Consider the following 115,343-nt stretch of genomic DNA (forward strand, 5'->3'; position numbering starts at 1 on the left):
AAGAAGCGTTCGACCACATCGTCCCGTACGGGTGGGGTCAGGCACGAGACGACCACGAACAGTGGCAGATTGACCATCAATCCCCAGAATCCTGCGTGAATCCCCAGAGGATTGGGCCAGATCAGCGTGAACGCCAGCGTGACGCTGAACCCGCTCGCGATCCCGGCCAGTACGCCCAACCGCGACGCGCGGGTCCAGAGAAACATGCCGATGAACGCCGGCAGCACCTGCGTCGCGAACCCCAGTCCGACCAGCAGGATCATGATGAGGTTGCTCGGTTCACTGATCGCCACCGGCGCCACGATCAGCGCCATGATCGGTATCAACAGGCGCCGGGCCAGACGGGCGGTGGTCGCTTCACTGAGACGAAACAGGGGTTGAGCAATATCCTTGGCATAGGCCATCGATACCGAATGCAGAAACGGCTCGCAGGAGGACATCGCGGCCGCCAACGTCCCCGCCCCCAATAGCCCTACCAACCAGCTCGGCAGATGCTGCAGGGCGTACTCGAGCGCCACGGTATCCGCTCGATCGAGGTTGGGCAGCGCGGTGATCCCGATGAACCCCACCACCACCATCGGCAGGACGACGATGTAATAGGTCGGTAGCCAGGTGGCGCTGCGCCGGATGGTCTCGGCCGAGCGCGCGCTCATCCACTGGCTCCAGACCGGCGGCATGAACGACAGCATCGATACGATGATCGAGGTGGTCCAGAACGCGAAGCTCATCTTGCCGTCACCGCCAGGCAGGGTCAGAAAAGCGGGCCGTTCATTGGCCAGCCGATCGAAGACACCCGCGAAGCCCAGCTCGCCGGTGGCGTGATGCGCCGCCCAAAGTCCGACCGTCCAGGCCACGACCAGCATCAATATGCCCTGGAAGGCATTGGTCAGGCCTATCGCTCGCTGACCGCTGACGTAGAGATAGATCGCGATGACACCCAGAATCACCACCACGCCCGCCCAAACGGGGATGCGCCCGCCACTCATCACCGACAGGATATAGGCCGAACCGATAGTCTGAAGCACCGCGTAGGCGAGCGAGCCGATCGACATGACCAGCGCCGCCAGCCCGCCAAGCAGCGGGCTCTGGTAGCGATCGGCAATTGCCGCGCCTTGAGTCACGTGGCCGAAGCGCTGACCGAAGGCCCATACCTTGGGACCGCAATACCATGCCACCAACGCCAGATAGGAGAGATAGATCACCACATAGAAGACCGCCACCCCCTTGCTGTAGGCCCAGCCCGGCGCGCCCATGAAGGTATAGGCGCTGATGCTGCCGGCAGCGATCAGCAGATAGAGCGTGACAGGCCCCATGCTGCGCCCGGCCACGCCCCACTCCTCCAGGCTATCCATCGCCCGCCCGCCTCGTGCTCGCAGGCCTATGAACAGCGCGATGCCGATATACCCCAACGTAATCCACAGCGGTAACAGACTAGTCGTCATGCGAGGAGACCTTGAGCCAATGGTTGGCAATCAGCATGACGAGCCAACAGCCCAGCACGATCACATAGGTCCAGACGGCGATTCTGGGCAGACCCAGCCACAGTCGCGGCTGATTGAACCAGCCGATTACCGGCCATAGTCCCATGGCAATCAACGCCACGAACGTCAGGGTCAAAATCCACCCGGTCATTGAACGTGGACGAACGACGTAGTGTTTCATCGAGGTTCCCAGCCCTTGAAAAATATGGCCTTTGAATAATCCAGCCTTGAAAGAATCAGGCCCCGCGAGCACGGTGCGGACATAGAATAACGCATCGTGCTTCGTAGTCCTTACCCCCGGCGTATCGCTGAAGCACTTTCTCTTCTAGTCTAATGGCGCGTCACCCGCCGGGTGTCATTTACCTGCGCGCCGTCTGCGGTTACTAACCATTCATCGATGCTTCGTCAGCGATGAGCAGCACGCCAGGAATGAGTGCGTGACATCGGCAGCCGAATAACATGAGGATAAACATGAAAGGGAACCACCCCAGTCTGCGCGAGTGGCTGCAACATACGGCGTCAGCGGGTTACATCGCCAAGGGATTGATCTATCTGACGGTCGGCTGGCTGGCCCTGCTGACCACGATAGGTCTCGGCGGCAGCGAAAGTGGTGCCTCGGACGTCATTCGCAAGATCGCGCTATGGCCTTTTGGGCGGGTACTGCTGGCAATACTGGGCCTCGGTCTGATCGCCTACGTTTTATGGCGCCTGGCCCAGGCCGTCTGGGATACCGAACGCAAGGGCAACGACTTGAAGGGCTGGATTCAGCGGCTGGGTTTCGCCATCAGCGGGAGCCTTTACGCCACGCTCGCGTGGCAGTGCGCAACGTTGGTCTTCCAGAGTTTTTCCCAATCGCAGAGTGGCGGATCCTCGCAAAGTACCCAGCAGCTTATGGGCGTCCCCGGCGGGCGCTGGCTACTATTGATCATCGGTCTCGTTTTCGTCGGCGTCGGCGTCCACCAACTGATCCGCGCCTGGAAACGCGCCTACCGCAAGAACTGGCACCTGCAGAGCCGGCCCAACCCCCCCCTGCCTTTACTCGAGGGCATCGCGCGCCTCGGCCTGGCGGCTCGTGGCATCACATTTATTATCATAGGCGGCCTGCTCGCACTCGCCGCCTGGCGCCTGTCACCCGGCGACGCTCAGGGCCTCAGCGCTGCGCTGGACCTGCTGGCTCACCAGCCCTTCGGTGACTGGCTGCTGGGCGCGGTAGCGATCGGCCTCATAGCGTATGGCGGCTACTGCTTCATCAACGCCGGTTACCGCAGGGTCAGGCATCCATAAAATGGTAAATGAATCGGGGTCGATTACCGCTGATATCGACCCAGAAGTTCGTCATTCGTGGCGACCCATAAAAAAGACCGCCTAGGCGGTCTCAAGACGATCGATACTGCAACTTAGTCGAGGCTAAGTGGGTTGACGTTCTTCACGGGTCAACCTGCTGCTTACTGAGGCGCTCCCGTGTTCAGCGGCTCACTATTGACTGAATCCTTACCGGCGGCGCCTTCCTGATCGCTGCTACTCATGGGCGCACTACTATCCATGGTAGGGTGCATGACAGCAGCGCCACCTTTCTTGGGCATGCCCTTGACCATGTCATCGCGATTGGTACTGTCCTTGCTGGCCATGCCCATCTGATCGCTACTGCTATTAGGTGCACTATCGTCCATGGCAGCACTAGCGGAAGACGTATGCGACGATGAGGACATACCGTTTATCATCGCATCGCGATTGGCGCTGTCCTTGCTGGCCATACCCATCTGGTCGGCACTGCTATTGGGCGCACTGTCGTCCATGGCAGTCTGCGCGGCGGCCAAGCCGCTCAGCGACATCAGCGTCAGACCAGCTGCGATACCCAAACGGCGACTCATTGACATTTTCATAATGAAGCTCCTGCTGTTATCCATGATCGAACGTGGCGTCACGTCCCGAGGTCTTCCCTAACAGAGCGGCCACGGCCGCCTATCAGTGTGTACGCCAACGTCTCGATATCGGATGCAACGCTCCTTCATTCAGTGGTTTCAGCTCAACATCAGCGCGCCACCGGCGGCGGCAATGGCAGCACCGATACCGCGAAGCCAACGGCTGTCCCGTTGCATCAGCCAACTGCCGGTCGAGCGCCCCACCCATGTGATACCCACGCTGGTGATAACGAAGCCAAGGGCGTAAAGCGCCGCCGATGCGCCCGGCGCGAGCTCGCTGCCGTGGGCGTGGCCGTGCAACAGGATGAACGCGAAGACCAGCGTTCCGCCCAGCGCGCTGGGCAACTTGACCAGACTGGCCAGCAGCACGCCTGCCAGCAGGACGCTGGAAGCGATACCAAACTCGACGCCGAGCAACGGCACGCCGGCCCAGGCCAGCCCCGCCCCCGCGACCATACCCAGGGCGATCAGCAGCGGCATCGCGCGACGCAGCGCAGGCGCCTGACGGCAGCTCCACAGTCCGATCGCCAGCATGGCAAGCAGGTGATCGAGTCCCGACAGCGGATGCATCAATCCGGCAAAGAGGCTGCCACCGTGGCTATGTGGTAGCGCCCCGGGGTGGGCCATGGCCGCCGATGCGACCAGCAGCGTCAGCGGTGTGGCCAGCCAGGCCAGGCGACGAGGATTGAAAATGGATAAGGTCATGACGGTTCTCCTTGGATCGTAAGAATATTGTATGAAACGGACGTCAATCAGTTGGCAGTCAGCAGCGCTTGATCCTGGATGGCCCGACACGCATCGCCGCGTCGCTCCGGCAGCATGCCGCGATCGAGAATGAAACGGACGATGGTTTCGGCGCCAACACCTTCGTGCAGATTGGCAAAGACGAACGGGCGTTCACCCCGCATTTTTTTGGCGTCGCGCTCCATGACCTCGAGCGATGCATGCACGTAGTCCGCGATGTCGATCTTGTTGATGATCAACAGATCCGACTTGGTGATTCCCGGGCCGCCTTTGCGGGGGATCTTGTCACCCGCAGAGACATCGATCACGTAAAGCGTCAGATCCGAAAGCTCGGGACTGAACGTGGCGGCCAGATTGTCACCGCCGGACTCCACCAGCACCAGCTCCAGCCCCGGATGGCGTTCATGGAGATCGTCGATCGCCGCCAGATTCATCGAGGCGTCCTCCCGAATCGCGGTATGCGGGCAACCCCCGGTCTCCACGCCGATAATCCGGTCCGCTGCCAGAGCATCGTGGCTCAGCAGAAAATCGGCATCTTCTCGGGTATAGATATCGTTGGTCACGACGGCGATAGCGTAGTGGTCACGCAACGCCAGGCAGAGCTGCTTGAGTAGCGCCGTCTTTCCGGACCCCACGGGACCACCGACACCGACACGTAAACAGTGCTTCATCGTACTAATATCCTCTTTGGTCCGATCCTCAGCTGCGAAACAGCCGCGAATACTGTGTCTCGTGCAATGCGCTTGCTAATGCCAAACCCGGGAGTACCGGCCCCAGCTCGGCATCCGTCAACCGATTGGCCACCTCGACGGCCTTGACCAGCTCAGGCCGCAGTCGCTCGATGAGTCGTTGAGCTGCCGTCTGCCCCAGCGGCAGCGCCTTGCAAGCGGTAGCGAGCTGATTCTCGAGCCACGCCCAGGCAAACCCGAGCTGGGCATCATCGACGGCGATGCCCCGTCGATGGGCCAACCAGGCAAACAGCGTGACGTAAGCGGGACGCTGCGGTAACCAGCCGGATGTCGGCAGCAGATCGAGGTTAGCCAGTAGACGGGCCAGCGCCTGCCCCAGACGCAGATCCTCCTCCGCTAGCTCGGCGGTCTCACGACTGGCCTGAAGCCAGTCGTTCCAGTACTGCAGCGACTCCCGGTCCCCGTTGACCCATGCCATCTGGAGTCTGGCCAGAAGCGGCAGTTCACAGGCTGTCAGACCGTCCTCGAGAACTCCCGACAGCCAAGCGTTCATGCTTTCCTCGTCGTTCACCCAGCCCAGCTCGAAGGCGCTTTCCAGCCCCTGGGACCAGGCGAAGGCACCGATCGGCAGAGCCGGACTGACCAACTGCATCAGCCCCACCAGCGCTAGCGGATCGCGCCTCGCCTCGGCCGTCATTCAGAGCTCACGTTTGAGACCGTCGCGATGCGACAGATGATGCTGAAAGTCGTAAACCTGAGCGTGGCCCTGTTGCCGTTCGTGGTCATGTGCAGGATCGTGAGGACGCTCATGACCATGATCTCGAGAATGCCCCAGACTTTCGCCATGACTATGACCGTGACCTTCGGCGTAGGCGCCGGGCTCGGGATCGAACGGCGCCTGATGATATTCGAGTGTTGCGCCGAGTCTCACCGCCAGCGCTTCGAGAACATGATCCGGCGGGAAGCGCACCCAGCCCCCCTCGTCACTACCTCCGATGGCCAACTGCACATGGCGGTTGCCCAAGTGATAACAGAGCCGGGCCTGCGCCAAACCGACCGGAATCTTTGCCGTCACCACCGGCTCGTCGGCCGCCCGAACTGCGACAATTTCCCCCGTCTCGGCACGCAGCAGCGAACCATCCCGCAGCACCGGACCTCGGTCCAGAAAGATGCCGATCTCGCGTCCGCTATCGCTGGTTGCTTTCAACCGCCCTCGCATTCGCAACTCGAACGGTAGTGTCACGCTGTCGACGGCAATGGCGTCGGAAGTCGCCTCTAGCCGTTCAATCAATTTCCACATTCGCTTCGCCTCGTAATGGCCGGCACCGGGCGCCCAAGATGACCCCAAGATAGATAACCGGAAAACAGCCCCGGCCGGCGGGTGAATAGTCAAATCAAAAAAGGTGATAACGCTGGGTCAGCGGTAATTCCGTCGCCGGTTCACAGGTCAGAAGCTCTCCGTCGGCACGAACTTCATAGGTTTGTGGGTCGACGGTGAGATTCGGGCAGGCATCGTTGAGTTTCATGTCTTTCTTGCGCACACCTCTCACCTGCTTCACGGCCGTGAGCTCGCTCTCCAGCCCCAGCCGCGACTTGATCCCCGCGTCCAGCGCCGCCTGGCTGACGAAACTCAAGCGTGTAGCACTGGCGGCCTTGCCGAAAGCGCCGAACATCGGCCGATAATGGACCGGTTGCGGTGTCGGGATCGACGCGTTGGGATCGCCCATCGGCGCAGCGGCTATCATACCGCCCTTGATGATCAGCGCTGGCTTCACCCCGAAAAATACGGGACTCCACAGCACCAGGTCCGCCAGCTTACCGACCTCGACAGATCCCACCTCATGACCGATGCCGTGGGTCAGCGCCGGGTTGATGGTGTATTTGGCAATATAACGTCGAGCGCGGAAATTGTCCGCGCCGAGCCGCTCGTCTTCCGGCAACAGGCCGCGCTGCACTTTCATCTTGTGGGCGGTCTGCCAGGTGCGACAGACCACCTCACCGACGCGCCCCATCGCCTGGGAATCGGAGGCGATCATCGAGATCACGCCCATGTCGTGAAGAATGTCTTCGGCAGCGATGGTCTCGCGACGAATCCGTGAATCGGCGAAGGCGACATCTTCGGGAATGTTGGGATCCAGATGATGGCAGACCATCAGCATGTCCAGATGTTCGTCGATGGTATTGACGGTGTAAGGCCGGGTTGGGTTAGTCGAAGACGGCAGCACGTAGTCCTTCGAACAGGCGGTAATGATATCCGGCGCATGGCCGCCACCCGCCCCTTCGGTGTGGTAGGTATGGATACCGCGCTCCTTGAACGCGGCCAGGGTATCCTCCACGAAGCCGGACTCGTTGAGCGTATCGGTATGGATCGCTACCTGAACATCATATCTTTCCGCCACGCTCAGGCAATTATCGATCGAAGCCGGCGTCGTGCCCCAGTCCTCATGCAGCTTGAGCCCGATCGCTCCGGCAACGATCTGCGCCTCCAGCGCTTCGGGCAGGCTGGCATTCCCCTTGCCGAGCAGACCGATATTCATCGGCAGGGTATCCACCGCTTGCAGCATCTTGCCCAGGTGCCACTCGCCCGGCGTGCAGGTCGTGGCGTTGGTGCCGGTGGCCGGACCGGTACCGCCGCCGAGCATCGTCGTCACTCCGCTCATCAGCGCCTCTTCCACCTGCTGCGGGCAGATGAAATGGATGTGCGCGTCGATACCGCCTGCGGTCAGAATCTTGCCCTCCCCGGCGATGATCTCGGTACCCGGGCCGATGACGATCTCGATGCCAGACTGCACGTCCGGATTGCCGGCCTTGCCGATAGCGGCGATCCGCCCCTTCTGCAGGCCGACATCCGCCTTGACCACGCCCCACCAGTCGAGAATCAACGCATTGGTGATCACCGTATCCATGACGCTATCGTCGGCACGCTGACTTTGGCCCATGCCATCGCGAATGACCTTGCCACCGCCGAACTTGACCTCGTCACCGTAGACCGTGGCATCACGTTCGACTTCGATCCACAGCTCGGTATCGCCAAGCCGTACGCGATCGCCGACTGTCGGGCCATACATGTCGGCATAGGCTTGCCGAGTAATTTTGACCATCAGTTTGCTCCCCCTTCGTCGCCATTATCATCGCGTGCCCTTCGCGCGTCCTGCGTGTCTTGCGCGGCTTTGGGCGCATTGGAAGGCGGCGCGTTAGAGAGCGGCGCGCTAGAGAGCGGACCCATGATGTCACCGCGAAAGCCGAAGACCCGCCGATCGCCGACGAAGGGCACCAGCGTTACCTCACGCGTCTGGCCCGGCTCGAAACGAATGGCCGAACCGGCCGGCACGTCGAGGCGATAGCCACGCGCGGCAACACGATCGAAATCCAGTGCCGGATTGGTCTCGGCGAAATGATAATGGGAGCCCACCTGCACCGGCCGGTCACCGGTATTGGCGACATCCAGCGTGATCGTCTCGAGACCGGCGTTGAGTTCGATCTCGCCGTCCTGAATCTGCATTTCACCGGGAATCATGAGCAAACCTCAAACAATAGGGCTATGCACGGTCACCAACTTGGTACCGTCGGGAAAGGTGGCCTCGACCTGCACTTCCTGAATCATGTCGGCGACACCATCCATGACATCTTCACTCGTCAGTATTTCGCGCCCGAAGCTCATCAAGTCGGCTACGCTGCGCCCATCTCGTGCCCCCTCCAGAATCTCGAAACTGATCAGCGCCATCGCCTCCGGATAATTGAGCTTGAGCCCACGGGCCCGGCGTCGCTCCGCCAGTTGTGCCGCACTGAACAGCAGTAGCTTGTCTTTGTCTCGGGGTGTCAGTTCCATGTCACTTTCCTGATTGTGGGCTCGCTCCGGCCTGGGGAGCGGTAAACGACAGCTCCAGCTTCAAAGAGCCGTAAAAAGGCGGCTTCGTCATATAGTTTCTTGCCAAAGCTGGCGCCGTGCCAGCCCGGTTCTACGTCCGCCAGATTCTCGGCTCGCAAGCCTGGCGTGCCACTATCAGCGGCCTGAGGCACGCCCACGCGGCGCGACACAGATCCCACGCTTCGTTGCGCGAGCCGCCGAGATAACGCAGCAGCATGACCCCGTTGCGCTGAGTCACCGCCCAGTTCTTCATCGCCGGTATCGTGGCTCGCAACGCCTCCACGGCTTGACGTGGATCCACCAGACCGGCCGCCCAAAGCGTCGCCTGGACCGTCGCCCCGCCCTGCCCCCAATGACCCACGAAACGCGGGTGCAATGGCTCCAGCGGTTGCCGCTCGAGCCATAGGGGCCGCCCGTCATGGGTCAGTTGAAAGCGTTGCTCGATGCGACCGCTCATGAACGGAAGGTGGCTGGCCGGACGCCCCAACGCCATGATTTCCCACCCTAGACAGCGCGCGTCTCCGTACAAAGCGATTTCGGTGCGCTGCTCGCCTCTCGAACCGTCGAAGGCGATCGTTTCCTGTGGCAGCCATTCCAGGATCCCGCCGTCCTCGACCTGGAGCCGGTTGGTCTGCGACCAGACCACGCCATGACTGTCGGCCCGATAGAGCTTGGTCGCCGCCGGCGTGGTCAGGACGGCATGCGCGGAGGCCTCGACTTTCACGTCGATCTTCAACGCATCGCCGCTGACCAACCCGCCCGGCGGATGCAGCAGATATACATGGCAGGGATCGACCCGCCCGGTCTGAGACGGCTCCGGATAGAACGGCCGCTGCACCCGCAAAGGTCCATGATGACGGGCGCGGATCAACCGCGTACGACTCATCGACGCAACGCCCATGGATTCAGTGCTCGGGGACGCAGTGTCTGCGGAGCGGGCGGCAAACATGAGTGACAGCGAGGCATCCCAGCGTCGAGTCGTATCGAACCGATGCCCCGAATCCTCCGGCGCTGCTTGCCAACGGTGTGGAGGGTCTGCAGTCATACTGTCAAATGTCGCTTGATCAAATCGTCACTCAATTGGCCAATGTCGCCACCGGCCACGGTTTGCCCGCGATCCATGATCACGAAGTTATCGGCGTATTTTCGAGCGAACGGCAGCTTCTGTTCCACCAATAACACTGTCAGACCATCTTCGCGATTGAGACGCCGGATGACCTCACCGATCTGCGCGACGATATTAGGCTGAATGCCTTCGCCTGGTTCATCGAGAATCAGTAAGCGCGGATCGAGCACCAGCGCCCGCCCAATGGCCAGCTGCTGTTGCTGACCGCCGGAAAGATCCCCACCGCGGCGATAGCGCATCTCCTTGAGCACCGGAAACAGCTCGTAGATACGCTCGGGAATCTTGCGCTGCTTGTCCCTTCTCGCCGGCACACCGATACGCAGGTTCTCCTCCACCGAGAGCGTGGCGAATATCTGGCGCCCCTGAGGCACGTAACCGATCCCCATGCCGGCCCGCGCTTCGGGTCGCCGTTTGAGCAGATCTTCGCTATCGAAACGAATCGCCCCGTTACGCGGCGCCACTTCACCCATCACGGTCTTGAGCAGCGTCGTCTTGCCGACGCCGTTACGCCCCATGACGCAGGTACAACGCCCGGCGGGTACTTCGAGCGACAGGTCGCGGAGAATGTGGCTCTCTCCATAATACTGATTGAGTTCATCGACACTCAGCATCAGGCCGCCTCCTCATCGCCGCCGAGATAGACCTCGATTACCCGCGGGTCACTTGCGACCTCGTCCATCGTTCCTTCCGCCAGCACGCTCCCCTGATGCAGTACCGTCACCTGACGGGCGATCGATCGCACAAAGCCCATGTCATGTTCGACGACCACGACTGACTGCTGCCCCGCAAGCCGCGTCAGCAGCTCGGCGGTACGATGCATTTCCGGTTCGGTCATACCGGCGACGGGTTCATCGACCAGTAGCAGCCGGGGCCGCTGCATCAGCAACATGCCGATCTCGAGCCACTGTTTCTGGCCATGAGAGAGTACCCCGGCCAAGCGATATCGCGCCACGGTCAGGCCGATGGTCTCAAGCACCTCGTCGATGCGTGACCGACCCTCATGGTCGAGGCTGGCCAGCAAGGTCTTCCAGACCCGCCGATCACCGGCCATTGCGAGCTCCAGATTTTCGGTCACATCGAGCGCTTCGAACACGGTAGGTTTCTGGAATTTGCGGCCGATGCCCAGGTTGGCGATCTGTGGCTCGTCCAGCGTCAGCAGGTTATGTCGACTACCGAACCAGACCTGGCCGCTGTCCGGCCGGGTTTTGCCGGTAATGATGTCCATCATCGTCGTCTTGCCGGCCCCGTTGGGACCAATGATGCAGCGCAGCTCCCCATCGTCGATGGTCAGGTTGAGCTGATTGATGGCGCGAAAACCATCGAAGCTGACACTGACATCTTCCAGGTAGAGAATGGGCCCGTGCCGAACATCGACCGGCGACTGAGCCGGCACCATGAAACCAAAGACCTGATCCGGCCGGGCAAACTCGCGCAGTCGTTCCAGTCTGTCATTGAGTGTCACATTCATGCACTGGCCTCCTGGCGTCCGCGCCACTTCGATATCAGCCCGGCGATACCCTGCGGCAGCAACATCGTGACGACCACGAACAACCCGCCAAGAATGAACAGCCAGGCATCGGGCATGGCGCCGGTCAGCACGGTTTTCAGATAGTTGACCGCCAGTGCACCAAGTAACGCGCCGTAAAGCGTGGCGCGACCACCCAGTGCGACCCACACCACCACCTCTATCGAAAACAGCGGCGCAAAGGTACTGGGGTTGATGATGCCGACCTGAGGCACATAGAGCGCCCCCGCAACGCCGGCGATCATCGCGGAGACCACGAACAAGGCCAGCTTGACATGATCGACCCGATAACCGATGAAACGTACCCGCGCTTCGGCGTCGCGTGTCGCCATACTCACCCGGCCTAGCCGCGATACCGTGATCGCCCGGCATAACCAGAATGCCAGCAACACCGCCATGCCGGAGGCGGTGAACAGGGCCACGGTCATGCCTTCGCTGCTGAGTGAGAAACCCAGCAGCTCGTAAAAGCGAGTCAGTCCCGTACTGCCCCCCATCCCCATCTCGTTACGATTGAACGCCAGCATCAGGGCGAAGGTCAGCGCCTGGGTGATGATCGAAAAATAGACGCCAGTGACCCGGGAGCGAAACGCGAGCCAGCCGAACACCAATGCCAGCAAGCCCGGCGCCAACAGGATCGCCAGCGCCGCCACCGGGAAGTAGGTCATGATCGACTGCCAACCATGTAGCGGTGAAGTCTGCGCATTGAGATAGAGCCCCATGGCGTAGCCGCCTAGGGCGAAGAACGCGCCGTGGCCGAGGCTCAGAATGCCCAGATAGCCCCAGATCAGATCCACCGCCAGCGCCAGCAGCATGTACGTGAAGTACTTGCCCAGCAGCGCCACCGTGGCGCCACTGACATGAAGGGCGTTCGAGTCCGGCAGCGCGTTGAGTATCAGCACCGCCAGCATGCCGACAATCAGCACCAGGCTGGTCAATAGCGTCGAGCGGGAGAGAAAGGCCTGACGGGAACGATCGCCACGCCCGAGGTTGTCGGTCAGCGTCATGAGATCCGCCCCTTGGGTGCGAAGATGCCCTGCGGGCGCTTCTGAATGAACAGGATTACGCCGACCAGCACGATGATCTTGGCCAGCACCGCACCCACCCAAGGCTGTAGTACCTGGTTGATCACCCCAAGTGACATTCCGGCGACCAGCGTCCCCCAGAGATTGCCCACGCCACCGAACACCACCACCAGGAAGGAGTCGACGATATAGCTCTGGCCCAGGTTCGGCCCGACGTTGGTGAGCTGGGACAGCGCCACGCCGGCCAATCCCGCCACGCCCGCCCCCAGCCCGAAGGTGAGCATGTCGACGCGACTGGCGCGCACGCCCATGGCGCGGGCCATCGCCCGGTTCTGGGTCACCGCCCGCACCTCAAGTCCCAGGCGGGTGTAGCGCATCAGCGCCCACAGTGAAGCGAAGACCACCAGACAGAAGATCAGTACGGCCAGCCGATTGAGCGTGAACGCCAGCGCCTCGTTGATCTGCCACGCCCCTTGAAGCCAGTCCGGCGAGGCCACCCGGCGGTTGAGCGGTGAAAACACGCTGCGGACCAGCTGCTGCAGGACGAGACTGAGGCCGAACGTCGCCAGCAGCGTCTCCAGCGGTCGGCCCTTGAGAAAGCGGATCACGGTGCGCTCGATCACCACGCCGAACGCGCCCGCGACCAGGAAGCCGCCGGGTATCGCCAGGGCCAGCGCCAAGCCTGGCTGCCCGGGCAGCGCCTGCTGGATCATCCAGGTGGTATAGGCACCGATCATGATCAACTCGCCGTGGGCCATGTTGATCACGCCCATCACACCGAAGGTGATCGCCAGACCGATCGCCGCCAGCACCAGAATGGAACCAGCACTCAGTCCGAAGAACAGCGTCTGCGCCCTGTCATACCATGCGCGCTTGCTCTCGATACCACCGAGTACCGACTGCGCCTCGGCGGCCAGTTCCGAATCACCGGCAGCAATCGGTGCCAAAATATTGCGTACGCGAGTATCGAGGTTGCCGCGCAGCGTTTCGAGCGAATCAGCATCGCCCTGCTGTACCTTGTAAATTGCTAACGCAACGCCCAGTGAATCTCGAACGTTCGGGCTCTCTTCATCGGCCAGCGTCTGGCGGACGCTGTCAGCGTTATCGGCCGTGACCTCGCCGATCAGGCGCTTGGCTGCGGATAGCCGTGACGCTTCATCCCCGGCGCTCAGCGAGAGCGAGGCAAGCATCCCCTCGATTCGAGTGCGCAGGTCGTTGTTGATCTTGAAGGCATCCACCGTCCGCCGCGTGCCGGTGCCGGCGTCCGCGAACGTGATGGCATCGATGATCGGCCATTCGCGACCGCTGTCATCGGTGATCAGATAGAAACGGTCACCCCGTCTTTCCTTGCCTAACCGACCATCGAGCAGCGCCTGTAACCAGCGCGTCTTCTGCTCGACATCGCTATCGGCGATCGCCTGGGCGGCATCGCCCTTGGCCTGAAAACTGCTGGTATCAAGCGCTTCCAGCAACGCTCTCGCCTGTGGCTCATCGTTGGCACCCCAGGCGGCTTGACTGATAAAGCTCAGGCTCCATGCCATCAACAGGCACAGCAGCACATTGATCGTGGGCCCGCGCATCAGGTCGCGGCCATGTGACCCTACGGTAGCACTCATGATGTGGTCCTCGAACGCAGTCTGTCGTCAGGTCAAACGACCGACACCGATGCCCTTTCGGACACCGGTATCGGTCAGGTCTGACTCAGTCGGCGCCAGGACCGTCTTCGCACTGCTTGCTTTCGACATTGAACTTGCCGCAACGCAGCGGAGCACGCCAGTCGCTGATCAAGTTCCTGGAGTCCGGCAAATAGTCGGACCAGGCATCGCCAGCAACGGTCGAAGGCGTGCGCCAGACTACGCTGAACTGGCCGTCGTCCTGGATCTCGCCGATCATGACCGGCTTGGTAATGTGGTGATTGGGCATCATGGTGGAAGCGCCGCCCGACAGGTTGGGCACGGTCACGCCGATAATCGAGTCCTTGACCGCATCGACATCGGTGGTTCCCGCCGCCTTGACCGCCTGCACCCACATGTTGAAGCCGATGTAATGCGCCTCCATAGGGTCATTGGTCACTGCCTCGTCATTACCGGTATAGGCGACCCAGTCATCGATGAAGTCGTAGTTGGCATCGCTGTCGACGCTCATGAAGTAATTCCATGCCGCCATGTGCCCCACCAGCGGCGCCGTGTCGATGCCGGTCAGCTCCTGCTCGCCCACCGAGAACGCCACGACAGGGATGTCACCCGCGGAGATGCCTTGGTTCGCGAGTTCGTTGTAGAACGGCACATTGGCATCGCCGTTGATGGTCGATACCACCGCAGTCTTCTTGCCCTGGCTGCCGAAATCCTTGACCTGCGAGACGATCGACTGCCAGTCGCTGAAGCCGAACGGCGTATAGTTGATCATGATGTCGTCATCGGCGACGCCGTTCGCCTTGAGATAGGCCTCGAGAATCTTGTTGGTAGTGCGCGGATAGACGTAGTCGGTGCCCAGCAGCGCCCAACGCTCGACACCCTGACTCACCAGATAGTCGACTGCCGGAATGGCCTGCTGGTTGGGGGCGGCACCGGTATAGAAAATATTCTCGGAAGACTCCTCGCCTTCGTACTGCACTGGATAGAAAAGCAGCCCGTTGAGCTCTTCCACCACCGGCAGCACCGCCTTGCGCGAAGCCGAGGTCCAGTTGCCGAAGATCACGTCGACATGATCGTCGCCGGTCAGCATGTCGCGTGCCTGTTCGGCATAGAGCGACCAGTCCGACGCCGGATCCATGACGACCGGCTCGAGTTTGCGACCAAGCAGACCGCCAGCGGCGTTCTGCTTGTCGATCAGCATCAGCATTTCGTCCTTGAGCGTCGACTCGCTAATGGCCATGGTACCCGACAGCGAGTGCAGGATTCCGACGCGAATCGCACCTTCTTCCTGATCCTGGGCAAGGGCTGTCGTACCGAAACCGGCTAGCCCCAGCGCGATACTGGAACCGGCAATCAACTTGCGAAGGGATTTTATTGTCATCGGGTTCTCCTTTTCGTGATCCCTGGTAATCGTGAATACCTGCACGAGAACGCGCCGGTAGCGATCCTTGAACCCTATGCATTTTTCGTGCCTTGATTTCCGAAACACGCCTTTTTTGTATACAAAAATTCAGAAAACCCGATAAGTTCGATTAACGAGTAAGAAATTGGTGCAGAAAGAGACCAGAGAACTCACGGCGCTTTCCGTTAATTAGTGCGTAAAGCACCAATGCATCGAGGCAATGCACCATTTTCGCTCTAATGATCGGCTGCGCTGCACCCTACGAGACATGATGGTGCATGAGCAGCGTTCATGGCAGCGAACATCCCGCGGCCGACCAGCAAGACCAATGTCGCGGAACCAGCAAGGAAGAGTAAGAGCAAGAAAGAGAGAGTGCGGCACCCGTTGGATGCCGCCTTGGGAATATCGGTAGAGATGAAGTGAGATCGCGGCGAGACAACCACAAGGTGAAGCGGCAAGACTGATGTCAGAACAAAGTCAGAACAGAGCTTGATCCCATGTCATCAGCCCCGCTGGCCCCACTGCGATCTGGCTCTCCAAGGCTTCGCTCTGCGGTAATTGACGCTCCAGGAAATGCTGTCCCACCATTAGTTTGGCGCGATAGAACGCCTCGCCCGATACCCCTTGTTCCGCCAGTCCGCGACGAGCGGCCCGAGCCGCCTTCCACCACATCCAGGTGTAAGCGGTATAGCCCAGCAGTTGAAGGTAATCGTGGGCCGCGGCGCCAGCGGCGGCCGGATCCACTTTCGAGGCCTCGATCAACACTTCACTGGCACGCTCCAGTCGCGCCAGCTCGATATCGGCAGCTACTCGAAACGGTACCAAAGCCGGATCAACCCTAGTATCCGCTGAGCCAGCGCCGTCGAGCTGGCCGTCCAGATCGGCCCGCATCTGTTCGGCAAAGCGGTGCAGGTAAGCCCCCTGGTTGCGCACCAACTTGCGCCCGACCAGATCCATTGCCTGAATGCCGTTGGTGCCCTCGTAGATCATCGCAATACGTGCATCGCGTACGTACTGTTCTGCCCCCCACTCGACGCAGTAGCCGCTGCCGCCATAAATCTGCTGAGCCTCCACCGTGGTGGCGAAGCCGCGATCGGTCAAAAATGCCTTGGCGACCGGTGTCAGCAATGCGACCAGGTCAGCCGCCACTTCGCGCACCTCGCCATCGGGGTGATATTTGGCACGGTCGAGTTCACGCGCGACAAAGGCAGCAAACAGCCGCCCTCCTTCATTCCAGGCTCGTACGTCTAATGCCATGCGGCGGACGTCGGGATGCATCAGAATCGGATCGGCAATCTGGCCAGGTTCGGCCGCACCTCCAGGGGCGCGGCTCTGCCGACGCTCACGCGCGAAGGCCATCGCGCCCTGATAGGCGACGTCGCCCAATCCCAGCCCTTGAATGCCGATCGAGAGACGCTCGTAGTTCATCATGGTGAACATGGTCGCCAGGCCCTGATGCGGCTCGCCGATCAAGATGCCCTGGGCATTTTCGAAGTGCATCACACAGGTCGCGCTGCCCTTGATGCCCATCTTGTGCTCGAGCCCACCGCAAACCACCCCGTTGGCGTTACCCACAGAACCATCCTCATGCACATGGCGTTTGGGCACCAGAAACAGCGAGATGCCCTTGGCACCCGCGGGTGCATCCGGCAGTTTGGCCAGCACCAGATGAACGATGTTGTCGGTCAGATCATGCTCGCCACCGGTGATCCATATCTTGCTGCCGGTGATCGCGTATCGCCCGTTGCCATCGGGCACTGCACGTGTCTTGATCAGACCCAGATCGGTGCCACATTGCGGTTCGGTCAGACACATGGTGCCCAGCCACTCGCCGGCGTAGAGCCGTGGCAAGTAAAGTGATCTGGTCACCTCGTCGGCATGGGCATCGAGCAGTAGCGCAGCGCCGTTGTTGAGTGTCAGATAGAGCGCAAAGCCGGCGTTGCCGGCATAGAGCATTTCGTCGAAAGACTGAGTCAGCAATTTCGGCAAGCCTTGCCCGCCATGGTCAGGATTGCCTCCCAGACCACACCAGCCGCCTTGGGCCAGTTCCTGGAATGCCGACTGGAAGCCGTCCGGCGTACTTACTTCGTGTCCATCGAAATGACACCCTTCGGCATCTCCACTCTGGTTGAGCGGAAACAGCTCCGCTTCGACGAGACGTCCGGCCTCTTCCAGAACGGCATCGGCGAGCTCGGCGTTCAGTTCGGCGGTCGCCGGCATGGTTTGCCACTCCTGCTCGGCGTTGAGCACCTCTTCGCGAATGAAGCGCATGTCCACGAGCGGTGCACGGTAGTCGGCCATTCGAACTCTCCCGATAACTTTCAAACATTCGTTTCAATATAGTGACGAATATAGGGAAAAGAGCATCCGCCTTCATCCTGACCTTGGTCTAGCAAGAGCTTCAAACGAATCATGCGGCAGCCGGTGAAATCGGAAGTAATGGCCGATATACCCGCCTGGAACCGGGAGTTTCCCCGATGACGGTTGGAAGGACCGGCTTGATCCAGGATAATTAGGAAACTTGCGTGTTTCTGCGGATACGTCAGACTAAGTGTTCTCCTCGACAGGCTAATCGCTCGCTGGCATCACGCCCGAACGACGCAAGGGAGCGCAAGGGGATCGTCGTCATTCGCCATGCGAGTGCGACTCTGAATAGAGACTCATCAAAAATGGAGACGGCTAGTGGCTCAAGACGCTAATAATCAGCCGGATGCGCCACAGGAAGGCGTGCCGGCACCAGAGGGTCCTGCCAATCTCATCGATACCGATTATGTGATTGGCCAGGACAATATCCAGACCAACAAATTTGGCTTCAATGTCGATCTACATGGCAAGGTCTTCTCGATCTCGTCATTGCTGATCCTGTTTTTCGTCATCATCACGCTGGCACTGCCGGAGCAGATGGGGCCGATATTCAACGGGGCGAAAAGCTTTCTGACCGACAATCTGAGCTGGCTATTCCTGTTTGCCGCCAACATCTTCGTGGTGGTTGCCGTGGTGCTGATTTTCACCCCGTTGGGGAAGGTGAGACTCGGCGGTCAGCATGCCAAACCGGATTTCAGCTATGCCGGCTGGTTTGCCATGCTGTTCGCAGCAGGCATGGGTATCGGGCTGATGTTCTACGGCGTCTCCGAACCCATCACGCACTTCGGCACGTCCGTTACGGGTGATGCCTGGGCACCGTTGGGCGGCGCAGTGGACGATCCGGCTGCCTCTCAATCGCTGGCCATGGCGGCCACGATCTTCCACTGGGGCCTGCACCCTTGGGGCATCTACGCCGTCGTCGCTCTGTCGCTGGCGCTGTTCTCTTTCAACAAGGGCCTGCCGCTGACCATGCGCTCGATCTTCTACCCGATTCTGGGTGAGCGCATCTGGGGTTGGCCGGGCCATGTCATCGATATCCTGGCGGTCTTCGCGACGCTGTTTGGGCTGGCGACATCATTGGGTCTCGGCGCGTCTCAGGCATCCGCCGGCCTCAACTATCTGTTCGGCATACCCAATAACAACGTCACCATGGTGCTGCTGATCGTCGGTATCACGCTGGTCGCACTCATGTCGGTGATGCTGGGCGTCGACAAGGGCGTTCAGCGTCTATCGCAGATCAACATGGGTCTCGCGTTTCTGCTACTGCTGTTCGTGATCATCGTCGGACCGACCATGCTGATCGCCACCGGGTTCCTGGAAAACATGGGTTCCTACCTCAAGAACCTGCCCGCGCTTTCCAATCCGTTCGGGCGCGAGGACGCTGACTTCGTGCATGGCTGGACAGCTTTCTACTGGGCGTGGTGGATCTCCTGGTCACCGTTCGTCGGCATGTTCATTGCCCGTGTCAGCCGTGGTCGTACGGTACGTGAGTTTCTGATTGCGGTACTGCTGGTGCCGACCATCGTGTCCGTTCTGTGGATGACTGCCTTCGGCGACACCGCCATCAACCAGCTGGTCAACGAAGGCTTCGAGGGTGTGAAGGAAGCCGCGCTGCCGTTGCAGCTGTTCACCATGCTCGGCCAGCTGCCGCTGACCTCCATCACGTCGTTCGTCGGCATCATCTTGGTGATGGTGTTTTTCATCACCTCCTCCGATTCCGGATCGCTGGTCATCGACTCGATCACTGCTGGCGGCAAGGTCGATGCACCGACACCGCAGCGTGTGTTCTGGGCATTGATCGAAGGTGCTATCGCTATCGCCCTGCTGCTGGGCGGCGGTCTGACGGCACTGCAGGCAGCGGTCATCACCACTGGCCTGCCCTTCACGATCGTGCTGCTGGCCGCCTGCTACGCGATTATCCAGGGGCTGCGCTCCGAGCCACGCGGTTGACGCCATAGGCCATCGTCATAAAAAGATGGCAAAAAGAAGCGGGCGGCTCATGGAGCCGCCCGCTTTGCGTTGGAATACCGATAGCACTTCTCGCCGATATATCGAGCTTATCGCCACAGCGCGCTGACCGGCGTCTGCCAATCGTAGTGATAGAGAATCTGTGCCTGCAGCAGCTCGGCGGTAGCGAGCGAATCGACCAGGGCATGGTGGCCGGTGTAGGCCGGAAGATGATAGCGCTGCCGACTCTCGTGAAGGCGAATCGATGCCATCGGCCGCCCCGCCCAACGCCGCAACCGGGCCCACCAGGACTGTCGATGTATTCTCGCTTCCAGCGACATGGTATCGATCATCGGCATCAGTAGCCCGTCGCCCAGACGCTCGCGGATGGCGGCGTCCAGGAAGGTGCGCTCCAGTTGGCGGTAATGAACGACGACCAACCGCCCGGCGAGCATTGGCAGCAGATCGTCGATGATCGCGTTGAAGTCCGGCGCGCCAGCGACTTCCGCGTGAGTGATGTGATGGAAGGCGACCGACTCATCGCTGAGCTGACGCCGAGGTGATAGCACCCAGTAACGGCCGTCTGCGGGCCGAATCCGCTCCAGAGTGAACGGCATGACACCGACGCTGACGATGTCGTGTCGACTGCCATCGAGACCGGTAGTCTCGAAGTCCATTGCCACCAGCGGCGCCTCGCCGATCGGCGTCGCAGGATCCAGCGTACCCCGCGCATAGAAACTGGCTAGCCGAGGTTCGCGTACCCGCTGCGCACGAGATGCCAGATAGTCTGGCCAGTTCGGCTGCGTCTTCTCTTTGGCCTTCCAGCGCCAGGTCATCGGCTGACCCGATGCGATGCACTGCCTTGCGGCGACCCCAGTCTGTCAGGCTCGGTTTTCGAAGAGCCCTGCCGGGTGGGCATGATGTAGCGAAACGAGAGGAATTTCTGGGCGTTGCTGATAGCCTCGAAGGCGTCCTTGAGATTATGACGCTCCCGGCTGCCGATGTTTTCCGGATCGACGCTATTGTCGGGCTCGATGCCCTGCTCGACCGCCTCTGCCTGATGGCGGATTCTCACCATCGACATGAACTCGAACGCATAGCGCAGACGTTCGGTAACCCCATCCGCAAGCAGTTTCGTCTCGGCGATATCGTCGAGGCGGGTGAAAGTATTCTGTGCCTTCGAGCCACATGCCAGCGCATGCACGCGAACCAGATCCGTCAGCGGCGCGGTGCCACGACGCTTGAGATTGATCGACTTACGGTGCTCACCGTCGTGCTCCATGACAAACTTGCGAAAAAACCCCAGCGGCGGCGTGCGGCTTTTCGCATTGCGCGCCAACGCTGCCAGAAAGATCGGGCGCTGTGGCGCCAGTTCGGCGACCAGATCCTGTAGCGATTCGACCATGGGCGCTTCGCCATGGACTGGCGCCAGATCGAAGAAGATGGAGCTGTGCAACAGGCGTTCGCCGTTGGGCTCCTCCATCCACTCGGTGAAATATCGCTTCCAGACGTGCAGCGGCTGCCGCCAGCGCGCGTTGGTCGCCATGACATCGCCCTTGCAGTAAGGGTAACCACAGGCGTCGAGGCCGTCGCAGACGAAACTGGCCAGCGCCTCGAAGTACTCTCCATGCAGGTCCGGATCGTAGTCGTCGTCGAGTACCAGCGCGTTGTCCTGGTCGGCGTTGATGGTCGGCTCTTCCCGCGCCATCGAACCCAGTACCATGAAACAGTACGGCACCGGCGCCGGCCCCAGCTCGCTCTCCGCCAACTCGAGAAGACGCTGCGTAAAGGCGCGACCGATCGTCGCCAACGCTCGACAGACCATTTCGGAGTTGGCGCCATCGGCGACCATGCGCGCGAACCCGGTGCGGACCTCGGGCGCCAGCTTGGCGAGCTGCTCCGGGCTGTTCTGGACGAAGACGTTATTGACCAGAAACAGGCTGCTGTGGGTTTCGTGTCGCACGATATCGGAGAGATGCAGTACGCCGACCGGCTGACGTCGATACAGCACCGGCAGATGGTGGACCTGATTGCGCAGCATGCTCAACATCGCCTCGTAGACCGACTCGTCGGACTGGGTGACGATGAGTCTTCGGGACATGACATCGCCCACTGGCGTCTGCGGTGACTTGCCCTCTGCCAGCACGCGGGTGCAGAAATCGCGATCGGTCAGAATGCCGTTGAGTTTCCAGTGACGACCGTCAGGCCCGGTGAAGGTGTAGGCGGACTGCGTTTCGGTGACATCGATGACCAGCACGCAGGTGGCATTGGCATCGCGCATCTGCTGCGCGGCCTGCTGCAGGGTGGTCGTAGCTTCCACCATCTGCGGCTGCCGGTTGATCAGCTTGCGCACCCTCGTGGTCATCAGCCCGCTATCGTCGCGCTGCTGCTCGACCGTCACCTTGAGTCTTTGCCCGCCGGTCTCCACGAACTCGGCAAAGTCATCGTCTTCCTCGCACACCGTCTCGAAGACATCGCCGGGAATGAAGTAGATCAGCGTGTCCTCGATCGCACTGACCGGATAACGCACCCGCCGATTACTACGCAGCAAGTCCGAATAGCCAAAGATGTCACCTTCACTCAGACGGTTGAAAAGCCTGCCGCTGCGCTGGTACATCTCCACCGCACCGCTGCGGATATACCAGAGAGAATCGATCGGCTGGTCCTTGACCAGCAGCTCGGTACCCGCCTGAAAGTAGCGAATTTCGACTTCGCCGGCGATGCGATCGAGCAGCTCGTCGGGGAGATTGTCGAACGGCGCGAACTGCGCCATATGACCTCGGATATCCAGCTGTTCAACGTTCATGCGCCTCTCCCCTGTCACGAGTTCTCATTGTCGAAGGGCACAGGCATGGCGTCAACGCCGGCTCTCTGGCGATCCCTTTCCCGCTATCCATCTGATCCCTCGGGAGAAACGTCAGAGCCTCCATCGAAATGAAGGGCGTGAAGCGAACGACAGCAGACACCTGTCAGCGATCCCCCGCGATAACGCTGTCAGCCGTTCACAGGCGACTTCGAAAATGTCCTGGGTCGAAACGTCGGTCACGCCGCCGATGTGCGGGGTCGCGATCACGTTTTGGGCAAAGACAGGGGCTTGCGGATCGCAGTCCCGGCCGCAGGGCAGCGACCTCGTCGTCAGGCGCTGTCGGCCTGAGATAGTGGCGTGGGGTGCTTGCCTTCGACCCAGCCGAGGCTGCCACTGTCGGTTGGCTGGAACCACTCGAGACGCGATGCCAGCTCGACCACGCTACCCACGACGATCAAGGTCGGCGGGCGGGGCTGATGCTCAGCCAGACTATCGGGCAGGCGGGACAGCGTACCGAGATGCACGCGTTGATTGGCGGTCGTTCCCTGCTCGATCAGCGCCAGCGGCGTAGCGCCATCCAGCCCGTACGCCATCAGTCGCTCGCGAATGAGATCCAGCGCCCCCAGGCCCATGTAGAACACCAGTGTCTGATCACCGCGCGCCAGCGCGGACCAATCGAGATCACAACTCCCGTTCTTGAGATGGCCAGTGACGAAGCGCACCGATTGAGCATGATCTCGATGGGTCAGCGGTATGCCGGCGTAGGCGGCACAGCCCGATGCAGCGGTAATGCCCGGCACCACGTCAAAATCGACGCCCGCAGCGACCAGTGCCTCGAGCTCCTCACCACCACGCCCGAAGATGAACGGGTCGCCGCCTTTGAGACGGACTACCTGATTGCCCGCCCTGGCCCAATCGACCAGCGCCTGGTTGATACCCTCCTGCGGCACGCTGTGCCGAGAGCGCGCCTTGCCGACGTAAAAGCGCCTTGCGGCGGGGTTGGCCAGTGCCAGAATTTCCTGACTGACGAGCCGATCGTGGATCACCACATCCGCGCGCTGCAGCCGCTTGAGCGCCTTCAGCGTCAGCAGTTCCGGGTCGCCCGGACCGGCACCAACCAGCGAGACATGGCCACGTTGCCAATGACCATCGGCAGAAGCGGAGGCGGGTTGCGCGGTATCGTTCACGGTCACCCGCGGCGGCAGACGGACGCTGCACAGCGTCGGATGCGCTGGCGCGTAAACTGCGACACCAGCCTCTACCGCAACGCTGGCAACTTCCCGATCACGTTCCCCATCCCCGCTGGCAACCAGCCATAGCTGCCCCGCCCCAACCACCGGTTCATCGTCACGCACCGCCCACTCTTGCGCCCGACACAGAGACGCCAGGGCCGGCATCAGCGAGACCGCATGCACGGTCACGACTGGCATCAGCCCGGAGATACGCTGCGCCAGCGCCAGCGCCTCGCTGCCGCCACCGATCAGATGAACGTCGAGGCGGGACGGATCGTATTGGAGGATGAGCGATTCGGTCACGAGTCGGGCCGCTGGTTGGGGGAAATCAGATGTCGTGTCTTGCGCCGCCACCACGTTCTCGGCTCAAACATGGTCGCTAGCGTAACGTCGATACCCGGAGTCTAAAGCCCGCCACTCGGACAGCGAAGTAACGCTTGTTTGTAGAGTTATAACCAAACGATCCTTCATAACACTCGGCTATGAAGGATCGGGCATTTTCAGATACTCACTCGGCGTTGAAGCGGGTGATTCCACCCATGTACGGCGCCAGCGCTGTCGGTACGTCCACGCTGCCATCGGCGTTCTGGTAGTTTTCCAGCACGGCCAGCAGACAACGCCCCACTGCCAGTCCGGATCCGTTCAAGGTATGTACCAATTGCGGCTTTTTCTGCTCGGGACGACGGAAACGAGCCTGCATCCGCCGCGCCTGGAAATCCTCGCAGTTGGAGACCGAAGAGATCTCGCGATAGGTCTGCTGGCTCGGCAGCCATACTTCAAGGTCGTAGGTCTTGGTCGCGCTGGCTCCCATATCGCCGGTGCACAGTGTCACCACGCGGTAAGGCAGGTCCAGTGCTTGCAGAATCGCCTCGGCGTGACCGCGCATCGCTTCCAACACCTCGTAGCTGGTGTCCGGGTCGACCACCTGGACCATCTCGACCTTGTCGAACTGATGCTGACGAATCATGCCACGCGTATCGCGCCCATAGGCGCCTGCCTCGCTGCGAAAGCACGGCGTATGCGCGGTCAACTTCAGCGGCAGCGCGGCGTGATCGAGGATCTCGTCGCGCACGAAGTTGGTCAACGGCACTTCGGCAGTGGGGATCAGGTAGTAGTCGCTGTCGGCGAGCTTGAACAGATCCTCGCCGAACTTGGGTAGCTGTCCGGTACCGGTCAGCGTCTCGGCGTTGACCATGTAAGGCACGTAGCACTCTTCGTAGCCGTGCTCCTGGGTCTGCTTGTCGAGCATGAACTGGGCCAACGCCCGATGCAGTCGGGCGATCGGCCCACGCATGACGGCAAAACGCGAACCGGTCAGCTTGGTCGCCATCTCGAAATCGAGATAACCGAAGCTGGCGCCCAGATCGACATGATCGCGGACGTCGAAGTCGAATTCGCGTGGCGCGCCCCAGCGATGCAGCTCGACGTTGTCACCCTCGTCCGCCCCTCGTGGCACATCTTCATGCGGCAGATTGGGTAGCCCCGCGACCAGATCGTCCCAGGCCAGCTGCACCTCGCCCAGCTCACGCTTGGCGTTGTCGAGATCGTCGCCGAGCTGGCCCACCTCGGCCAGCAGCGGCTGGATGTCCTCGCCGGCGGCTTTGGCCTTGCCAATCGACTTGGAGCGCACGTTACGCTCGTTCTGCAGCTGCTCGGTCCGCGTCTGCAGCTCACGACGGCGAGACTCGAGCGACTCGAGCTGCGCAGTGTCGAGAGTGAAGCCCCGCAGGGCCAGGCGTTCAGCGACGAACTGCGGATCGCTACGCAACAGCTTCGGATCGAGCATGACTGGGTTCCGTTGTTTGAAATAGACAGTTTGAAATGGAAAACCGTGACGACAGGAGGCGGACCGTCGACAGCAGGGAAATGTTCTGATGACCCTTCTTTGCAAGGAGAATATTGTAGGGAAAACCCCACCCCGGCACCATGGCGCCACCCGGGATTCGTGTCACATCCCCGTCCGGCACGCTAAACTATTGCCCCAGAGCACCGACAGCGCCATGAACCGGCTCCTCAACTTCCGAGGCGCCAAGACCCGGCTCTCCAGCGCCCTCGACGCCGTGAACCGACAAACTGCCGGATGGAAATCCACCCGGAGACGGCCGCCTGACCGGCCCGACGTGATGGCTTGATGCATGACGATGATTACACGCCTTGACCCGGCCAGCGCCGAACCAACACTTCCCGAGCGCTATCGCCGATTCCTCGCCGATATCGCCNNCGGCGATATCGGCGATGACGCCGCCAACCGCACCGTACTGGCCACCGACAATTCGATCTACCAGCGTCAGCCGGCGGCAGTTCTCTATCCACGCGACGCCCAGGATCTCGAGCTGATCGCCCGGCTGATCGGCCGCGAGACGTATCGCGATGTTGTGCTCGCCCCGCGTGGCGGCGGCACCGGCACCAACGGTCAGTCGCTGACCGACGGGCTGGTGGTGGATGTTTCACGCCACATGAACCGGATCCTCGAGATCGACGTCGACAATCAGCGCGTGCGAGTTCAAGCGGGGGTGGTCAAGGATCAGTTGAACGCCGCGCTCAAGCCCCACGGGCTGTTCTTCGCCCCGGAACTCTCGACCTCCAATCGCGCCACAATCGGCGGCATGATCTCCACCGATGCCAGCGGTCAGGGCAGCTGCGAGTACGGCAAGACGCGCAACCACGTCCTCGGACTCGATATCGTGCTGCCGGGCGGCGAACGTTTCGAGAGCTGGCCGCTGGACGACGCGACCCTGTCAGAGGCCTGTAGTGGCGACGATCGTCGTGGCGAAATCTATCGCGCGGTCAGCGAGATCGCGTCCACGGAGCGCGAACGCATCGTGGAGACCTTCCCTCCGCTCAACCGTTGTCTGACCGGCTACGATCTGGCGCATTTGACGGACGACGATGGCCGTTTCGATCTCAACAGCGTGCTGTGTGGCTCGGAAGGCTCGTTGGCGCTGCTCAACGAGGCGACGCTCAACGTGCTGCCGCTGCCCAAGCATTCGACGCTGGTCAACGTGCGCTACGCCGGTTTCATGGACGCTTTGCGCGATGCCAAGGCGCTGATATCCGAGGGCAATCCGACCTCGATCGAGACGATCGACGATCGCGTGTTGCAGCTGGCCATGGAGGATTTCGTCTGGGATAGCGTGGCTGAATTTTTCCCTGCCGTCGTTGATGACAATGGTGATCGAGGCGCTCCGATTCGCGGCATCAATCTGGTCGAGTTCAACGACGACGACCCGGCACGACTGGCCGGGCGCGTGCAGGCCTTCACCGATCATCTGGGCGCGGACGCCAGCGTCGAACGGCTCGGCTATACCTTGGCCGAGGGCCGCCCGCAGATCGGCCGGGTCTACGCGATGCGCAAGCGCGCGGTGGGCCTGCTCGGCAATGCCAGGGTCGATGCCAAGGGCGAAAAACGCCCGATCCCGTTCGTCGAGGACACCGCGGTGCCGCCGGAATGCCTGGCCGACTATATCGCCGAGTTCCGCCAGTTGCTCGACAAGCGCGGCCTTGAGTACGGCATGTTCGGCCACGTCGATGCCGGCGTGCTTCACGTGCGCCCCGCCATCGACATGAAGGACCCGGCTCAGGCGCGGCTGATTCGCGAGATATCCGATCAGGTTGCGGCACTCACCCAGCGCTACGGCGGGTTGCTGTGGGGCGAACACGGCAAGGGCGTGCGTTCGGAATACTCGCCGCGTTTCTTCGGCGAGCTCTACCCGGCCCTGCAGCGGGTGAAAGCCGCATTCGATCCCTACAACCAGTTCAACCCGGGCAAGATCGCGACGCCTCTTTCCATCCCGCCGCTTTTTAGCCCTCCCGAGGCCGAGGGTCTTTCCATCCCGCCCGAAGCCGCGGGCAGCGCAAATGAGACCGCCACGCAATCCGCAGCGTCGAGAGCCTGGTCAGCCGAGATCGGTATCGTCGACGGCCACGATCCCGGGCTGCTGGCGATCGATGGGGTGACGACGCGGGGCGAGCTGGATCGTCAGATCGACGAACGGGTGTGGCAGGAGAATGCCAGCGCGGTCTACTGCAACGGCAACGGCGCCTGCTACAACTACGATCCCGATGACGCCATGTGCCCGTCGTGGAAGGCGACTCGCGAGCGCGTCCATTCTCCCAAGGGACGTGCCAGTCTGATGCGGGAGTGGCTTCGCCGCCAGGGCAATGCTGGGGTCGACGTCCTCGAGGTCGCTCAGGCGCAGCGCCGGGGCGGCTTCGGCACCTGGCTCGCCGCCCAGCCGGGCAAACTCCAGCGCTCGATGGCCCGACGCCGGGGAGAGGACGATTTCTCGCATCAGGTCTACGACGCCATGGCCGGTTGCCTGGCCTGCAAGTCCTGCGCCGGCCAGTGTCCGATCAAGGTCGACGTGCCGGACTTTCGCTCGCGCTTTCTGGAGAGCTACCACAGTCGCTACGCGCGGCCGCTGCGCGACTACCTGATCGGTGGGCTGGAGTTCGTCGTTCCGCATCTGCAACCGGTGGCGCCGCTCTACAATGCGCTGCTCGACAATCGTCTGGTCGACCGCTTCATGGCGAAAGGCATCGGCATCGTCGATGGCCCGAAGCTCTCCCGCGCCAGCCTCAAGAAGATGCTCGATGCCAGGGGTATCGCCGAGGCCACGCCGCTGACGCTGGGCGGGCTGACCGAATCGCAGAAAGAGCGCAGCGTGGTGCTGGTCCAGGACGCCTTCACCAGCCACTTCGAGTCGCGGCTGGTGATGGACGTGGTCGAACTGCTGTCACGGCTCGATATCCGGGTGTTCGTCGCCCCGTTCCAGCCCAACGGCAAACCGCTACAGGTGCAGGGATTCCTCGGTCGCTTCGCGAGCACGGCCGAAAAGCAGGCCGCCGGACTCAGGGCGCTCGCCCGTTTCGGCGTGCCGCTGGTGGGCATCGATCCCGCGATGACGCTCACCTATCGACAGGAGTACATCAAGACATTGGGGCCGCAAGCGGTACCGGAAGTCCTGCTGCTGCAGGAGTGGCTGCTGTCGCTGGGGCCGTCGATCCTGCCGCCGGATTTCAGCGCCGACGCTCTCGAATCCGTCGATCCCGGGTATCGGCTGATGAGCCACTGCACCGAGAAAACCAACGCACCGGGCAGCCCCAAGGCGTGGCAGCAACTGTTCGCGCGTTTCGGGCTCACACTGGATCTCGTTGCCACCGGCTGCTGCGGCATGTCAGGCACTTACGGTCATGAAGCCCGCCATCGCGAGACGTCGGAAAAGATCTACGATCTCTCATGGCGCGCACCGGTGGAGGACGATGCCCATTCAGGTCGACTGCTGGCCACCGGCTACTCCTGTCGCAGTCAGGTCAAGCGACTCTCCGATCAGATACTGCCGCATCCGCTGCAGGCGCTGCTGAAGCACGTCAGGATCGCCAGCGCCATGTCTTGACGTTGAGACGAGGCGGTAAGCCATCGGCGGCCGTCAGCAACCGTCGATCTCGTGCCATACTTCGTCGACCCAGGCCTGTCGCTTTACGTTCTGGCCCGTGGCTTTACGTTCTGGCCCGTGGCTTTACGTTCTGGCCCGTGGCTTTACGTTCTGGCCTGTCGCTTCACTGAATAGGAGCACGCTTCATGTCGAGCAACTGGGTTCTGGTCAATTTCATCGCCATCTGGACAGTAGCTGCCGTCACCCCGGGACCTAACTTCTTTCTGACGCTGCAGACGGGGATCGTACACGGGCGCCGTGCAGCGATGATCGCCGTCACCGGGCTCGCCACGGGTACATTCGCCTGGGGGCTGTTCGGCTATTTCGGCATTGCCCTGCTGTTTGCGCTGGCGCCGTGGCTCTACCTCACGCTCAAACTGGTCGGTGGTGCCTATCTGCTGTTTCTCGGCGGACGACTGATTCTGCACAGCTTCCGCGGCGCGGGCGATGAGGCGATCCACACGCATCCCGGGCTATCCGGTGGTCAGGTCTATCGCCGAGGCGTGCTCACCGGCGCCTCGAACCCGAAGACGGCGCTGTTCGTGAGCAGTCTGTTCGCCTCGACGCTGCCGGCCCATGCACCGGCATGGATGGGCATCATCTGTATCGCCGCGATGCTGGCGGTCTCCGTGTGCTGGTACAGCTTGATCGCACTCGCCTCTACCACGCCGCGGCTGCGCGCCCTGTATCGGCGCACGCGGCACTGGATCGAACGCTGCGCTGGTGTCGTGTTCATCGGCTACGGCGGCCGACTGATCACGCTGCGCTGAAGTTGCGACACGTGAGCGCGGTACATCTGAAGCGGTACCCCGAAACCGCATGACTCAACGGCCGTCGATCACCCGAGCAACCGTACTCTTCTTCATCTATGCTCGGCGGCAATCCTTTCATCCGGAGCTCGTCTCGCCATGTCCGAAGCCCAACACGTCGTCTGCCCCCACTGCCACGCCGTCAATCGGGTCGCCAACGCGCGCCTGACGGACAGTCCCAACTGCGGGCAGTGCCATAACCCACTGTTCGCCGGCGAACCGTTGGCGCTGGATTCCGCCAACTTCGATCGCCACCTGACGCGCAGCGATCTTCCGCTGCTGGTCGATTTCTGGGCCGACTGGTGTGGGCCGTGCAAAGCGATGGCACCGGGATTCGCCAAGGCTGCCGGTGAGCTCGAGCCGCAGATCCGCCTGGCCAAGCTGGATACCGAAGCCGACACCGATGTTGCGTCACGCTATGGCATCCGCAGTATTCCCACGCTGATTCTGTTTCGCGGCGGTCGCGAGATCGCCCGGCAAGCCGGCGCCATGGGTCAGGCGGATATCGTCAGCTGGGTCCGGCGACAAACTGCCACACCCTGAAAGTCCCGTCTCCGGTGTCGTTCGGCATTGCATCCATCGCATGCCCCGGCTAGTCTGCGCGCCTTTTGCCCCGGCCCGGAGAGACTGCCATGGAAAATGCCGCCCTAGCGCTGACCGGCATCGGCCTGCTGGCGCTGATCTGTCAGTGGGTCGCCTGGCAACTGCGTGTCCCGGCTATTTTACCGCTGCTGATAGCCGGCATCGTCGTGGGTCCGATGACCGGCGTGCTCGAACCCGACGCGGTGCTCGGCGAGCTGCTGTTTCCGTTAGTGTCGCTGGCGGTGGCGGTGATCCTGTTCGAGGGGGCGCTGACGCTCGACTTTCGTGAGCTGCGCGGCCATGGCCGGACCGTCAGCCGGCTGGTGACCTGGGGCGCGCTGATCACCGCGCTGATCGCGATCGCCGCCGCTCATCTCATCTTGGGATTGTCGTGGGAAATGGCCAGCGTGCTGGGCGCCCTGCTGGTGGTTACCGGGCCGACCGTGGTACTGCCGATGCTGCAGACGCTTCGTGCCCGCGAACACGTCAGCCAGATTCTGCGCTGGGAAGGCATTCTGATCGATCCGATCGGCGCCATCGGTGCCGTGCTGGTCTATGAATTCGTCTCGCTGGGACTCTCCAACGGCGCCGCCGCCCACACCCTGATCAGTTTTGCCCAGACGGCGGTGATCGGCTTCGGGCTAGGTACCGCAGGCGGCTACCTGTGGGGCAGCGTGCTGCGTCATTACTGGCTGCCGCAGCGTCTCCACAGCTTCGGCACCCTGATGATCATGCTGACGCTGTTCACCCTCTCCAATCAGCTGTTCCATGAATCCGGTCTGCTGACAGTGACCGTCATGGGCGTATGGATGGCCAACATGCGTGGCGTGCCGACGCAACCGATCCTGGAATTCAAGGAGACGCTGTCGATCCTGCTGATCTCGGGACTGTTCATTCTGCTGGCGGCACGCCTGAGTCTCGAGCAGCTGGGACTGCTGTCGTGGGAAGCCTGGGTGTTTCTGGCCATTCTGGTGTGGGTGGCGCGTCCGCTGGCTGTGTGGCTGTGCACCTGGGGTAGCTCGCTCAACTGGCGGGAAAAGGCCTTGCTGGCGTGGCTTTCCCCGCGCGGTATCGTCGCGGCGGCGGTGGCATCGCTGTTCGCGATACGACTCGAAGCCCTGGAAGTGCCCGGGGCCGAGCTGCTGGTACCGATCACGTTTCTGGTGATCATCAGCACCGTCGTCGTCCAGAGCCTGTTTTCGCGGCCCCTGGCCCGGCTCTTGAAGGTCAATGCGCCGAGGGCGTCGGGCTTTCTGGTCATCGGCGCCAACCCGGTCGCCAGAGCCCTGGGCAGCGCCCTGCAGGAAGCCGGCTTCGCGGTGCGCCTGTGCGATCACAACTGGGATGCGATTCAGGAAGCGCGAATGGCCAATCTGCCCATCTACTACGGCAATCCGTTGTCGGAGCACGCCTCCCAGCATCTGGGCCTGGCCGGTCTCGGCCACCTGCTGCCGCTGTCGCCCTATCGCGAGCTCAACAACCTCGCCGCGCTGCACTTCGAGCATATCCTGGGTCATGGCAAGGTGTTTCGCCTGGCCGTCGAATCATCGCGCAGCGCGCGGCGCCACCATCAACAGGCACTGGCCCACCTGCCACTGCTGTTCGACGGCAATACCACCTTCACCCGGCTATCCAGCCTGATCTCTCAGGGCGCCGTCGTTCGTCACGCCAAGATCAGCGATAGCTTCGACATCGACGACTATCGGCGCATCCATCGCGATCGGCTGTTGACGCTGTTCACGCTCTCGACCAGCGGTCGCATCCGTATCGCCACCGCCGACAAGCCGCTGACGCCCAAAGCCGGCGACACCCTGATCAGCCTGATCTTTCCGGACTCGCCAGAATTCTGATGCCCAGATATCAGGCAATCAGGTTTCTATCGATAGGATGGCGAACGCCGCGCCCGAATTACATTCGGTTCGCGGCGTTTGATTGTTACCCGTCAGCGAGTGCTCAGGTTGCGCTAAAAGAACATCCGGCGTAGCGCGCTACCGGGCTCTTCCTCGCGCATGAATGCCTCCCCCACCAGGAAGGCATTGACATCGAATTCCCGCATGCGCTCGACATCGTCCCGGGTATTGATACCGGATTCGGTGACGACCGTCACGCCCTGCGGAATGCGCTTGAGGAGCTCGAAGGTGGTATCGAGCGAGGTTTCGAACGTCCGCAGATCACGATTGTTGATGCCGATCAGCGGAAGATCCAGCATCAACGCTCGCTCGAGCTCGAAGATGTCGTGTACCTCGACCAGCACGTCCAACCCGAGCGCTGTCGCCTGCTGGTGAAGATCCTTTAGCTGTGCGTCGCTCAACGCCGCCACGATCAACAGAATGCAGTCGGCGCCGATTCCCCTCGCTTCGGCGATCTGATAGCCATCGATGATGAAATCCTTGCGGATCACCGGCAGCTCGCAAGCGTTCCGAACGGCGATCAAATCGTCTTCGTGCCCCTGAAAGTAATCGGCATCGGTCAACACCGACAGGCAGCTGGCGCCCGCCGACGCGTAATCGACGGCGATCTCCGTCGGCCGAAAATCTTCACGAATGACTCCCTTGGAGGGGGACGCTTTCTTGATCTCGGCAATCACCGCCGGATCGCCACCCTCGATACATGCTTTGAGAGCAGCCACGAAGCCACGCGGTGCGCTCTGAGATTGAGCCCGATCGAGCCAGCCCTGCTCGCTGATATTCAAACGACGCTCGGCGATCTCCTCACGCTTGCGCGTCAGAATCTTGGCCAGAATGGTCGGAAGTTCACTATCGGCGGCATCGGTCATCGTGGGTTTCCTGTTGAGCTTGTTCGGCCGGCTACGGTTCATATGGCTTTAGTCGTTCGACTTCGTTCAGACAAAGCCTAGTCAGCAAAGACGCGAGTAAAATCGGAGAGCTCCTTGAGCTTCTCCAGCGGGAGCTTGGAAGCCTGTGCATCCTGAGCCATCAGCACGCCTTCCTTAAGTGAATCCGACACGCCGGAGGCATATAGCGCCGCACCGGCGTTGAGCGCAACGATATCCCCGGCCGTGCCCTTGCCGACCAGAGCCTCCTTGACCAGCTTGAGGCTGTCTTCGGCGGTCACGACCTTGAGAGCTTCGAGCGATTGCCGTTCGATACCCAGTTCCTCCGGCGTGATGGTGTACTCGCGGATTTCGCCATCGCGGAGCTCGGCAACCCGCGTCGGCGATGCCACGGAAATTTCGTCGAGCCCATCCTCGGCATGGACTACCAGGACGTGTTCGCTGCCCAGCTTGCGCAGTGATTCCGCCACCAGCGGGACGAGATGCGGTGCGTAGACGCCCAACAGCTGATTGGGCGCGCCGGCCGGGTTGGTCAGCGGCCCGAGAATGTTGAACACCGTGCGCACGCCCATCTCGCGACGCGGGCCAATGGCATGACGCATCGCCTGGTGATGCCGTGGCGCGAACATGAAGCCGACGCCGACCTGCTCGATGCAGCGCGCGATCGTCGCCGCATCCAGGTCGAGATAGATTCCGGCCACGTCGAACAGATCGGCGCTACCGGCAGAAGAGGAGACACCGCGATTGCCATGTTTGGCGACGTGACCACCGGCCGCCGCGACGACGAAACTCGATGCCGTGGAAACATTGAACAAATTGGCGCCATCACCGCCGGTGCCGACGATATCGACGATGTTGTCGCAACGGATGGAGACCGGCTGCATGAGTTCACGCATCACCTGTGCGGCGGCCGTGATCTCGTCGGCGGTCTCTCCTTTCATCGCCAGTCCGATCAAGAAGCCGCCGATCTGAGACTCGGTAGCCTCGCCGGTCATGATGGCCTGCATCACGGCATGAGTATCTTCGTAACTGAGGTTTTGACCGCGCATGACTGCGCTAATCGCGTCCCGCATTTGCATGAGTAGTTCCTCGCCTATCCCGGCCAGCTGTTTCAGATCAGGCACGCCGTTTCAAGAAATTGGCCAGCAGTTCGTGCCCCTGGCGAGACAGAATCGACTCAGGATGAAATTGCACCCCTTCGATGTCGAGCGTCTTGTGCTTCAAACCCATGATCAGCCCCGGGGTCGGATCATCGTCGTCGACCCACGCCGTGACTTCAAGACAAGCCGGTAGTGTCTCTTCGTCTACGACCAGCGAGTGGTAGCGCGTCACTTCCAACGGATCCTCGAGTCCCTCGAAGACACCCTGCCCTCGATGACGGATCCGAGACGTCTTGCCATGCATGACCTGCGGCGCACGAATCACGTCGCCACCATATACCTGACCGATGGCCTGATGGCCCAGGCAAACACCCAATATCGGCAGCTTTCCGGCAAAGTGCCGAATCGCCTCCATGGAAATACCCGCTTCATTGGGCGTGCACGGCCCCGGCGAAACCACCAGATGAGTGGGCGCATGGCGCTCGAGGTCAGCAAGATCCACTTCATCGTTGCGCACCGTAATCACCTCTGCGCCCAACTCACCCAGATACTGGACGATGTTGAAGGTAAAGCTGTCGTAGTTATCGATCATGAGGACAGACATAGATTCAAGCTCCTGATATCACTAGCAGATCGAGCATTGGCTGCAATTCGTTACCCAAGACATTATCCAAGTCGACCATGTCACCTATGCCAACCCCACGGAGCGCAACAGACAAACGAAAAATGCCGCCCCGAGGGACGGCATTCTTTTCGGACGTCAGTCTACAGACGTCGGCATGCCGCCCTTGGGTCAAAGGCGCCACCACCACTGGTTCAGTCTGTGCGTTGGGCTCATGTTCATGTCCGACATATTGCCGCTTGGCGACTTGACCTGTCAATTGGTCACACGGGGTTGTCGGCGCAGGCTTTTCCTGACGCTCCCTGCTCTGTACCTCACTGTCTACACCTCATACTCAATCTCACACCGGCTGGTCCTCGACGAGGTACCCCTCAAGATGCATCAGTAGTTCGTCGATATCGGGAAAAATAGGCTCGACCGCGGCCTGCCCAGCCCTCAGAGGACCCAGTCGTACGCACAGGAATTGCCAGAAAACCAAGCCGTAGTTACCGAGGTATTGACCGGTTCGAGACTGCTGGGGAACGCCTTCGCCACCCGCGAGTCGTCGTGCCAGGTAAGGAATGATCCGATCATGGAGCTGCTCGAATGCCGCCATGTCGCTTGCCGCCTCTGCCGTCAGCCCTGGCAAGGCGGGCATCAACGCCTCCCAGCGCTGCGGGGACGAAAACTTCGGTCTGATTGCTACATCAAAAATGAACTCTTGCATCTCTACTCCCCGCAACACTTTTGGCTGCTCGACACGAATCGCTGTCGCGTTCGCGGCATGCAACATTGTGAGAGACGTGCAACGGAGCAAAAAGACGAAGAACCGAGAATAATTAGGCTAATTCAGATTGGAAACTAGAGCCGGGAACCTGGGCGAGAGAACTTTGCCAGCCTTCGCCAAATGCGGGTGTCCCCGTGAGCCCATCTCTCTGAATCATCTTGAAACTCAATTGGAGAATACGAAAAAGCCGCTCGACGCGTTAGCGCCAAGCGGCTCATTCGAAAGCATTCTTGGTGGAGCCTAGCGGGATCGAACCGCTGACCTCAACACTGCCAGTGTTGCGCTCTCCCAGCTGAGCTAAGGCCCCTGATAACTACTGCTGTCCCGCAGGACGCGACGCACTATAGAAGGCCTCAAACTCGAGGTCAACCCCCTAGGTAATCCCTAATACCGGCATCTCCCCACTCTGGAGCACAAGCACCCCGCATCCGTTTGCCGAGCGCAAATCCCAAAGCCGATTATGGAGCATATGGTCCGAGAATCTGTCACACTCATTAACATCAGAGCAAAATCGGACATCTCAGAATACCGATGCAGCGGTCCCCACTGCCACGAAGGCTCCATCTAGGCGGATGTTGACGCAAAGGCTTTGGACGCTAGCGCTTAACCAGCCCATGCAGGAACGGCGTGTTCAACGAGCCAATGGTGGGCGCTAAACTCAGTCGCCTATATAAGCAGTTTCGAGGGCAACGGCAGAATTCAGGAGTCACCTTGATCAGGGTATTGGTAGCCGACGACCATCATCTGGTGCGTACGAGTATTGCTCGCGTATTGGCCAGCGAGCCTGACATCGAGATCGTTGCCGAAGCCGACAGCGGAGAGAGCGCGTTGCAAGGCTGTCGGGACCACGAGCCGGATATTGCGATGATCGATATTCGCATGCCGGGAATCGGTGGTCTGGAAACGATTTTGAAGCTGCTCAAGACGCAACCCGCCATTCGAATCGTCGTACTTACCGGTCAGGTCGAGGAAAGCACTGCACAGCGACTGATCGATTCCGGCGTCACCGGTTTCATCAGCAAGGGCACCGAACTGGACCTGATGATAGACGCCGTACGCCGCATTGCCAGCGGAGAGCGTTTCATCAGTCCCGATATCGCACAGCGAGTGGTGCTAGCACGTGGCGCAGGACATCAGAGCCCATTCGATCAGCTTTCGCACCGCGAATTGCAGATCGCGACCATGATCATCCACTGTCAGAAAGTGAATCGTATCTCGGAGCAGCTCTGTCTCAGCCCCAAGACGGTCAACACCTACCGCTACCGTATCTTCGACAAGCTTCAGGTGCAGTCGGACGTGGAACTGACGCATCTCGGCCTCCGCTACGGGATGCTGGAAGGCTTCGAGTCGACATCGTGATCGCCTTTGAAACATGAACCCAGGTTACCGTTCGATCGCGGCAAACCTCGGCGTGTACTGCCAGGATTTTGATATACTTCGAGAATGAACGAATCCCCGATCGACACCCCGCCACGCTTTGATGCCAAGCACTTCCTGAAGTCGGTTTCGGAATCGCCGGGCGTTTACCGCATGCTCGACGAGCATGCCAACATTCTCTACGTCGGCAAGGCCAAACGCCTGAAGCCGCGGCTGGCCAGCTATTTCCGTGGCGCCCTGAATGCCAAGACCCAGGCACTGGTCGCGCGAATCGAAGACATTCAGGTCACGATCACCCGCAGCGAAACCGAGGCTTTGCTTCTCGAGCAGACCTTGATCAAGGACCTACGGCCGCCTTACAACATATTGTTGCGCGACGATAAGTCGTATCCCTATGTCTTCGTCAGCGACCGGCACCCCTACCCCGCGCTAGAGTTCAAGCGCGTTCGGCAGAAGCGGCGTGATGGACGCTATCTCGGTCCCTACCCGAGTTCCACAGCGGTTCGCGAGAGCCTTTCGCTGATGCAGAAGATCTTTCACATTCGCAACTGCGAAGACAGCGTCTTTGCGCATCGCCACCGCCCGTGCCTGCAGTATCAGATCAAACGCTGCAGCGCTCCCTGCGTCGATTACATCAGCGAGGCCGATTACCGTCAGGACGTCGAGCACGCCATGATGTGCCTCGAAGGGCGTAGCGAGCAGGTTACGCAGCAACTGACCGCCAGCATGGAGCGCGCCAGCGACTCGCTCGACTTCGAGGAAGCTGCGCGCCTGCGGGATCAGATTCAGCAGTTACGCCGGCTTCAGGAGAAACAGTACGTTGACAACGCCGATGGCGATGCAGACATATTCGCTCTCGCCGAGCAACCGGGCGGACTGTGTATTAGCGTGCTTGCCATTCGCCAGGGGCGCATGCTCGGCGCAAGACACCATCAGCCCGACAACGGCCTGGATCTCGCCGCAAATGAATTACTCAGCGAATTCGTCAGCCAGTACTATCTGGGGCAGTCCAAGGAGATTCCGCTCGAGATCATCGCCTCGCATCCATTGACGGATAGCGAACTGCTGCAGGCCGCGTTGAGCGAGCATGCTGGCCGCCGAATTCGCGTCGCCTCACAGGTACGCGGCCACCGCGCGCAGTGGCGGAAACTGGCCATTACCAACGCCGAGCAGCATCTGGCGACCCAACTCGCCAATCGCAGTCAATTGGGCAAGCGTTTCGAATCACTGCGCGACGCGCTGGACATGCCGGCGCCCCCGGCTCGCCTCGAGTGTTTCGACATCAGTCATAGCCATGGCGAGGCGACGGTTGCCTCCTGCGTGGTGTTCGATCAGAACGGGCCCGCCAAATCCGACTATCGGCGCTTCAATATCGAAGGCGTGGCCGCTGGTGACGACTACGCGGCAATGCGTCAGGCGCTGACACGTCGCTTCAAGCGCCTGCAGAAAGGCGAGGGCAAACTGCCCGATATTCTGATCGTCGACGGCGGCAAGGGCCAATTGAACATGGCCAGAGAAGTGCTTGTCGAACTGGAAGTCACCGGGGTCGCGCTGATCGGCGTCGCCAAGGGCACCACTCGCAAGGCCGGCCTGGAAACCTTGTTCATCGAGACGGTGGACCGCACACTCGATCTCGATACCAGCTCGCCGGCACTGCATCTGATTCAGCATATTCGCGACGAGGCACACCGTTTCGCGATCACCGGGCATCGTCAGCGTCGCGACAAGCAACGCCGGACTTCAACGCTACAGGATATCCCTGGCGTTGGACCGAAACGTCGCCGGGAGCTGCTACGCTTTTTCGGAGGTCTGCAGGGCGTGCGCAAGGCCACCAGAGACGATCTATCACGCGTTCCCGGGATCAATGAACAGATGGCGGCTACCATTCATCAGGCGCTTCATGGATGAGCACACTCATCAGGCGTAAACTGCCCGACTTTCACCTCCCAGTAAGGATGCTAGTGGCACGATGAACATTCCCAACATGCTCACCCTGGCAAGAATCGTGTTCATCCCGCTCATGGTGGTGCTGTTCTATATCCCCTACAGCTGGAGCCTGCTCGTGACGGCGGCGCTGTTCGGCCTTGCCGCGATTACCGACTGGCTGGACGGCTATCTGGCCAGGCGCTGGGATCAGAGCACACCGTTCGGCGCCTTCCTCGACCCCGTCGCGGACAAGGTAATGGTGGCGGTCGCGCTGGCGCTGCTGATCGAGCGTTACGAGACTTGGTGGCTGACGCTGCCCGCACTGGTCATCATCGGTCGGGAAATCGTGATCTCAGCCCTGCGTGAGTGGATGGCGGAAATCGGCCAACGCAAGCAAGTCGCCGTATCCTGGATCGGCAAATCGAAAACGACGCTGCAGATGATTTCTCTGCTGCTGCTGCTGGGCTTTCCCCCGGCCTCCTCCATCGCCCATCTAGGCATCGTGCTGCTCTATGCAGCGGCCTGCCTGACGCTGTGGTCGATGGTTCAGTATCTCAAGGCGGCGTGGCCGGAACTGACTCGCTCGCTCTGACCGAAAAACGACATAAGCGTTTGACACTTACGCACTTATCCTTATAATGCGACGGCGTGTTCAGCGGGAATAGCTCAGTGGTAGAGCATCGCCTTGCCAAGGCGAGGGTCGGGAGTTCGAATCTCCTTTCCCGCTCCAAACACAAAGTGTAAAGAAACGGATAGCGAGACAAAAAGTTGGAACGCCACCCGACGGATGGCCGCCCCATCGATCTCCTTTCCCGCTCCAAACGCATATTTCGATCCGAGATATCCAAGTCATCTGTACTGAAAGATCAGTTCAAACGACAGATTCTCGTAACTCGAAATCAGGCTGGATGGCAGAGTGGTTATGCAGCGGACTGCAACTCCGTGTACGCCGGTTCGATTCCGACTCCAGCCTCCACTTCTCTAGTACATCGAATCCGCGTGATTCGGTTACTCCCGTGGTAACCGGTACTTCGTTTTTCAAGAAGCCACCGGACAAGATTGACCGGATGTCGTCGGCCCGGATGGCGAAATTGGTAGACGCAAGGGACTTAAAATCCCTCGGAGCTAACGCTCCGTGTCGGTTCGACCCCGACTCCGGGCACCAACTACAGGCTAGTAACACTTCCCTCGTTAAAAAAACCCAACGGCACCTTGAGACTTTTAGTTATTCCTCTATAGGCTTCCGATAAATCATAACCGTTGTTGTTGGTACTTCCCGATCACTGCGCTTGATACGTCTTTTCCGAAACGTAGCTATTGATATACGTCATTAGGGAAACGTCCTTTTATTGCCAAGCTACAAAGCGAAGTGCCGTTCTCGATAGACATCACTCGGAACGAAGTGCGAGAAAAAATTGACGATGAAGCCCAAGGAAAAAAGCGACTCGATGACACTTGGCGCTGCCACCCCGCGCACCGAATCAAAGTCGTCGCAGGGAAGCGACAAAGGCGTCAGGTAGATTTGTTGCCGCCGAAAGTGGACCCGACCGTTGGCGGCGAACTTGCGAGCCCCGCCTCTGATGGAAGCTTTATCGGCCAATGCTTCGATGACTTGAACATACGCCAATGCTTGAGCCGCGCCATGCGAAGCGGTCTGAAATAAGCGACACTTTCGCGCGCCGTTTCGACGTTGCGTTGCCCCATGGGCCAAGACGGTCCGCGTCGATTACAATGCTCTTCGACCACGATACCTTTCAACCACGGCTTTGACCAAAAGCTTTACCATGACTCTGACGCCATGACCCATCGCCAACCCAACGCCACGACAGCAACCTTCGACCGTACCTTCTCCGTTGCCCCCATGATGGAATGGACGACGAGGGACTACAGAGCGCTGGCCCGCTGCCTGACGCGGCGCGCACTGTTGTATACGGAGATGGTAACCACTGGCGCGATTCTACACGGCTCACCACGGGAGCGTTTCCTTGGCTATGGTGCCGTCGAGCACCCGCTGGCGCTGCAGCTGGGCGGGAGCGATCCTGCGGAGCTGGCAGAGTGCGCGGTCATTGCCGAAGAATGGGGCTACGACGAGGTCAATCTCAACGTGGGCTGTCCTAGCGATAGGGTGCAGAACAACATGATTGGCGCCTGTCTGATGGCCTACCCCGACAAGGTCGCCGATGCCGTGGCCGCGATGCGTCGCGCAGTATCGATCCCGGTCACGGTGAAGTGCCGCATCGGTATCGACGACCAGGACGAGGATGCCGATCTCGAGCGCTTCATCGAACGGGTGGCGGCGGCCGGTTGCGAGACCTTCATCGTGCACGCTCGCAAGGCTTGGCTGCAGGGACTTTCCCCCAAGCAAAATCGCGATGTACCGCCGCTCAACTACGAACGCGTCTATCGTCTCAAGGCCAACCACCCGGCGCTGCATATCGGCATCAACGGCGGCGTGAAGACGCTGGAAGCTTGCCAGATGCATCTGGCGGCAGGCGCGGATAGCGTGATGGTCGGCCGCGAAGCCTACCAGAACCCCTGGCTGCTGGCCGGGGTCGACAGCATGCTCTATGGCGATAACGCGCCGACTTTCAGTCGCCACGACGTCGCCCGCGCCTTTCGTCCCTACGTGATCGAGCGGCTCGACGAAGGCGCCAAGCTCAACCACGTGACCCGACATCTGCTGGGGCTGTTCCAGGGTTGCAAAGGGGGCCGTCGGTTCCGTCGCCATCTATCGGAACATGCTCATCGAGACGGCGCCGGCATCAGGATCTACGATGACGCCGTCGGCTTGGTGGACGAGCAAAAATTGATGGAAGCCTCACCTGAAGCGATCTAGAAGCCGGTAGTTTAGAAACCGGAAGGTTTTAAACAGGGAATCTAGAAGCCGGAAGTCTCGTAGCGGGACTGAAAGCTTTCCACCGCGTTCTCGACGTCATCGATCTCCTCATAGCGAGCGACGTGAAATAGCGCCTCGCCCTCGTTGACCAACGGCAGATTGCTCATACCGATAACGATGCCGTCGGCACTCGCGACCACTGGAGCCTCATCATTGCCGAACGGATCGGCGACCACCCCCAGTGTCTGCTGTTTGGCGACCCGCGCTCCCAGCCTGACACGCGGCCGCAGGATGCCATCGATTGGCGCTCTCGCCCAGCTGGAACCATTGGCAATTTCCGCCGCTGGCGGTGTACGCCGTCGACTGTCCGCCGGCAGCATGCCGATCAGGCGCATGACACGTCGAATCCCTCGAACCCCGGGCGCAATCGCCCACTCGTCGAAACGCAGCGCCTCGCCAGCCTCGTAGGTCAGCACCGGCACGCCACGATTCTGGGCGTACTCACGTAGGCTCCCCTCGCGCAGCTCGGCATTCAGAATCACCGGTACGCCGAACGCCTCGGCCATGGCCTGGGTCTCGAGATTCTGGCGCAGCTGAGAGCGAATCTGCGGCAGATTGGTGCGATGGATGGCGCCGGTGTGCAAGTCGATGATATGCGTGGCCCGATCAACCATCTCTTCGCGCAGTAACGCGGCGATACGCGAGCCCAGCGAGCCGCTTTCGCTCCCCGGGAAGCAGCGGTTGAGATCGCGACGATCCGGCAGATAACGTGACTGGTGCACGAAGCCGAAGACGTTGACGACCGGCACGGCGATCAACGTGCCCCGCAGGCGCGAAAGGTTCGGCAGTCTCAGTAGTCGGCGAACGATCTCGACGCCGTTCAGCTCGTCGCCGTGAATCGCGCCACAGACCAGCAGTACCGGGCCCGGCTGGCGGCCGTGAACCACCTCGACCGGAATATGCAGCGGCGCATGCGTGTAGAGCTTGGCGACCGGCACGTCGACCTGACGCCGGGTCCCGGGCTCTATTCTCTCGCCAACGAGCGTGAAAACTTCCTGCGCCATGACAACCCTTGGTAGTGAAAGGCAAATATAATGAAGATCTTATGATCATCGTAAAGCCATCATGCCATCAAGGCGAGTCATCCTGCTGCACGGCTTCCAGTTCGAAGATCAGGGTCACGTGATCACCGACCATCTCATTGTTGACGCCATAATCCATTCCCCAGTCGCTGCGATCGAGAGCACCTCGAACCGACAATCCTAAAGTGCGCCGTCCATGACCAAACGGATAAACCTCGTCCTTGTTCAGTGTCACATCAAGCGTTACCGGCTCAGTATGCCCCAGCATGGTGAGCTCCCCCTCGAGCGTGCCGGTGGTCGGTGATGAGGGCTCGAAGTGAGAGGCCACGAAATGCAGCCGGGGATAATCGTCGGCATCCAGAAAATCGTCTTCACGAAGGTGGCGGTCACGAGCGTCGAGATTGGTGAAAACGCTGTTGGTCTGGATCGTGATCTCCGCCGAACTCAACGTCTGCATCTCCCGGTCGTAGACGAAACTGCCCTCGCCTTCCAGAAACTGGCCCAGCAGATTCTCATAACCCATGTGCTCCACCATGAAAGCAATGGTGAAGTGCTCGGGATCGATCTCGAAATGTCGGGGCTCGGCTTGCGCCGTCGATATCGTCGAAGACAGCAAAAGGGCCAGGGACGCGGTCAGTAAAGGCAATCGCATTGGGCCCATGAGGACTCCTTGTCATGAAGAGGAATAGGGGGAAGAAGGAAGCGCTGGCGTTCGAAGGTGATCAAAATTCGGTATCGTCGACAGGCCGTCGGCGCCAGAGCCAGACGATGTCCCGACCGAAGGAGAGCGCCAGCAACAGCGCCGCCAGCAGTGCAAATCCGCTAGCCCAGGCGGGTTCGATGAAAGGCAGCAGGCAGACCATCAACGTCGCCACCTGCCAGACGCAGACCGTCTTGCGCAGGACGCTATCGGGCAGCGCACGATTGAGCCAGGGCGAATAGATTCCCGCAATCACGAACGCGTAACGAGCCAGCCCGATGACTAGAATCCAAGAGCCGACCTTGCCCAAGGCAATCACTGCCGTACACAGCACGACGATGAAAAATGCGTCCAGCTCCATATCGAAGCGTGCGCCAAATGCGCTCGACGAGCCGGTTCGACGTGCCACCCAGCCATCGATACCGTCGAGCGACAACGCCAGCAACGCCAACGCGGCAATACCCTCGGCATGTCGCTGGATAAAATCCGGATAAACCACGACACCTGCGATGATGGCGATCAGTACGGCACGGATCAACGTGATGCGATTGGCCCAGCCGAGACCGTGACGAGACGCAGGCCAAGCCCACAGCACCGCCGTGGCGATCGCCACATAGATCCCGCCCGCGGTGAAGCGCAACCCCAAAGGAGCGGAAAATGCCCACTGCACCCATTCGGTCAACAAGGCGACCAGAGCCAAGCCCGCCGCCAGCTCGACCCACCCCCGAATGGACCGGAACCGCCGTGAAGGCGCCACCGGTATACGCGCCGACGAATGTCGCATCGCTGGATCCCTCCCATCGCAAGATCGTAGTCTGACTCCCGTCCGGCGCAGTCGCCATCGATATCCGGTACGCGATCCGTACAAGTTTGGATGCACTTTGCCTCTTTTGCGAGAAACGCGCTTCAACCGACACGCATAGCCATCCACGAATGGCTCCACGGCCGGAACGAACAGAGAATCCGACACCCAGAAGGCACGCCCCTCGCGACCGCCATGTCAGTCAATCTCAATCCGCCGATTTTTATTTGTACACTATCTGTACAATGCTAAATCGTCACATTCTGCCATACTCCCTCATAGGATAACGTCGAACCAAAGCGATACGAACTAAAGTAAGACGAACTCGAACAACGGCGAGCCGGCCACTCATATCTGTCTTCATGGAGCGAAGCTTTCAATGACCACGCCTTACGCCCACGCTTTCTGGTCACTCGGCGACGGTACCGGTGAAATTCGCCAAGCCGAGCTCAGTGCCAGCGGCGACCTGATGGTGAGAACCTGCTACTCGGCCATCAGTCGTGGCAGCGAGACTCTGGTTTTCAACGGCCAGGTGCCGGTCAGTGAATACCAGCGAATGCGCGCACCGTTTCAAAGCGGCGAGTTCCCAGGCCCGGTCAAATATGGCTATTCCAATGTCGGCGTCGTCGAACAGGGCGCTCACGACTGGCACGGTCGGTATGTCTACTGCCTTCACCCTCATCAGACCCATTACCGCGTCACCGTCGACGACGTTGTCCCGCTGCCAGCCGACGTGCCACCGCAACGGGCAATCCTCGGCGCCAACATGGAGACGGCACTCAACGCCTTGTGGGATGCCGCTCCCGGCATTGGAGACCGTATCAGTGTCATCGGTGCCGGCGTGGTCGGCTCTCTGGTAGCGTGGCTTTGTGCTCGGTTACCCGGCGCCCACGTCCAGTTGATCGATATCGATGAGCGCAAACGTTTCCTCGGCGATGCTCTGGCCGTCGATTTTCGCACCCCGGAAACGGCCGCTGCCGAACAGGATCTGGTCATCCATGCCAGTGCTTCCGATGCTGGCCTGCAGACGGCTCTTTCTTTGGCCGGGTTCGAAGCGACCGTGCTCGAAATGAGCTGGTACGGCAGCCGCGAGGTCAACCTGCCGCTCGGCGAAGCCTTCCACGCTCGTCGCCTGACGCTGCGTTCGAGCCAGGTCGGCAGCGTGTCGCCCGGCCATCGTCCTCGCTGGGATCACAAGCGGCGGCTCTCTCTCGCCCTGTCGCTACTCAACCACGACTGTCTGGATGTACTGATCAGCGGAGAAAGCCACTTCCGGGATCTGCCAGAGACACTGAAGCGGCTTAGCCAGCGCGACGACCATACCCTGTGCCAACGCATCCGTTACGGCTGATCCACGTAACCTGCTCGGCTCGCCAGCCGTGCGGCGAAAGCAGTCAGCGAGGAACGGTTCATCAGGTCTCAGCCATCAAGGAGCGATAGCAATGTTCAGTCTGACCGTCCGCGATCACATGATGATCGCCCACAGTTTCAACAGTGACACTTTCGGCCCGGCACAGAAACTGCACGGTGCGACTTACGTGGTGGATGTCACCTTCAAGCGCCCCGAACTCGACGCGGACGATCTCGTCGTCGATATCGGTCTGGCCAGCGAGATTCTGAAACGGGTTCTCGGCGAATTCACCTTGAACAATCTCGACGAGATCGACGAGTTCAAGGGTCGTAACACCACGACCGAGTTCATGGCGAAGGTCGTTTTCGATCGATTGGCCCACGCCATTCGCCAGGGCGAGCTGGGCGACGGCGGTCGCCATCTCACCGCACTGACGGTAACGCTGCATGAATCGCACGTTGCCTGGGCCAGCTACGAAGGAGGCCTATGAGCGACTTCACCCTTATCGTCGCCGGCGACCCCGGCCAACTGACAGGCGGCTACGTCTACGACGCGCGAATTGTCGAGGCGCTGCGCGCCAGCGGATGGCAGATCGACGTGGTCGGACTCGACGGGCGCTTCCCGGAGCCTGACGCCGTCGCCTCTCATGCTCTGGATAGTGCCCTGACCACGCTACCGGACGGCAGTCGAGCCGTCATCGACGGGCTCGCCATGGGCGGGCTGCCGGCGATCGTCGAGCGTCACGCGTCGCGACTGTCGATCACCGCATTGGTGCATCACCCGCTCTCTGACGAGACCGGGCTGGGAGCACCCGAGCAGCAGCGTTTCCGGATCAGCGAAACCCGCGTGCTGGCAGCCGTCGAAAGTGTCATCGTCACCAGTGCCTACACCGCCCGACGACTCGCCGACTTCGCCGTGCCGGCCGAGAAGATCGCCGTCATCGAGCCCGGCGTCGAGACCGGCCAGTTGGCGAGCGGTGACGGCAGCGGCACACCGCGTCTGCTCTGCATCGCCACGGTCACGCCACGCAAGGGCCAGGACCTGCTGGTCGAAGCCCTGGCGGGCCTCACCTCGTTGCCATGGCAGTGCGACCTTATCGGTGCCCTCGATCGGGCCGACGCCTACGTCGACAAGGTACGCGACGCAATTGCGCGATATCAGTTGGGCGAACGCATTCACCTGTTGGGCTCGCAATCCAGCGGCGGCCTGAGTGCCTACTACCGACAGGCCGATCTCTTCGTGCTGCCGTCGCATTACGAAGGCTACGGCATGGTGATCACTGAAGCTCTCGCCCACGGCCTCCCGGTCGTTACCACCACGGGCGGTGCCCTGGCTCACACCCTGCCGGACGCCGCCGGACTCAAGGTGCCACCGGGAGACGTTGCGGCACTGCGCGACGCGATCCAGTGCATGCTGGAAGAGTCTGAAACCTACCGACGCTATCAGGCAGGTGCCCGAGAGATGCGCGACACCCTCGGCGACTGGACGGCTGCCGCCACTGCCTTTGGCAAAGCCTTGAAGCGCTCCACGACAGCGGAGGCGACGCGCTGATGTCGATGCCGTCACCACCTGCCACCGACGCTCCGTTAAGCGACGCCCTGTTCAGCGATCAGTGGCTGACGCTGCGTGAGCCCACCGATCACCTGGCGCGCGATGCTCAGCTCACCCACGCCGCGGATCGATGGCTGGCGCGCCGTGCCGCGCCGACCCGGCCTTCCGAGACTCAGCCATTAGTAACAGGACGCACGCTGGTCGATCTAGGATGCGGTAGCGGTTCGAACCTGCGCTATCTGGCGCCGCGGCTGCACGGCGCGCAGCACTGGCGCCTGATCGATCACGACGCCGAACTGCTGGCCCATGCTCGACTGCGCTGTGAACAGCTGACCAGTGCCGATGCGCGACCGATTCATCTGGAGTCCCACACCGCTAGCCTGGCGGATACCTGGAAGCACGGTCTGCAAGGCGCCGATCTGGTCACGGCTTCGGCACTATTTGACCTGCTGACGCCTGCCGATGTCGAAGCATTGGCGGACGCCTGTCAGAACCACGACTGCGCCGTGTTGTTCGCACTCAGCGTCGATGGCCATATTCGCTTCCACGATGCCAGCGGGGCCGCGTTATTCAGCGATGACGACCGCTTCATGCTGGCGGCGCTGGAGATGCATCAACACCGCGACAAGGGCAGCGGCCCGGCCATGGGGACAAAGGCATCGTACTACCTGCGCGAGAACTTCCATCGTCGCGACTACCTCGTCCGCGAAGCCACTTCGCCCTGGCGTCTCGGGCCCGAGTCACTGACGCTCGCCGAGTCCCTGCTGGCCGGCTGGCGCAGCGCGCTCCACGAGCAGCTGCCACAGCAGATCAGCCGCATCGACCGTTGGCATGGCGAACGTCTCGAAGGGCTGATGCGTGAAAAGCTGACATTGACCGTCGGCCATAAAGACATGTTCGCCACACCGATGGCGACCGCCTCGGGAACGCCAGCGTGAAACGCTGGCTTGCACCGGGGCTGCGTCTGGCGGCGACGCTGGCGCTACTCGGCATGCTGGCCTGGCAGCTGGACACCCGAGATCTGCTGGATCGACTCGGCGAGCTGTCGCCCGGCTGGGTATTGCTGGCCATCCTCATCGGCGTTCCCCAGGTCGTACTGTCGGCCTGGCGCTGGCGCATGACGGCGCATCAGGTAGGAATCGCCCTGCCCTGGCCTACCGCCATTCGCGAATACTATCTGGCGACGTTTCTGAATCAGGTGCTGCCCGGCGGTGTCGTGGGCGATGCCGCGCGGGCCTGGCGCCACGGCAGCGCCGGGCAGACGTCGAATGCGCCATCAAAATCGCAGTCCGGCCCGGCAATCCGCGCCGTGATCATCGAGCGCGCTTCCGGTCAGGTCGCCCTGCTGGGCGTCGCCATTCTGGCGATAGTCCTTTCACCCGCGCTGCGCGGGGGCATTCGTCAACTATGGCACGCACACGCTGGCGCCGGTTGGGTGGGCATCATCGGGCTATCGTTGACTGCCGTTTTAGTGCTTGTGGCCGCTTTCGGGCTGACGCGGAGCCCAGCAGGGGCAGCGTTGAAACGGTTCTGGCAGGATCTTCATCGTGCCCTGCTGACGGTCAAAGTATGGCCCGCACAACTCGCAAGCTCGCTGCTGGTCGTCGCGACCTATATCGCGGTATTCCTGTGCGCCGCCCGCGCGCTCGGCCTCGAACGTCCCATTGGCGAGCTGTTGCCGCTGATCCCCCCGCTACTGATGGCAATGGCGATTCCGCTGACCGTCGCCGGCTGGGGGTTACGTGAAGGCGCCGCCGCCGTGATCTGGCCGCTGGCTGGCCTGCCGACGCAGGAGGGGGTGTTGCTATCGGTGACCTACGGCCTGCTGATCCTCGCCGGGAGCCTGCCCGGCCTGGCCGTGCTGTTGATGGATCATCGGTCGGCCCGCCGGGGTGCTGGCCGGCGAGCTGCTGATCGGCGAATGGTCAGGGACATACAGACTTTCACCCCCGATAGCGTCGTTCCTGATCGCCTCGCCTCGGGAGGAGAGCCAAGATGAGATCACTCTCCAGCCGCCGCGTGATCGCGCAGGTCCAGGTCGAACAGCATGTCGTCGCCCAGCTGGAAATGGCGACAGGCCGGTCGCAGCGCGCCATCCAGCGTATCGATCTCCGGCAGCGTCAGCGCCGGACGGCCGGAGCCGATCAGCATCGGTGCGACGACGCTGTGCAGTCGGTCGAGACAGTCCGCTTCGAGAAACCGCGAGATCGTAAGCCCCCCGCCCTCGACCAGAATCCGCCGATGGCCATGCTCGGCCAGCAGCGCCACGATCTGCGCCGGGTCGATACCGGACGACCCCGGCGACAGCGATTTCACGCTGACGTGATCAGCGTCACCGTGGCCGGCCACGCCTTCGTTGACGATATGCCAGGTCGGCGCAACCGGCTGTCGGAACACGCCTCGCTCTACCGGCACTCGCCCGCGCGGGTCGAGCACCACGCGCAAGGGATTGTCGCCCTCGACGTGGCGAACCGTGAGCTGCGGATCATCGGCGTCCACCGTTCCTGCGCCCACGACGACGGCATCCACCAGCGCCCGCAGTTGGTGAAGGTGTACCAGGCTCTGCGCCCCGGTGACGTAGTGGGAAGCACCACTCGCCGTGGCGATTCGGCCGTCCAGGCTCTGACCGATCTGGGCAATGACGCAGGGATCACGAGACGTGTCCGTCATGCACCACGGCAACCAGATCGACAGCAGTCGAGCGGCCTGATCGTCGACCTGATGATTGCAGGTCCAGCCGCCGTGAGCGTCGATTTCGAGGCGCAGATCGCCCTCGACAATGACGCCGTCGAAGCGCGCTTCGGCAGTGCCATCCCGGGTCAGTGCTGCCACGCGACGAATCCAGCGCCAAGCCCTGACGCTCTGCTCGGAAGCGATCGGCAGGGAAGGTATGCGAAGAGTCATGGTCACTCCTTGGCCAGACGGCATGACAGGGTAGCAAAAATCGTCGTAGCAAAGATCACCGAGCGGGAGGCGGTGGCCGCCATTGGCGCATGTCCGCCAGCCACGCAGACCCCGGTATGAGGGATGTGAATCACCAATGAAACGAATCATGGATGACACGCATCATGGACGACACGAATCATGGATGACAATGTGAGGAGACGAGCATGCGACAGGTAGAACGCGCGATTTTCGATCTGCGACGCGGCCTTCCGGTTCTGGTACGAGCCGCCCAGGGCGACGTGATGGTTCACCCGCTCGAGGGCTGCGATGATGATGCCCTGGCAGCGCTGCACGTCTTCAGCGGTAATCGTCCCGCACTGGCGTTGACGCGCCATCGCCTATCTCGGCTGGGCATCGAGTTCGAGCCGAGGGTCGGACTGATACCGATCGACCCCGCCGACAGTGCCGAGGAGATCATAGCCAGAGCCAGTGCCGTTGGGCATCGATTGACGCCAGATCGCCGGGCGGCCGCCGCCAGTGAGGGCAGCGTGGCAGCGCTGGACCTGATGCGCATCGGGCTGCTGATCCCGGCGGCGGTCGTCGCCGACATCAGCGATGCCCAGCGCGACCATGTCGAGACACTGGTTGCCGAGGGCACGGTGCTGGCCGTCGCTGCCGAACAGGTCTCGGAGTACGCCGACGCTCGCTCTCACTTTCTCAAGCGCACCAGCGACGCGGAAATTCCGTTGTCCCACGCAGAGCGCGCGAAGTTCGTGATGTTTCGCGAAGCGGACGGCATGCGGGAACATATCGCCATCGTCATCGGCGAACCCGCGGAGTGGAGCGATGCCGTCCCCGTGCGGCTGCACTCTGCCTGTCTCACCGGCGATCTCTTCGGCAGCCTGCGCTGCGACTGCGGCGAACAGCTGCGCGAGAGCGTGCGTACCATCGATGAACGTGGCGGCGGCGTGCTGCTCTATCTTGCCCAGGAAGGACGCGGCATCGGCCTGGCCAACAAGCTGCGCGCCTATACCTTGCAGGATGGCGGACTGGATACGGTGGACGCCGATCACGTTCTCGGTTTCGGCAACGACGAACGCACCTACGGCGTCGCGCTGGAGATGCTCGAACAGCTCGAGATCACTCGTATCGAGCTGTTGACCAACAATCCGGAGAAGATCGCCGCCATGGACCAGGGCGGTGTCGAAGTCGTCAACCGTCGCGGCGTCTACGGCAAACTGACCAAGCAGAACCGGCGCTACCTGGATGCCAAGGCCAAGCGCGCCGGCCACTGGCTGGAAGAGGTGCTCAACGATGGCGACGAGGGGCCGGTGACGCCACTCAGACGACCCGCGGCGCACTGAGCACTGACTGAGCCAGCGCGACCTTAACCGGCAGAACCGTAGCCGCTAGCGCAGCGTCGCCAGATCGAAGCGGCCCGCCTCCTCGATGATCCGCGCCAGGCGATCGGCGAAATGGGAGACCAGCCGGCGGCCGGTCTCGGCGTCGGCCAGCGTTGCATTGCCGGTGACGCCGCTCGGGTGCAGATCCTGCGCCATCCAGGCGTAGCCGGCGTCCCCTTCCGGACCCAGCGTCGAACCGGCCTGTTCCTGCAGTCGGCCCGCGGACACCGCATCGGCCACATGCTCGGCGCGAACCTTGTGGGGCGCCAGATACAGCATCATCGAGGTTTCCAGTGCGCCGCCGTGCAAGCCGTGGCGCAACTCCTCGGCAGGCAGCGCCTGCGCTGGCGGCGCGAAGCGAAAGTAGTTGGCCTTGACCACCAGCATGGCGTGGGCCGCGCGCAGTTCGAGCGCCGCCAGATCGATCACCGCCTTGTTGCCACCGTGACTGTTGAACAGCACCAGCCGTCGAATGCCGGCACGATGAACGGCCTCGCCCAGCGACTCGATCACACGAATCGCCGTCTCCGGCATCAGGCTCAGCGTACCCGCGAAAGCGGTATGCTCGAGGCTCGAACCCAGCGCCAGCGGTGGCAGCACGATCACCTTCTGTCCTGCCTCGAGCCGCTCGGTTGCCACCTCGAGCAGCCCCAGCCCGATATCCAGATCGGTGGAGAGCGGAAGATGGCTGCCATGCTGTTCGATCGCCGCCAGCGGCAACACCGCCACCGTCGCGTCGTCGACCAGCCCAGCGAGCTCCGTCGTGGTCAAATCCTGCCAGTGATGAACGCTCATGCGTCACTCCCTGTCGAATCGGTCGAACTGGATGCCGGGATACCGTGCAGCAAGCGCTCGGCAATCGCACTTTCCCGCACCACCTGCCGCCCCACGGCCTCGCGCAGCTGGCGCTCGTCTTTCCCTCCTCGCGCCAGTGCCAGGGTCAGCCGCGAGCGCGCCCGGGTGATACCCGTGTAGATCAGCTCCCGGGTGACGATAGGGTTGGCCCGCCCCGGCAGCGCTAACAGCACATGCTCGAATTCCGAACCCTGCGACTTGTGCACGGTCATGGCGAATGCGGTTACCGCAGCATCGAGCCGAGACGGAAGCACCTGTCGCACACCATCGCCCTGAGGGAAGCAGACTCGCAATCGCCCCGCCTCGTCGGTCAGTGTCAGCCCCAGGTCGCCGTTGTAGAGCCCCAGTTGCGGATCGTTATGGGTCACCATCACCGGGCGGCCGGCGAACCAGCCATCAGTGCGCGAAATCCAGCCCTGCTGCCACAATGCCCGCGCGATCCGCTCGTTCAATCCCTCGACGCCCCACGGCCCCCGTCGCAGTGCGCAGAGGACCTGAAAGCGACTCTGCAACGCCAGAATCGACGGTAGAGACCCTCCGTCCCGCAACGCCTCGAACAGTTCCCGATAACCCGACACCACGGCACGTTCGAACGAAGATGCATCGATATCCAGCATCGAGACGTCGGCAAAACCTGCTGCCAGCGCCTGGGTAAATGCCCGCCCGTCGCCGGCATTGGCAGCGCGGGCGAGCTCACCAATGCCGCTGTCAGCGTGAAAACGGAAACTCTTGCGCAGCATGGCGACATGGTCGGCCAGCAGATTGGAATGATCAGCTGCCGGCAGCGGTTCCCCGGTCATGGTCTGCAGATAGTCACGGGTCGCCTCCGAGTAGCCAAGCATGCCGGCAGTCGGGGCGGCGCCCGGATCGATGACGTTCGCCCCGGCACACAGGTCGCCGAGCACCGAACCCGCCTCCACCGACGCCAGCTGATCCTTGTCGCCGAGCAGGATCAAGCGTGCGTCCGTCGGCAGCGCGTCCAGCAGTGCCGCCATCATCTCCAGATCGACCATCGATGCCTCGTCGACCACCAGCAGGTCCAAACTCAACGGCTCCTCGGCGTTGTGACGAAAATGACGGGTATCCGGTCGCGCGCCCAATAGCCGATGGAGCGTCAACGCCTGCTGAGGTATCGCTTCACGCACGGTCTCGTCGATGTCCAACCGGCCCACGGCGCCGGCAATGGATTCAGACAAGCGAGCCGCGGCCTTGCCGGTGGGGGCCGCCAGCCGGATACGCAGCGCCGCGCCACCGCCGGCCAGCGACTGCTGCTGCAGTAGCGCCAGCAGCCGTGTCACCGTGGTGGTTTTGCCGGTGCCCGGGCCGCCGGAGATGATCGTCAATCGCTGACGCAGTGCCAATGCACAGGCCACGCGCTGCCAGTCGGGTTCGTCACCCTCGCGCTGGTTGCCGGCGAACAACGCATGCAGACGATCCGCCAGGTCGGCGGCGACCGGTAACGGCTCGCCCAGCCGCAGGCGAAGATGTGCCGCGACCCCGCTTTCGGCCTGCCAGTAGCGGCGCAGGTAGAGCCGATCGCCTTCGAGTACCAGCGGCGTGGCAAGGCCGACAGCGGCATCGCCGACAGCCACGGTAGGCGATTCGCGTAGCGCCTCGATCCAGTGCGCTAGCGTCACGCCCTCGAGCAGCGATTCCGGTAGCGTCACCGGCACATCCGTCTCGACGCCGCCATCCAGGGGCGGCAACGACAGTGCGGACCTGGGTGCGGCGAGAGCCCGCGGTAGCGACAGGCACACATGGCCCCGCCCGACCTGATGGCTGACCAGAGCCGCCGCCAGCCACACCAGCGGATCGCTGTGCGTTCCGACATCGTCATCGCGTGCGGCCAGGAAGATCGCGAAATGGCGATCGAGCTGTCGCAGCCAGCCGAGTTCGACCCACAGCGCCAGGGTCGCGAACAGCGTCTCGCGATCGAGCGATGACGGTGGCAATGGTGATGGCGGCGCCGTATCGAGCGCCAGCGAGAACTGATCGTCGTGTCCGGTTCGACTCATGAATCGGCCTCCGCTGGCTGCCGTCGTGTTTGTTGGATCAGCGCCCGCGCCGGCTCGGCGTCACCGTCGAGCCACGCATCCAACGCCTCGATCAACGCCCGCGACGGGCGACGATAAAACACCCCGTTCGCCGACGAATCCACGACACCCTCCGGCGCATCCTCGGGCTCCGTAGAAAGCGACATCGTGGAAAGCTCTGGCGCGGCATCGGGCGCCTTGGAAATCGGCGCCTTGGAAAGCCCGCGCAGAAAAACATAGCAGGCGCCGCCGACGTGGCGGTCGTAATCGTAGTCTTCCAGCCGGGACTTGAGCAGTCGATGCAGCGCCAGCACGTAGAGCACGTACTGTAGATCGTAGCGATGGTCCACCATCGCCGCGGCCAAGCGCGCGCCCTGATAGTCCTCCGGATCATCGCCCAGATGGTTGGACTTCCAGTCGAGCACGTACCAGCGCCCGTGCGCCTGAAAGACCAGATCGATATAACCCTTGAGCATGCCGTTGAGTTTGCGCGGCGCCAGCCGAGGACGCGGGCCTGGCAGCGGCTCGAACCGAGTGACGAGCCGATCCAGCGGTTCGCTCCAGGCCGCTGTCGCCGGAAGCCAGAATTCCAGCTCGGTGCGCCATGCCTCGAGCCGATCGAGATGCACCGGCTGCCCGTCGAGGTGGATCAACGGCTGTCGCAGTCGCTCCAGCAGCCACTCAAGCAGCAGTGGCGCCCACGCCACGTCGAAACCACTCGTCGCCAGTCGGCGTTCGACATCGCGGCGCAGCGTATCCGCATAGGCGGGATCCGCCAGGCGGTCGAAATCGAGCATCTCGAGCAGCCCGTGAAGAAAGGTCCCGGGGCGCGGGCCACGGGGGAATTCGAACAGCGAACGAATCCTGGGCCGAGGCACGGGGTCGCGCTCGCGGCTGACCTCGACGTCCAGCGTCGCGGGGAGATCTTCGCTGGCCGCGGCGGCGTCCTCGCCGATACCCTCGCCCTCGCCTCGCTCGCTTCGACCCGTATCCTGACGGGCGTCGGCGATCAGCGCGGTATAGGAGGCGATCCACCAGTCGTCATCGATCCGGCCCTGAAAGCGCCGCGCCGGCTTGGTTTCCGGGGCGCCGCTGGCCAGGCGCAGCCGGTGATCCGGCAGTTCCGGCGGTGGCTCGATCGCCAACCAGCCAGCCCGCTGGCCTTGCCGCAACCGTTCCAGCAGCGCTACACCGTCGTCTTCCTTCTGGCTGCCCAGCAGTCGCCCCAGGGCCGTTTCGTGCAGGCATCCGCTTTTGCCCCGGCCACGCCCCACATGCGCAACCCCCATCCGGCAAGCGTAGGCCGCACGGGTCAAGGCGACATAGAGCAGACGAACATCCTCGTCCAGGCGGGCCAGGTCGGCCTCGCGCGTCTGCGCGTCATCAGGCGAGGCCACCATCACGCTGCCTTCGCCCTCGGCCGGTCGCAGCGCCAGCAGCTTGGTATTTCTATCGGGTTCCGCCGGGCGGTGCGAACAGATGAACGGCAGCAGCACGATGGGATATTCGAGGCCCTTGGACTTGTGCACCGTGATTACCCGCACCAGGTCCTCGTCGCTCTCCAGGCGCTGGCTGAGTGCCTGACTATCCAGCGTCTCGACGCCTTCCTGCAGTGCGCGGTGCCACCAGCGCAGCAGCGCCTGCTCGCCATCGAGCCGCTGCTGGGCGTTCTGCGCCAGTTCGCCGAGATGCAGCAGATCGGTCAGCGCGCGTTCGCCGTCGGCGCGTTGGGCGAGTCGCTCGGCGATCCGAAAATCCCGCATCACCGCGCGCAGCATGGGGAGCACGCCACGCCGCTGCCACTGGCGATGATAATCGCTGAATCGTTCGACCTCGCGCTCCCAGGCCAGCTCATCAGCCAGCAGCGGCTCCAGCGCCTGCGGCGACTCGTTCAGCAGTTTGGTCGCCAGCGCCGCCTTGAGCCGCGAGTCCTGACGCGGCTGTGCCACGGCTTCGAACAGCTGCAGCAGCTCGAACGCCTGGGGCGTATCAAACACGCTCGAACGCTCGCTCAGATAGACGCTGCGAATGCCGCCGTCGGCGAGCGCGGCGCGCACCTTGAGCGCCTCGCCGCCGTGACGGACCAGAATGGCGATATCGGCGGGTTTCACCGCGCGCTCGCCGGTCTCACCGACGAAGCGCCACTCGCCTTCCAGCAGCCGCTGCACCTCGGCACGGGTCGCGGCGGCCATCATGTTCTGATAGTCGTTTCTGGCGTAGCGCTCGGTATCCGGCCACCACACCCCGAGCGCCTCGACCGGCTGGCCTTCGCGGTCGACCAGGCGCGTCGCCTTGGGGTTCGACTCGACGGCGACGAAAGGAATCTCGTCGCTGCCGAACGGCTGCGGATGGCGCAGGAACAGCGCGTTGGTGGCGTCGACCATGGATTGGGTCGAGCGGAAGTTGCGCATCAGCGTGAAACGACTGGGCGTCGCCCGGCGCGCATCGAGATAGGTATGGATATCCGCGCCGCGGAAGGCGTAAATCGCCTGCTTGGGATCGCCGATCATCAACAGCGCGGTCGCGGCCGGATCGCTCTCCGGCGCGCGGTAGATGTGCGAGAAAATTCGATACTGGACCGGATCGGTGTCCTGGAACTCGTCGATCAGCGCTACTGGCAGCTCATGGCGGATGCGCGCCGCCAGCCGCAGCGCCGGACTGTCGGTCGCCGCAGCCGGTTGCGGGCGAGCCAGCGCGGCGTCGAGATCGTTGAGCAGATCCGAGAACTCCCACAGCCCCCGGCGACGCTTGTCGGCGGCAAAGCTCACCGCGACCTGGTCACGGGCGTGAACGAGAACCTGCCTGGCAATCGTGGCGAAAGGCTGACCGATGGCAGCGAGCCGATCGAGCAGCGCGAAGAAAGGGTGCGTTGGCGCGGTCTGCCCTTTGCTGGCGGCGGCCTTGACCAGCGCCCCGTCGAGCTTCTCCTGGCTCAGCCAGAATCGCCCGCTGCTATCGGTGATGCCGTCGCCCGCGCCGAAATCCCCCTGGGCCAGCCAGGTCTCGAACGCCGCCAGCCGATCTTCCAGCTCGTGGCTCTTGTAGCTGGTCTTGTTGAGCGTCTGGTTGCGAAACGCTTCCGCCATGAGCTCCGCGATGGCCTCGCGATCCCAGGCGCCCGTCAGCGACGTCTCAAGCGCCGCCCGCTCGTCCAGGCCGCTTTCCAACTCGGCGAACAGCGGGCCCAGCGCGCGCGGTGCTTCGACCTCTTCTCCCGCGACCCAGAGCGGCTGCGGCTGGCCATCCTTCAGCAACGGGCGCAGCGCCCCCGCAAGCGCCTCCGGCCCGCTCCACTGGGCGCGAATCTGGCGCTGCCAGCGTTCGTCGAGCGGATAGAATTCGCGCCGCCAGTAGTCCTCGACGGCCTGATTCAGCAGTGTCTGACCATCCTGCAGCAGTTCGGCGGAAAACCGCGCGCCGGCATCGAAGGCGTGACGAGTCAGCATGCGCTGACAGAAGCCATGAATGGTGAAGATCGCCGCCTCGTCCATCAGCCTCGCGGCCTGGTCCAGTCGTCTGGCGCCACTGCGACAGGCTGCCTCGCCCGCCGTGACCAGCGGTTCGAGCAGGTCCGCCAATACCGCATCCTGTCGCGTCCCGGGACTCGCCAGCAGCCAGTCGCGGGCCTGCTTGAGACGCGCCCGAATGCGCCCGCGCAGCTCGGCGGTGGCGGCCTCGGTGAAGGTGACGACCAGAATTTCCGGCGGTGTCAGCGGGCGTGGAAAATCGACCGCTTCACGCCCGGGCAACGGCCCCAGTACCAGCCTCACGTAGAGCGCGGCCAGCGTAAACGTCTTGCCGGTGCCGGCACTGGCTTCGATCAGATGATGGCCGGTCAGCGGCAGGCCAGTCAGTTCGAGCGGTACGGTCTCATCAGGCATTCGCGGGTCACTCATTGACTCGACCATGCCCTCGGTCGCTGGCTCATTCGAGTCGTTCATGCTTTTGCCTCCGCAGATCGCTTCGCCGTCGCGTGCGCGTGAACCTGCTGGGAGGACCGCAGCAGCGCCTCCAGAATCGGCTGATAGTGCGCCACGCTCTCGCGGACGCCGCCCGCCGCTTCGAAGGCGTCGAAATCCGGCCATAGCTGACCCAGACTGCCTTCGCGCTGAATCAGCGACGACATCCCGAAGCCGCCCTCCTCGTACTCCTCCGCCAGACGGTCGCGCCAACTCGCGTCGAGCGATTCGCCCGCCGCCAGCCCCGCAAGCGCCTCGCGATCGCCCAGGCCCCACAGCATGCTGGCCAACGCACCACTGGCGGGCAGCGGTGCGCACCAGGCGCGCCACCAGGCCCGCAGCCACGACTCCAGCGACTCGCGAGCTTCGAACGGGGTCAATGCCGGGAACTCGAGCCAGCGGTCCTCGAAGATAGCCGTCCAGCGGCAGGGAAACTCACTACCGGCATTGGCCAGCAACCAGCGGCCGTAGCCGGAGAACAGCCGATGCGGTTTGCCCAGTTTTTTCCACGGGCCGTTGCCGGCATTCTGGCCCTGACTATCGAAGTGGCCGAAATGGCTGACCTCCAGGGTTACCAGGCTCAGGCTGCCATCCTGCTCCCGGTAGAGCCCATCGACACGGGATTCCAGCGCCAGCGCCGGGCACTCGTCAGTGTCGTCGATCGAGAAGCGCAGCATCGACGGCGAGATCGGTTCGCTGTCGGCGATTCGCCGATGCCAGCTCTCCAGCTGGATCTGCAGTCGCTTGAGCGGGGGCTCGATCAGCGCCAGACCGAAGCCGGCGGCGGGCAGACGCCCAGCCAGCCGCAGCCGATCGGCGACCTGCAGCAGCGGCTCGCCACGGCGGCCGGCATCGAGCAGCTCGCGCTTGAGCGTGTGGTCTTCGAGAGCGTCCAGAATGAACGGTTCGCTATCCTCGTCAGGCACCTCCGGATCCTGAAAGCGCACGCCCAACCGGCCGAGGTAGACGCTCCAGGGCCGTCGCAGCAGCCGCTGTAGATCGGCCAGGCCCAACGCTTCTGCCGGCAGCGCGACGGAGTCGTACCCTGCGGACGAAGCAGCCTGTTCTTCGCACTTTGCAGCCGGTTCTTCGTCCTTGGTAGAGAGGTGCAGCGCCTCCCAACTGGTATCGAAGGTAAAACGTGAATCCTCGGCCTGGAAATAGCGCCGTGAGAACGGCTGCAGCGGGTGCGTCTCGATCAGTCGCTTCACCAGCGCCGCTTCGTCGCTCGGCGTCGCTGCGCCAGCCTCACCTGACGTGATGGCCGGCCGCCAGCCCTGCTCCAGCGTATCGAGCAGTTCGCCGATCAGCACCGAGGGCGGTCGCGGCGTGTTGTCGCGTTGATCGAACCCGACCCAGGAGAGCGTCAGCCGTTCACGGGCGGAGAGCAGCGCCTCGAGCAGCAGATAGCGGTCGTCGTCGCGGCGCGAGCGGTCTCCCGGCCGCGGCCGCTGCGCCATCAGGTCGAAATCCTGAGGCTGGCGTGTTCGCGGGTAGGCACCGTCGTTCATTCCCAGCAGATAGACCTGCCGGAAGGGAATGGCACGCATCGGCATCAGCGTGGCGAAGTTGACCTTGCCGGCCAGGAAGCGCTGGGCCAGCCCGCCATCGTCGAGTTCGGCGCGGAGCGCATCGCGCACCACGGCGAGGCCGATCGGCTGGGTGAAGGATGCCAGCTCACAGCTCTGCTGCCAGCGACTGAGCGATTGATCCACCCGCGCCAGCACGTCGTGCTCATCCAGCGCCGTGGGTGCAAACAGCGCATCCATCAGCTCGCGCAGTCGCGTCAGCCACGCTTCCGGCGTGCCGGCGTGACTCAACGCTTCGCACTGGGCGGCCATCACCTGCATCAGCTCGGCCAGGCGCCCGGCGAGATCCGCTTCCAACCCGCCAACCTCGTCGTAGGGCACGATACCGTCGAACTGCCACGCGCTGTCGACAGACGTACCGTTCGGTACTTGCGGCCCAGCGGATCGCCCCGGCGGCATCGGGCCGGTCGATGGCAAAGCTCCGGTGGATGGCAGCGCTCCGGTGGAATACCCCAGCAGCATGCGCTCGAGCCCGAAGGCCCAGCTGTTCTCATGCAGCCCGGGGAAACCGAGCGACTCGCGGTGGGCGCCGGACAGACCCCAGCGCACGCCGCTTTCCGCCAGCCACTGCCGCAGGCGCGGCAATTCCGACTCCTCGATGGCAAAGCGCGACCGGAATGCCGGCACGTCGAGCGCATCGAGCAGCTCGCTGACCCCCAGCCGCCGTTCGGGGAGCTCCAGCAACGACAGTATCAACACCATCATCGGATGCGCCTCACTGGCGACCTGATCGGCGATGGTGAACGGAATATGGCGGGGGTCGTTCGGCGGCACCTGGCCAAAGACGGCTTCGATATACGGCGCGTAAACGTCGATTTCCGGCACCATGACCAGGATGTCCCGCGGCCGAAGCGGCGTGCCCTGGCCACTGGCTTCCTCGAACGCCGCCAGCAGCCGATCGTGCAGCACTTCCACTTCACGCAGCGGCGAGTGCACGCTGTAGAGCGACAGCGAGGCATCGTCTTCGGCGATCTCTCGCTTGGCGCCGGTTTCGCGGGTCCGCTCGCCGGGGTGCTTGAGATCCAGGATATCCTGCTGCAACTGATTGAGCAGCGGCGCCTGCTCGGCCGGGAATTCGTCGTCCGGCGCGGGATCGCGGAACAGGTCGGTTTCGACATCGAAGCCGCCATCCTGGCTCTCGAACTCGTAGAGACCGACGATGAAATCCCGCCCCTGGGCGCCCCAAGCCGCCAGCAGCGGATTGGCTTGAAGATGCAGCGCCTCCTCGTCCAGTGCCTCGAGCCATGGCGCCTCCGGGTGACGGGATTGCTGACGCGCCACGGCGTCGGCCGAGAGCCGCCCGGCACGTTTGATCGCTTCCCGGTCGGAGATGATGTCGCCCCAGTAGTGCCGGCAAGGATTGGTGATCATCAGGAACACGTCGATGACACCGGAGAGCGCGTGCAGCGCCTCGAGCGTCTGTGCTGGTAGCGTTGAAATACCGAACACGAAAACTCTTGGCGGTAATGCCTTGGGGCAGCTCTCCAACGCCCTGGCGGCACGCAGGAAACGCCCGTGCAGATTGGCGCGGTGGAAGGCGCGTTCGTCGGGGTCGGCATCGGCGATCAGCGCTCGCCACAGCGCCGGCTGCCAGCGCTGATCCGCAGGCAGATCTTTCGGCGAGTCCTCCCCCGCCTCCCAGGCCGCCAGCCAGTCGGGGCGGTAGTTGAGGTACTGATCGAACAGGTCGGCCAGTCGCACCGCCAGTTGCCAACGCTTGCGCTCGGCCTGCTCGGCGGCCTGGCGCTGCACCAACCCATGCGTCGGCGACGCCCGTCCAGGGCTTGCATCCTCACGTTCAGTATCCAGATAGTGCGCGAGCGGCGCGAAAGTGACCGGATCCCGAACGATCTCGCCTTCCAGCAGCCGCAGGATGCGCCACGCCAGCGGTCTCTTGTCGAACGGCGAATGCAGCGGAATCGATTGACGCTCCTCCGCCGGCCCGGCTTGCTCGAGCACTGCACGATAGGCCCGCCAGACGAAGCTCGATGGCAGCGGGAAATCCACCGACGCCGCAATGCCGTCCGCTTCCGCCAGTGACAGCCGCAGCCACTGCGCCATACCGTTGGACTGCACCAGGAAAGTTTCCGGCGTCAGCGGAGGCAACCGGTGACGCTTTATCAGCGCCAGTGCCAGATCGTGCAGGTCTTCGAGGTGATTGGCATGCAGGACGCTGAACATCCGCTCTCCCGGGTTCTGGAGTCGATGAGGATAAAGATCGTGCCATCCTACCGTGGTGGACGGCGACGATCATCCGGAGGCTGTGGCAAGATATGACAACCTCATGACAGCCTTATCGTTGCCGCCTCGTCGCCGCCAAGGCAAAACTCCGAGTGAAAAGGATTCACGTTGACGACAACCGTCTTTCTAGCCGTACTCGCTGGCGCCCTCATGCATGCCAGCTGGAACGCGCTGGTCAAGGTAGGGCTGGACCGGTTGCTGAGCATCTCGCTGATTCAGGCCGCCTGCGCGGTCATCGCTCTCGCCGCGGTTGCCTTCGTGCCGCTGCCCCAGCGCGATGCATGGCTCTGGCTGGCTGGCTCGGCCGTTTTGCATATCGGCTATAACGTGTTTCTGGCTCGCGCCTATCGGGTCGGCGATCTCGGTCAGATCTACCCGATCGCCCGCGGTTGTGCGCCCTTGCTGGTCACCGTGATCAGCGTCTTTGCCCTCAGCGAGCACCCTTCCTGGCTCGGTTATCTGGGTATCGCGGTGTTGGTGCTGGGCATCTTGTGCATGGCATTCCGTGGAGGTAAAGGGCCGCGTCTGGAACGCGCATCGCTGATCAATGCGCTGACGACCTCGGCTTTCATCGCAGCTTATACCCTGGCCGACGGCAGCGGCGCCCGGACCAACGGAGATGCCATCGGCTATGTGATCTGGCTGTTCCTGCTCGACGGCTTCGGCATGCTGCTGGTACTGGTAGCCATGCGTGGCGTTCGCGTCCTGCCTGAGCTGACCCGCCATTGGCGAGTGGGTCTAATCGGCGGCGCGCTCTCCATCGGCGCTTATGGCATTACCATCTGGGCCATGACCCAGGCCCCGATCGCGCTGGTCGCCGCGCTCCGCGAAACCAGCGTCCTTTTCGCCATCGCCATTGGCGTCGTCTGGCTGAAGGAACCGCTGCGGCGTGAACGCCTTTTGGCTGCCGGACTGATTCTGGGTGGCGTCATTCTGACGCATTGGGGATGACTGTCATACCACGACAGGACTGCTAGGCTTAAGGGAGCTGAGCCACCGCTCGGCCAACGCCGTTTCCTCGTCTTGCGGCGCGCAATTGACGCTCACTCAGACGAAAGCCACCAAGGCGACAGCGATCGGCAAGGAGCCCATTTTGTCTCTCACTGCTCCACCCCACGCCACCAACGCCGACGGTCAGGCGCGCAAGGTTGGCGTCGAGCTCGAATTTGCCGGGGTCGGTCCGATTCAGGCCGCGCGCCTGGTCGAGATGACCTTCGGGGGTCACGTCGAGCAGCATAGCGCCCATCGGCTGACCGTAACGGGCACTCCATGGGGCAATTTTCATGTCGAGCTGGACAGCAAGTATGTCCACCCCGATGAGCAGATACTCGACCGCATTCGTTCCACCGACGGCCAACCACCGGGAATCGGCGAGCATCTTCGTGCCAGCGTGCACAGCCGCACTCGCGAATGGCTGGGGGACATGGTGGCAGGCCTGGTGCCGACCGAAATCGTCTGCCCACCGATCCCCTGGGATGAGCTGGCACAGTTGGACGAGCTGTTCGTCGCCCTGCGTAGCCATGGCGCCCAGGGAACCGATGCCAGCCTGTTTTATGGCTTCGGACTCCACCTGAATCCGGAAATTCCGTCGCCGAATGTCGAGAGCGTCCTGGCCCATCTTCGGGCGTATCTGATTCTGGCCGACTGGCTACGGGACGATATCGTGGTCGACGTGACGCGGGACATGCTGCCGCATACCCAGCCCTTCCACAGCGACTACACGCGGAAGGTACTGGCACCGGACTATCATCCCACGGTAAAGACGTTGATCGACGACTACCTGGTCGCCAACCCGACGCGTAACCGTGAGCTGGATCTGTTGCCACTGTTTTCCTGGCTAATGCCGGATCATCCTAACGAGCTGCTGCGAGAGACGCTGGTCAAGCCGCGTCCGACTTATCATTATCGGCTGCCTAACGCGGCGCTCTCCGATTCGGAATGGGGCGTGGTCGTGGAGTGGAACCGATGGGCGGAGGTCGAGCGGCTCGCCGCCGATCCAGATCGACTGGCCGAGCGCGGCGCCGCCTATCGCGAGCACCTTGCGCAGCCAACCCTCAGCCGCTGGCTCGACTCCCTTCGCCACTGGATGCGTCATTGATGGACTCTGCGAAACGTTCGGGAACAGACGTCAAATCGCGCCAGACACGCCCGGTAATCGGGATCACCACGTCGGATCACAAGAGTCTTCTTGCCTGGTGGTGCGACTGGCTCTCGGTCTGGCGCGCGGGAGGAAAGCCACTACGTATCTCGCCGTCCCGTCCGCTGACACAGGCAGTGGATGGCCTGGTCATCGGTGGTGGTGACGACATCGGCGCTCAGCGCTACGGTGGCGAAGTGCAGCTGGATGTTCGTATCGATCCGGCTCGCGACGAACTCGAACTCGATCTACTCGGACACTATCTGCCGTCGCGTTTGCCGATACTGGGGATCTGCCGCGGCGCACAGATGATCAACATCCACTGCGGCGGCAGCCTGATCGAAGATATTCAGACGACTTACAGCCATATCAAGAATCGGCGCATGGTCCTGCCTCGCAAGCGAATCGAGATCGAGCCGTTCAGTCAGTTGGCCGACATACTCAACCGCCGCTACTGTCATGTGAACAGCCTCCACCATCAGGCCGTGGACCGACCGGGAAATGGCCTGAAAGTGGTCGCCCACGACCGCGACGATCTCGTGCAAGCTATCGAAGGCGAACGACACCCATTTTTGATTGGTGTGCAGTGGCACCCGGAATTTCTGCTCTTCAGTCGCTCCCAGCAGCGCCTGATCCGAGCGCTGGTAGAGGCGGCTCGACAGCAGCGTCAAGCGGTCAGTACGGAGTGAAGACGCTGCTGCGCGGATGACATTGACGAACCCTCAGGACGGCATCACCGCCAACCTCCGTCCTGCCGGCGAGCGCAACAGAAACAGGCCGATGACGATGCCCATCACCGCCAGCGCCGCGACGTAGATCGCCGGCGACATGGGGTACCAGCGCATCAGCGTAGTGACGATGATTGGCGTGAAACCACCGAAGAGTGCGTAGGCGACGTTGTAGGAGAACGAGAGCCCGCTGAAACGCACCGCCGCGGGGAAGGCCTTGACCGCAATCGCCGGTATCGCGCCGGTGATACCCACCGCAAAACCGGCCAGTGCGTAGAGCGGCATCAACTGCTCGGGGCGGTGGCCGACCACGCTCATCATCAGCCAGTAACTCGCGCCCAGCAGCGCACTCCACCCCACCAGCGTCGCCCCGCTACCGAAACGATCGGCACACCAGCCGGCGACCACGCAGCCGACGATCAGACACAGAATCGCCACCACGTTGGCGAGCGAGGCGTCGAGCCCGGCGTACTGCGCCGCCAGCAGCGGCGGCGTCATCAGCATGACGACGACGATGGCTGCGGTCAGAATCCAGCTCACCGCCATGGCCAGCAGTACCCCGCCCAAGTGATCGCGAAGTACCGTCTTGACCGGCAGTCCGGCCGCCAGGGCTCGGCGCTTGCGCATTTCGGCGAAGACCGGGGTTTCACTCAGCCAGCGGCGCAGGTAGACCGCGATGAGTCCGAACGCGCCACCGAGCAGAAACGGTATGCGCCAGGCGCCGCTCGCCAGTTCTGGCGCAGAGAAGTGCGATTTCATCACCGCCGCCACCAGCGAGCCGATCAGAATTCCCGCTGCGAGTCCGGCCGATAGCGTGCCGCAGGCAAGGCCGACGTGACGACGTTGGACATGCTCGGTGACGAATACCCAGGCGCCGGGTACCTCGCCACCCACGGCGGCACCCTGCAGCATGCGCAGCAGGACCAGTATCAGCGGCGCCAGGTAGCCGATAGATTGGTAGGTCGGAAGACAGCCGATCGCCAACGTGGGCAGCGCCATCAGCAGGATCGACAGCGTGAACATGCGCTTGCGCCCCAGCAGGTCGCCGAAGTGCGCCATCACAATGCCGCCCAGCGGCCTGACCAGGTAGCCGGCGGCGAAGATGCCGAAAGTCTGGATCTGGCGCAGCCATTCCGGCATGTCCGGCGGGAAGAACAGCTGCCCGATGACCGTGGCGAAGTAGACGAAGATGATGAAGTCGTAGAATTCCAGCGCGCCGCCAAGTGCGGACAGCGACAGCGTCTTGACGTCGCCACGGGAGATCGGACGCGACGACTCGGACGAGGTGGGGTCGTGAGACATAGTGATCTTCCAAAAAGGACGGCACCCGAAGGTGCCGTCGCGATCATTCCGTAGCGGAACTGCCGAGATCGAAACTCGCTAGTCAGCGCGGTTCGGAACTCGAGACGCGGTTCAGTGCTGCATCAATGCCAGACGTTGTCCGTTCGGCGCGCGCAACAGGAAGATACCGATGACGACGCCGAGTGCCGACAACGCGGCGATATAGTACGCCGGGGCCGCGGGATGGCTCGCCATCAGCGTCGAGACCACCACCGGCGTGAACCCGCCGAAGATCGCATAGGCAACGTTGTAGGAGAACGAAAGCCCGGAAAAGCGCACCGCCGCCGGAAACGACTTGACCGCGATGGTCGGGACGACGCCGACGATGCCCACGCCGAAACCGGCCAGGCAGTAGAGCAGCATCAGCTGGTCGGGATGGGTCGGCACCGTGTGCATCATGATCCAGTAGGTAATCCCCAGCAGCAGGCTCCATAGAATGATCGTGATGCCGCTGCCGATGCGATCGCAGCACCACCCCGAGACCACGCAACCGATGATCACGCAGACGATCGCCCAGACGTTGGCCAGCGAGGCATCGATGCCGTAGACCGCTTGCAGCAGGCTGGGCGTCATCAGGACGACCACTACCACGGCGCCGGTGAGAATCCAGGTGACCGCCATCGACAGCACCACACTGTCCAGATGCCGACTCAGCACACGCTTGACCGGCAGCCCGTCGGAAAGCGCCTTCTTGGCGCGCATCTCGGCGAATACCGGGGTCTCTTCCAGGTAACGACGCAGATACACCGCCAGAAACCCGAAGACGCCACCGATCAGGAACGGGACGCGCCAGCCGTATGCGCTCATCTCTTCAGGGGTGTAATAGGACTTCAGAAATGCCGAGATGATCGAGCCGATCAGAATGCCGGCCACCAGCCCGGAGGCAAGCGTGCCACAGGCGAGGCCAACGTCCTTGCGTGACACGTGCTCGGTGACGAAGACCCAGGCGCCCGGAACTTCACCGCCCACCGCAGCGCCCTGCAGGATGCGCATCAACACCAGCAGCAGTGGCGCCAGGTAGCCGATGGTCTCGTAGGTCGGCAGACAGCCGATCAACAGCGTTGGTACCGACATCAGGAAGATCGACAGCGTGAACATGCGCTTGCGACCCAGCAGATCACCGAAGTGCGCCATGATGATGCCGCCCAATGGACGCGCCAGATAGCCCGCGGCAAAAATGCCGTAGGTCTGGATCATCCGCAGCCATTCCGGCATGTCAGGCGGAAAGAACAGATGCCCGATCACCGTGGCGAAATAGACGAATATGATGAAGTCGTAGAATTCCAGCGCACCGCCCAGGGCGGAGAGCGACAGGATCTTGATGTCACCGCGTGACAGCGGACGCGAGGGAGCCGCATCGTATTGGGGTGCGTTAGCCATGGCCGTGTTCTTTTTTCTGAGGCGTTGAAACGTACGTGTCCAGTAGCCAACGTGCTTCACGGAAGCTCGACAGAGGGCGTCATCCGCCGCACGAAGGGGAAACGACATTACCAGACTTTATAAGTTCCGTCAGTGTGGTGTCGTCAAGCGTCGAATGCCGGGAGAACAGGCTTCGGAACGGGAGTTTCGAGCGCAGAAATTAAAGAATCCGCACAAAAAAACCGGCCACGTGGGCCGGTTATCGAACTCACCAGATGCCTCAGCTCTCGAGCTTGGCATCCAGCGAAATCTTGGCGTTCAGCAGCTTGGAGATCGGGCACCCCTCTTTGGCCTTTTGCGCGGCACTGTCGAAGGTCGACTGATCAGCGCCGGGGATCTTGGCTACCGTCCTGAGCTGGACTTCAGTAATGGTAAAGCCGCTGTCGTCCTGCTCCATGATCACGGTCGCGTCTGTCTTGATGCTGTCCGGCTCGATGCCCTCTTCACCCAGCATCATGGAAAGCGCCATCGAGAAACAGCTGGCGTGCGCGGAAGCTATCAGCTCTTCCGGGTTGGTACCCGGCTGCCCTTCGAAACGGGTATTGAAACCGTAAGGGCTTTCCTTGAGCGCGCCACTCTCGGTCGATACGACACCCTTGCCTTTCTTGAGGTTACCTTTCCATTCAGCGGATCCGGATTTCTTGATCGTCATCATCAGCTCCTTCTGGTTCGATGTACCCTTTCGAGGCTATCTGCCATCACGGGGATGGATTGGAGATCAGTGTAGACCACATGCGTCAGACGTCATCCCGATCTCTCACCGTCGATCGCGCTACCGCTTGGCAAAGGGAGCAGGGCCTGGAAATTCTAGACCTTGAGAACGGCAAGCGCTGAATCGTAGTCCGGCTCGTTCTTGATCTCGCTGACCAGTTCGGCATGCACAATCTTGTCCTGCTCGTCGATCACGATGACCGCTCGCGCGCAGAGCCCGTTCATGACCCCGCTCTGCAAGGCGACGCCGTAGCGTTCACGGAATTCCGGGTGGCGAAAGCTCGACAGCGTAATCACTCGGTCGAGGCCCTCTGCGCCGCAAAACCGGCTTTGCGCGAAAGGGAGATCCGCCGACACGATGAGCACCGCCGTATTATCGAGGCCGCTGGCGTACTCGTTGAACTTGCGCGTCGACATGGCACAGGTTTTGGTATCGACGCTGGGAATGATGTTGAGAACCTTGCGTCGGCCGGCAAAATCCGACAGCGTCAGGTCCTTGAGTTCGGCATCGGTCAGGGTGAAGGCGGGTGCCGTATCGCCAACGGCAGGAAATGTACCGCCCACTTCGACGGGCACGCCGCCTCGCGTCACGCTCTGCATGATTTTCTCTCCGGCTGGAATGATTCAAAGGTCAAAGGCAAAGATCAAAGGCACTAGGAAAGTGACATGCCTCACGGCATGACAGTCCAGACCAGCATAGACTATCCCTCGGGCTTGCCGGGCGAACCCGTCAGCAGTTCCCGCGATGTCGCCAGGGCTCTCGAGTCCGAGGCTCGTAACAACGCCATATTGCGTTCGGGAATGGCCTCGGGGTCGGCATGACTCGCCAGTGCTCGTTCGAGCTCGGCTTCTCGCAAGATATGCAGCATCGGATAGGGCGAACGATTGGTCGCGTTGGCGGGATCCGTCACCTCGACGCCGTCGAAACTATAATCCGGGTGAAAGCTCGCCAGTTGGTAGACCCCGCGATAGCCCAGATCGTCGAACAGCCGCTCGGCCAGCTCGAGCCAATCCAGATAATCATCGAAATCGTCCATCCCGGCGGGCGCGATCAGCAGCGTGGTGGCAATCGCGGGGTCCGCATCCAGGCGACGGCATTCAGCCACCAGCTCATGAAGCAACCCTTCCAGCTCCACGGAGCTGGCGAGCGCATATCGGATGGTGTCCCGGCGCATTTCGCGCCCGGCAAACGGACAGATATCGTGGGCCACGACGAAGGATTCGAGCCAGGCTCGGGTAGCGGTGATCGCGGAAGCTTCGATGACGGGCTCCTGATGTTATCGACGAATCGGACGGGATTTACACAAACTGAAAACGGGTTTCACGCAAGGAAAACATAGCTGATACAGAGTGCGAACAATACCACCACATTTCACCAAATCGGTTTGCGAAACTTGGGAGTGGCGGCCAGCATAACAGTATCGTTTTCACGAACCGGGAGTTTTCGATGTCACGCATGCTGCCGCAGATCCTGCTACCCGAGAGTCAGAACGAACCTTCTCTAACCCTGCCGGCTGTCGGCCAGGGCACCTGGTACATGGGAGAGAATCTCGTTCCGCGTCAGCAGGAGAAAGATGCCCTGCGTTACGGCCTGGATCTGGGGCTGAGTCTGATTGATACCGCCGAGATGTATGGCGACGGCGGTGCCGAGCAAGTGGTCGGAGAGGCGATCCGCGGGCGCCGTGACGATGCCTTCGTTGTTTCCAAGGTCTATCCCTGGAATGCGGCGAGAGAAAGCGCCATTGCCGCGTGCGAACGTAGCCTCGAACGCCTGGATATCGACACCATCGATCTCTACCTGCTGCACTGGCCCGGCAGCATCCCTCTCGAGGAGACTTTCGAGGCGTTCGAGCGGCTACGCGATCAGGGCAAGATCCGGCGCTTCGGCGTTTCCAACTTCGATGCCGGCAGCCTCAGGGCGATGGATGCGCTGCCCGCAGCCTCCGAGTGCGCCACTAACCAGGTGCTCTATCATCTCGGCTCCCGCGGCATCGAGGTTGACGTCCTACCTTGGATGCAGGACCACCATCGTCCGGTGATGGCCTACTGTCCGCTGGCCCAGGGCGGCCGGCTCAGGTCCAAGCTACTCTCCTCGTCCGTGGTCAACGAGATCGCCGACAAACACGGCGCCAACGCCGCCCAAGTGCTGCTGGCCTGGGTCATTCGCCCCACGAGCAGCAATCCCGGGGCGCCACGCCCGGTCGTTGCCATTCCCAAGGCTTCTACCCTAGCGCACGTCAAGGCCAATGCCGAGGCACTGACTATCGACCTCGATGCCGAGGACCTGACCCGGCTCGACAATGCTTTCCCGGCGCCGAGAGAGCCGGTGTCGCTGGATATCATTTGAGAGGGCCTTGACCGAAAGCCTTCACCTGCAAAGTGATCGGCCACTCCGACACTCAGCTGAGCCATGAGCTTTGACCTGTGGCCCGTGGCCTGTGAAGTAACCGATGAACTATGGCAACGGCAATTGGCTGCTGGTCGCCACCGAGCCCCGCCGGGACGCCAGCCGATCTGCCAGGCGGGTCGGCTCCGGCAGTTTGGTCCTGCCCAGGCAGCGCACGACCCAGTCGACGGCGCTTTCGAGCGACAAGCGATGCCCCGGCGACACGAACAGTGGTTTCACCCCTTCTCTCGAGCGCAGTACCGCCCCGATGGTGACGCGGCCGCGTTCGTCGACGGCAACGTTGCTCGGGTCCTGTTCACGTCGGCGATCGGTCAGCGGCGTCCATTCGCCTTTGACCGACGGTACCTCGCCGAACTGCCCGCACAACCGGCTCTTACCCACGCCGATGGTCGGCAGATCGAGCCATAGCCCCAGATGGGAGGCGATTCCCAGTCGACGCGGATGCGCGATGCCCTGCCCGTCGACCATGATCAGATCCGGGCGCTGCGACAGCTGCTCGAACGCGCCCAGCGCCGCCGGAATTTCGCGAAACGAAAGCAGGCCCGGCACGTACGGCATCCGCGTCGGCTCGCGGTGCACCACCTGCTCGACCAGCGTGAGCGATGGCCATTCGAGCAGCACCAGCGCCGCCCGCGTCGTCTCGCCGCCATCCTCGAAGCCGATATCCATGCCTGCGATCAGGCCGACCTCTCCCAGCGTATCCTCGCGTATGATTCCTGGCGCCAGCTGCTTCTGCAGCGCGATCGCCGCCTCGGGCGTCAGATTCCATTCGTGTAGCGCCATCCTGGGCTCTCCCGGTTGTCTCCATGAGTCCGAAAGACTAGTCCCAGGTCGCGCGTCTCTCCAACGGCCGAGGCAATATTGAGGCGCGGTCGTGACGGTGCGCGGCCATAAGGAAGCGCGCATTGGGTCTTTTCCCCCACGCCCGCCACGTTACACTTGGCGACGCTTTTGCTTCTTCACTCTCTCTTCGTTGCCACAGGGCGCCGCGCCGTGAAATTGATCCACACCGCCGACTGGCATCTGGGCCAGTCTTTCCATGGCCAGGAACGCCATGTCGAACATCGCGCCTTTCTCGACTGGCTGCTGGCGACACTCGTCGACCGCCGCCCCGATGCGCTGCTGATAGCCGGCGATATCTTCGATGTGGTCAATCCTTCACTGCGCGCTCAGGAGCTGCTCTACGACTTCATCGTCGCCGCCCACGCCGCCCTGCCGGACCTGGAGATCGTGATGATCGCCGGCAATCACGACAGCGGTTCGCGGATCGAGCTGCCGGCACCGTTGATGAAGAGCCTCAAGACCCATGCCCTCGGCCGAGTGCATTGGCTCGACGATGGCCGTCTCGATAGCGACCATCTGCTGGTCCCGCTGCATGATGCCGATGACGCGCTCAAGGCATGGTGTCTGGCGCTGCCTTTTCTGCGCCCCGCCGAGGTGACCGGCGGCGAGATCGACGATTACCGCGACGGCATTGCCCGAGTTCACGGCGAGCTGATCGCCGCGGCCGAGCTACGCCGCCAGCCGGGTCAGGCACTCGTGGCGATGAGCCACGCGCATCTGCAGGGCGCCGCCGTCTCCGAGGCGAGCGAGCGACCCATCGTCATCGGCGGCGAGGAGTCGGTCCCGGCGACGCTGTTTCCCGATTCGATCGCTTACGTCGCGCTCGGCCATCTCCATCGGCCCCAGCAGGTCGGCGAGCCACGCATTCGCTACAGCGGCTCGCCGCTGCCGCTCGATTTCAGCGAGAGCCACTATCCGCACCAGGTGGTCGAACTCACCCTCGACGGCGAAACGCTGGGCGAGATCGAGACGCTGCTGATCCCGCGCCACGTGGCACTGATACGCGTGGGCCCGGGCAGTATCGAAGAGATCGAGCAGACGCTTGGCGAACTGGAGACGGATGCCGATCTTCCTCGTGAACGCTGGCCATGGCTGGAGATCCGGGTCGATCTCGACGCCCCTCGCCCCGATCTGCGCGCCCGCATTGAGGCAGCGACGGCAGACAAGCCGCTACGTCTGTTGCGCATTCACAGCCGCTACCCCAACGCCAGCGGGCGCGCCGACGTGGATGCCAACGTCGACCTCGACAGTTTGACCCCACAGGAAATCTTCACCCGGACCTGGCAGGCGCGCTACGGCAATGCGCCACCGGATGACGTCATGACCGACTTCGCCAGCCTTCTACAGCAGGTTCAGGACGCGGGAGCAGGAGTAGGGACAGGGGAAGAGTCATGAAAATTCTCGCCATTCGTCTGGAGAACCTCGCCTCGCTGGCCGGTCGTCACGAAATCGACTTCACCGCCTCGCCGCTGGCCGACCAGGGTCTGTTCGCGATCACCGGCCCGACCGGCGCCGGCAAGAGCACACTACTCGACGCGCTCTGCCTGGCGCTCTACGGCAGCACGCCGCGCCTGCGTCAGGCACCGAAACGAGACTCCCAGATCGCGGATGTCAATGACGACACCCTGACCACAGCAGACGCGCGCACCTTGCTGCGTCGAGGCTGCGCCAGTGGCTTCGCGGAAGTGGATTTCGTTGGCCGCGACGGGCACCGATACCGGGCACGCTGGTCGGTACGCCGCGCCCGCAACAAGATCGACGGCAGCCTGCAGAAAATCGAACAGTCATTGACCGACCTGGACGCCAACCGGCTGCTGACCGCTCAGACGCGGGAGTTCGAGAAGCTGCTGCCCGAACGTCTGGGACTGAAATTCGACCAGTTCACCCGTGCCGTATTATTGGCCCAGAGCGAGTTCGCCGCCTTCCTCAAGGCAGACGACAACGAGCGCAGCGAACTGCTCGAACGTCTGACCGACACTCAGCACTATTCCGAAATCTCCAAGGCAGCCTATCAGCGCGTTAGAGAGGCCAGAGCCGCTCTCGATGCCATCGAGGTCAGGCTAGCCGACGCGCTGCCGGCGGATGCGGACACGCGCGCAACTTATGAACGACAGGCTCAGATCGAGGAGCACGCGCTGGCCGATCTCCAGGCTGAGTTGTCGCGTCATCAGACACAGGGCATCGAACTCGAACGCGATGTCCAACTGACACAAGCCTGGCAACAGGCCAACGCCAGTTGGCAACAGGCTGATCGCGAGTGGCAGCAAAACCGGGGGGAGCGCGAGCAACTCGCCCAGCTCGACGAGCTGGCTCCCTGGCGGGACCGAGCAAAGCGCCGCCAGACGCTCGAACAGTCGCTCGCCGGCCACCGCCATGCGCTGATCAAGGAGCGCCGTCAGTCCGAGGATTGCGACCGGGAGCGCGAAGCGCTCGAGCCTCAGCTCGCTACCGCCCAGCAGGACCACGAACAAGCCCGGGACGACTACCGGGACGCCCAGCCCCATCTGGACGAGGCCCGCCGGCTGGCCGCCAATCTCGAACACCAACGCCAGCAGCTCGACCAGCAGCACAACGAGCACCGCCAGCTCGCCGAGGCAACGCAGGCCGACGAGCAGCGCCGGACGCAGCTGACGCAAGCACGCCAGCCACTCGAGACGCGCCTTCGCGAACAGCGGGTCACCCTCGAAGGGTTGCTGGAAGACGCCGACAAGGGCGGCGAACGTCTGACCGCCCATGAATTGCGCTCGACCCTGAATCGCCAGCGCGATCTGACGCAGAGCGAACTGCAAGCACTGCAGAGTCTGCAGCAGGACTGGCGCGAGGGGGAACGGCTACGGCGAGAGCAGACAGATACGCTCCAGCAGCTCGATAGCGAGCGCCGCCGGCTTCAGGACCTGGAAACTCAGGGCAAGCAGGCCGCGGAGCGGCTCAAGGCGGCGGAGTCCGAGGAAACGCTGATTCGCCAGCAGATCGAGGGCGCAAGGGCTGCACGAAGCGACAGCGTCGAACAGCTGCGCCAGCATCTGAGCGACCATGAACCTTGTCCGGTCTGCGGGGCAACGGATCACCCCTACCGGCAAGCGCCCCCGGCCCACCCCGGCGCCGCCATGATCGAGGCGATCGAGCGTCAGGAACGACAACAGCTCGACAGCCAGCGCGAGCAAGTCGAAAACGCACACCAGATCTATCACCAGTGCAGCGCCGATTATCGCGCCTGCCGCCAGGGCCTGTTCGAACGCGAGCGCCAGCTCGAGACACTGTCCCGGCAGCTCGAGCACGCCGAAGTCGCCATCGACACTCATGCCGCGGCCTCTGCCTTGCGCCAGAGTGAGGCGACCGGCGGCTGGTTCGAGGCGCGCCACGAACGACTGTCCCGTCAATGGCGGCAAGCCAGTGATCGTCTCGCCACGCTCGATGAAGCGGAGCGCACTCTGCAGCCGCTGGAAGCCGAGTGGCAGCAGCTGTCACTTGAACAGGGCAAGCTGGAGGAGCGCCAGTCCTTGAACCGCGAGCGTCTGCGAGCGCTCGAGGACGCACTGCCCTCAATGCAACAGCAGGTGGACGATACCGAGTCACAACTCGCAGCCCGGCTCGGCAGTCACGACTCCGTTCCGGCCTGGCAGGCAGCACTAGAGCAGCGGCGCCACCAGGCGGAAGCGACTCTCGAGGAACATCGGACGCGGTGGCAGATACTGGCCCAGACTCGTACCCAATTGACGCAGCGACTGACGGATCTCGAGCAGCGCCAGCGGGAGGCGCAAACGGAGTTCGACGAGCTCGACGGCGAATGGCAAGCCTGGCGCCGAGAACGTCCGGCACTGGACACTGACACGATCGACGCCCTGCTGGCGGTCAGCGAGGCGGACCACCGTCGACGGCGGGAGAGCATCGTGCAATGCGAGCGCGATCTCGCCGCCGCCACCGTCAAACGAGAGGAACGTCAGCAGGCGCTACGCGACCACCGTCGGGCACTACTCTCGGCAAGAGGCGAAGACGTCCCGGCGAAAGGCGAAGACGATCTACTCGATGAGGCTAGCACCCGCGAACTGGCGGCGCGGCTGACCCAGCAGCGCGAGACCGCCGAAGCCCTGACCCGCCAGCGTGACGAGCGTCAGGAGACCCGCGATGCCGCCCAACATCAGCTCCGTGAAGACGACCGTCGCCGTCAGGCACAGCGCGATGGCGCCCAGGAGCGCGAGTCGGCCCAGCACGAGGTCAATCGCTGGGAGCGCCTGAACGGCCTGATCGGCAGTGCCGATGGCAAGCGCTTCCGGCGCATCGCCCAGGCCTACAACCTCGACCATCTGCTGACCCATGCCAATCAGCATCTGCGCGCGCTGACGCCCCGCTATCGGTTGATACGCGGCGGCAGCGAACTCGGCATTCTGGTGATCGATGGCGACATGGCCGACGAGCGTCGCTCGGTCCACTCGCTCTCCGGCGGAGAAACCTTTCTGGTGTCGCTGGCGTTGGCGCTGGGGTTGGCATCGATGGCGTCTCACCATCTGGCGATCGAATCGCTGTTCATCGATGAAGGCTTCGGCAGTCTCGACCCCGAATCGCTGGCATTGGCGATGGACGCGCTCGACGGCCTGCAGGCCCAGGGGCGTCGCGTGGGGGTGATCTCCCACGTCCAGGAAATGCACGAGCGGATCCCGCTACAGATTCGTGTCGAGCCCAGTGGCAACGGTGCCAGCCAGCTCGTGATTCGTCGCGCTTGACCGCTTTCGCAGCAAGGGAGTCGACCGAGCCCAATACGCTCCGCTCAAACCTCGATCGCTGCCCGGGCCATGACCTGGGCGGCGGCACCTCTGGCGGCCGTGAACGTGCTGTCTTCGATGATCTTGATCGGAACGGATTGCGACTGCCTGAGCAGATCGTTTTGATGGGCCTCGAAGTAGGCCAGGGCCGGCTCGATCAGAGGCCCTTTCAGCCACATCAACGACCCGCCCAGAATCAGCATCGACGGGTTGAGCGTGTGATGCAGGTTGAGCATCAGCAGCCCGAGTGCTTCTCCTGCGCGCTGAATCAAGGCTTGCACGTCCGCCTCACCGGCCCGGGCTCGTACCGAGGCGCTGAGGCTGTCATCGATATCGAGACCCAGCGACTCGCGCAGCGCCCAACCGCTGACCAGGGTTTCGGCACAGCCGCGGTTGCCGCAATGGCAAAGCGCCCCGCCCGGCTGAATCACGGTATGCCCGATCTCACCGACCAGGCCTTGATAGCCGCGTGGCACTACGGGGAAATGTTCACCGCTGACCACGCCGCAGCCGATACCGATATCGGCGCTGATGTAGGCGAGCGACTCGGGCGGCATGCCCTCGAAAAAATAGAACTCGCCGAACGCCGCCGCGTTGGCCTCGTTGTCCAGTAGCCAGACCCCGTCCGGTAGATCCGGCTCTTCCCGCAGCAGCGCCAGAAAATCGACGTCGATCCAGCCCAGATTGGGCGCCAGGCTGAGGATCGGCGCGGTGGGAGAGACGGGGCCGGGCACCGCGACGCCCAACCCCAGACAGCGCCGACCCGCGATGGCGGGCGCTTCGCGCAGCTGGTTCAGCAGTTTCGCCAGACACGTCGCGGTAGTCACGGGATCGCTGGGAGGTTCTTCCAGATGGCAGCTTGCCAGAATCTCTCCCACCAGGTTGCAAGCGACCAGCCGCAAGCCTTTAACCCCGACCTCGGCACCCAGCATGTAGTGGCGGTCACCATCCAGATAGAGCGCCCGCCCCGGCCGCCCGCCACCGCGCGCATGCAGCTCTCCTTCGCGTAGCCATCCTCGTTCGACCAGCGTTTGCACCACACTGCCTACCGTGGCCTTGGTCAGGCCTGTCTCGAGCGCGATATCGGCCCGGGACAGCCCAGGGTGGCGACGTGCGGTGCTCAGAATCGTGCTGCGGTTGAGACTCTTCAGGTAGTTGAGATCGCCGGCAGCTTGCGGCGTGAAGGAGTTGGGCATGGGAAGGCGGCAACGTCAGGTGGCGGTGGATGCTGCGACTATATCAAAGCCCGCCGACGTCGACCGGACAGCACTACGATTATGCGACCTAAGTCTTAAAGCCAATCGTCTTACCCACAATAGTCTTAACACCAATGGTCAATAGCAGCCCGCGCCCCTTACGCGCATGATCCGCACATCATTTAGTTAACAGATTTTACTAACCATCAGGAGTTTTCATGCCGTCAGCCATCTACCCCAGTCTCGAGCGCAAGCGCGTAGTCATTACCGGCGGCGGTTCCGGCATCGGTGAAGGTCTGGTAAGGGCCTTCGCCGAGCAACGCGCCGAGATTCACTTCATCGATATTATCGATGATGCCAAGGCGCTGGCCGAGGAGCTCGGGAGCAATGTCCATTTCCATCAATGCGACCTGACCGATGCCGAGGCGCTGATCGCGACGCTCACCGCCATCGGCGATGTCGACATCCTGGTCAACAACGCGGCAAACGACGATCGCCACCGCCTCGAGGATATTACCCCCGAGTATTGGGAAAATCGGATGGCGGTCAATCTGCGCCATCTGGTGCTGGCTGCTCGCGAAGTGGCGCCTGCCATGCGCCGTCGAGGTGAGGGCGTCATCATCAATCTGGGCTCGATCAGCTGGCACCTCGGGCAGCCTGGCCTGGTGCTCTACGAGACTGCCAAGGCCGGCATCGAGGGGCTGACGCGAGCGTTGGCGAGCGAGCTTGGCAGCGACGGCATCCGCGTCAACTGTGTGATCCCCGGCAACGTCAAGACGCCACGCCAGTCGCGCTGGTACAGCCCCGAGGATGAAGAGCAGATCGTCGCCGAACAGAAGCTCAAGGTCCGTATCCATCCTCATCACGTGGCCTCCATGGTGCTCTTCCTCTCCTCGGACGCCGCGGCCGCCTGTACCGCTCACAACTATTGGGTCGATGCCGGCTGGCTCTGATCGCAAGCTGCCTCGGAACCCTCATCGAGAGACCATTGGAGTTCAACAATGCCAACATCAAGCACTTCACAAAATCCTGTCGTGGTTCTACTTATCTGCTGCGTGGCCGCCATTGGCGGCTTCCTGTTCGGTTTCGATAGCGGTGTCATCAACGGCACCGTCGACGGCCTTCAGCAGGCTTTCCAGTCGGAAAGTGTCGGCACCGGTTTCAACGTCGCCTCGATGCTGCTGGGCTGCGCCGTCGGCGCCTTCTTCGCCGGCCGACTGGCGGATAAATTCGGCCGTCGTACGCTGCTGCTGGTCGCTGCCGTGTTCTTTATCATCAGCGCCTGGGGTTCCGGCATCGCCGGGGGATCATTCGAGTTCGTGATCTATCGGATACTGGGCGGTCTGGCAGTGGGTGCGGCCAGCGTCATGTCGCCGGCCTACATCAGTGAAATCGCCCCCTCGCACCTGCGCGGCCGATTGGCGACCATTCAGCAAGTCGCGATCATCGGCGGACTGTTCTTCTCGTTTCTCAACAACTACGCCCTGGCCAATATCGCCGGCGGCTCCACCGCCGAGCTGTGGTTCGGTTTTGAAGCTTGGCGCTGCATGTTCTGGATGGAACTGATTCCGGCCGGCATCTTCCTGATCGCGCTGATGTTCATCCCGGAAAGCCCGCGCTTTCTGGTCAGTGCCGGACATGACGACAAGGCCAAACGCGTTCTTCGCCTCGTTTACGACGAAGCCGGAACCGAAAAACGTCTGGCAGACATTCACGCCTCGCTTTCCAACCGTCATAAACCGCGCCTGTCGGACCTGATCAACCCCGCTACCGGCAAGCTGCTGAAACTGGTCTGGATCGGCATCGGCCTGGCGGTGTTCCAGCAGCTGGTCGGGATCAACGTGGTGTTCTACTACGGTGCGGTACTGTGGCAGGCGGTCGGTTTCTCCGAAAGCGATGCCCTGATGATCAACGTCATCAGCGGCGCGGTCAGCATCGCGGCCTGCCTGGTCACGATCGGCCTGATCGATCGTATCGGTCGCAAGCCGCTGCTGTGGGCCGGCTCGGTGGGCATGACGATCACCCTGGCAATTCTGGTCTACGCATTCTCTACCGCAGAGATCGTTAACGGCAGCCTGGCACTCTCCTCGGGCAACGGGATCCTCGCCCTGCTGGCGGCCAATGCCTACGTCTTCTTCTTCAACGTCTCCTGGGGCCCGGTAATGTGGGTCATGCTCGGGGAGATGTACCCCAACCAAGTGCGCGGGTCGGGACTGGCCGTTGCCGGGCTGTTCCAGTGGGTCGCCAACTTCGCCATCACCATGACCTTTCCGATCATGCTGGCGTCGATCGGTCTCACCGGCGCCTATGGCTTCTACGCTGTCTGCGCGCTGCTCTCGGTCATCTTCGTCGCCCGCTTCGTGCGCGAAACCAACGGCAAGGAACTCGAGGAGATGGCGTACGAATGAGCGTTCAATAAGCCGTGACCTGAACGTCATCCTGTACGCAACAAACAAGGCCCGCGCNNGCGCGGGCCTTGTTTTTATCGCCATGCCGACGTCGGCGGACTATGCCAATGATCGGCGGCGCTCGCATCGAGGGCTTGGATCTTGAACCTTAGAGCGCCATTTTCGCGGCGATCTCGGCGACGTGCTTGCCCTGGAAGCGAGCAATCGTCAATTCGTTCTCACTCGGGGTACGACTACCATCGGCATTGGCCAGCGTCGTCGCGCCGTAAGGTGTACCACCGGTAATCTCGTTCATGTTGGAGAGTTCAGGGCAACTATAGGGCACGCCGACGATCACCATGCCGTGATGCATCAAGGTGGTATGAATCGAGGTCAGCGTAGTTTCCTGACCACCGTGCTGGGTTGCCGTCGAGGCAAACGCGCTGCCTATCTTGCCGATCAATTTGCCCTGCGCCCAAGGACCACCCGTCAAGTCCCAGAAATTGCGCATCTGAGAGGTCATGTTGCCGAAACGGGTCGGGGTGCCGACGATGATGGCATCGTATTCCGCCAATACGTCGGGGCCTTCGATCAGCGCCGCCTCCTGATCGATTTTGTAGCCGGATTTCACCGCCACCTCTTCCGGTACCAATTCTGGCACGCGGCGGATGTCGACCTGGGTGCCGCCGACGCTCTCTGCGCCTTCCGCAACCGCCTTGGCCATGGTCTCGATGTGGCCATAGCTCGAGTAATACAACACCAGTACTTTGCTCATGACAGCTCTCCTGGAGAGATGGGGTTTTACGACGAACCGCCTCTCAGGCTAGCCTGCGCGATGTTACGACGCCATGGGTTAAGCTCGGACTCGATCCTGGCTTTTTTCCGCGTAAAGCATCGAAAGGATCGAACGCTTTCCGATCATGAGAACACCACCCGACCCGGCTCACCCGTTGGTTCAGGCGTTTGTGGGCGGGGAGGATTAGCCGCTATTCTGTCGGCACACCCACCGAAAAGTGGTCCACGTTGATGGATCGGAGCCAGTGATGACGACTTCCCGCGACCTGCTGTCCAGCCTTATAGGCTTCGATACGGTATCCCGCCACTCGAACCTCGAGCTGATCGACTTCGTCGAACGCTATCTGGCGTCCCACGGCATAACGTCGCAACGCATCAGCAACGCCGATGGCAGCAAATCGAATCTGTTGGCTCGGATTGGGCCGGCGGTCAAAGGCGGCGTGGTGCTCTCCGGTCATACCGACGTGGTGCCGGTGGACGGCCAGCCCTGGAGCAGTGACCCGTTCACGCTGACGGACAAGCAGGACGGCCGGCTGTACGGTCGTGGCAGCTGCGACATGAAGGGGTTTCTGGCCTGTGCGCTGGCGCAGGTCCCCGCTTGGCAGGCTCTCGAGCTCAAGCGTCCGGTCTACCTTGCCTTTTCCTATGATGAAGAGATTGGCTGCCTCGGCGCGCCTTCGATGATCGAACGCCTGATGGAGGAAGAGCCGCTGCCCGGCGCGGTCATCATCGGCGAGCCCACCTCCATGCAACCGGTGGTGGCGCAGAAAGGGATCACCACCATGCGGACGACGGTGACCGGCAAGGAGTCGCATTCGAGCCAGATCAACCAGGGTGTATCGGCGATTCACGTCGCTGCCAGGCTGGTGACCCAGATCGAGGCGATCATGCAGGAACTGGTCGACGAGGGTGCATTGGAATCCGTCTTCAACGTCCAGCATTCGAGCCTGCACGTGGGTCTGATCGAAGGCGGCACCGCGATCAATATCATGGCGCGCCACTGCCAGTTCGACTGGGAGATTCGTCACCTGCCCAGCGACGGCTTCGACGTCGTCTTCGCACGTTTCGAGCGCTACGCCAAGGCGCTCGAAGCCGAACTCCAACAGCGCGCGCCGGAGATCCGCATCGTCACCGAGCAGATGGTCGACACCGTGCCGGCGCTGGCCGATCGTGACAATGCGCCAGCCGTCGAACTGTGTCGTGAATGTCTCGACGATCCGACCCTCGAGACCGGCGGCGTTGCGTACGCCACCGAAGGGGGTCAGTTCCAGCGCGTCGGCCTGCCGACCCTCGTCTGTGGCCCGGGCAGTATCGAACAGGCGCATCAGCCGGACGAGTACATCGAGATCAGCCAGCTCGAAGCCGGGGACCGGTTCATGCAAAGACTGGGCGAACGAATGGCGCAGTAAGCGTCTCCCTCGCGTCTTCTTTCTCGATCAACGGAAATCGCGATTCATGCACACCCCGGCTCTCGCTCTTCGCCGCACCGCACTGGTAGCCGTCTACGGCACCCTGAAGCGCGGGCTGCGCAATCACCACTGGCTCGATGGCGCCGAATTCGTCGGTAGCGATATCCTTACGACGGTGACCCTCTACGATATTGGCCCCTATCCTGGCGCCAAGGCCGAGCCCTCCCGAGGCGTGGAGGTCGAGGTCTTCCGCGTCGGCGTGAGTTGTCTGAAAGGCCTGGATCGGCTGGAAGACTATCGCGTGCGACGACCGAAATCCGGCGACTATGATCGCACCGTTCACGACACCGCGTTCGGCCCCGCATGGTTGTATCTTTACAACCGCGACGTCACGGGCTGTCCGGTGATTCGCCAGGGCGGCTGGCCGATAGTCGCCTGAACGACAGGATCGGGAACGAGCGCCGCCAGACCTTCGCCAAGCCGATCAAGCGTCGAAAAATACTTTCAGCACATGATCCATGTGCACTTCCATCGCTTTTCTTGCCGCGTCGGGATCGCGATTCTCGATGGCCGTCAGAATGCATTCGTGGTCGTGCTGTGATTGCCGCGGCATGTCGGTTTCCATGAACAGCTCCTGAAGGCGGCGAAACATCTTGCCGTACTGATGACCCAGCAGATGCTTGAGAGTCATCGCATAGGCGGCGTTTCCCGACGCCTCGGCGATGCGAATATGCAGTAGCCGGTCACCGGCCTGATTGCGACCGCCGTGGCGATTATCCTCGACGTTGCGCGCATAGGCGGCGCGCATCGCGACGAGATCGTCGTCGCTGGCATTGATCGCGGCCAGCGCCGCAGTCTCGGGCTCCAGATAGCGTCTCGCCTGCAGCAGCGAGAACGGCGGGATTTCCTGATCCAGATCCAGCTCGATCTCGCTGGCGAACTCCGGGTCCAGCGCCCACCCCTCCAGGCGCCGTGCCGCACTCATCACTGACGACTCGACCTCGCCCGAACGCTCCAGCACCAGCACACCATGGCCGACGCGAACCTCGACCTGCCCCACTACCTCCAGCGCGATCAGCGCCTCGCGCACCGATGCCCGGCTGACGCCAAGCTGCTGGGCCAGATCGCGCTCCGGCGGTAGCAGGCTGCCGGGCGGGAACTCACCCTGTTGAATCAATACCAATAGCTGATCGGCAATCTGTCGATAGAGCCGCTGCGCGCGAATAGTCTGGATCGGCATCCATCGATCTCCCGGTTTCATGAGCAGGACGAGTTAGACATTGGTCGCAAATTCGAACGTTTTCACCGGCCTGGCCGGGACTATTAGACGTTTGGCGATTTGCGGGCCGTTTCCACAAAGGATAATACTTGGATCAAAGGTCAGGCCTTTAGACATTAGAACCAAACCTGTGCTGAGAAGCAAAAAGCCCAGAAGCAGAAAAGTGCAGATCAAAACCGCTTTCAGGAGCCATCGGTCATGCGACTCGCCAACAAAACCGCTTTGATCACCGCCGCCGGTCAGGGCATCGGCCGTGCCACCGTCGAGCGATTCCTGGCCGAGGGGGCTCGAGTCATTGCCACCGATATCGATGCGGCCAAGCTCGAGGGGCTGGAAAACGCCCAGTGCCACGCCCTCGATGTCACCGATGCCGAGGCCGTGCGCACGCTGATCGAGTCGCTGCCGCCGCTGGACATCCTGTTCAACTGCGCGGGCACTGTGCCGAGCGGTTCGATCCTCGAGTGCGACGATGACCAATGGGCCTTCGCCCAACGGCTCAACGTCGACTCGATGTTCTACACCATACGCGCGGCGCTGCCGGCGATGCTGGACAACGGCGGCGGCAGCATCATCAACATGGCGTCGCTCGCTTCCAGCGCCAAGGGCGTGGTCAATCGCTTCGCCTACGGCACCACCAAGGCGGCCGTGGTCGGGCTGACCAAATCCGTCGCCGCCGACTATATGACTCGCGGCATCCGCTGCAATGCGATCTGCCCGGGCACGGTCGACTCCCCGTCCCTGCGCGAACGCGTCGCCGAGCAGGCGCGCCAGCAGGGCCGCACGACCGACGAGGTCTTCGCCGAATTCATTGCCCGCCAACCCATGGGTCGCCTGGGCAAGGTCGAGGAGATCGCCGCGTTGGCGACGCATCTGGCCAGCGACGAAGCGGGATTCATTACGGGGACGGTGCAACTCATCGACGGCGGCTGGTCCAATTGATCTCTTGAGTTCTCGTAGCTCCTAGCTCGTAGCTCGTAGCTCGTAGCTCGTAGCTCGTAGCTCGTAGCTCGTAGCTCGTAGCTCCCAACTAGAGTCTATTCGCTAATGCATACAGAAAAGGAAAACGCATGAAACTGCTACGCCACGGCCCCAAGGGCCAGGAAAAGCCCGGTATCGTCGATGCCAACGGGATCGTTCGCGATCTGTCCGGCCAGATCGACGACATCGCTGGCGACGTGCTCTCCGATGCGGGTCTGGCCCAGCTGGCCAAGATCGACATCGACAGTCTTCCTGAAGTGGCTGCAGGCGCGCGCCTCGGCCCCTGCGTCGGTCGTGTCGGTAAGTTCATCTGCATCGGGCTCAATTATTCCGATCATGCCGCGGAAACCGGCGCCGAAGTGCCCGCCGAGCCGGTGATCTTCAACAAGTGGACCAGCGCCATCTGCGGCCCCAACGACGACGTGGAGATCCCCCGCGGCTCCCAGAAGACCGACTGGGAAGTGGAACTCGGCGTGGTCATCGGCAAGGGCGGCCGCTACATCGAAGAAGCCGACGCCATGAGCCACGTCGCTGGCTTTTGCGTGGTCAACGATGTTTCCGAGCGCGAGTATCAGCTCGAACGTTCCGGCACCTGGGACAAGGGCAAGGGCTGCGACACTTTCGGCCCGCTCGGCCCCTGGCTTGTCACCCGCGACGAGATCGCCGATCCGCAGAATCTGGACATGTGGCTCGAGGTCGACGGCAAGCGCTATCAGAACGGCTCGACCCAGACCATGGTGTTCCAGGTCCCGCACCTGGTCGCCTATCTCAGCCGCTTCATGAGCCTGCAGCCAGGCGACGTGATCTCCACCGGCACCCCGCCGGGCGTCGGTATGGGCCAGAACCCGAAAGTCTTCCTCAAGCCGGGTCAGACCATGCGTCTGGGAATCGAAGGGCTCGGCGAGCAGCAGCAGCGCTGCGTCGAGAGCTGATAGACGGGACGCCACCCGCTGCCGACCGTGTCGGAAGGGGGTGGTAAAACATAATTGGCCTGACCATTGGGCCTATAGTCAATTTGCGATATCGCCATACTGGAGCGCTTTCATGCAAGTCGTCGTCTGTTCGAAACCGAACGAGATGGCCGTCATCGACCGGCCGGTGCCCGATTGCGCGCCCGGTGAGGCGCTGGTGGCGATCCGCCGCATCGGTATCTGCGGTACCGACATTCACGCCTTCGGCGGTAATCAGCCCTACTTCGTCTACCCGCGCGTGCTGGGTCATGAGCTCAGCGGCGAGGTGGCGGCCACTGCCGAGGATGTCGATCCCGGCCTTGTCGGCCAGTCGGTCTATGTCATTCCCTATCTGCACTGCGGCGAATGCCGGGCGTGCCGTCAGGGTCGTACCAACTGCTGTCAGAAGTTGGAGGTGATCGGCGTCCATCGCGACGGCGGGATGGCGGAGTGGCTCAACGTGCCGGCTTCGCATCTGATGCCGGTGCCGGGTCTATCGGCGGAAGCTTTGGCGCTGGTCGAATGTCAGGCCATCGGCGCGCATGCCGTGCGTCGCGGTCAGGTCGAGAAGGATGAGCTGGTCGTGGTGGTGGGTGCCGGGCCGATCGGTATCGGCGTGCTACAGGTGGCCAAGAGCCGCGGTGCGCGGGTGGCGATGATCGATACCAATCGTGATCGGCTGGCGCTTTGCCGCGACGAACTCGGCGCCGATGCCGTCTGGCATGCCGTCGAAGACGATGTGATCGCCGAGATCGAGGCGATCAACGACGGCGCCCTGGCCGATGTGGTATTCGATGCCACCGGCAACCCCCAGGCGATGAACCGCGGCTTCGATTTCGCCGGCCACGGCGGCCGCTACGTGCTGGTCAGCGTGGTCAAGGCCGACATCACTTTCAGCGATCCGGATTTCCACAAGAAGGAGCTGACGCTGCTGGGCAGCCGCAATGCCACGCGGGAAGATTTCGAGACCGTCACCCGGCTGATGGCCAGTGGCGACATTCTCACCGAGCCGCTGATCACCCACCGGGGTCGGCTCGAGGATCTGCCAGCGTTGATGCCGCAGTGGTGCGCGCCCGGCAGCGGCGTGGTCAAGGCGATGGTGACGCTCGAAAGCACAGGACACGCCGACGCGCTGGAGGGCCAGTCATGAGCGCCACCATCGGCACCGACAGCCCGGCTCGCATCACCCTGCGCATCCACCCGCGCGACAACGTGGCGGTGGCGCTGACCGACCTGCCCGCCGGTCGCCAGGTGGTCGTCGACGATCGCGATATCGCGCTGGCCGACAACGTTCGCCACAAGCACAAGTTCACGCTCAAGGCGCTGTCGCCGGGGGAGATCGTCACCATGTACGGCGTCACCGTCGGCAAGGCGACACGCGCCATTCCCGTCGGCGGCGTCATCAGCGTCGACAATGTCGCCCACGCCACGGAAAGCGACGACGTCCAGCCCGGCAGCAAGCCCTGGACACCGCCGGACGTGACCCGCTTCCAGGGCACCACGTTCGACGGCTTCCATCGACCCGACGGCAGCGTCGGCACCGCCAATCTCTGGCTGGTGATTCCGCTGGTGTTCTGCGAAAACCGCAATATCGAGGTGCTGCGTCAGTGCGTCGCCGATGCGCTGGGCGATGACCCTTATCGTGACTACAAGCGCATGGCGCGGCAGATGCTGGACGGTCTCGGAGATACTGAGCAGCGCGACGCGAGCGATCCGCTCGCCGCCGCCGCGCCAACACGCTTCCCCAACGTCGACGGCGTACGCTTTCTGACCCACACCCTGGGCTGCGGCGGCACCGACGACGATGCCGAGGCACTGTGCCAGCTACTGGCCGGCTATATCTGCCACCCCAACGTGGCCGGCGCGACGGTGCTGAGTCTCGGCTGCCAGAAAGCGCAGATTCAGATGCTCAAGGCGGCGGTGGCCGCGCGCGACCCGCAGCAGCGGCGAACGGTGGACTACTTCGACCAGCAATCCTCCCCCAGCGAAGAAGCCCTGATCCGCAATGCGCTGCAGTCGATCTTCGACGGTCTGGCGGCCGCCGACCGAATCCCGCGTCAACCGGCACCGCTGGCCAAGCTGACGCTCGGTGTCGAGTGCGGAGGATCCGACGGTTTCTCCGGCATCTCCGCCAATCCGCTGGTGGGCGGCGTGGTCGATCGCCTGGTCGCGCTGGGCGGTAGCGGCATTCTCGCCGAGTTCCCGGAGCTCTGCGGAGTCGAGCACGAGCTGGTCGCCCGCTGTACCGACGCAGATGTCGCCGGACGCTTCCGCGATCTGATGCAGGCCTATCAGCGCCACGCCGCCGCCGTGGGGGCCGATTTCTCCATGAATCCCTCGCCCGGCAACATTCGCGACGGCCTGATCACCGACGCGATGAAATCCGCCGGCGCGGCCAAGAAAGGCGGCGATGGCCCGGTGGTCGACGTGCTCGACTACACCGAGCCCCATCGTCGCCCCGGCCTGAGCCTGCTCTGCACCCCAGGCAACGATGTGGAATCGACCACCGCCCTGGCCGGCTCCGGCGCCAACCTGATCGTCTTCACCACCGGGCTCGGCACGCCCACCGGCAACCCGGTGACGCCGGTGCTCAAGATCGCCAGCAACAGCGAACTGGCCACCCGTATGCGCGACATCATCGATTTCGATGCCGGTCCCATCGTGCGCGGCGAGCGCAGCATCGACGAGCTGGCCGAGGAACTGCTGGCGCTGTGCATCGAGGTCGCCTCTGGACGTCATCGGTCACATACCCAGCGGCTCTCCCAGCACGACTTCATTCCCTGGAAGCGCGGGGTGTCGTTATGAATCTCTCGAAGCCCACGAACGACTTCCGTGATGCCGGGATCGTCCAGTTCGGCACCGGGCGATTTCTGCTCGCCCATGTCGATGTACTGGTGTCTGAATCGCGGGTAAATGGCGACAGCGACGAGCGCATTCTGGTGGTCCAGAGTTCGACGCGCGAAGAAGGCAAGCGCAAGGCGCGCCTGCTCGCCGAGCAGCGCCGCTATCCCGTGCGGATTCGCGGTCGGCGCGATGGCGAGACGGTCGATCGCGAGCAGACCGTCGACAGCATCGCCGGCTGCCTGATCGCCGCCGAACAATGGGAGGCACTCAAGCGCCACGTGGTCGAGCACGCCCGCATCATCGTTTCGAATACCGCCGACAACGGCTACGAGACTGGCGACGACTCGAGTCTCGCGCCAGTGCCGACGAGCTTCCCCGGCAAAGTGACGCAACTGCTGCGCGCACGCTTCGAAGCCGGCAACGACGGCCTGACGATCCTGCCCTGCGAGCTGATCGAGCAGAACGCCCTGAAGCTTAAATCGCTGGTGACGACAATGGCCCGCCGCGACGGTGAGGCGATGACCGATAACGCGGCGTTTCTCGACTGGCTGGACAACCGCTGCGTCTGGGCCGACACGCTGGTCGACCGCATCGTCTCGGCCCCGCTCGAGCCGCTCGGCGCGATCGCCGAACCCTATGCGTTATGGGCCATCCAGCGCCAGCCGGGCATGGCAATCCCCTGCGTCCACCCGGATGTCGAAATAGTCGATGATCTGGGCCCGCAAGCGATGTGCAAACTGCACATTCTCAATCTCGCTCACACCTATCTGGTCGATCGATGGCAGCGCGCCGGCCAGCCGGTCGAGTTCGTGCGTGAGGCAATGGAGAACGCCGCGCTGATCGACCCACTGCATGCCGTGCTCGAAGACGAAGTCCTGCCAACACTCTCTGCCGAGATATCGATGGCCCGACTGCAGGACTATCTGGGCGTGACGCTGGAGCGCTTCGCCAACCCTTTTCTCGATCATCGCCTCAGCGATATTGCCCAGAATCACACCGCCAAGCGACAGCGACGCCTGCAACCGGTGGTGGATAAAGCACGCCTTCAAGGGCGCGCCACGCCCAGGCTCGACGAGGCGTTGAGCTGATGGCGACAACACGAAGCATCCAAGACGACAACATCCGGAGCACGCCAATGATCACCCAACGATTCTTCCGCTTGACCGCCTCGCTTACCCTGGCGGGTCTGAGCACCCTGGCACTGACGGGCATGGCCCAGGCCGCCACCGAGATTCGCGTCGCCTATGGCAATCAGCCTGGAGAGCCGGTCGACGTCGCGGTCAAGGCGTGGGCGAAAAGCGTCGAGAAAGCCAGCGACGGCGAGCTAACGCTGAAAGCCTTCCCCGCCAGCCAGCTCGGTGGCGAGACCGAGGTGATGGAGCAGGCCCGGTTCGGCTCGCCGTTGATCACCATCACCGCCTACTCGAACTTCATGAGTTCGGTGCCGGATCTCGCCGTACTCGATGCGCCCTACCTGGCCGACGATTTCGACAGCAAGCTCAAGGTGTTCGACTCCGACTGGTTCGCCGAGCAGGAGAAAAAAGTCGAGGAATCCGGCTACCACATCGTGATTCCCAACAGCGTCTACGGCGTCCGTCACCTGCTCTCGCGGGAAGCGGTCTCGACGCCGGAAGATCTGGCCGGGGTCAAGATTCGGGTGCAGAACTCGCCGATGTACGTCGCCGCCATCAAGGCGATGGGCGCGGTGCCGACCCCGATGTCGCTGGGCGATGTCTATCCGGCGCTGGCCCAAGGGCTGGTGGACGGCGTCGAGAACCCGCTGCCGGTTCTTTATGGCGGCAAGTTCTACGAAGTTGTCAAGAACCTCAACCTGACCGCGCACATGCACACGGTCGCGCCGTTCGTCACCGGTGAAGCGTTCTGGCAGCAACTGAGTCCGGAAGACCAGAAGATTCTGACCGAGACGGGCCAGGAGATGGCCAAGAACCTGCGTGGCCTGGTCGAGAAAGAGACCGACAAGTCGCTACAGCAGTTGAAGGATGCCGGCGTTCAGGTTCACGAGGTCGACACCGCCCCGTTCCGCGAACGCGCCCAGAAGGAAATTCCGGCGGCATTCCCGCAGTGGAGCGAGGGGCTTTATCAGCAGGTCAGCGACATCATCAACGGCTAGTCTCGATGCCTGCGCGGACTCGGCGTCCCCAACGAATCGCGCCTTGCGACCCACATGGATGTGGGAAGTGCGATTGTTCGTCGGGAACGAACATAGCCGCTTCATCTCGCTCGGCTATCGATCCTCCTTTGTTTAACGCTGCGGCGTGAGCTGTTGCTCACGCCGTTAGGAGTTGAATATTCATGCAAACGCTTTTCAAGGCGATCGACCGCTTGATGCGGCTCGATGAGGTCATTGCCAGCCTGGCGCTGTTCGGGCTGTTCGTGGTGGCCATCGCCAATGTCTTCATGCGCTACCTGTTCTCATCGCCGCTGGCCTGGAGCGAGGAGATCCTGCAGCTGCTGATGGTGTGGGCGACGTTCCTCGGCGCCAGCGCGCTGGTTCGGCGCAACGAACACGTGCTGATCGGCCTGCTCAACGAGCGATTGCCGGCACCCGTCGCGCGCTGGAACACCCGCATTTTCAACGTCGGCATCGTCATGCTGTGCGCCGCCGCGATGCTGTTCTGGGGGCTGGAACTACTACCGTTCTCGCGTTTCCGCAGCACGCCGATGCTGCAGATTCCCTACTACTGGATTCACGTCGCCATTCCGATCAGTGCCGCCATGATGCTCTACCACGGCCTGGTACGCCTGATCACCAATGATCGGCTGGTTACCAGTGACCAAAACATGGCGTCCCCGGCAGCGATTCCCGAGACCGCCGCCACCAAGGAGTGATAGCAATGGCCGTTGGAATCGCGCTCGTCGCGCTCTTCGTTCTGTTCTGCCTGGGTACGCCGGTGGCCTTCGCCCTGTTCGCGTCGAGCCTGGCCTATTTTCTGATCGGCGCCGACCAGCCGATGGTGACGCTGATCCAGCGCCTTGCCGGCGGGCTCGAGTCGATTTCGCTACTGGCGATTCCGTTCTTCATCATGGCCGGGGTGTTCATGAACCACTCCGGTATCACCGAGCGCCTGCTGACGCTGGCCGAGCTGATGACCCGTCGAATGCATGGCGGTCTGGCTCAGGCCAACGTGCTGTTGAGCACCTTCATGGGCGGTCTTTCCGGCTCCAACATCGCCGACGCGGCCATGAACGCCAAGCTGCTGGTGCCGAGCATGACGGCCGCCGGCTATCCCAAGGCGTTTTCGAGTGCAATCACGGCCTCGTCGTCGCTGATCACCTCGACCATTCCGCCGGGGATCGCGCTGATCGTCTACGGCTACGTCAACAATGTCTCCATCGGCCGGCTGTTTCTCGCCGGTGTGGTGCCCGGCGTGCTGATGGCGGTCGCGATGATGGTGCTGGTCTCGATCCAGTGCCGCCGTCTCGGCTATCAGAAGCCGCGTCGCGAACGCGTATCGCGCCACGAATGGATCAGCGTCACCCGTGCCGGGATCATCGCCCTGCTGCTGCCGGTGGTGGTGATCGGCGGGATTCGCGTCGGTGTCTTCACGCCGACCGAAGCGGGCGCGATGGCCGTGCTTTACGCCCTGATCGTCGGGCTATTCGTGTATCGGCAGATGGGGCTGGGCAGTATCGCCGTGGCGACGCAGGAATCGCTGATGGCCTCGGTCAACGTGCTGTTCATCATCGCGGTGGCCTCGGGCTTCGCGCGCGTGCTGACCTGGGAGCAGATCCCCCAGCAGATCGCGCTGATGCTGTCGTCGGGAGTGGGTAGCGCCGTGGCGTTTCTGCTGATCGCCAACGCCCTGCTGCTGATCCTGGGCATGTTCCTCGAAGGAAACGCGATCCTGATCGTGCTGTCGCCGCTGCTGGCGCCCGTGGCGGCGCAGTTCGGCATCGATCCGGTACATTTCGGCATCGTGTTCATTCTCAACGCCTCGATCGGCACGATCACGCCCCCACTAGGGACGGTGATGTTCACCACCTGCAGCATCACCGGCGTTTCGATAGGCGCCTTCATTCGAGCGATCGTGCCCTACTGGCTGCTGCTGGTCGCTTTGCTGCTGGTGGTGACGTTCGTGCCCGCGGTATCGCTGACGCTGCCCAACTGGGTGTTTTGAACCCATTGACCACGCTTGCATTGCCGTCTTGGCGATCAGGGTACTTCCGGTTCGGACAGACGTTTCTTGAGTTGACGGTAGGTACCGTAGTGGCGGTCGAGATGTCGCCGCATCGCGGATTCGGCGGCATCCGGGTCCCCCGAGGCGATAGCCTCGACGATCTCGGTATGCGCCTTCAATGCCGCATGATCCTCGCCCAGGCGCTGCAAGGCCTGGGCGCGGCGGTCATCGAGCCATTCCGAAAGCGCCTCGTGTACCGCATTGAAGATCGGGTTGCGGGCGATGCCCGCCAGTACACCATGAAAGTCGTTGTCACTGCGCTTAAAGCGCGCCTCGTCGCCCAATGCCTGGCGATTCTCCTCAATCGCTCGATGTAGGCTGTCGATCTCCTCCTCAGAAGCATGTTCCGCCGCGTAGCGAGCCAAGGAAATCTCGAACATGGCACGGGCTTCCTGGAAATACTGCTGACCGTCAGACTTGGATAAAAGTTGACGAGTGACGCCCGACAAGCGTGTCATGACGGCGTCGGCTGTGGGTCGGATGACGCGCGCTCGGGTCCCGCTGTTAATGGCGATCAAGCCCAGGCGCTGCAGGTAGAACAGTGCCTCGCGAACCGCCGGTCGTCCCACGCCGAACTGCTCCATCAGCTGGCGCTCGGTGGGCAGCTGATCGTTCTCCTTGAGGCGCCCTTCGAGAATATCTCTCTCGAGTTGCTCGGCAACCTGTTCGGAGAGCGTCTTGCGTTCCACCTTGTATCTCGTCATGCGTTGCGACTCCTCGCCAAAATCACCTGACGGCTATGTTACTGCATGGCGGCAGACCCGCCCTACATTAGCGTCGGCGATGGCACCTCAAGCTCCTCTGCCAGTTGCCGGTAAGCTGCCAGGTTGGCGGCGTCCAACGGAATGCCCTCAGCATCACGGTGAGCCTGGCAACGCCATTCTCGGTCTCCCGGGGCAAGTATCTCCTCTCCTGCCAGCGCCGGCTGGGCGCGCAGGTCCTCGAGATAAGCGACGATGGACTTCTCGTAAATGGCCCGATCGGTGAAGGCTCCAGGATGCATGACTAGAAAGAAATGCCCGACGCCGCGCGGTGTCGACATGTCCGGGCTGTTCATCGGCAGCATGCGGAAGCCATGAACCATGCCTGTCAGGGTGGCGCTGAGCACCTCCACCATGCCGCCAAGACCGGCGCCCTTGAAGCCGAAGTCGAGGCCGCCGAGCGGCAACAGCGAGGCGGCAGCCTGCGGGTCGGTGGTAAGCTCGCCGCGCAGGTCGACCACCACGTTAGCGGGCAACTCGCGGCCGATGGCGTTGTATTGCTTGACCCGGTTCCAGGGGATCGCGCTGGTCGCCATGTCGAGCAGATAAGGCTGGCTATCCGGTACCGACGCAGCAAAGGCGATCGGGTTGGTGCCATGAAACGGCCTCTGCCCTCGATGCAAGCTGACCAATGCGTCGGCGTTGCAGAAGGACAGGCCGATGTACCCTCGGCGCGCTGCCTCAAGAGCGTAGCAACCGGCCGCTCCGAAGTGCGACGAGTTGGCTACCGCCACGGCGCCGATACCGGCCGTTTCGGCTAGCTCGATGGCATGCTCGATGGCGGTATAGCCCGCCTGGTGGCCGAAGCCGTCGTCGGCATCCAGGTAGCCCGTGGCCGGCATGCGCTGGGTAAACGCCATCGTTGGGCGCGCCTTGATTCGGCCGCCCTGCACGGCCTTGACGTAATGCGGTAACAGGCGCAGGCCATGGCTATCGGTGCCCATTCGCGAAGCAGTCACCAGGGCTCGGGTAACGGCGTCGGTGGCGGCAACATCGATGCCGCAGCATCGCAGCACTCCTCGCATGAAGGTTTCCAGTTCCGCCACGGCAACGCGAGCGACAGTGTCATTCGGCATGATTCGCCCCTCTTCAACGGTAGATGAGTTCGGGCAGCCACATGGACAGCGCTGGAATGAAGGTCACCAGCAGCAGCGCAATCAACAATGGCACCAGGAATGGCAGGGTCCCGCGCATGCAGCGCTCGAAGGGAATGTTAGAGACTCGCGACAGCACGTAGATCACCATGCCTACCGGGGGCGTCAGCAGGCCGATCATCAGATTGAGAACCATGATCACGCCGAAGTGGACTGGATCGACACCCGCATTCACCGCCACCGGCAGCAATACCGGCACCAGAATAGTAATTGCCGCGATGGTTTCCATGAAGCAGCCCACCACGATCAACACCAGGTTGATGAGTAGCAATACCATGATAGGGCTGTCGGCGAACGGGCCGAACAGCCCGATGACCTGTTCGGTGACCTGGTTGCTGGTCAAGATCCAGGCGAAGATCGACGCGCCGGCAACGATCAGCAGAATGATCGCGGTGGTCTCGATGGTTTCCAGGCTGACCTGTACCAGCCGGCGCCAGGTCAGAATGCGATAGACCGCCATGCCCAGGAACAGCGCGTAGGCCGAGGCGGCAATCGCCGCCTCGGTCGGTGTGAACATGCCGCTGATGATGCCACCGACGATGATCACAGGCGTCAGCAGCGACAGGAATGCGCGGGCGAAGGTCACACCTAGCGTCTTTAAGACGAACGCGGCATCGCGCTGGTAGCCGCGCCGACGCGCCAGGATGGCGATCATGATCATCAGCACGACGCCCATCAGCAGCCCCGGGATCAGCCCGGCGACGAACAGCTGTCCCACCGAGGCGCCGGCCATCACGCCATAGATGACCATCGGCAGGCTGGGCGGGATGATCGGCCCGATGGTCGACGAGGCGGCCGTGATGCCGACCGCGAATTCCTCATCGTAGCCGGCATCGCGCATGGCCTTGATCTCGATCGTGCCCAGCCCGCCAGCATCGGCCACCGCCGCGCCCGACATACCCGAAAAGACGATGCTCGCGCCGACGTTGACATGGCCCAATCCGCCACGCATCCAGCCCATCAGGGCGAGGGCGAAGTCGAAGATACGCTGGGTGATACCGCCGTTGTTCATCAGGTTGCCGGCCAGGATGAAGAACGGAATCGCCAGCAGTGGAAAACTGTCCACGCCGCTGATCATGCGGTGGGCGATGACGATATCCGGCACCTGCCCGCTGAAATAGACATACAGCAGGCACGAGCCTGCCAGGCAGATGGCGATGGGCAGCCCTATCACCAGAAGGGTGAACAGCGAGGTGAACAGGAAGGCAATGTAATGGCCCTGGAGCGCCAGAATGATACAGCAGAGCACCGCAAGCGCGGCGATCACGGGCGCGATCAGCGAGCGACTACGGCGAAGGCTTAGCATGTTGGGCATGGCAGGCTCTTCCTTATTGTTATCGATCGTCGGTCGAAATCAGCAGCTCACTGGTGCCTTCACGCCAATGGTGGACCGCCACCTGAACCGCGCGGAACAGCATCAGCGCAAATCCAACCATCACCACGTAATAGAGATAGCTCTTGGGGACATCCACCGAGACCATCATCGCCTGCGTGCGTCCGGCCAGACCGTAAGTGATCCAGGCGGCAACGGCGAAAAACAAGATGCGGACAATATCGACCAGGGTCGACAGCAGGCGTCCTATCGCCGTTGGCATGTACCGATAGAAGAAGCCGACCATGATGTGTGAATTGTTGCGCACAGCCATCGCCCCCCCCAGGAAGCAGACCATAATCAACAGGTAGCGGGCGATTTCCTCGGTCCAGGCGATCGAGTCGCCGAGTACGTAACGGCTGAAAAATTGCAGGAAGACATCCAGCGCCAGCAGCCAGAAGACACCTAGCGTGATGTAATCCTCGATACGGTAATTGCGCGGGTCGAACTCCTCTTCCATGCCACTGAGCAGTTGTTCCTCGCGGGGCAGACGTTCTTCGGTCATGGTCGGCTCCAGGCCCCACCGGCGGCTGGCCAGGTGGGGCAACGGGTTATGGTCAATTGCCGTAAAAGCCGATTATTGGCCGAGTGCTTGCAAGCGGTCGTAAGTTGCCTTGTCCCAGGTTGCGGAATCACCGTTGAGATAGGGGATGACCGCTTCGCGGAACGGCTCGGTATCCACCTTGTTGACAGTGACTCCCTGGTCTTCGAACCAGGCCACTAAATCCTTCTCCGACTGGCGAACGTCCTGGGTGATCTTCTCGCCCGCTTCCGTATAGACATCACGGAAGATCTGCTTGTCCTCGTCCGAGAGGCGGTTCCACAGCGGCCCGCCGGCGATAGTGATTAGCGAGTCGGTAATGTGGCCGGTGAGGTTGATGTAATCCTGCGTTTCATAGAACTTCTTGGCCTTGATGGTCAGCAACGGATTCTCCTGAGCATCGACCACGCCCTGTTGCAGGGCCAGATAGACTTCGGCAAAGGCGATCGGGGTCGGATTGGCACCAACGGCCTCGGGGAAAAGCATGTAAAGGGGGGCATTGGGCGTACGGATCTTCAGTCCCTGCATGTCCTCGGGGGTGTTGATCGGCTTGTTCGACGTGACATGGCGCTTGCCGTAGTAGTTCATGGCCAGCGGTACGTTGCCGGTTGCATCCTCGTACCCCTTGGCGATCTCCTTGAATAGATCGCTGTCGGCGTAAGCCTGCCAGTGATCGAAATCCCGGAACATGTAGGGAGCACCGGCGATGCCGATCGGTCCGTAGGAGCGGGCGGCAAACTGATTGCCGGTGTAGATCAAATCGACGGTACCCAACGATAGGGCTTCGTTGATATCCGCTTCCTTGCCCAGCGATGAAGCGGGATACACTTCGACGCTATAGCGTCCATCGGTGCGTTTCTCGATCTCATCGGCAGCCCACAGCGCCCATTTTTGGTAGGGCGTCGAGGCTTCATAGACGTGAGCGAACTTGAGCGTCTCCTGGGCCTGGACCATGCCGCAGACAGTGATCCCGGCCAGCAGCAGTGCTGTCGAGGCCCAGCGATTGAGCAGCTTGGAGCTGGTGTGCGTATTACCCATCTTGTTGTTCTCCTTATCGGACAGGGCAGGCGTAGCGCCTGTTGCAGCAAGCCTGGATGGCTGAATGTATACGTGTCATACCATCATAAGAAAATCTAGCCACTGCCACACCGCGCCGCAATGCCGTGGGTATTATCCTCTGGTCGTAGATGCCTCGAGTTTTTTGAATGAATACCCAACTACGACCATGGCCGTATGTCGACCTTTGTCGGTCGCAAAGCGGGTAACTGGGTGGGTAAGATGGAGTTGAGATAGCCAATGTTGACCATACGGCTTAACCGACTTCGACTGCCGAGAACCGATTTTCGTGAAGGACGCGCCAACACCCCGTTCCCCTCAACGCCCCAGCGTCGCTGAAGCACTGGCTAAGGAAATCTTCGCCGGGCAGTACCAGCCCGGCGATTTCGTTCCCAAGGAGATCGATCTCTGCGATCAGTTCTCGCTCAACCGTTCGGCAGTACGCAGCGATCTACGTCGGCTGGTCGATGCCGGCATCATCGAGCGTATCTCCGGCTACGGCTCTCGAGTCCGCGCCTATTCCGAGTGGAATATTCTCGATCCGCAGGTGACCGACTGGATGGTTCAGTTCGCCACGCCCAATCCCGGCATCCAACGCGAGATCCTGACTTTCAGGCTCGACGTCGAACCCTATGTGGCGATGACGGCAGCCAAGCGCGCCACGGCGCGGGATCTGGTGGCGATCGAAGAAGCCTTCGAAGGCATGGGCCATGACTTCTACAATCCGGAATCGTCCAATCGGGGGCGCCTGCACAGCGACCACGACGTCGCGTTTCACGTCGCCATCTTCAAGGCGACGCACAATATCGTCTGGACCCAGCTGTCGCATATTCTGCGTCCCTCGATTCATCTGCTGGTGCAGACATCCAACGTCAGCGCCAGCGATCCCGAGCAGAGTCTGGAGCGCCACCGGCACTTGATGGAGTGCATTCGTACCCGGCGGCCGCGGGAAGCGTTCTTCGCGTCGGTAGCGGTGCTGGAAGGCACCGCCGACGCGCTGGGGATGGAAATGCCGGAAACCTTGCTGGGCGAGGTGCCGGCGGCTCTCGCCCGCTGACCGCATCGCCGGATACCCGTTCGCTGCGGACTTCGCACGCCGTGCCCGCGACGCCCGTATTGATCTCACGAGAGGAAAAACACCATGGATTTCGGTATTCGCGGCCGTTGGGCCATCGTCTGTGCAGCCAGCCAGGGTCTGGGTAAAGGTTGCGCGATTGCACTGGCGAAAGAAGGCGTCAATCTGGTCATCAACTCCCGTCGTGAGGATACGCTCGATGCGGTTGCCGCAGAGCTACGCGAACTGGACGCGACGATCGAGGTACGCCCGATCGCCGGCGATATCGGCGACCCGCACGTCCAGAAAGCCCTGCTCGCCGCCTGCCCTCAGGTCGACATTCTGATCAACAATAACGGCGGGCCGCCGCCCGGAGACTTCCGCGACTGGACCCGAGAGGACTGGCTAGCGGCGGTAGAGGCCAACATGCTCACGCCCATCCTGCTGATTCAGGCTTGCGTCGATGGCATGGCAGCACGGGGCTTCGGTCGCGTCGTCAATATCACCTCCTCGGCCGTGAAGGCCCCGATCGACGTGCTCGGGCTGTCCAACGGCGCGCGTAGCGGGCTGACCGGGTTCGTTGCCGGCACCGCTCGCCAATCGAGTCTGGCCAGCCGCAACGTGACCCTCAACAATCTGCTGCCGGGCGCTTTCGACACTCAGCGCCTGAGAGGCGGCATCGACAAGGCCGCCAGCAAGAGCGGTCGCTCCCACGAGGAGGTGGCCCAATCTCGTATGGACGCCATTCCTGCCGGGCGCTTCGGCAACCCCGAAGAGTTCGGTCAAGTCTGCGCCTTTCTCTGCAGCCAGCAGGCCGCCTACATGATCGGACAGAACGTGCTGCTCGACGGCGGTGCCTATCCCGGTACTTTTTAAGGCGCCCGAAGCCGCGCCTCTATCCTGGTCGAGGCATCCGCAGCAGCGTCTCTACCTTGGTCGAGGCGCTCGGAAACGAAAGCGCCGAGCGGCAAAGCTCGGCGCTGGTAGTTGTCGGCTGCCCGCGTCGGCCGAGGTCAGTGATTGTCGCGCGGCAGATCCCAGGCAATCGCCCGATATTTGGTGGCCGGTGCCAACGTCATCCCGCGATCAAGCTGTTCGACCATCGAGCGCTGAATCTCCTGCCATGGCGTCTGATGATCGCGATAGGGATAACCGCCGCTGGCTTCGAGCTTGGCGCGTCGTGCCGCCAGTTCTTCCGCATCGACCAGCAGGTTGGCCTCGCCACGGTTGAGATCGATACGGATCCGGTCGCCGCTCTCCAATAGCGCAAGACCACCGCCCGCTGCCGCTTCCGGCGAGGCGTTGAGAATCGACGGCGAACCCGATGTTCCCGACTGACGTCCGTCGCCCAGACACGGCAACGATTCGATACCGCGCTTGATCAACGCTTCTGGCGGTTGCATGTTGACCACTTCGGCACCACCGGGGTGGCCAACCGGGCCAGCGCCACGCATCACCAGGATGGTGTTCTCGTCGATCTCGAGCGCTGGGTCATCGATGCGTGCGTGGTAGTCCTCGGAGCCGTCGAACACCACGACCTTGCCCTCGAACGCATCGAGGTCATCGGGGTTGGAGAGATAACGGCGACGAAAATCTGCGGAGATGACGCTGGTCTTCATCAGCGCCGAGTCGAACAGGTTGCCTTTGAGGTTGATGAACCCAGCGTCCGCTACCAGCGGATTGGCGTAGCGCAGGATGACGTCCTCGTCCTGCGTCTCCTGACCAAAGCAGTTGTCGTGCAGCGTGCGGCCGTTGACGGTCAGCGCATCGCCGTGAAGTCGCCCGGCCGTCAGCAACTCATGCACCACCGCTGGAACGCCGCCCGCCCGGAAGAACTCTTCGCCCAGATAGGCCCCCGCTGGCATCACGTTGGCCAGCAGCGGAATGTCGTGGCCGAGTCGCTGCCAGTCGTCGTTGCTCAGCTCGATTCCGGCATGGCGCGCGATCGCGTTGATATGCACCGGGGCGTTGCTCGAACCACCCAGCGCCGAACACACCACGATGGCGTTCTCAAACGCCTCTCGGGTCAGGATATGGCTGGGGCGCAGGTCTTCCCACACCATTTCGACGATGCGCGCCCCGGTGGCATAGGCGACCATCGGCCGCTCCTTATAGGGCGCGGGGATCATTGCCGAACCCGGCAGGCTCATGCCCAGCACTTCGGCCATCGAGTTCATGGTCGAGGCCGTACCCATGGTGTTGCAGTGCCCCACCGACGGCGCCGAGTCGGCGATCCGGGCCAGGAATTCGGGATAGTCGATCTCGCCGGTCGCCATTCGCTTGCGTAGCTCCCACACGATAGTGCCGGAACCGACACGGTCCTTGCCGCGCCAGCCGTTTAGCATTGGTCCGCCGGAAAGCACGATTGCCGGAATATCGGCCGTGGCGGCCGCCATCAGGCAAGCCGGCGTGGTCTTATCACAGCCGGTGGTCAGGAGAACGGCATCGAGCGGATACCCGTGAAGCACCTCGACCAGCCCCAGATAGGCGAGATTGCGATCCAGCGCCGCCGTGGGCCGGCGCACGTTCTCGTGAATCGGATGTAACGGAAATTCGAACGGAACGCCGCCAGCAGCGCGAATGCCCGCCTTGACTCGTTCAACCAGTTGAATGTGGTGGCGGTTGCAGGGCGTCAGATCTGAACCGGACTGAGCGATACCGATGATCGGCTTGCCGGACGAGAGTTCTTCCAGCGTGATGCCATAGTTCATGTACCGTTCGAGACATAGCGCGGTGGTACCGGCGTGATCGGGGTTATCGAACCACCAGCGCGATCGCAGTTGTTCGGGGGTTCGGCGGGGACGCTCACTCATGATCGGGGCTCTCGCAGAGTTGGCACAGGCTTGGTCGGCGAGCCAGCGCCGATCGGCAGATGCGGCCGTCGCTGGATCGTCGTCGGTGACAGGGAAACGCGTTGCTGACATTGACCTGAAAGTCAGTTGAACACGCGGGTGGCTAACGCGAGCAATCCATTCGCGCTGGGCGCATTACAGCGTTTTCGCAGCGGAATACCCGAAATCCGCTTCGCTGCCGAGCGCGTTGCGCAAGGGCCGACCCAGCGCCGGCAGGTCGATCTCGTAGCGATCGCCGGGCTCGACGACGATCTTGTCGGCAAAGCTCAGCGTGGCGGTGCCGAAGAAGTGCACATGGACGTCACCAGGCCGACGAAAGTTGCGGTACTTGAAGTGGTGATGTTCGAGGTTCGCCAGGCTGTGCGCCATGTTGCCCTCGCCAGTCAAGAACGGCTTTTCCCATAGCGTTTCGCCATCGCGCACGATGCGACTGGTGCCTTCCAGGTTCTCCGGCAGCTCGCCAATGAAAAGCTCCGGACCGAAACTGCAGGCGCGTAGCTTGGAATGTGCCAACCACAGGTAGTTGAAACGCTCGGTGATGTGATCAGAGAACTCGTTGCCGATGGCATAACCGACGCGCCATGGCTGCCCGCTCTTGCCGATCACGTAAAGGCCCGCCAGTTCCGGTTCTTCGCCGGCATCCTGAGCGAAAGACGGGGACGGGATATCGGTTTCCGGTGCCACCACGCAGTCACCATCCCCCTTGTAGAACCACTCCGGTTGCGGTCCGACCTCGCCCGTCTGCGGCTTGCCGGCCTCGACACCCATGCGGAACATGCGCATCGAATCGGTCAGCTCACTATCGTCGACCTTGTCAGACGAGGACATAGCAGCGGCGTGCATCGCCGAACGAGTATCGGCGCTACCGAGATGCGTGAGGCCGGTGCCGGTGACCAGGCAGTGCGCAGGGTCCGGGTGCGTCAGCGGCGGCAGCAAGCGGCGCTCGTCGATGAGCTGTGCATAGTCTAGGCGCGCCTCGGTCAGCGCTGATTCGACTATCGACGTCAGCGACTTGCCTTCGTCGATGGCGCGCCTGGCCAAGCCGTAGACGCCATCATCAGCATTGACGACCTGGACCTCCCGCTCGTTCAGGACCACTGCCACGGTCAGTCGATCATCGTTCAGACACTGTATCAGGCGCATTACCTACCTCCTCGAGTTAACTACGATTCGCACTACCGATTCGCACCACCGCGCTAACGTCCCTCAGCGGCAATCCAGTTCAGTGAACGCGTTCACTGAATGCGGCGCAACAACCACCCATGACGACGCCATGCCTATGTTGAACATATGACAGATAAGTACAACATAGACTTTCGGAGCAAATACGCTCAACGCGAACCAGCGTAATCTAGATACGACGGCCAACCCTCGACATCTGTTCCTCATCGGTTTTATTGCCGAATGATGTTGATAAATCAAGGCAAAATAGAACGCCTAAACAGGATCTTTATGGCTATCTCTAAATAGATCGTTCTGCCTTGTGGGCGGCAGTAATACCAATGTCTAGCCAATACGCTTATTGCATTCAATAGTCATAAACCATAGCTTCATTGAGCGAAAAGCCCGTCAATAACCACACAAAATATCGCTCCCCAGGAGATACGCCATGAAGACGTCGATCACCCGAACTCATCTCGCAGGATTGCTGGGCCTGTCGTTGCTGCTGCCACTGCCGGCAATGGCGGACTATCCCGAAAAACCGATCACGCTGATCGTCCCCTGGGCCGCGGGCGGCGGAACCGACGCCACCGCCAGAACCATCGCCGCGGCACTGGAAGAGGAACTCGGTCAGACGGTCAACGTGGTCAACCGCACCGGCGGGAGCGGTGTGGTGGGACATACGGCCATGACGATGGCCAAACCCGATGGCTATACCCTTGGCCTGATCACCGGCGAGATCAACATGATGCACTGGCAGGGGCTGACGCAGCTGACCTACAAGGACTACACCCCCATCGCCCAGATCAACTATGACTACGCTGGCATCCAGGTTGCCGCCGATGGCCCGTTCGACTCTGTCCAATCACTCGTCGATCAGGTCAAAAGCGAACCCGCTCGAACTTATACCGCTTCCGGCACCGGCCAGGGGGGCGTGTGGCACCTGGCTTTCGCCGGTTTCCTGCTGGATCAGGGCCTGGAAGCCGACCGCGTCTCCTGGATTCCCAGCCAGGGTGCTGCACCGGCGATGACCGAGATGGCCGCCGGCAGTATCGACATCGTCCCCAGCTCGGTTCCCGAAGGGCGTTCGATGGTCGACGCTGGCAAAGCCAAGAGCCTGGCAATCATGGCACCGGAGCGACTCGACAGCTTTCCCGACGTACCCACGCTGAAAGAAGCTATCGGCAGCGACTACACCATCGGTGAATGGCGAGGTATCGCCGGCCCGAAGGGTATGGACCCGGCCGTCGTCGATACGCTCGAGAAAGCGGTCGAAGCTGCCTACAACAGCGACACCTACCAGAGCTTCATGTCCAAGCAGGGGTTTGGCACGGAGTGGCGCGGTGCGGACGATTTCGGCAAGTTTATGGCCGAACAGGATGAACGCTTCGGCAAGATCGTCGAGCAGGTAGGCCTGGCCAAGTGATCCGACGACCCGACCGGGAGACGACTTCATGAGAGACTTCCTGCTCGGACTGGCGTTCGTGATCGGCGGCGGCGTGGTCATCGCCGTCGCCCGGACCTATCCAACGATGCCTGCCCTGCAGTTCGGGCCTTCACTGTTCCCCTCACTGATCGGCGGGGGAATGGTGATCGGCGGACTGGTGCTGGCGTTGACTCGGGTCGGTCGGCTCAGGAGCGCGTTTGCCGGTCCCCGTTCCCAGACGACGAGCTATGACTATCGCAGCCTGTTGATCTCGCTGCTGCCCTGCGCGCTGATCGTGTTCTATATCCTGACCAGCGAGTTCCTGGGCGCTCCTCTATGCATGGCATTGAGCATGCTGCTCCTGATGCAGGTGCGTGGCGCCAAGCTGTGGCTTTCTCTGATCGTATCGATCGTTATCGCAGCGGCGATCTATCTGCTGTTCTCCCGCTACCTGCTGATCCCGCTGCCGGAAGGCACCCTGCTCTCTCAAATCTTACCTTAGCCTGGTGATCGCTCATGGACGCTTTTCTACAAGGCCTGGCAATGGTGTTCAACGCCCAGACGATGCTGGTCATCGTCGCGGCGTCCGTATTCGGGCTGTTCGTCGGTGCCATTCCTGGCTTGACCGCCACCATGGCGGTGGCGCTGCTGGTGCCGATCACGTTCTATATGGATGCGACCCCGGCCATTGCCGCTATCGTCGCGACGTCGGCGATGGCGATCTTTGCCGGTGACATTCCCGGAACCTATCTCAATATTCCCGGCACGCCAGCTTCGGCGGCCTATGTCGGAGAATCCTACCGGCTCGCCCAGAAGGGCCGAGCTCGGGAAACACTGGGCACCAACCTGGTCTGCTCGGTCATCGGTGGCCTGTTCGGTACGCTGGTACTGGTTTTCGTCTCGCCTTCGCTGGCGGAGATGGCGCTCAACTTCAGCTCGTTCGAATACTTCTGGCTCGCGCTGCTCGGCCTGAGCAGCTCGATCTTCATTGCCATCGGCTCAAGGGTCAAAGCGTTCCTTTCGCTGACGGTGGGCCTGCTGCTGTCAACGGTCGGTCTCGACATGATGAGCGGCGCGCCGCGCTTCACCTTCGGCGTGCCCGATCTGATGGCCGGGGTCAACTTCATTCCGGTAATGATCGGCATGTTCGCGCTCAATGAGATCATGATGTTCTACGGCTCGCGGACGGAAGCACGCCACGTTCCGGTGATGACCAAGGATAGCGTCTTCTCCATGGCGCCGAAGCATATCAGGACCTACTGGCGCAACATTCTGCGCGGCAGCTCATTGGGCACTTTGATTGGCGCCTTGCCAGGTGCCGGTGCAGATATCGCAGCCTGGATCGCTTACGCGATGGGCAAGAGTCGCTCCAAGGAGAAAGAGAAGTACGGTACCGGCCATATCGAGGGTATCGTCGATGCCAGCTCCGCCAACAACTCCGGTATCAGCGGGGCCTGGGTCCCGGCACTGGTATTCGGCATCCCCGGGGATACCATCACCGCCATCGTGATCGGCGTGCTTTACATGAAGGGCATGAATCCCGGCCCGACGATCTTCATGAATGGCGGCGGTCAGGTCTACGCCCTGTTCACGGTGTTCTTCGTCGCCAACCTGATCATGCTGCCCATCGGCTATCTCGCCATTCGGGCCTCGAAGGTCTTCATTCTGACTCCACGCAAGATGCTGATGCCGTTGATCCTGAGTTTCTGCATCGTCGGCGCCTTCGCCATCAACAATTCGATCACCGATATCTGGATCATGCTGATCATCGGGATGGTAGCGTTCGTGCTGGCACGCAACGACTTCCCCATGGCACCTGCCATTCTCGGACTGGTACTCGGCAGTACGCTGGAAAACAGCTTCATGAGTTCGATGCTGAAATCCAATGGCGACATGCTGGCCTTCTTCGAGCGTCCCATCAGTGCCGCGCTGGGCGCACTGGTCATTCTGATCTGGGTACTGCCGTCGCTGATCCGGCTGTTCCGCCACTGGCGCCGTCCATCGCAATCTTCTCCCGAAAACGATCGCAAAAACTATCGCAAGCCGAGGTCTTCATGACACGTTATGACGCCGCCAACCTGCGCTCTACGCTAACCACTCTGTTCGCGGAAAACGGCGCGAGCCCCGAGGTTGCGGAAACCACCGCACGCATTCTGGTCGAGGGGGATCTGCTCGGACATCACACCCACGGAGTGAAATTGGCCAATGGCTACCTCAAGGATCTCAAGGCGGGCCATGCCTGCGGAGATCACGAGCGGCTCGAGATTCACCAGAACAGCCCGGTCGCGGCGCTGTTCGATGGCCACTATCTGCTGGGCCCCTATCTCGTTCAACGCGCGCTGGATCATTGCCGCGAAGCCGCCAGCGCCTTCGGCATCGGCATGGTCAGTCTCAAGCGCTCGCATCACATCGCCTGCCTGGCGGCCTACCTGCAGCCGCTGGTCGAGGCCAATCTGATTCCGCTGATCCTGACCTCGGATCCAGCGGTCGCTTCGGTGGCGCCCTACGGCGGCCTGGACCGTGTTTATACGCCCAATCCCCTGGCCATCGGCATCCCCGGGCGCGAGCAGCCGCTGCTGATTGATGTCAGCATGTCGACCATCACCAATGGCACTGTAGGCAAGACTCGCGCTGCCGGCGATAAACTGGACCATCCCGCGATCCTGACCGGCCATGGCGAGGTCAGCGATGACCCCGAGGATTATTTCGCCTCCCCCGAGGGCAGTATCCTACCGCTGGGCGAACTGGCGTTCGGTCACAAGGGCTTCGCGCTGGGGTTGATGGTCGAGGCCTTGACCTCGGCGCTGTCAGGCTTCGGCCGCAAGGACTCGCCCGAGGGCTGGGGTGCCTCGGTGATGGTCATGGTGATCGATCCGGCCCGCTTCGGCGGCACCGAAGCGTTTCTCGACGAAACCGATCATGTGGCCAAACGCTGCCTCGCCAGCCGTCCGCGCGATCCCGACAAGCCGGTACGCATGCCCGGTCAGTCCGGCATGGCCCGACGCCAGGACGCTCTCGCTAACGGTATTTCTTTGCCGACGGATGTGATCGATGCCATGCGGGACGCCGTGGCAGACTCATCTCTGGCAGGCACGACCCCGTTCGGCTGACCATTCAGCCACCCTTTTCATTTCCCGAGGAGTTCGCTTTTCCATGGCCCCAACTATCCACAATCACTGCCTTCCCGATGATGCCGAACGAGCGCTGCTGGTCGGCAGGGCCTGGCTCACCGGCGGCGGCAAGGGGCGTGCCGGCCCTGCCGTGGTAGCAGTACGCGGTGACGAGCTGGTCGATCTTTCCGACCACGTCTCGACCATGGCCGATCTGCTGGAACGTGATGACGCGGCCTTTCTGATTCGCGAGGCGCAGGGCAACAAGATTGGCACGCTGGACGAAGTGCTTGCCAACAGTATTAGCGATACACCGCAGGCGCCCTACTTGCTGGCACCGTGCGATGTCCAGGCGATCAAGGCCTGCGGCGTGACCTTTGCGGTCAGCCTGCTCGAACGGGTGATCGAGGAGCAGGCCGGTGGCGACCTCAAGCGCGCTGCCGAGTTGCGTCAGGAGATTCAGTCGCTGATTGGCGGCGATCTATCGCGGATCAAGCCGGGTTCGGATGAGGCGATGGCGCTCAAGGCTGAACTTCAGGCGCGGGGCGGCTGGTCGCAGTACATGGAAGTGGGTATCGGCCCCGACGCCGAGGTGTTCTCCAAGGCGCAACCGCTATCGGCCGTCGGTCATGGTGCTCGCGTCGGGTTACACCCTGCCTCGGAGTGGAACAACCCGGAGCCAGAGATCGTGCTGGCCGTGGATGCCGAGGGACGCGTGCGAGGTGCCACGCTGGGCAACGACGTCAATCTACGCGATGTCGAGGGTCGCAGCGCCCTGTTGCTGGGCAAGGCCAAGGACAACAACGCCTCCTGCTCGATCGGCCCGTTCATCCGACTGTTCGATGAGCACTTCGACATCGATGACGTGCGCAGCGCGCAGGTATCGTTGCGCATCGAGGGAACGGACGACGACTTCGTGCTGGAGGGAAAGAGCGACATGCGCGAAATCAGTCGCGATCCGCTGGACCTAGTGGCACAGACCTATGGCGCGCACCACCAGTATCCGGATGGTTTCATGCTGTTTCTCGGCACCATGTTCTCACCGATTCAGGACCGCGACGGGGAAGGTCAGGGCTTCACCCATCATCTTGGCGACCACGTGACCATTGCCACCTCCAAGCTGGGTGCGCTGAGCAACGTGGTCGATCGCAGCGATCGCCTGCCGCCCTGGACCTTCGGCATTCGCGCCTTGCTCGCCCATCTCAACCAGCGTTGAGGTAACATCCGGGGCCCTCTGCATCACGATCACCGCTGCCGATTCCTCGAGGATAGCGGCGACGGTGATCGCCTTTCATACGCCGTCGCGCATCAGCAACGTATCGATGAACTCGCCGACCACGTCGGAAATTTCCTCTCCCTTGCGGGTTAACACGCCGTAGTAGCCCAGCGGCTCGCCGATCACCAGCGGCAGCGCCGTGAACTTGCCGGCCGAGACGGCCGTCTTGAGGACTGATGTCGGCAACAAGGCGATGGCATCCGACGAGCTGACCAGTTGTAACGTCGTCTGCGTCGAAGTGGTTTCCACCACGTTGCGTGGCGTCGATATTCCAGCTTCGGCCAAAGCCACTTCGAACAGCCCTCGCATCGGGCTGCTCATGGGGTGCAACACCCAGGGCCAGCGCACGACCTCGCCCAGGCCGGGTGGGCGCTCGCAAAGCGGATGCCCCGCCCTCACCACGATCGAGACCGGTTCCGCCTGCAGCGGAAGAAAGTCGAACAGATGGTGCTGAGCGTGCTCCGTTACACGGCCGATCATGACATCCAGGCGCTTGTACTCCAGATCCGCCAGCAGCCGGTCGCTGGAATTCTCGAACAGACTGACCGCCAGCTGCGGACGCCGGGACTTGATCGTGTTGATCGCCTTGGGCAGCAGCAGCGGCGCCGCGCCCGGCACCGCGCCGATGACTAACTTGCCGTACCCCCCTTCTCGCATCGACACCAGGTCATCGATCAGGCGGTCAGTGTCATTGAGGATACTGCGGGCATAGCGCACCAACAGGCGACCCGAATCGGTGATCTCCATACTTCGAGGCAACCGGTAAAACAGCGTCATGCCGAAGAACGTCTCGATATCCTTCAGCATCTTGCTAGCCGCTGGCTGGCTCATGTTCATGTGACGCGACGTCGCATGGAGATTACGACTTTCGTCCAGCGTGACAAGCAGCACCAGATGCTTGATGCGCAACCAGCCCTTGATGTGAATACGACTATCGTCGGACATCGAAGCCATTCGTATAAACCTTTGGTCTAAAACAATAACCCCCGGTTATCGGGGTAGCATAAAAAAAGATTAGCCACCGGACTATACCGCCAATTACGCTACTGAAACATCAGAAAACAGATGCAGATAGCCGACGATAAATCGACGCATTGGTCCCGAAACTCGAAAAAACCAGCCATAAAATACCAGTCGTATTTTCATCGTCGAAGCAACCAATGCACCGTTCTGTTTTCGACAATTCGATTGTGGTTATTCAAGGAATTATTTCAGCATGCCCAAGATTCAGCGGGTCGAGGTTCAAGACATCCGTTTTCCGACCTCCCGCGAGCTGGATGGCTCGGACGCGATGAACGCTGCACCGGACTATTCGGCCACCTACGTCATCCTGCATACCGATGCCGAAGATGACCTTACTGGCCATGGCCTGACCTTCACCATCGGCCGAGGCAACGAGATCTGCGTGGCGGCCGTCGAATCTCTGGCTTCCCGCCTCGAAGGACGCTCGCTATCGGATATTACCGCCGACATGGGCGCTTACTGGCGTGAGCTGACCAGCGGCGATAGTCAACTACGCTGGCTGGGCCCGGAAAAAGGGGTAATCCACCTGGCCTGCGCGGCAATGATCAATGCGATCTGGGACCTGTGGGCCAAGCGCGAGGGCAAGCCGGTGTGGAAGCTGCTCGCCGACATGAGCCCCGAAGAACTGGTGCGCTGCCTCGACTTCCGCTTCGTCACCGATGCGTTGACCCCGGAGGAAGCCATCGGCCTGCTCAAGGGTCGTGAAGCGGGCAAGGCTGATCGAGAAGCGACCATGCGCGAGCACGGCTACCCCGCGTACACCACGTCCGCAGGCTGGCTCGGCTATTCCGAAGAGAAGATGCGCGCACTCTGTCGCGAGGCCATCGCCGACGGTTGGGAACATTTCAAGCAGAAAGTCGGTGGCGACATCGAAGAAGACCGCCGCCGTGCCCGCATTCTGCGTGAAGAGATCGGCGAGGAACGCCTGCTGATGATGGACGCCAATCAGATGTGGGACGTCGATGAGGCGATCACCAATATGAGACGTCTGGCCGAGTTCCGTCCGCATTGGATCGAGGAACCGACCAGTCCAGACGATATCCTGGGCCATGCCGAGATTCGTCATCGCCTGGCCCCGATTGGCGTCGCCACCGGAGAGCACTGTCATAACCGGGTCATGTTCAAGCAGCTGTTTCAGGCCGACGCGATCGATTTCTGTCAGCTCGACGCCGCTCGTCTGGGCGGACTCAACGAGGTGATCATCGTACTGCTGCTGGCCGCCAAATATGACATCCCGGTTTGCCCCCACGGTGGTGGCGTCGGTCTGTGCGAATACACCCAGCATATCTCGATGTTCGACTTCATCGCCGTGTCCGGCTCGCTGGAAGGCAGGCTGCTCGAGTACGTCGACCACCTGCATGAGCACTTCGTCGACCCGGTACAGATTCGCCGAGGACACTACGTCGTGCCGGAAGCTCCCGGCTACGGTGTCACCATGAAGGCGGACTCGTTGAGCGCCCACCAGTTTCCCGGCGGTAGTGCTTGGAGCTAGTGCCTGGTGCTAGCTCTTGGCCTGGTGCTAGCTCTTGGCCTGGTATTAGCTCCCTGACTGGCGCTAGCACTTGAAAATCGCCTTGCGCGAGGTGTTGAAAACCAGCCCTTGGCGTCAGACCTTGGCAAGCCTGACGCCGCCATCCCGAGCATTCGGACGCCGCCGAAATCTGGCGGCGCCGTGTCGCATGCCACTCACGCTATTTACGTCACTCACGTTCTGGAGTTGAAGATGACAACAATCATACCCTCCCATCTTGCCAAGCGCCCCCGCGCTCGCGCCTCGCTGACAACGCTGATGACGGCCGCCGTGCTGAGTTTGACCAGCCTGTCGGCCGTGGCAGCCTCCGACATGCCGGCATTCCCGGAAGTCACCGGTGATGTCGTCAAGGGAGATGGCAACGACTACAGCCTCAAGTTCAACATCGGGTTGACGCAATCCAGCGCGCAATATCGTGGTCTGGAGTACTTCAAGAAGATCGTCGAGCAGCGCAGCGACGACCATATCCAGGTGCAGATGTTCCACAGCGCCCAACTCGGCGACGATCTACAGTCGGTCAGCGCGCTTCAGGCTGGGACGCTGGAAATGACGTCGCCGTCCACCTCGCCCATGGTCAGCATGTTTCCGCAATTCGCCGTGTTCGACCTGCCGTTCCTGTTCCCGAAACCCGAGATCGCCGACAAGGTGCTGGATGGGGATATCGGTCAACAGATGCTCAAGGACGCCTCGACGAAAGGCCTGGTCGCCATCGGCTGGTCAGAGAACGGCTATCGCCAGCTGACCAACAGCAAGACCGCGGTAACCTCGCCCTCTGATCTCGACGGTCTGAAAGTTCGTACCATGCAGAATCCGATCCATCTGGATATCTGGCGCACTCTGGGCGCGAACCCGACACCGATGTCATTCGCCGAGCTGTTTACGGCACTGGAGCAGGGTGTCGTCGATGGCCAGGAGAACCCGTGGATCACCATCGAATCTTCGAAGTTCAATGAAGTGCAGCAGTACGCCACCGAGACGAATCACGTCTACACGCCGTTCATCACGCTGGTGTCCGAGCGCTTCTGGGATCGGCTGCCGGAAAGCTACCAGCAGCTGCTGCGGGATGCTGCCAAGCAGATGGGTGACTACGAGCGTCATGTCAGTCGCGTCATGAACGATCAGATCAAGCAGGAGCTGAAAGACGACGGTATGAAGATCACCGAGCTGACGCCGGAACAGGTCGCCGTCTTCCAGAAGGATCTGGCACCGGTCTACGACGACTGGCGTGAAAAGATCGGCGGCGACTTGATCGACCGTATCCGTGCCGAGTCGAAGGTCGACTCGAAGTAAGTGTCGCTTCGCCGCCAGCGCATGGGCGCGGGCGGCGAACCTTGAGTGATTACGGAGGTCATGATGAGTGCCGACACCCCCGCTACCCGGGGTCTCCTGGGCTGGCTGCGTCAAACGCTGGAAATCGCCGCCGGATTGCTCGTGCTGGGCGTCGTTTTTTGCGTCACGGCCAACGTCTTTGGCCGCTTCGTTCTCAACTATTCCTATACCTGGGCCGAGGAACTCTCCCGGGTATTGTTCATCTGGCTGGTGCTGTTGGGTGCCGGCGTCGGCAGCCTCGGCAACGAACATGTGGCGGTCACCTTCTTTCGCGACAAGGCCCCTGCCGGGCTGCGCAAGGCTGCCGTGCTGCTGAGCATCACGATCATCTACATCGTCTGTGCCTGTATTCTGCTGGGCTTCAAGGATGTGATCTCCGGCTATACCAGCGCTACGCCGATGCTGGGCATTCCGCAGACTTTTCTCTATAGCGCCATGCCGGTGATGGCAATCCTGACCATGATCGCCAACACCATCGCCCTCGTTGGCCTGTTTCGGAGCAAGACGCCATGATCCTGTGGAGCATTCTGATAGGGCTGGCCATCTGCATCATCATTGGCATGCCGATCTCGTTTGGGCTGGCGGCCATCAGCCTGTTTATCTTTTTCGAATCCGGTTACGCGCTATCGCCGATCGTCTCGCAGGCCGTCAACGGTCTGGACTCTTTTCCGCTGCTGGCGATCCCGCTGTTCATTCTGGTCGGGGAGGTCATGAGCGCCGGGGGCATCGCTACACGGCTGGTTCGCCTCGCCAGTGCCATGGTCGGATTCGTCGCCGGCGGTCTGGGACAGGTGGCGGTATTGACCTCGATGTTCTTCGGTGGCATTAGCGGTTCCGCCGTAGCCGATGCCTCCGCCGTTGGCAGCATGATGATCGAGCCGATGAAGCAACATCGCTACAGTGCGCCGCTGGCGACCGCGATCGTGGTCGCGGCATCGGTAGTCGGTATCATCATCCCGCCATCGATCCCGATGATTCTGTTCGGCGTAGTCACCAACACCTCGATCTCGCAGCTGTTCATGGCGGGTATCGTGCCCGGCATTCTGATCACGCTGGGTCTGGCGGCGACCACCTATGTGCAGTCGCGCAAGAACGGTCGCGGCCAGCCATTCTCGATGCCTGAGCTGTTTGCGGCATTGAAGGAAGCACTGCTGGCGCTGTTGCTGCCTGTGATCATCGTCGGCGGCATCCTGTCGGGTGTGTTCACGCCGACCGAAAGCGCGGCGATCGCGCTTGTCTATGCATTCGCTGTGTCGTTTTTCATCTATCGCAGTCTGACCCTTAAGCGGTTTTTCGAGCTCTGCATTGCTACCGGCAAACTCACCGGTGTCGTCATGCTGCTGCTGGCTTTCGCCAGCGTGTTGGCCTGGCTACTGACGGCCAACATGATTCCGCAGCAGCTGGTGGTCACCCTTTCGGCTATCACCGAGAACCAGTTCCTGCTGCTGCTGATACTCACTGGATTCCTGCTGGTGGTCGGGTTTTTCATGGATCTAACCCCGGCGATGGTCATCCTGGCCCCGCTGATGACGCCGGTAGTCGTCAAGCTGGGAGTCGATCCGGTCTATTTCGGCGTACTGATGTCGTTCGTGCTCGGAATCGGCTTGATCACACCACCCGTGGGAACCGTACTCTACGTCGGCTGCGGCGTCGGCAAGGTCGGCATGGAGAGCCTGGTCAAGAGCCTGCTGCCATTCTATTTCACGCTGATCGCGCTGTTGGCACTGTTCCTGCTCTTCCCTCAGGTCGTGCTGTGGTATCGCTGAGAGGAGAGCATTTCAATGATGCCATTGGGTTCGATCATGCTCCTTTTGATAACGTATCGAGAGGTAATTCATGACCACGCGTGAAGTGTTGCTCGACGACCTGGCGGCACTGCTGGGCAAGGGCGGACTGCTGACCCATAGCGACGACATGGAGCGCTACCGCGTCGACTGGCCGGGCTACCGCGGCGCCGAGCCGCTGGCGGTAGCCCGGCCGGCGACGACTCGTCAGGTGGCCGATGTCGTGAGTTACTGTCATCGCCACGACATCCCGTTGGTGCCGCAGGGCGGACACAGCGGGCTCGTGGGAGGGGCGCTGCCCGATGCCGACTATCCGGAGCTGGTCGTCAGTCTCGAGCGGATGGCGTCGGTGCGCCAGATCGATCCCATCAACTTCTCCATGAGCGTCGACGGCGGCTGCGTACTGCAGTCGATCAAGGAGGCCGCCGAAGCGGCCGACTGCGACTTTCCACTCTCGCTCGGCGCGCAAGGCAGCTGTCAGATCGGCGGCAATGTCTCGACCAATGCCGGCGGCCTCAACGTGCTGCGCTACGGCATGATGCGACAACTGGTACTGGGGCTCGAAGTGGTGCTGCCGGACGGGCGTATCTACAACGGCATGAAAGCACTACACAAGAACAATGCCGGCTACGACCTGAAGCAGCTTTTCATCGGTGCGGAAGGCACGCTCGGTATCGTCACCGGCGCAGTGCTCAAGCTCTTTCCTCGACCCCAGGTCAGCCGCACCGCCCTGCTCGCGTGTCCGGACATCGATGCCGTGCTGAGCCTATATGCGTTGGCGCGTCGCAGTTGCTGCGATCTGCTGACCGCCTTTGAACTGGTGCCGCGCACCTGTCTCGAACTCGCCATGGAAGCGTCACCCGATCTGCGGGATCCGCTCGAGGCGCCCTCTCCGGTCTACGTGCTGATGGAGGCTGCCGCTAGCGGACCGGTCGACCTCGACGCCATGATCGAGAATCTGTTCGAGCGCGGATTCGAGGCCGGCGTGCTGACCGACGGCGTGCTCGCCAGCAGCGACACTCAGGCTCGAAACCTTTGGCACATTCGCGAGGCGATGCTGGAGGGCCAG

At 62.1% G+C, this 115,343-nt stretch carries 95 protein-coding genes, 4 tRNA genes and 1 pseudogene (2 of these 100 cut by a window edge); 49 read left to right on the forward strand and 51 right to left on the reverse strand.

The features are described 5' to 3' along the window. Both DOM27_RS17235 and DOM27_RS17240 read right to left on the reverse strand, forming a co-directional pair. On the reverse strand, window positions 1-1,442 hold the 5' portion of the coding sequence (locus DOM27_RS17235) for a sodium:solute symporter family protein (RefSeq protein WP_110658043.1). Its footprint begins 70 nt before the window's first position; the window shows 1,442 of its 1,512 coding nt (coding positions 1-1,442); the start codon lies at window positions 1,440-1,442; the stop codon falls past the left edge of the window. Further along, window positions 1,432-1,662 (reverse strand): hypothetical protein, encoded by a 231-nt coding sequence (locus DOM27_RS17240; RefSeq protein WP_110658045.1) that lies wholly within the window; start codon window positions 1,660-1,662, stop codon window positions 1,432-1,434. The genes DOM27_RS17235 and DOM27_RS17240 overlap by 11 nt, the downstream gene beginning before the upstream one ends. A 290-nt stretch (window positions 1,663-1,952) precedes the next feature. Between DOM27_RS17240 and DOM27_RS17245 the strand changes: the two genes are divergently transcribed. Beyond that, window positions 1,953-2,765 carry a DUF1206 domain-containing protein gene (locus DOM27_RS17245; protein WP_110658047.1) on the forward strand — a complete coding sequence of 271 codons (813 nt, stop codon included), beginning with the start codon at window positions 1,953-1,955 and terminating at the stop codon, window positions 2,763-2,765. A 161-nt stretch (window positions 2,766-2,926) separates the two neighbouring features. Here the strand turns inward: DOM27_RS17245 and DOM27_RS17250 are convergent, their stop codons facing one another. From DOM27_RS17250 to DOM27_RS17320, 15 genes and pseudogenes are all read right to left on the reverse strand, one after another. Beyond that, window positions 2,927-3,364, reverse strand: coding sequence for a hypothetical protein (locus tag DOM27_RS17250; RefSeq protein WP_110658049.1), 438 nt, complete (start codon window positions 3,362-3,364; stop codon window positions 2,927-2,929). Window positions 3,365-3,502: 138 nt separating this feature from the next. Next, window positions 3,503-4,108 (reverse strand): HupE/UreJ family protein, encoded by a 606-nt coding sequence (locus DOM27_RS17255; protein WP_110658051.1) that lies wholly within the window; start codon window positions 4,106-4,108, stop codon window positions 3,503-3,505. A gap of 47 nt (window positions 4,109-4,155) precedes the next feature. Continuing rightward, a complete protein-coding gene (gene ureG / locus DOM27_RS17260) occupies window positions 4,156-4,818 on the reverse strand; it encodes an urease accessory protein UreG (RefSeq protein WP_110658053.1) in 663 nt (220 codons plus the stop codon). A gap of 28 nt (window positions 4,819-4,846) precedes the next feature. After that, a complete protein-coding gene (locus DOM27_RS17265; protein WP_110658056.1) occupies window positions 4,847-5,533 on the reverse strand; it encodes an urease accessory protein UreF in 687 nt (228 codons plus the stop codon). After that, window positions 5,534-6,136 (reverse strand): urease accessory protein UreE, encoded by a 603-nt coding sequence (ureE, locus tag DOM27_RS17270; protein ID WP_110658058.1) that lies wholly within the window; start codon window positions 6,134-6,136, stop codon window positions 5,534-5,536. A gap of 94 nt (window positions 6,137-6,230) precedes the next feature. Continuing rightward, window positions 6,231-7,937 (reverse strand): urease subunit alpha, encoded by a 1,707-nt coding sequence (ureC, locus tag DOM27_RS17275; RefSeq protein WP_110658060.1) that lies wholly within the window; start codon window positions 7,935-7,937, stop codon window positions 6,231-6,233. 113 nt (window positions 7,938-8,050) lie between these two features. After that, window positions 8,051-8,353, reverse strand: a pseudogene (locus tag DOM27_RS17280) (urease subunit beta); the annotation flags it as partial. Window positions 8,354-8,362: 9 nt separating this feature from the next. Further along, window positions 8,363-8,665: an urease subunit gamma gene (locus DOM27_RS17285; protein WP_110658063.1), complete on the reverse strand. Its 303-nt coding sequence runs from the start codon at window positions 8,663-8,665 to the stop codon at window positions 8,363-8,365. A 130-nt stretch (window positions 8,666-8,795) separates the two neighbouring features. Beyond that, window positions 8,796-9,749 (reverse strand): urease accessory protein UreD, encoded by a 954-nt coding sequence (locus DOM27_RS17290; RefSeq protein ID WP_110658065.1) that lies wholly within the window; start codon window positions 9,747-9,749, stop codon window positions 8,796-8,798. Beyond that, entirely contained in the window at window positions 9,746-10,441 is a 696-nt protein-coding gene (urtE, locus tag DOM27_RS17295) for an urea ABC transporter ATP-binding subunit UrtE (RefSeq protein ID WP_110658067.1), read from the reverse strand. Before urtE ends, DOM27_RS17290 begins: the two co-directional genes overlap by 4 nt. After that, entirely contained in the window at window positions 10,441-11,298 is an 858-nt protein-coding gene (gene urtD / locus DOM27_RS17300) for an urea ABC transporter ATP-binding protein UrtD (RefSeq protein WP_425353300.1), read from the reverse strand. The genes urtE and urtD overlap by 1 nt, the downstream gene beginning before the upstream one ends. Further along, complete coding sequence (gene urtC, locus DOM27_RS17305) at window positions 11,295-12,359, reverse strand: urea ABC transporter permease subunit UrtC (RefSeq protein ID WP_110658069.1); 1,065 nt, start codon at window positions 12,357-12,359, stop codon at window positions 11,295-11,297. The genes urtD and urtC overlap by 4 nt, the downstream gene beginning before the upstream one ends. Then, a complete protein-coding gene (gene urtB / locus DOM27_RS17310; protein WP_110658071.1) occupies window positions 12,356-13,993 on the reverse strand; it encodes an urea ABC transporter permease subunit UrtB in 1,638 nt (545 codons plus the stop codon). The genes urtC and urtB overlap by 4 nt, the downstream gene beginning before the upstream one ends. A gap of 85 nt (window positions 13,994-14,078) precedes the next feature. Then, complete coding sequence (gene urtA, locus DOM27_RS17315) at window positions 14,079-15,392, reverse strand: urea ABC transporter substrate-binding protein (protein ID WP_110658073.1); 1,314 nt, start codon at window positions 15,390-15,392, stop codon at window positions 14,079-14,081. A 498-nt stretch (window positions 15,393-15,890) separates the two neighbouring features. After that, window positions 15,891-17,714 carry an acyl-CoA dehydrogenase C-terminal domain-containing protein gene (locus DOM27_RS17320; protein WP_110658075.1) on the reverse strand — a complete coding sequence of 608 codons (1,824 nt, stop codon included), beginning with the start codon at window positions 17,712-17,714 and terminating at the stop codon, window positions 15,891-15,893. Between the two features lie 381 nt (window positions 17,715-18,095). Here DOM27_RS17320 and DOM27_RS17325 point away from each other — a divergent pair, with 381 nt between their 5' ends. Next, complete coding sequence (locus DOM27_RS17325; protein ID WP_110658077.1) at window positions 18,096-19,727, forward strand: BCCT family transporter; 1,632 nt, start codon at window positions 18,096-18,098, stop codon at window positions 19,725-19,727. Window positions 19,728-19,834: 107 nt separating this feature from the next. Here DOM27_RS17325 and DOM27_RS17330 read toward each other — a convergent pair whose 3' ends face one another. The 4 genes from DOM27_RS17330 to serS form a co-directional block, all read right to left on the reverse strand. Then, complete coding sequence (locus DOM27_RS17330; protein WP_110658079.1) at window positions 19,835-20,560, reverse strand: 3'-5' exonuclease; 726 nt, start codon at window positions 20,558-20,560, stop codon at window positions 19,835-19,837. Further along, on the reverse strand, window positions 20,557-22,530 hold the full coding sequence (locus tag DOM27_RS17335; RefSeq protein ID WP_110658081.1) for a putative nucleotidyltransferase substrate binding domain-containing protein: 1,974 nt from the start codon (window positions 22,528-22,530) through the stop codon (window positions 20,557-20,559). The genes DOM27_RS17330 and DOM27_RS17335 overlap by 4 nt, the downstream gene beginning before the upstream one ends. 329 nt (window positions 22,531-22,859) lie before the next feature. Next, a complete protein-coding gene (cobA, locus tag DOM27_RS17340) occupies window positions 22,860-24,065 on the reverse strand; it encodes a uroporphyrinogen-III C-methyltransferase (protein ID WP_425353301.1) in 1,206 nt (401 codons plus the stop codon). Between the two features lie 205 nt (window positions 24,066-24,270). Beyond that, window positions 24,271-25,548, reverse strand: a complete 1,278-nt coding sequence (serS, locus tag DOM27_RS17345) for a serine--tRNA ligase (RefSeq protein ID WP_110658083.1) — start codon at window positions 25,546-25,548, stop codon at window positions 24,271-24,273. Window positions 25,549-25,903: 355 nt separating this feature from the next. Here serS and DOM27_RS17355 point away from each other — a divergent pair, with 355 nt between their 5' ends. From DOM27_RS17355 to DOM27_RS17370, 4 genes are all read left to right on the forward strand, one after another. Continuing rightward, window positions 25,904-29,158 carry an FAD-binding and (Fe-S)-binding domain-containing protein gene (locus DOM27_RS17355; RefSeq protein ID WP_110658251.1) on the forward strand — a complete coding sequence of 1,085 codons (3,255 nt, stop codon included), beginning with the start codon at window positions 25,904-25,906 and terminating at the stop codon, window positions 29,156-29,158. 185 nt (window positions 29,159-29,343) lie between these two features. Then, window positions 29,344-29,967, forward strand: a complete 624-nt coding sequence (locus DOM27_RS17360; RefSeq protein ID WP_110658087.1) for a LysE family translocator — start codon at window positions 29,344-29,346, stop codon at window positions 29,965-29,967. A 138-nt stretch (window positions 29,968-30,105) separates the two neighbouring features. Beyond that, window positions 30,106-30,549 carry a thioredoxin TrxC gene (trxC, locus tag DOM27_RS17365; RefSeq protein ID WP_110658089.1) on the forward strand — a complete coding sequence of 148 codons (444 nt, stop codon included), beginning with the start codon at window positions 30,106-30,108 and terminating at the stop codon, window positions 30,547-30,549. 89 nt (window positions 30,550-30,638) lie between these two features. Further along, window positions 30,639-32,438 carry a cation:proton antiporter gene (locus DOM27_RS17370; protein ID WP_110658091.1) on the forward strand — a complete coding sequence of 600 codons (1,800 nt, stop codon included), beginning with the start codon at window positions 30,639-30,641 and terminating at the stop codon, window positions 32,436-32,438. A 113-nt stretch (window positions 32,439-32,551) separates the two neighbouring features. Here the strand turns inward: DOM27_RS17370 and trpC are convergent, their stop codons facing one another. The 5 genes from trpC to DOM27_RS17395 all read right to left on the reverse strand — a co-directional run bounded on the left by trpC (window position 32,552) and on the right by DOM27_RS17395 (window position 36,177). After that, a complete protein-coding gene (gene trpC, locus DOM27_RS17375) occupies window positions 32,552-33,364 on the reverse strand; it encodes an indole-3-glycerol phosphate synthase TrpC (RefSeq protein ID WP_110658093.1) in 813 nt (270 codons plus the stop codon). A 77-nt stretch (window positions 33,365-33,441) separates the two neighbouring features. Then, window positions 33,442-34,461, reverse strand: a complete 1,020-nt coding sequence (gene trpD, locus DOM27_RS17380; RefSeq protein WP_110658095.1) for an anthranilate phosphoribosyltransferase — start codon at window positions 34,459-34,461, stop codon at window positions 33,442-33,444. 37 nt (window positions 34,462-34,498) lie between these two features. Further along, window positions 34,499-35,086, reverse strand: coding sequence for an anthranilate synthase component II (locus DOM27_RS17385; protein WP_110658097.1), 588 nt, complete (start codon window positions 35,084-35,086; stop codon window positions 34,499-34,501). Between the two features lie 358 nt (window positions 35,087-35,444). Further along, a complete protein-coding gene (locus DOM27_RS17390) occupies window positions 35,445-35,810 on the reverse strand; it encodes a hypothetical protein (RefSeq protein WP_110658099.1) in 366 nt (121 codons plus the stop codon). A 291-nt stretch (window positions 35,811-36,101) separates the two neighbouring features. Next, window positions 36,102-36,177: transfer RNA gene (locus tag DOM27_RS17395), tRNA-Ala, on the reverse strand. Window positions 36,178-36,581: 404 nt separating this feature from the next. On the opposite strand from DOM27_RS17395, the gene DOM27_RS17400 reads away from it, so the two are divergent. The 7 genes from DOM27_RS17400 to dusA all read left to right on the forward strand — a co-directional run bounded on the left by DOM27_RS17400 (window position 36,582) and on the right by dusA (window position 42,009). Then, window positions 36,582-37,229 carry a response regulator gene (locus DOM27_RS17400; RefSeq protein ID WP_110658101.1) on the forward strand — a complete coding sequence of 216 codons (648 nt, stop codon included), beginning with the start codon at window positions 36,582-36,584 and terminating at the stop codon, window positions 37,227-37,229. Between the two features lie 84 nt (window positions 37,230-37,313). Then, complete coding sequence (uvrC, locus tag DOM27_RS17405) at window positions 37,314-39,155, forward strand: excinuclease ABC subunit UvrC (RefSeq protein WP_110658103.1); 1,842 nt, start codon at window positions 37,314-37,316, stop codon at window positions 39,153-39,155. Between the two features lie 61 nt (window positions 39,156-39,216). Further along, window positions 39,217-39,765, forward strand: coding sequence for a CDP-diacylglycerol--glycerol-3-phosphate 3-phosphatidyltransferase (pgsA, locus tag DOM27_RS17410; RefSeq protein WP_110658105.1), 549 nt, complete (start codon window positions 39,217-39,219; stop codon window positions 39,763-39,765). Between the two features lie 63 nt (window positions 39,766-39,828). Then, window positions 39,829-39,903, forward strand: a tRNA-Gly gene (locus tag DOM27_RS17415). Window positions 39,904-40,075: 172 nt separating this feature from the next. Continuing rightward, a tRNA-Cys gene (locus DOM27_RS17420) sits at window positions 40,076-40,149 on the forward strand. Window positions 40,150-40,249: 100 nt separating this feature from the next. After that, window positions 40,250-40,338, forward strand: a tRNA-Leu gene (locus DOM27_RS17425). Window positions 40,339-40,971: 633 nt separating this feature from the next. Next, a complete protein-coding gene (gene dusA / locus DOM27_RS17435; RefSeq protein WP_110658109.1) occupies window positions 40,972-42,009 on the forward strand; it encodes a tRNA dihydrouridine(20/20a) synthase DusA in 1,038 nt (345 codons plus the stop codon). Window positions 42,010-42,050: 41 nt separating this feature from the next. On the opposite strand, the gene DOM27_RS17440 is transcribed toward dusA, so the two are convergent. From DOM27_RS17440 to DOM27_RS17450, 3 genes are all read right to left on the reverse strand, one after another. Continuing rightward, window positions 42,051-43,073: a succinylglutamate desuccinylase/aspartoacylase family protein gene (locus tag DOM27_RS17440; RefSeq protein ID WP_110658111.1), complete on the reverse strand. Its 1,023-nt coding sequence runs from the start codon at window positions 43,071-43,073 to the stop codon at window positions 42,051-42,053. A gap of 67 nt (window positions 43,074-43,140) precedes the next feature. Then, entirely contained in the window at window positions 43,141-43,752 is a 612-nt protein-coding gene (locus tag DOM27_RS17445; protein WP_110658113.1) for a YceI family protein, read from the reverse strand. A gap of 61 nt (window positions 43,753-43,813) precedes the next feature. Further along, on the reverse strand, window positions 43,814-44,575 hold the full coding sequence (locus DOM27_RS17450) for a CDP-alcohol phosphatidyltransferase family protein (protein ID WP_110658115.1): 762 nt from the start codon (window positions 44,573-44,575) through the stop codon (window positions 43,814-43,816). Window positions 44,576-44,972: 397 nt separating this feature from the next. On the opposite strand from DOM27_RS17450, the gene DOM27_RS17455 reads away from it, so the two are divergent. The 5 genes from DOM27_RS17455 to DOM27_RS17475 all read left to right on the forward strand — a co-directional run bounded on the left by DOM27_RS17455 (window position 44,973) and on the right by DOM27_RS17475 (window position 49,494). Next, window positions 44,973-45,944, forward strand: a complete 972-nt coding sequence (locus DOM27_RS17455; RefSeq protein ID WP_110658116.1) for a zinc-dependent alcohol dehydrogenase — start codon at window positions 44,973-44,975, stop codon at window positions 45,942-45,944. 91 nt (window positions 45,945-46,035) lie between these two features. Next, window positions 46,036-46,434 (forward strand): 6-pyruvoyl trahydropterin synthase family protein, encoded by a 399-nt coding sequence (locus DOM27_RS17460; protein WP_110658118.1) that lies wholly within the window; start codon window positions 46,036-46,038, stop codon window positions 46,432-46,434. Beyond that, a complete protein-coding gene (locus tag DOM27_RS17465) occupies window positions 46,431-47,495 on the forward strand; it encodes a glycosyltransferase family 4 protein (protein ID WP_110658120.1) in 1,065 nt (354 codons plus the stop codon). Before DOM27_RS17460 ends, DOM27_RS17465 begins: the two co-directional genes overlap by 4 nt. Beyond that, complete coding sequence (locus tag DOM27_RS17470) at window positions 47,495-48,433, forward strand: class I SAM-dependent methyltransferase (protein ID WP_110658122.1); 939 nt, start codon at window positions 47,495-47,497, stop codon at window positions 48,431-48,433. The genes DOM27_RS17465 and DOM27_RS17470 overlap by 1 nt, the downstream gene beginning before the upstream one ends. Further along, complete coding sequence (locus tag DOM27_RS17475) at window positions 48,430-49,494, forward strand: lysylphosphatidylglycerol synthase transmembrane domain-containing protein (protein ID WP_110658124.1); 1,065 nt, start codon at window positions 48,430-48,432, stop codon at window positions 49,492-49,494. Before DOM27_RS17470 ends, DOM27_RS17475 begins: the two co-directional genes overlap by 4 nt. A gap of 2 nt (window positions 49,495-49,496) precedes the next feature. Here the strand turns inward: DOM27_RS17475 and DOM27_RS17480 are convergent, their stop codons facing one another. Continuing rightward, window positions 49,497-50,399, reverse strand: a complete 903-nt coding sequence (locus tag DOM27_RS17480) for a RibD family protein (protein ID WP_110658126.1) — start codon at window positions 50,397-50,399, stop codon at window positions 49,497-49,499. 206 nt (window positions 50,400-50,605) lie between these two features. On the opposite strand from DOM27_RS17480, the gene ribA reads away from it, so the two are divergent. Then, window positions 50,606-51,745 carry a GTP cyclohydrolase II RibA gene (gene ribA, locus DOM27_RS17485; protein ID WP_110658128.1) on the forward strand — a complete coding sequence of 380 codons (1,140 nt, stop codon included), beginning with the start codon at window positions 50,606-50,608 and terminating at the stop codon, window positions 51,743-51,745. A 45-nt stretch (window positions 51,746-51,790) separates the two neighbouring features. Here ribA and DOM27_RS17490 read toward each other — a convergent pair whose 3' ends face one another. The 4 genes from DOM27_RS17490 to recC are packed head-to-tail and all read right to left on the reverse strand — an operon-like array spanning window position 51,791 to window position 62,401. Beyond that, entirely contained in the window at window positions 51,791-52,579 is a 789-nt protein-coding gene (locus tag DOM27_RS17490; RefSeq protein ID WP_110658130.1) for a creatininase family protein, read from the reverse strand. Beyond that, on the reverse strand, window positions 52,576-54,654 hold the full coding sequence (recD, locus tag DOM27_RS17495; protein ID WP_110658132.1) for an exodeoxyribonuclease V subunit alpha: 2,079 nt from the start codon (window positions 54,652-54,654) through the stop codon (window positions 52,576-52,578). Before recD ends, DOM27_RS17490 begins: the two co-directional genes overlap by 4 nt. Continuing rightward, entirely contained in the window at window positions 54,651-58,613 is a 3,963-nt protein-coding gene (recB, locus tag DOM27_RS17500) for an exodeoxyribonuclease V subunit beta (protein WP_157956790.1), read from the reverse strand. Before recB ends, recD begins: the two co-directional genes overlap by 4 nt. After that, complete coding sequence (recC, locus tag DOM27_RS17505) at window positions 58,610-62,401, reverse strand: exodeoxyribonuclease V subunit gamma (protein ID WP_110658136.1); 3,792 nt, start codon at window positions 62,399-62,401, stop codon at window positions 58,610-58,612. The genes recB and recC overlap by 4 nt, the downstream gene beginning before the upstream one ends. A gap of 168 nt (window positions 62,402-62,569) precedes the next feature. Between recC and DOM27_RS17510 the strand changes: the two genes are divergently transcribed. From DOM27_RS17510 to DOM27_RS17520, 3 genes are all read left to right on the forward strand, one after another. After that, window positions 62,570-63,412 carry an EamA family transporter gene (locus DOM27_RS17510; protein ID WP_110658137.1) on the forward strand — a complete coding sequence of 281 codons (843 nt, stop codon included), beginning with the start codon at window positions 62,570-62,572 and terminating at the stop codon, window positions 63,410-63,412. A 142-nt stretch (window positions 63,413-63,554) separates the two neighbouring features. Then, window positions 63,555-64,559: an amidoligase family protein gene (locus DOM27_RS17515; protein ID WP_110658140.1), complete on the forward strand. Its 1,005-nt coding sequence runs from the start codon at window positions 63,555-63,557 to the stop codon at window positions 64,557-64,559. Beyond that, window positions 64,559-65,287 carry a gamma-glutamyl-gamma-aminobutyrate hydrolase family protein gene (locus DOM27_RS17520; protein ID WP_110658142.1) on the forward strand — a complete coding sequence of 243 codons (729 nt, stop codon included), beginning with the start codon at window positions 64,559-64,561 and terminating at the stop codon, window positions 65,285-65,287. The genes DOM27_RS17515 and DOM27_RS17520 overlap by 1 nt, the downstream gene beginning before the upstream one ends. A 33-nt stretch (window positions 65,288-65,320) precedes the next feature. Here DOM27_RS17520 and DOM27_RS17525 read toward each other — a convergent pair whose 3' ends face one another. The 5 genes from DOM27_RS17525 to DOM27_RS17545 all read right to left on the reverse strand — a co-directional run bounded on the left by DOM27_RS17525 (window position 65,321) and on the right by DOM27_RS17545 (window position 70,059). Next, on the reverse strand, window positions 65,321-66,628 hold the full coding sequence (locus DOM27_RS17525; RefSeq protein WP_110658144.1) for an MFS transporter: 1,308 nt from the start codon (window positions 66,626-66,628) through the stop codon (window positions 65,321-65,323). Window positions 66,629-66,739: 111 nt separating this feature from the next. After that, a complete protein-coding gene (locus DOM27_RS17530; RefSeq protein WP_110658146.1) occupies window positions 66,740-68,047 on the reverse strand; it encodes an MFS transporter in 1,308 nt (435 codons plus the stop codon). 259 nt (window positions 68,048-68,306) lie between these two features. Further along, a complete protein-coding gene (locus DOM27_RS17535; protein WP_110658148.1) occupies window positions 68,307-68,738 on the reverse strand; it encodes an OsmC family protein in 432 nt (143 codons plus the stop codon). A 155-nt stretch (window positions 68,739-68,893) separates the two neighbouring features. Further along, window positions 68,894-69,397 carry a thiol peroxidase gene (gene tpx, locus DOM27_RS17540; RefSeq protein WP_110658150.1) on the reverse strand — a complete coding sequence of 168 codons (504 nt, stop codon included), beginning with the start codon at window positions 69,395-69,397 and terminating at the stop codon, window positions 68,894-68,896. Between the two features lie 101 nt (window positions 69,398-69,498). Next, the gene (locus tag DOM27_RS17545; protein WP_110658152.1) at window positions 69,499-70,059 is read right to left on the reverse strand and encodes a DUF1415 domain-containing protein; all 561 of its coding nucleotides are present in this window, start codon (window positions 70,057-70,059) and stop codon (window positions 69,499-69,501) included. Between the two features lie 185 nt (window positions 70,060-70,244). Here DOM27_RS17545 and DOM27_RS17550 point away from each other — a divergent pair, with 185 nt between their 5' ends. Next, window positions 70,245-71,144, forward strand: a complete 900-nt coding sequence (locus DOM27_RS17550; RefSeq protein WP_425353302.1) for an aldo/keto reductase — start codon at window positions 70,245-70,247, stop codon at window positions 71,142-71,144. A 108-nt stretch (window positions 71,145-71,252) separates the two neighbouring features. On the opposite strand, the gene nfi is transcribed toward DOM27_RS17550, so the two are convergent. Then, a complete protein-coding gene (gene nfi / locus DOM27_RS17555; protein WP_110658154.1) occupies window positions 71,253-71,987 on the reverse strand; it encodes a deoxyribonuclease V in 735 nt (244 codons plus the stop codon). Window positions 71,988-72,197: 210 nt separating this feature from the next. Between nfi and DOM27_RS17560 the strand changes: the two genes are divergently transcribed. After that, window positions 72,198-73,442 (forward strand): exonuclease SbcCD subunit D C-terminal domain-containing protein, encoded by a 1,245-nt coding sequence (locus DOM27_RS17560; RefSeq protein WP_110658156.1) that lies wholly within the window; start codon window positions 72,198-72,200, stop codon window positions 73,440-73,442. Beyond that, the gene (locus tag DOM27_RS17565; protein ID WP_110658158.1) at window positions 73,439-76,768 is read left to right on the forward strand and encodes an AAA family ATPase; all 3,330 of its coding nucleotides are present in this window, start codon (window positions 73,439-73,441) and stop codon (window positions 76,766-76,768) included. Before DOM27_RS17560 ends, DOM27_RS17565 begins: the two co-directional genes overlap by 4 nt. 44 nt (window positions 76,769-76,812) lie before the next feature. Here the strand turns inward: DOM27_RS17565 and DOM27_RS17570 are convergent, their stop codons facing one another. After that, window positions 76,813-78,003: an ROK family transcriptional regulator gene (locus tag DOM27_RS17570; RefSeq protein ID WP_110658160.1), complete on the reverse strand. Its 1,191-nt coding sequence runs from the start codon at window positions 78,001-78,003 to the stop codon at window positions 76,813-76,815. A 218-nt stretch (window positions 78,004-78,221) separates the two neighbouring features. Between DOM27_RS17570 and xylB the strand changes: the two genes are divergently transcribed. Both xylB and DOM27_RS17580 read left to right on the forward strand, forming a co-directional pair. Beyond that, window positions 78,222-78,956: a D-xylose 1-dehydrogenase gene (xylB, locus tag DOM27_RS17575; RefSeq protein ID WP_110658162.1), complete on the forward strand. Its 735-nt coding sequence runs from the start codon at window positions 78,222-78,224 to the stop codon at window positions 78,954-78,956. A gap of 48 nt (window positions 78,957-79,004) precedes the next feature. Further along, the gene (locus tag DOM27_RS17580; protein WP_110658164.1) at window positions 79,005-80,411 is read left to right on the forward strand and encodes a sugar porter family MFS transporter; all 1,407 of its coding nucleotides are present in this window, start codon (window positions 79,005-79,007) and stop codon (window positions 80,409-80,411) included. Between the two features lie 148 nt (window positions 80,412-80,559). Here DOM27_RS17580 and wrbA read toward each other — a convergent pair whose 3' ends face one another. Next, window positions 80,560-81,165 (reverse strand): NAD(P)H:quinone oxidoreductase, encoded by a 606-nt coding sequence (gene wrbA / locus DOM27_RS17585; protein ID WP_110658166.1) that lies wholly within the window; start codon window positions 81,163-81,165, stop codon window positions 80,560-80,562. Between the two features lie 268 nt (window positions 81,166-81,433). Between wrbA and argE the strand changes: the two genes are divergently transcribed. Together argE and DOM27_RS17595 are read left to right on the forward strand one after the other, a co-directional pair. After that, entirely contained in the window at window positions 81,434-82,594 is a 1,161-nt protein-coding gene (gene argE / locus DOM27_RS17590) for an acetylornithine deacetylase (RefSeq protein ID WP_110658168.1), read from the forward strand. 46 nt (window positions 82,595-82,640) lie between these two features. After that, on the forward strand, window positions 82,641-83,033 hold the full coding sequence (locus tag DOM27_RS17595) for a gamma-glutamylcyclotransferase family protein (RefSeq protein ID WP_110658170.1): 393 nt from the start codon (window positions 82,641-82,643) through the stop codon (window positions 83,031-83,033). Window positions 83,034-83,078: 45 nt separating this feature from the next. Here the strand turns inward: DOM27_RS17595 and DOM27_RS17600 are convergent, their stop codons facing one another. After that, entirely contained in the window at window positions 83,079-83,834 is a 756-nt protein-coding gene (locus DOM27_RS17600; RefSeq protein ID WP_110658172.1) for a FadR/GntR family transcriptional regulator, read from the reverse strand. Window positions 83,835-84,071: 237 nt separating this feature from the next. Here DOM27_RS17600 and DOM27_RS17605 point away from each other — a divergent pair, with 237 nt between their 5' ends. From DOM27_RS17605 to DOM27_RS17640, 8 genes are all read left to right on the forward strand, one after another. Next, on the forward strand, window positions 84,072-84,812 hold the full coding sequence (locus tag DOM27_RS17605) for an SDR family oxidoreductase (protein WP_110658174.1): 741 nt from the start codon (window positions 84,072-84,074) through the stop codon (window positions 84,810-84,812). A gap of 128 nt (window positions 84,813-84,940) precedes the next feature. Further along, window positions 84,941-85,783, forward strand: coding sequence for a fumarylacetoacetate hydrolase family protein (locus tag DOM27_RS17610; RefSeq protein ID WP_110658176.1), 843 nt, complete (start codon window positions 84,941-84,943; stop codon window positions 85,781-85,783). Between the two features lie 112 nt (window positions 85,784-85,895). After that, window positions 85,896-86,951, forward strand: coding sequence for a zinc-binding alcohol dehydrogenase family protein (locus tag DOM27_RS17615; RefSeq protein WP_110658178.1), 1,056 nt, complete (start codon window positions 85,896-85,898; stop codon window positions 86,949-86,951). Next, window positions 86,948-88,606, forward strand: a complete 1,659-nt coding sequence (locus DOM27_RS17620) for a UxaA family hydrolase (RefSeq protein WP_110658179.1) — start codon at window positions 86,948-86,950, stop codon at window positions 88,604-88,606. The genes DOM27_RS17615 and DOM27_RS17620 overlap by 4 nt, the downstream gene beginning before the upstream one ends. Beyond that, complete coding sequence (locus DOM27_RS17625) at window positions 88,603-89,733, forward strand: mannitol dehydrogenase family protein (RefSeq protein WP_110658181.1); 1,131 nt, start codon at window positions 88,603-88,605, stop codon at window positions 89,731-89,733. Before DOM27_RS17620 ends, DOM27_RS17625 begins: the two co-directional genes overlap by 4 nt. 47 nt (window positions 89,734-89,780) lie before the next feature. After that, a complete protein-coding gene (locus DOM27_RS17630; protein ID WP_110658183.1) occupies window positions 89,781-90,776 on the forward strand; it encodes a C4-dicarboxylate TRAP transporter substrate-binding protein in 996 nt (331 codons plus the stop codon). A 182-nt stretch (window positions 90,777-90,958) separates the two neighbouring features. Further along, window positions 90,959-91,495 (forward strand): TRAP transporter small permease, encoded by a 537-nt coding sequence (locus DOM27_RS17635; RefSeq protein ID WP_110658185.1) that lies wholly within the window; start codon window positions 90,959-90,961, stop codon window positions 91,493-91,495. 5 nt (window positions 91,496-91,500) lie between these two features. Next, window positions 91,501-92,784, forward strand: coding sequence for a TRAP transporter large permease (locus DOM27_RS17640; RefSeq protein WP_110658187.1), 1,284 nt, complete (start codon window positions 91,501-91,503; stop codon window positions 92,782-92,784). A gap of 35 nt (window positions 92,785-92,819) precedes the next feature. Here DOM27_RS17640 and nanR read toward each other — a convergent pair whose 3' ends face one another. The 5 genes from nanR to DOM27_RS17665 all read right to left on the reverse strand — a co-directional run bounded on the left by nanR (window position 92,820) and on the right by DOM27_RS17665 (window position 97,710). Continuing rightward, complete coding sequence (gene nanR / locus DOM27_RS17645) at window positions 92,820-93,548, reverse strand: transcriptional regulator NanR (protein ID WP_110658189.1); 729 nt, start codon at window positions 93,546-93,548, stop codon at window positions 92,820-92,822. 62 nt (window positions 93,549-93,610) lie between these two features. Next, complete coding sequence (locus tag DOM27_RS17650) at window positions 93,611-94,681, reverse strand: Ldh family oxidoreductase (RefSeq protein WP_110658191.1); 1,071 nt, start codon at window positions 94,679-94,681, stop codon at window positions 93,611-93,613. A 13-nt stretch (window positions 94,682-94,694) separates the two neighbouring features. Next, window positions 94,695-96,074 (reverse strand): TRAP transporter large permease, encoded by a 1,380-nt coding sequence (locus DOM27_RS17655; RefSeq protein WP_110658193.1) that lies wholly within the window; start codon window positions 96,072-96,074, stop codon window positions 94,695-94,697. A gap of 19 nt (window positions 96,075-96,093) precedes the next feature. Continuing rightward, on the reverse strand, window positions 96,094-96,636 hold the full coding sequence (locus tag DOM27_RS17660) for a TRAP transporter small permease (RefSeq protein WP_110658195.1): 543 nt from the start codon (window positions 96,634-96,636) through the stop codon (window positions 96,094-96,096). Between the two features lie 72 nt (window positions 96,637-96,708). Then, window positions 96,709-97,710, reverse strand: a complete 1,002-nt coding sequence (locus DOM27_RS17665) for a sialic acid TRAP transporter substrate-binding protein SiaP (RefSeq protein WP_110658197.1) — start codon at window positions 97,708-97,710, stop codon at window positions 96,709-96,711. Between the two features lie 307 nt (window positions 97,711-98,017). Here DOM27_RS17665 and DOM27_RS17670 point away from each other — a divergent pair, with 307 nt between their 5' ends. Together DOM27_RS17670 and DOM27_RS17675 are read left to right on the forward strand one after the other, a co-directional pair. Beyond that, window positions 98,018-98,785 (forward strand): FadR/GntR family transcriptional regulator, encoded by a 768-nt coding sequence (locus tag DOM27_RS17670; protein WP_110658199.1) that lies wholly within the window; start codon window positions 98,018-98,020, stop codon window positions 98,783-98,785. Between the two features lie 84 nt (window positions 98,786-98,869). Further along, window positions 98,870-99,658 carry an SDR family oxidoreductase gene (locus DOM27_RS17675; protein WP_110658201.1) on the forward strand — a complete coding sequence of 263 codons (789 nt, stop codon included), beginning with the start codon at window positions 98,870-98,872 and terminating at the stop codon, window positions 99,656-99,658. Between the two features lie 137 nt (window positions 99,659-99,795). Here the strand turns inward: DOM27_RS17675 and DOM27_RS17680 are convergent, their stop codons facing one another. Beyond that, window positions 99,796-101,595, reverse strand: a complete 1,800-nt coding sequence (locus DOM27_RS17680) for an IlvD/Edd family dehydratase (RefSeq protein WP_110658255.1) — start codon at window positions 101,593-101,595, stop codon at window positions 99,796-99,798. Between the two features lie 174 nt (window positions 101,596-101,769). Next, the gene (araD1, locus tag DOM27_RS17685; protein WP_110658202.1) at window positions 101,770-102,777 is read right to left on the reverse strand and encodes an AraD1 family protein; all 1,008 of its coding nucleotides are present in this window, start codon (window positions 102,775-102,777) and stop codon (window positions 101,770-101,772) included. A 466-nt stretch (window positions 102,778-103,243) separates the two neighbouring features. On the opposite strand from araD1, the gene DOM27_RS17690 reads away from it, so the two are divergent. Genes DOM27_RS17690 through DOM27_RS17710 form a run of 5 tightly spaced genes read left to right on the forward strand, consistent with a single transcriptional unit; the run spans window position 103,244 to window position 108,547 of the window. Next, on the forward strand, window positions 103,244-104,221 hold the full coding sequence (locus tag DOM27_RS17690) for a tripartite tricarboxylate transporter substrate binding protein (protein WP_110658204.1): 978 nt from the start codon (window positions 103,244-103,246) through the stop codon (window positions 104,219-104,221). Between the two features lie 28 nt (window positions 104,222-104,249). Further along, a complete protein-coding gene (locus DOM27_RS17695) occupies window positions 104,250-104,723 on the forward strand; it encodes a tripartite tricarboxylate transporter TctB family protein (RefSeq protein ID WP_075563507.1) in 474 nt (157 codons plus the stop codon). A gap of 14 nt (window positions 104,724-104,737) precedes the next feature. Further along, entirely contained in the window at window positions 104,738-106,279 is a 1,542-nt protein-coding gene (locus tag DOM27_RS17700; RefSeq protein WP_110658206.1) for a tripartite tricarboxylate transporter permease, read from the forward strand. Continuing rightward, window positions 106,276-107,331 carry an Ldh family oxidoreductase gene (locus DOM27_RS17705; RefSeq protein WP_110658208.1) on the forward strand — a complete coding sequence of 352 codons (1,056 nt, stop codon included), beginning with the start codon at window positions 106,276-106,278 and terminating at the stop codon, window positions 107,329-107,331. The genes DOM27_RS17700 and DOM27_RS17705 overlap by 4 nt, the downstream gene beginning before the upstream one ends. A gap of 43 nt (window positions 107,332-107,374) precedes the next feature. Next, entirely contained in the window at window positions 107,375-108,547 is a 1,173-nt protein-coding gene (locus DOM27_RS17710; RefSeq protein ID WP_110658210.1) for a fumarylacetoacetate hydrolase family protein, read from the forward strand. Window positions 108,548-108,622: 75 nt separating this feature from the next. On the opposite strand, the gene DOM27_RS17715 is transcribed toward DOM27_RS17710, so the two are convergent. Continuing rightward, window positions 108,623-109,552, reverse strand: a complete 930-nt coding sequence (locus tag DOM27_RS17715; protein WP_188113750.1) for a LysR substrate-binding domain-containing protein — start codon at window positions 109,550-109,552, stop codon at window positions 108,623-108,625. Window positions 109,553-109,823: 271 nt separating this feature from the next. On the opposite strand from DOM27_RS17715, the gene DOM27_RS17720 reads away from it, so the two are divergent. The 5 genes from DOM27_RS17720 to DOM27_RS17740 form a co-directional block, all read left to right on the forward strand. Further along, window positions 109,824-111,122 (forward strand): L-fuconate dehydratase, encoded by a 1,299-nt coding sequence (locus DOM27_RS17720; RefSeq protein WP_110658214.1) that lies wholly within the window; start codon window positions 109,824-109,826, stop codon window positions 111,120-111,122. Between the two features lie 231 nt (window positions 111,123-111,353). Next, on the forward strand, window positions 111,354-112,451 hold the full coding sequence (locus DOM27_RS17725) for a TRAP transporter substrate-binding protein (RefSeq protein WP_110658216.1): 1,098 nt from the start codon (window positions 111,354-111,356) through the stop codon (window positions 112,449-112,451). A gap of 63 nt (window positions 112,452-112,514) precedes the next feature. Continuing rightward, a complete protein-coding gene (locus DOM27_RS17730; protein WP_110658218.1) occupies window positions 112,515-113,003 on the forward strand; it encodes a TRAP transporter small permease in 489 nt (162 codons plus the stop codon). Further along, complete coding sequence (locus tag DOM27_RS17735) at window positions 113,000-114,256, forward strand: TRAP transporter large permease (RefSeq protein WP_110658220.1); 1,257 nt, start codon at window positions 113,000-113,002, stop codon at window positions 114,254-114,256. Before DOM27_RS17730 ends, DOM27_RS17735 begins: the two co-directional genes overlap by 4 nt. A 70-nt stretch (window positions 114,257-114,326) precedes the next feature. After that, on the forward strand, window positions 114,327-115,343 hold the 5' portion of the coding sequence (locus DOM27_RS17740) for an FAD-binding oxidoreductase (protein WP_110658222.1). The gene runs 411 nt beyond the window's last position; only the first 1,017 of its 1,428 coding nucleotides appear in the window; the start codon lies at window positions 114,327-114,329; its stop codon lies off the right edge, out of view.

Source organism: Salinicola halimionae, from assembly GCF_003206065.1.
In the GTDB taxonomy this organism is placed as follows: Bacteria; Pseudomonadota; Gammaproteobacteria; order Pseudomonadales; family Halomonadaceae; genus Salinicola; species Salinicola halimionae.

What these genes read in the sequence shown, in the direction of transcription:
- DOM27_RS17385 (WP_110658097.1), bottom strand. Translation starts at nt 35,086, where the DNA reads ATGTCTGTCCTCATGATCGATAACTACGACAGCTTTACCTTCAACATC.
- DOM27_RS17455 (WP_110658116.1), top strand. Translation starts at nt 44,973, where the DNA reads ATGACCACGCCTTACGCCCACGCTTTCTGGTCACTCGGCGACGGTACC.
- DOM27_RS17595 (WP_110658170.1), top strand. Translation starts at nt 82,641, where the DNA reads ATGCACACCCCGGCTCTCGCTCTTCGCCGCACCGCACTGGTAGCCGTC.
- ureC (WP_110658060.1), bottom strand. Translation starts at nt 7,937, where the DNA reads ATGGTCAAAATTACTCGGCAAGCCTATGCCGACATGTATGGCCCGACA.
- DOM27_RS17480 (WP_110658126.1), bottom strand. Translation starts at nt 50,399, where the DNA reads ATGACTCTTCGCATACCTTCCCTGCCGATCGCTTCCGAGCAGAGCGTC.
- DOM27_RS17730 (WP_110658218.1), top strand. Translation starts at nt 112,515, where the DNA reads ATGAGTGCCGACACCCCCGCTACCCGGGGTCTCCTGGGCTGGCTGCGT.
- DOM27_RS17635 (WP_110658185.1), top strand. Translation starts at nt 90,959, where the DNA reads ATGCAAACGCTTTTCAAGGCGATCGACCGCTTGATGCGGCTCGATGAG.
- DOM27_RS17655 (WP_110658193.1), bottom strand. Translation starts at nt 96,074, where the DNA reads ATGCCCAACATGCTAAGCCTTCGCCGTAGTCGCTCGCTGATCGCGCCC.
- ureG (WP_110658053.1), bottom strand. Translation starts at nt 4,818, where the DNA reads ATGAAGCACTGTTTACGTGTCGGTGTCGGTGGTCCCGTGGGGTCCGGA.
- DOM27_RS17360 (WP_110658087.1), top strand. Translation starts at nt 29,344, where the DNA reads ATGTCGAGCAACTGGGTTCTGGTCAATTTCATCGCCATCTGGACAGTA.
- DOM27_RS17465 (WP_110658120.1), top strand. Translation starts at nt 46,431, where the DNA reads ATGAGCGACTTCACCCTTATCGTCGCCGGCGACCCCGGCCAACTGACA.
- DOM27_RS17625 (WP_110658181.1), top strand. Translation starts at nt 88,603, where the DNA reads ATGAATCTCTCGAAGCCCACGAACGACTTCCGTGATGCCGGGATCGTC.
- DOM27_RS17675 (WP_110658201.1), top strand. Translation starts at nt 98,870, where the DNA reads ATGGATTTCGGTATTCGCGGCCGTTGGGCCATCGTCTGTGCAGCCAGC.
- DOM27_RS17440 (WP_110658111.1), bottom strand. Translation starts at nt 43,073, where the DNA reads ATGGCGCAGGAAGTTTTCACGCTCGTTGGCGAGAGAATAGAGCCCGGG.
- DOM27_RS17290 (WP_110658065.1), bottom strand. Translation starts at nt 9,749, where the DNA reads ATGACTGCAGACCCTCCACACCGTTGGCAAGCAGCGCCGGAGGATTCG.
- DOM27_RS17490 (WP_110658130.1), bottom strand. Translation starts at nt 52,579, where the DNA reads ATGAGCGTTCATCACTGGCAGGATTTGACCACGACGGAGCTCGCTGGG.
- araD1 (WP_110658202.1), bottom strand. Translation starts at nt 102,777, where the DNA reads ATGCGCCTGATACAGTGTCTGAACGATGATCGACTGACCGTGGCAGTG.
- DOM27_RS17690 (WP_110658204.1), top strand. Translation starts at nt 103,244, where the DNA reads ATGAAGACGTCGATCACCCGAACTCATCTCGCAGGATTGCTGGGCCTG.
- DOM27_RS17725 (WP_110658216.1), top strand. Translation starts at nt 111,354, where the DNA reads ATGACAACAATCATACCCTCCCATCTTGCCAAGCGCCCCCGCGCTCGC.
- DOM27_RS17570 (WP_110658160.1), bottom strand. Translation starts at nt 78,003, where the DNA reads ATGCCCAACTCCTTCACGCCGCAAGCTGCCGGCGATCTCAACTACCTG.
- DOM27_RS17530 (WP_110658146.1), bottom strand. Translation starts at nt 68,047, where the DNA reads ATGGCTAACGCACCCCAATACGATGCGGCTCCCTCGCGTCCGCTGTCA.
- DOM27_RS17720 (WP_110658214.1), top strand. Translation starts at nt 109,824, where the DNA reads ATGCCCAAGATTCAGCGGGTCGAGGTTCAAGACATCCGTTTTCCGACC.
- DOM27_RS17630 (WP_110658183.1), top strand. Translation starts at nt 89,781, where the DNA reads ATGATCACCCAACGATTCTTCCGCTTGACCGCCTCGCTTACCCTGGCG.
- DOM27_RS17245 (WP_110658047.1), top strand. Translation starts at nt 1,953, where the DNA reads ATGAAAGGGAACCACCCCAGTCTGCGCGAGTGGCTGCAACATACGGCG.
- DOM27_RS17610 (WP_110658176.1), top strand. Translation starts at nt 84,941, where the DNA reads ATGAAACTGCTACGCCACGGCCCCAAGGGCCAGGAAAAGCCCGGTATC.
- serS (WP_110658083.1), bottom strand. Translation starts at nt 25,548, where the DNA reads ATGCTCGATCCGAAGCTGTTGCGTAGCGATCCGCAGTTCGTCGCTGAA.
- DOM27_RS17605 (WP_110658174.1), top strand. Translation starts at nt 84,072, where the DNA reads ATGCGACTCGCCAACAAAACCGCTTTGATCACCGCCGCCGGTCAGGGC.
- DOM27_RS17565 (WP_110658158.1), top strand. Translation starts at nt 73,439, where the DNA reads ATGAAAATTCTCGCCATTCGTCTGGAGAACCTCGCCTCGCTGGCCGGT.
- DOM27_RS17735 (WP_110658220.1), top strand. Translation starts at nt 113,000, where the DNA reads ATGATCCTGTGGAGCATTCTGATAGGGCTGGCCATCTGCATCATCATT.
- recC (WP_110658136.1), bottom strand. Translation starts at nt 62,401, where the DNA reads ATGTTCAGCGTCCTGCATGCCAATCACCTCGAAGACCTGCACGATCTG.
- urtD (WP_425353300.1), bottom strand. Translation starts at nt 11,298, where the DNA reads ATGAATGTGACACTCAATGACAGACTGGAACGACTGCGCGAGTTTGCC.
- DOM27_RS17665 (WP_110658197.1), bottom strand. Translation starts at nt 97,710, where the DNA reads ATGGGTAATACGCACACCAGCTCCAAGCTGCTCAATCGCTGGGCCTCG.
- DOM27_RS17470 (WP_110658122.1), top strand. Translation starts at nt 47,495, where the DNA reads ATGTCGATGCCGTCACCACCTGCCACCGACGCTCCGTTAAGCGACGCC.
- DOM27_RS17450 (WP_110658115.1), bottom strand. Translation starts at nt 44,575, where the DNA reads ATGCGACATTCGTCGGCGCGTATACCGGTGGCGCCTTCACGGCGGTTC.
- DOM27_RS17525 (WP_110658144.1), bottom strand. Translation starts at nt 66,628, where the DNA reads ATGTCTCACGACCCCACCTCGTCCGAGTCGTCGCGTCCGATCTCCCGT.
- DOM27_RS17520 (WP_110658142.1), top strand. Translation starts at nt 64,559, where the DNA reads ATGGACTCTGCGAAACGTTCGGGAACAGACGTCAAATCGCGCCAGACA.
- wrbA (WP_110658166.1), bottom strand. Translation starts at nt 81,165, where the DNA reads ATGAGCAAAGTACTGGTGTTGTATTACTCGAGCTATGGCCACATCGAG.
- DOM27_RS17600 (WP_110658172.1), bottom strand. Translation starts at nt 83,834, where the DNA reads ATGCCGATCCAGACTATTCGCGCGCAGCGGCTCTATCGACAGATTGCC.
- xylB (WP_110658162.1), top strand. Translation starts at nt 78,222, where the DNA reads ATGCCGTCAGCCATCTACCCCAGTCTCGAGCGCAAGCGCGTAGTCATT.
- DOM27_RS17330 (WP_110658079.1), bottom strand. Translation starts at nt 20,560, where the DNA reads ATGACCTGGCGCTGGAAGGCCAAAGAGAAGACGCAGCCGAACTGGCCA.
- DOM27_RS17660 (WP_110658195.1), bottom strand. Translation starts at nt 96,636, where the DNA reads ATGACCGAAGAACGTCTGCCCCGCGAGGAACAACTGCTCAGTGGCATG.
- ribA (WP_110658128.1), top strand. Translation starts at nt 50,606, where the DNA reads ATGCGACAGGTAGAACGCGCGATTTTCGATCTGCGACGCGGCCTTCCG.
- DOM27_RS17240 (WP_110658045.1), bottom strand. Translation starts at nt 1,662, where the DNA reads ATGAAACACTACGTCGTTCGTCCACGTTCAATGACCGGGTGGATTTTG.
- DOM27_RS17460 (WP_110658118.1), top strand. Translation starts at nt 46,036, where the DNA reads ATGTTCAGTCTGACCGTCCGCGATCACATGATGATCGCCCACAGTTTC.
- tpx (WP_110658150.1), bottom strand. Translation starts at nt 69,397, where the DNA reads ATGCAGAGCGTGACGCGAGGCGGCGTGCCCGTCGAAGTGGGCGGTACA.
- DOM27_RS17700 (WP_110658206.1), top strand. Translation starts at nt 104,738, where the DNA reads ATGGACGCTTTTCTACAAGGCCTGGCAATGGTGTTCAACGCCCAGACG.
- DOM27_RS17580 (WP_110658164.1), top strand. Translation starts at nt 79,005, where the DNA reads ATGCCAACATCAAGCACTTCACAAAATCCTGTCGTGGTTCTACTTATC.
- nanR (WP_110658189.1), bottom strand. Translation starts at nt 93,548, where the DNA reads ATGACGAGATACAAGGTGGAACGCAAGACGCTCTCCGAACAGGTTGCC.
- DOM27_RS17255 (WP_110658051.1), bottom strand. Translation starts at nt 4,108, where the DNA reads ATGACCTTATCCATTTTCAATCCTCGTCGCCTGGCCTGGCTGGCCACA.
- ureE (WP_110658058.1), bottom strand. Translation starts at nt 6,136, where the DNA reads ATGTGGAAATTGATTGAACGGCTAGAGGCGACTTCCGACGCCATTGCC.
- urtE (WP_110658067.1), bottom strand. Translation starts at nt 10,441, where the DNA reads ATGCTGAGTGTCGATGAACTCAATCAGTATTATGGAGAGAGCCACATT.
- DOM27_RS17705 (WP_110658208.1), top strand. Translation starts at nt 106,276, where the DNA reads ATGACACGTTATGACGCCGCCAACCTGCGCTCTACGCTAACCACTCTG.
- urtA (WP_110658073.1), bottom strand. Translation starts at nt 15,392, where the DNA reads ATGACAATAAAATCCCTTCGCAAGTTGATTGCCGGTTCCAGTATCGCG.
- recD (WP_110658132.1), bottom strand. Translation starts at nt 54,654, where the DNA reads ATGAGTCGAACCGGACACGACGATCAGTTCTCGCTGGCGCTCGATACG.
- DOM27_RS17715 (WP_188113750.1), bottom strand. Translation starts at nt 109,552, where the DNA reads ATGTCCGACGATAGTCGTATTCACATCAAGGGCTGGTTGCGCATCAAG.
- DOM27_RS17550 (WP_425353302.1), top strand. Translation starts at nt 70,245, where the DNA reads ATGTCACGCATGCTGCCGCAGATCCTGCTACCCGAGAGTCAGAACGAA.
- trxC (WP_110658089.1), top strand. Translation starts at nt 30,106, where the DNA reads ATGTCCGAAGCCCAACACGTCGTCTGCCCCCACTGCCACGCCGTCAAT.
- DOM27_RS17285 (WP_110658063.1), bottom strand. Translation starts at nt 8,665, where the DNA reads ATGGAACTGACACCCCGAGACAAAGACAAGCTACTGCTGTTCAGTGCG.
- DOM27_RS17370 (WP_110658091.1), top strand. Translation starts at nt 30,639, where the DNA reads ATGGAAAATGCCGCCCTAGCGCTGACCGGCATCGGCCTGCTGGCGCTG.
- DOM27_RS17620 (WP_110658179.1), top strand. Translation starts at nt 86,948, where the DNA reads ATGAGCGCCACCATCGGCACCGACAGCCCGGCTCGCATCACCCTGCGC.
- DOM27_RS17265 (WP_110658056.1), bottom strand. Translation starts at nt 5,533, where the DNA reads ATGACGGCCGAGGCGAGGCGCGATCCGCTAGCGCTGGTGGGGCTGATG.
- nfi (WP_110658154.1), bottom strand. Translation starts at nt 71,987, where the DNA reads ATGGCGCTACACGAATGGAATCTGACGCCCGAGGCGGCGATCGCGCTG.
- DOM27_RS17640 (WP_110658187.1), top strand. Translation starts at nt 91,501, where the DNA reads ATGGCCGTTGGAATCGCGCTCGTCGCGCTCTTCGTTCTGTTCTGCCTG.
- uvrC (WP_110658103.1), top strand. Translation starts at nt 37,314, where the DNA reads ATGAACGAATCCCCGATCGACACCCCGCCACGCTTTGATGCCAAGCAC.
- trpD (WP_110658095.1), bottom strand. Translation starts at nt 34,461, where the DNA reads ATGCAAATGCGGGACGCGATTAGCGCAGTCATGCGCGGTCAAAACCTC.
- DOM27_RS17615 (WP_110658178.1), top strand. Translation starts at nt 85,896, where the DNA reads ATGCAAGTCGTCGTCTGTTCGAAACCGAACGAGATGGCCGTCATCGAC.
- urtC (WP_110658069.1), bottom strand. Translation starts at nt 12,359, where the DNA reads ATGACGCTGACCGACAACCTCGGGCGTGGCGATCGTTCCCGTCAGGCC.
- trpC (WP_110658093.1), bottom strand. Translation starts at nt 33,364, where the DNA reads ATGACCGATGCCGCCGATAGTGAACTTCCGACCATTCTGGCCAAGATT.
- DOM27_RS17390 (WP_110658099.1), bottom strand. Translation starts at nt 35,810, where the DNA reads ATGCAAGAGTTCATTTTTGATGTAGCAATCAGACCGAAGTTTTCGTCC.
- DOM27_RS17650 (WP_110658191.1), bottom strand. Translation starts at nt 94,681, where the DNA reads ATGCCGAATGACACTGTCGCTCGCGTTGCCGTGGCGGAACTGGAAACC.
- argE (WP_110658168.1), top strand. Translation starts at nt 81,434, where the DNA reads ATGACGACTTCCCGCGACCTGCTGTCCAGCCTTATAGGCTTCGATACG.
- DOM27_RS17320 (WP_110658075.1), bottom strand. Translation starts at nt 17,714, where the DNA reads ATGGCCGACTACCGTGCACCGCTCGTGGACATGCGCTTCATTCGCGAA.
- pgsA (WP_110658105.1), top strand. Translation starts at nt 39,217, where the DNA reads ATGAACATTCCCAACATGCTCACCCTGGCAAGAATCGTGTTCATCCCG.
- DOM27_RS17710 (WP_110658210.1), top strand. Translation starts at nt 107,375, where the DNA reads ATGGCCCCAACTATCCACAATCACTGCCTTCCCGATGATGCCGAACGA.
- urtB (WP_110658071.1), bottom strand. Translation starts at nt 13,993, where the DNA reads ATGAGTGCTACCGTAGGGTCACATGGCCGCGACCTGATGCGCGGGCCC.
- DOM27_RS17445 (WP_110658113.1), bottom strand. Translation starts at nt 43,752, where the DNA reads ATGGGCCCAATGCGATTGCCTTTACTGACCGCGTCCCTGGCCCTTTTG.
- DOM27_RS17695 (WP_075563507.1), top strand. Translation starts at nt 104,250, where the DNA reads ATGAGAGACTTCCTGCTCGGACTGGCGTTCGTGATCGGCGGCGGCGTG.
- recB (WP_157956790.1), bottom strand. Translation starts at nt 58,613, where the DNA reads ATGAACGACTCGAATGAGCCAGCGACCGAGGGCATGGTCGAGTCAATG.
- dusA (WP_110658109.1), top strand. Translation starts at nt 40,972, where the DNA reads ATGACCCATCGCCAACCCAACGCCACGACAGCAACCTTCGACCGTACC.
- DOM27_RS17250 (WP_110658049.1), bottom strand. Translation starts at nt 3,364, where the DNA reads ATGAAAATGTCAATGAGTCGCCGTTTGGGTATCGCAGCTGGTCTGACG.
- DOM27_RS17335 (WP_110658081.1), bottom strand. Translation starts at nt 22,530, where the DNA reads ATGAACGTTGAACAGCTGGATATCCGAGGTCATATGGCGCAGTTCGCG.
- DOM27_RS17680 (WP_110658255.1), bottom strand. Translation starts at nt 101,595, where the DNA reads ATGAGTGAGCGTCCCCGCCGAACCCCCGAACAACTGCGATCGCGCTGG.
- DOM27_RS17535 (WP_110658148.1), bottom strand. Translation starts at nt 68,738, where the DNA reads ATGACGATCAAGAAATCCGGATCCGCTGAATGGAAAGGTAACCTCAAG.